Annotated in this window: 103 protein-coding genes and 1 riboswitch (1 of these 104 cut by a window edge); of the genes, 46 read left to right on the forward strand and 57 right to left on the reverse strand. The window is 70.7% G+C overall.

The genetic code is table 11. The annotated features are described in order from the left end of the window. Positions 1-157: 157 nt before the first annotated feature. The gene (locus tag LQ938_RS13695; RefSeq protein WP_223723075.1) at positions 158-643 is read right to left on the reverse strand and encodes an NUDIX domain-containing protein; all 486 of its coding nucleotides are present in this window, start codon (positions 641-643) and stop codon (positions 158-160) included. Positions 644-645: 2 nt separating this feature from the next. Beyond that, complete coding sequence (locus LQ938_RS13700) at positions 646-1656, reverse strand: aldo/keto reductase family protein (RefSeq protein WP_223723076.1); 1011 nt, start codon at positions 1654-1656, stop codon at positions 646-648. A gap of 290 nt (positions 1657-1946) precedes the next feature. On the opposite strand from LQ938_RS13700, the gene LQ938_RS13705 reads away from it, so the two are divergent. Then, positions 1947-3362: an HNH endonuclease signature motif containing protein gene (locus LQ938_RS13705; protein WP_223723077.1), complete on the forward strand. Its 1416-nt coding sequence runs from the start codon at positions 1947-1949 to the stop codon at positions 3360-3362. 9 nt (positions 3363-3371) lie between these two features. Here LQ938_RS13705 and LQ938_RS13710 read toward each other — a convergent pair whose 3' ends face one another. The 6 genes from LQ938_RS13710 to rlmN all read right to left on the reverse strand — a co-directional run bounded on the left by LQ938_RS13710 (position 3372) and on the right by rlmN (position 10345). Next, positions 3372-3998, reverse strand: coding sequence for a response regulator (locus LQ938_RS13710; protein WP_223723078.1), 627 nt, complete (start codon positions 3996-3998; stop codon positions 3372-3374). Then, complete coding sequence (locus tag LQ938_RS13715) at positions 3995-5179, reverse strand: sensor histidine kinase (RefSeq protein ID WP_223723079.1); 1185 nt, start codon at positions 5177-5179, stop codon at positions 3995-3997. The genes LQ938_RS13710 and LQ938_RS13715 overlap by 4 nt, the downstream gene beginning before the upstream one ends. After that, entirely contained in the window at positions 5180-6037 is an 858-nt protein-coding gene (locus tag LQ938_RS13720) for an ABC transporter permease (RefSeq protein WP_223723080.1), read from the reverse strand. Continuing rightward, the gene (locus LQ938_RS13725; protein WP_223723081.1) at positions 6034-6966 is read right to left on the reverse strand and encodes an ABC transporter ATP-binding protein; all 933 of its coding nucleotides are present in this window, start codon (positions 6964-6966) and stop codon (positions 6034-6036) included. The genes LQ938_RS13720 and LQ938_RS13725 overlap by 4 nt, the downstream gene beginning before the upstream one ends. A gap of 124 nt (positions 6967-7090) precedes the next feature. Beyond that, positions 7091-9058 carry an ABC1 kinase family protein gene (locus LQ938_RS13730; protein ID WP_223723082.1) on the reverse strand — a complete coding sequence of 656 codons (1968 nt, stop codon included), beginning with the start codon at positions 9056-9058 and terminating at the stop codon, positions 7091-7093. A 30-nt stretch (positions 9059-9088) separates the two neighbouring features. Next, on the reverse strand, positions 9089-10345 hold the full coding sequence (rlmN, locus tag LQ938_RS13735; RefSeq protein ID WP_223723083.1) for a 23S rRNA (adenine(2503)-C(2))-methyltransferase RlmN: 1257 nt from the start codon (positions 10343-10345) through the stop codon (positions 9089-9091). A gap of 83 nt (positions 10346-10428) precedes the next feature. Here rlmN and LQ938_RS13740 point away from each other — a divergent pair, with 83 nt between their 5' ends. The 4 genes from LQ938_RS13740 (at position 10429) to LQ938_RS13755 (ending at position 15873) form a co-directional block, all read left to right on the forward strand. Further along, positions 10429-11364, forward strand: a complete 936-nt coding sequence (locus tag LQ938_RS13740; protein ID WP_223723084.1) for a PRD domain-containing protein — start codon at positions 10429-10431, stop codon at positions 11362-11364. A 184-nt stretch (positions 11365-11548) separates the two neighbouring features. After that, entirely contained in the window at positions 11549-13405 is a 1857-nt protein-coding gene (locus LQ938_RS13745) for a beta-glucoside-specific PTS transporter subunit IIABC (protein WP_223723085.1), read from the forward strand. 90 nt (positions 13406-13495) lie between these two features. Next, a complete protein-coding gene (locus tag LQ938_RS13750; protein WP_223723086.1) occupies positions 13496-14911 on the forward strand; it encodes a glycoside hydrolase family 1 protein in 1416 nt (471 codons plus the stop codon). A gap of 125 nt (positions 14912-15036) precedes the next feature. After that, the gene (locus tag LQ938_RS13755) at positions 15037-15873 is read left to right on the forward strand and encodes an HAD family hydrolase (RefSeq protein ID WP_223723087.1); all 837 of its coding nucleotides are present in this window, start codon (positions 15037-15039) and stop codon (positions 15871-15873) included. Between the two features lie 984 nt (positions 15874-16857). On the opposite strand, the gene LQ938_RS13760 is transcribed toward LQ938_RS13755, so the two are convergent. From LQ938_RS13760 to LQ938_RS13790, 7 genes are all read right to left on the reverse strand, one after another. Next, a complete protein-coding gene (locus LQ938_RS13760; RefSeq protein ID WP_223723088.1) occupies positions 16858-18369 on the reverse strand; it encodes a DUF4407 domain-containing protein in 1512 nt (503 codons plus the stop codon). A gap of 87 nt (positions 18370-18456) precedes the next feature. Then, entirely contained in the window at positions 18457-19296 is an 840-nt protein-coding gene (locus LQ938_RS13765) for an SDR family oxidoreductase (RefSeq protein WP_223723089.1), read from the reverse strand. Then, positions 19293-20078, reverse strand: coding sequence for an enoyl-CoA hydratase/isomerase family protein (locus tag LQ938_RS13770; protein WP_223723090.1), 786 nt, complete (start codon positions 20076-20078; stop codon positions 19293-19295). Before LQ938_RS13770 ends, LQ938_RS13765 begins: the two co-directional genes overlap by 4 nt. Continuing rightward, positions 20075-20839: an SDR family NAD(P)-dependent oxidoreductase gene (locus LQ938_RS13775; RefSeq protein WP_223723091.1), complete on the reverse strand. Its 765-nt coding sequence runs from the start codon at positions 20837-20839 to the stop codon at positions 20075-20077. The genes LQ938_RS13770 and LQ938_RS13775 overlap by 4 nt, the downstream gene beginning before the upstream one ends. Before the next feature lie 123 nt (positions 20840-20962). Beyond that, positions 20963-21748, reverse strand: coding sequence for an energy-coupling factor transporter transmembrane component T family protein (locus LQ938_RS13780; protein WP_223723092.1), 786 nt, complete (start codon positions 21746-21748; stop codon positions 20963-20965). Beyond that, positions 21745-23208 carry an ABC transporter ATP-binding protein gene (locus tag LQ938_RS13785; protein ID WP_223723093.1) on the reverse strand — a complete coding sequence of 488 codons (1464 nt, stop codon included), beginning with the start codon at positions 23206-23208 and terminating at the stop codon, positions 21745-21747. Before LQ938_RS13785 ends, LQ938_RS13780 begins: the two co-directional genes overlap by 4 nt. After that, the gene (locus tag LQ938_RS13790; protein ID WP_223723094.1) at positions 23205-23834 is read right to left on the reverse strand and encodes an ECF transporter S component; all 630 of its coding nucleotides are present in this window, start codon (positions 23832-23834) and stop codon (positions 23205-23207) included. The genes LQ938_RS13785 and LQ938_RS13790 overlap by 4 nt, the downstream gene beginning before the upstream one ends. Further along, a riboswitch (TPP riboswitch) is annotated at positions 23828-23938 on the reverse strand. Its footprint overlaps the gene before it by 7 nt. Before the next feature lie 36 nt (positions 23939-23974). Between LQ938_RS13790 and LQ938_RS13795 the strand changes: the two genes are divergently transcribed. Continuing rightward, positions 23975-25489, forward strand: a complete 1515-nt coding sequence (locus LQ938_RS13795; protein ID WP_223723095.1) for a D-alanyl-D-alanine carboxypeptidase family protein — start codon at positions 23975-23977, stop codon at positions 25487-25489. A 301-nt stretch (positions 25490-25790) separates the two neighbouring features. Here the strand turns inward: LQ938_RS13795 and LQ938_RS13800 are convergent, their stop codons facing one another. The 6 genes from LQ938_RS13800 to LQ938_RS13825 all read right to left on the reverse strand — a co-directional run bounded on the left by LQ938_RS13800 (position 25791) and on the right by LQ938_RS13825 (position 31780). Continuing rightward, positions 25791-26168, reverse strand: coding sequence for a PPOX class F420-dependent oxidoreductase (locus LQ938_RS13800; RefSeq protein ID WP_223723096.1), 378 nt, complete (start codon positions 26166-26168; stop codon positions 25791-25793). Between the two features lie 43 nt (positions 26169-26211). Further along, a complete protein-coding gene (locus tag LQ938_RS13805; protein WP_223723097.1) occupies positions 26212-27798 on the reverse strand; it encodes an SLC13 family permease in 1587 nt (528 codons plus the stop codon). Positions 27799-27962: 164 nt separating this feature from the next. Next, on the reverse strand, positions 27963-28898 hold the full coding sequence (locus tag LQ938_RS13810) for a J domain-containing protein (RefSeq protein ID WP_223723098.1): 936 nt from the start codon (positions 28896-28898) through the stop codon (positions 27963-27965). Between the two features lie 459 nt (positions 28899-29357). Further along, complete coding sequence (locus tag LQ938_RS13815; protein ID WP_223723099.1) at positions 29358-29882, reverse strand: hypothetical protein; 525 nt, start codon at positions 29880-29882, stop codon at positions 29358-29360. Beyond that, positions 29879-30709 (reverse strand): LssY C-terminal domain-containing protein, encoded by an 831-nt coding sequence (locus LQ938_RS13820; RefSeq protein ID WP_223723100.1) that lies wholly within the window; start codon positions 30707-30709, stop codon positions 29879-29881. The genes LQ938_RS13815 and LQ938_RS13820 overlap by 4 nt, the downstream gene beginning before the upstream one ends. Before the next feature lie 3 nt (positions 30710-30712). Further along, positions 30713-31780 carry an enoyl-CoA hydratase/isomerase family protein gene (locus LQ938_RS13825; protein WP_223723101.1) on the reverse strand — a complete coding sequence of 356 codons (1068 nt, stop codon included), beginning with the start codon at positions 31778-31780 and terminating at the stop codon, positions 30713-30715. 108 nt (positions 31781-31888) lie between these two features. On the opposite strand from LQ938_RS13825, the gene LQ938_RS13830 reads away from it, so the two are divergent. Together LQ938_RS13830 and LQ938_RS13835 are read left to right on the forward strand one after the other, a co-directional pair. Next, complete coding sequence (locus tag LQ938_RS13830; protein ID WP_223723102.1) at positions 31889-33064, forward strand: ATP-binding cassette domain-containing protein; 1176 nt, start codon at positions 31889-31891, stop codon at positions 33062-33064. Beyond that, positions 33061-33882 carry an ABC transporter permease subunit gene (locus tag LQ938_RS13835; RefSeq protein ID WP_223723103.1) on the forward strand — a complete coding sequence of 274 codons (822 nt, stop codon included), beginning with the start codon at positions 33061-33063 and terminating at the stop codon, positions 33880-33882. Before LQ938_RS13830 ends, LQ938_RS13835 begins: the two co-directional genes overlap by 4 nt. 122 nt (positions 33883-34004) lie before the next feature. On the opposite strand, the gene LQ938_RS13840 is transcribed toward LQ938_RS13835, so the two are convergent. Then, positions 34005-34394 carry a hypothetical protein gene (locus tag LQ938_RS13840; RefSeq protein WP_223723104.1) on the reverse strand — a complete coding sequence of 130 codons (390 nt, stop codon included), beginning with the start codon at positions 34392-34394 and terminating at the stop codon, positions 34005-34007. A 125-nt stretch (positions 34395-34519) separates the two neighbouring features. On the opposite strand from LQ938_RS13840, the gene cofG reads away from it, so the two are divergent. The 13 genes from cofG to LQ938_RS13905 all read left to right on the forward strand — a co-directional run bounded on the left by cofG (position 34520) and on the right by LQ938_RS13905 (position 46504). Further along, entirely contained in the window at positions 34520-36973 is a 2454-nt protein-coding gene (cofG, locus tag LQ938_RS13845) for a 7,8-didemethyl-8-hydroxy-5-deazariboflavin synthase CofG (protein ID WP_223723105.1), read from the forward strand. Next, positions 36970-38493, forward strand: a complete 1524-nt coding sequence (locus tag LQ938_RS13850; protein WP_223723106.1) for a flavin-containing monooxygenase — start codon at positions 36970-36972, stop codon at positions 38491-38493. Before cofG ends, LQ938_RS13850 begins: the two co-directional genes overlap by 4 nt. Beyond that, positions 38490-39503 (forward strand): glucose-6-phosphate dehydrogenase (coenzyme-F420), encoded by a 1014-nt coding sequence (gene fgd / locus LQ938_RS13855; RefSeq protein WP_223723107.1) that lies wholly within the window; start codon positions 38490-38492, stop codon positions 39501-39503. Before LQ938_RS13850 ends, fgd begins: the two co-directional genes overlap by 4 nt. A 166-nt stretch (positions 39504-39669) precedes the next feature. Continuing rightward, a complete protein-coding gene (cofC, locus tag LQ938_RS13860; RefSeq protein ID WP_223723108.1) occupies positions 39670-40317 on the forward strand; it encodes a 2-phospho-L-lactate guanylyltransferase in 648 nt (215 codons plus the stop codon). Between the two features lie 172 nt (positions 40318-40489). Next, positions 40490-40903 (forward strand): YbaB/EbfC family nucleoid-associated protein, encoded by a 414-nt coding sequence (locus LQ938_RS13865; protein ID WP_223723109.1) that lies wholly within the window; start codon positions 40490-40492, stop codon positions 40901-40903. After that, positions 40900-41223, forward strand: coding sequence for a hypothetical protein (locus tag LQ938_RS13870; RefSeq protein ID WP_223723110.1), 324 nt, complete (start codon positions 40900-40902; stop codon positions 41221-41223). Before LQ938_RS13865 ends, LQ938_RS13870 begins: the two co-directional genes overlap by 4 nt. Beyond that, positions 41220-42494: a hypothetical protein gene (locus tag LQ938_RS13875; RefSeq protein ID WP_223723111.1), complete on the forward strand. Its 1275-nt coding sequence runs from the start codon at positions 41220-41222 to the stop codon at positions 42492-42494. Before LQ938_RS13870 ends, LQ938_RS13875 begins: the two co-directional genes overlap by 4 nt. Then, the gene (locus tag LQ938_RS13880) at positions 42491-43495 is read left to right on the forward strand and encodes an SseB family protein (RefSeq protein ID WP_223723112.1); all 1005 of its coding nucleotides are present in this window, start codon (positions 42491-42493) and stop codon (positions 43493-43495) included. Before LQ938_RS13875 ends, LQ938_RS13880 begins: the two co-directional genes overlap by 4 nt. A gap of 17 nt (positions 43496-43512) precedes the next feature. Then, entirely contained in the window at positions 43513-44367 is an 855-nt protein-coding gene (locus LQ938_RS13885) for a hypothetical protein (protein ID WP_231341337.1), read from the forward strand. Positions 44368-44638: 271 nt separating this feature from the next. Beyond that, entirely contained in the window at positions 44639-44917 is a 279-nt protein-coding gene (locus LQ938_RS13890) for a hypothetical protein (protein WP_223723114.1), read from the forward strand. Between the two features lie 23 nt (positions 44918-44940). Continuing rightward, entirely contained in the window at positions 44941-45267 is a 327-nt protein-coding gene (locus tag LQ938_RS13895; protein WP_223723115.1) for a hypothetical protein, read from the forward strand. Between the two features lie 394 nt (positions 45268-45661). Continuing rightward, positions 45662-45976 (forward strand): hypothetical protein, encoded by a 315-nt coding sequence (locus LQ938_RS13900; protein ID WP_223723116.1) that lies wholly within the window; start codon positions 45662-45664, stop codon positions 45974-45976. 21 nt (positions 45977-45997) lie between these two features. Further along, on the forward strand, positions 45998-46504 hold the full coding sequence (locus LQ938_RS13905; RefSeq protein ID WP_223723117.1) for a hypothetical protein: 507 nt from the start codon (positions 45998-46000) through the stop codon (positions 46502-46504). Between the two features lie 30 nt (positions 46505-46534). Here the strand turns inward: LQ938_RS13905 and LQ938_RS13910 are convergent, their stop codons facing one another. The 14 genes from LQ938_RS13910 to hemE form a co-directional block, all read right to left on the reverse strand. Then, positions 46535-47503, reverse strand: coding sequence for an NAD-dependent epimerase/dehydratase family protein (locus LQ938_RS13910; RefSeq protein ID WP_223723118.1), 969 nt, complete (start codon positions 47501-47503; stop codon positions 46535-46537). Continuing rightward, the gene (locus LQ938_RS13915) at positions 47500-50166 is read right to left on the reverse strand and encodes an alpha/beta fold hydrolase (RefSeq protein WP_223723313.1); all 2667 of its coding nucleotides are present in this window, start codon (positions 50164-50166) and stop codon (positions 47500-47502) included. The genes LQ938_RS13910 and LQ938_RS13915 overlap by 4 nt, the downstream gene beginning before the upstream one ends. After that, entirely contained in the window at positions 50160-51182 is a 1023-nt protein-coding gene (locus LQ938_RS13920) for a 3-oxoacyl-ACP synthase III (protein ID WP_223723119.1), read from the reverse strand. The genes LQ938_RS13915 and LQ938_RS13920 overlap by 7 nt, the downstream gene beginning before the upstream one ends. A 151-nt stretch (positions 51183-51333) precedes the next feature. Continuing rightward, complete coding sequence (cofD, locus tag LQ938_RS13925; RefSeq protein ID WP_223723120.1) at positions 51334-52302, reverse strand: 2-phospho-L-lactate transferase; 969 nt, start codon at positions 52300-52302, stop codon at positions 51334-51336. A 174-nt stretch (positions 52303-52476) separates the two neighbouring features. Next, positions 52477-53799, reverse strand: a complete 1323-nt coding sequence (gene hemL / locus LQ938_RS13930; protein WP_223723121.1) for a glutamate-1-semialdehyde 2,1-aminomutase — start codon at positions 53797-53799, stop codon at positions 52477-52479. 237 nt (positions 53800-54036) lie between these two features. Then, positions 54037-55020: a porphobilinogen synthase gene (gene hemB, locus LQ938_RS13935; RefSeq protein ID WP_223723122.1), complete on the reverse strand. Its 984-nt coding sequence runs from the start codon at positions 55018-55020 to the stop codon at positions 54037-54039. Continuing rightward, positions 55017-55835, reverse strand: a complete 819-nt coding sequence (locus tag LQ938_RS13940) for a uroporphyrinogen-III synthase (RefSeq protein WP_223723123.1) — start codon at positions 55833-55835, stop codon at positions 55017-55019. The genes hemB and LQ938_RS13940 overlap by 4 nt, the downstream gene beginning before the upstream one ends. Next, on the reverse strand, positions 55832-56815 hold the full coding sequence (gene hemC, locus LQ938_RS13945; protein ID WP_223723124.1) for a hydroxymethylbilane synthase: 984 nt from the start codon (positions 56813-56815) through the stop codon (positions 55832-55834). The genes LQ938_RS13940 and hemC overlap by 4 nt, the downstream gene beginning before the upstream one ends. Beyond that, positions 56812-57489, reverse strand: a complete 678-nt coding sequence (gene hemQ / locus LQ938_RS13950) for a hydrogen peroxide-dependent heme synthase (RefSeq protein ID WP_223723125.1) — start codon at positions 57487-57489, stop codon at positions 56812-56814. Before hemQ ends, hemC begins: the two co-directional genes overlap by 4 nt. 72 nt (positions 57490-57561) lie before the next feature. Beyond that, on the reverse strand, positions 57562-57834 hold the full coding sequence (locus LQ938_RS13955) for a hypothetical protein (protein ID WP_223723126.1): 273 nt from the start codon (positions 57832-57834) through the stop codon (positions 57562-57564). Next, positions 57831-58232, reverse strand: coding sequence for a phage holin family protein (locus tag LQ938_RS13960; RefSeq protein WP_223723127.1), 402 nt, complete (start codon positions 58230-58232; stop codon positions 57831-57833). Before LQ938_RS13960 ends, LQ938_RS13955 begins: the two co-directional genes overlap by 4 nt. 1 nt (position 58233) lies before the next feature. Then, a complete protein-coding gene (locus LQ938_RS13965; RefSeq protein WP_223723128.1) occupies positions 58234-58665 on the reverse strand; it encodes a hypothetical protein in 432 nt (143 codons plus the stop codon). A gap of 100 nt (positions 58666-58765) precedes the next feature. Then, a complete protein-coding gene (hemG, locus tag LQ938_RS13970) occupies positions 58766-60223 on the reverse strand; it encodes a protoporphyrinogen oxidase (RefSeq protein ID WP_223723129.1) in 1458 nt (485 codons plus the stop codon). Beyond that, on the reverse strand, positions 60220-61296 hold the full coding sequence (hemE, locus tag LQ938_RS13975) for a uroporphyrinogen decarboxylase (protein WP_223723314.1): 1077 nt from the start codon (positions 61294-61296) through the stop codon (positions 60220-60222). The genes hemG and hemE overlap by 4 nt, the downstream gene beginning before the upstream one ends. 95 nt (positions 61297-61391) lie before the next feature. On the opposite strand from hemE, the gene LQ938_RS13980 reads away from it, so the two are divergent. The 5 genes from LQ938_RS13980 to LQ938_RS14000 all read left to right on the forward strand — a co-directional run bounded on the left by LQ938_RS13980 (position 61392) and on the right by LQ938_RS14000 (position 66670). After that, positions 61392-62714 carry a glutamyl-tRNA reductase gene (locus tag LQ938_RS13980; RefSeq protein WP_223723130.1) on the forward strand — a complete coding sequence of 441 codons (1323 nt, stop codon included), beginning with the start codon at positions 61392-61394 and terminating at the stop codon, positions 62712-62714. Positions 62715-62765: 51 nt separating this feature from the next. Next, a complete protein-coding gene (locus LQ938_RS13985) occupies positions 62766-63341 on the forward strand; it encodes an HhH-GPD-type base excision DNA repair protein (protein WP_223723131.1) in 576 nt (191 codons plus the stop codon). Positions 63342-63490: 149 nt separating this feature from the next. Next, positions 63491-64054 carry a hypothetical protein gene (locus LQ938_RS13990; protein WP_223723132.1) on the forward strand — a complete coding sequence of 188 codons (564 nt, stop codon included), beginning with the start codon at positions 63491-63493 and terminating at the stop codon, positions 64052-64054. Between the two features lie 97 nt (positions 64055-64151). Next, positions 64152-65537 (forward strand): glycine--tRNA ligase, encoded by a 1386-nt coding sequence (locus tag LQ938_RS13995; RefSeq protein WP_223723315.1) that lies wholly within the window; start codon positions 64152-64154, stop codon positions 65535-65537. Positions 65538-65653: 116 nt separating this feature from the next. Then, a complete protein-coding gene (locus tag LQ938_RS14000) occupies positions 65654-66670 on the forward strand; it encodes an FHA domain-containing protein (protein ID WP_223723133.1) in 1017 nt (338 codons plus the stop codon). A 27-nt stretch (positions 66671-66697) separates the two neighbouring features. Here LQ938_RS14000 and LQ938_RS14005 read toward each other — a convergent pair whose 3' ends face one another. Genes LQ938_RS14005 through eccD form a run of 3 tightly spaced genes read right to left on the reverse strand, consistent with a single transcriptional unit; the run spans position 66698 to position 70678 of the window. Then, positions 66698-68014, reverse strand: coding sequence for a S8 family serine peptidase (locus tag LQ938_RS14005; RefSeq protein ID WP_223723134.1), 1317 nt, complete (start codon positions 68012-68014; stop codon positions 66698-66700). Further along, entirely contained in the window at positions 68011-69345 is a 1335-nt protein-coding gene (eccB, locus tag LQ938_RS14010; protein WP_223723135.1) for a type VII secretion protein EccB, read from the reverse strand. The genes LQ938_RS14005 and eccB overlap by 4 nt, the downstream gene beginning before the upstream one ends. A gap of 4 nt (positions 69346-69349) precedes the next feature. Beyond that, positions 69350-70678, reverse strand: coding sequence for a type VII secretion integral membrane protein EccD (gene eccD, locus LQ938_RS14015; RefSeq protein WP_223723136.1), 1329 nt, complete (start codon positions 70676-70678; stop codon positions 69350-69352). A gap of 287 nt (positions 70679-70965) precedes the next feature. Between eccD and LQ938_RS14020 the strand changes: the two genes are divergently transcribed. The 12 genes from LQ938_RS14020 to LQ938_RS14075 all read left to right on the forward strand — a co-directional run bounded on the left by LQ938_RS14020 (position 70966) and on the right by LQ938_RS14075 (position 84196). Further along, positions 70966-71286, forward strand: a complete 321-nt coding sequence (locus LQ938_RS14020) for a WXG100 family type VII secretion target (RefSeq protein WP_223723137.1) — start codon at positions 70966-70968, stop codon at positions 71284-71286. 36 nt (positions 71287-71322) lie between these two features. Continuing rightward, positions 71323-71613, forward strand: coding sequence for a WXG100 family type VII secretion target (locus tag LQ938_RS14025; RefSeq protein WP_223723138.1), 291 nt, complete (start codon positions 71323-71325; stop codon positions 71611-71613). A 114-nt stretch (positions 71614-71727) separates the two neighbouring features. Continuing rightward, positions 71728-72114, forward strand: a complete 387-nt coding sequence (locus tag LQ938_RS14030) for a hypothetical protein (RefSeq protein ID WP_223723139.1) — start codon at positions 71728-71730, stop codon at positions 72112-72114. Between the two features lie 62 nt (positions 72115-72176). Further along, complete coding sequence (locus LQ938_RS14035; protein WP_223723316.1) at positions 72177-73397, forward strand: S8 family peptidase; 1221 nt, start codon at positions 72177-72179, stop codon at positions 73395-73397. After that, positions 73397-74716, forward strand: coding sequence for a hypothetical protein (locus LQ938_RS14040; RefSeq protein ID WP_223723140.1), 1320 nt, complete (start codon positions 73397-73399; stop codon positions 74714-74716). The genes LQ938_RS14035 and LQ938_RS14040 overlap by 1 nt, the downstream gene beginning before the upstream one ends. 40 nt (positions 74717-74756) lie before the next feature. Continuing rightward, entirely contained in the window at positions 74757-75074 is a 318-nt protein-coding gene (locus LQ938_RS14045; RefSeq protein ID WP_223723141.1) for a WXG100 family type VII secretion target, read from the forward strand. A gap of 2 nt (positions 75075-75076) precedes the next feature. Then, positions 75077-75367, forward strand: a complete 291-nt coding sequence (locus LQ938_RS14050) for a WXG100 family type VII secretion target (protein ID WP_231341339.1) — start codon at positions 75077-75079, stop codon at positions 75365-75367. Between the two features lie 269 nt (positions 75368-75636). Further along, positions 75637-77013, forward strand: coding sequence for a hypothetical protein (locus LQ938_RS14055; RefSeq protein ID WP_223723143.1), 1377 nt, complete (start codon positions 75637-75639; stop codon positions 77011-77013). Beyond that, the gene (locus tag LQ938_RS14060) at positions 77010-78077 is read left to right on the forward strand and encodes an RDD family protein (protein ID WP_223723144.1); all 1068 of its coding nucleotides are present in this window, start codon (positions 77010-77012) and stop codon (positions 78075-78077) included. Before LQ938_RS14055 ends, LQ938_RS14060 begins: the two co-directional genes overlap by 4 nt. After that, on the forward strand, positions 78074-82045 hold the full coding sequence (eccCa, locus tag LQ938_RS14065; protein ID WP_223723145.1) for a type VII secretion protein EccCa: 3972 nt from the start codon (positions 78074-78076) through the stop codon (positions 82043-82045). The genes LQ938_RS14060 and eccCa overlap by 4 nt, the downstream gene beginning before the upstream one ends. 325 nt (positions 82046-82370) lie before the next feature. Continuing rightward, positions 82371-83369 (forward strand): ATP-binding cassette domain-containing protein, encoded by a 999-nt coding sequence (locus tag LQ938_RS14070; protein WP_223723146.1) that lies wholly within the window; start codon positions 82371-82373, stop codon positions 83367-83369. Next, positions 83366-84196, forward strand: coding sequence for an ABC transporter permease (locus LQ938_RS14075; protein ID WP_223723147.1), 831 nt, complete (start codon positions 83366-83368; stop codon positions 84194-84196). Before LQ938_RS14070 ends, LQ938_RS14075 begins: the two co-directional genes overlap by 4 nt. Positions 84197-84244: 48 nt before the next feature. Here LQ938_RS14075 and LQ938_RS14080 read toward each other — a convergent pair whose 3' ends face one another. Beyond that, entirely contained in the window at positions 84245-87118 is a 2874-nt protein-coding gene (locus LQ938_RS14080) for an ATP-binding protein (RefSeq protein ID WP_223723148.1), read from the reverse strand. 214 nt (positions 87119-87332) lie between these two features. After that, a complete protein-coding gene (locus LQ938_RS14085; RefSeq protein ID WP_223723149.1) occupies positions 87333-88112 on the reverse strand; it encodes an alpha/beta fold hydrolase in 780 nt (259 codons plus the stop codon). Positions 88113-88162: 50 nt separating this feature from the next. Between LQ938_RS14085 and LQ938_RS14090 the strand changes: the two genes are divergently transcribed. The 3 genes from LQ938_RS14090 (at position 88163) to LQ938_RS14100 (ending at position 92569) form a co-directional block, all read left to right on the forward strand. After that, positions 88163-89467 carry a peptide synthetase gene (locus tag LQ938_RS14090; RefSeq protein ID WP_223723150.1) on the forward strand — a complete coding sequence of 435 codons (1305 nt, stop codon included), beginning with the start codon at positions 88163-88165 and terminating at the stop codon, positions 89465-89467. Between the two features lie 46 nt (positions 89468-89513). Beyond that, positions 89514-90917 carry an MFS transporter gene (locus LQ938_RS14095; RefSeq protein ID WP_223723317.1) on the forward strand — a complete coding sequence of 468 codons (1404 nt, stop codon included), beginning with the start codon at positions 89514-89516 and terminating at the stop codon, positions 90915-90917. 158 nt (positions 90918-91075) lie between these two features. Further along, entirely contained in the window at positions 91076-92569 is a 1494-nt protein-coding gene (locus tag LQ938_RS14100) for a peptide MFS transporter (protein WP_223723151.1), read from the forward strand. Positions 92570-92689: 120 nt separating this feature from the next. Here the strand turns inward: LQ938_RS14100 and LQ938_RS14105 are convergent, their stop codons facing one another. From LQ938_RS14105 to LQ938_RS14115, 3 genes are all read right to left on the reverse strand, one after another. Then, positions 92690-93697: a sugar phosphate isomerase/epimerase family protein gene (locus LQ938_RS14105; RefSeq protein WP_223723152.1), complete on the reverse strand. Its 1008-nt coding sequence runs from the start codon at positions 93695-93697 to the stop codon at positions 92690-92692. Positions 93698-93717: 20 nt separating this feature from the next. Then, entirely contained in the window at positions 93718-94893 is a 1176-nt protein-coding gene (locus tag LQ938_RS14110; protein WP_223723318.1) for a Gfo/Idh/MocA family protein, read from the reverse strand. Between the two features lie 84 nt (positions 94894-94977). Next, the gene (locus LQ938_RS14115) at positions 94978-96027 is read right to left on the reverse strand and encodes a substrate-binding domain-containing protein (protein ID WP_223723153.1); all 1050 of its coding nucleotides are present in this window, start codon (positions 96025-96027) and stop codon (positions 94978-94980) included. Positions 96028-96338: 311 nt separating this feature from the next. On the opposite strand from LQ938_RS14115, the gene LQ938_RS14120 reads away from it, so the two are divergent. The 3 genes from LQ938_RS14120 (at position 96339) to LQ938_RS14130 (ending at position 100185) form a co-directional block, all read left to right on the forward strand. Then, complete coding sequence (locus LQ938_RS14120) at positions 96339-97814, forward strand: sugar ABC transporter ATP-binding protein (RefSeq protein WP_223723154.1); 1476 nt, start codon at positions 96339-96341, stop codon at positions 97812-97814. Next, positions 97811-98863: an ABC transporter permease gene (locus tag LQ938_RS14125; RefSeq protein ID WP_223723155.1), complete on the forward strand. Its 1053-nt coding sequence runs from the start codon at positions 97811-97813 to the stop codon at positions 98861-98863. The genes LQ938_RS14120 and LQ938_RS14125 overlap by 4 nt, the downstream gene beginning before the upstream one ends. Positions 98864-99003: 140 nt before the next feature. Continuing rightward, positions 99004-100185, forward strand: a complete 1182-nt coding sequence (locus LQ938_RS14130) for an ROK family transcriptional regulator (RefSeq protein WP_223723156.1) — start codon at positions 99004-99006, stop codon at positions 100183-100185. Positions 100186-100301: 116 nt separating this feature from the next. Here the strand turns inward: LQ938_RS14130 and LQ938_RS14135 are convergent, their stop codons facing one another. From LQ938_RS14135 to LQ938_RS14150, 4 genes are all read right to left on the reverse strand, one after another. After that, a complete protein-coding gene (locus LQ938_RS14135; RefSeq protein ID WP_223723157.1) occupies positions 100302-101309 on the reverse strand; it encodes an amidohydrolase family protein in 1008 nt (335 codons plus the stop codon). Next, positions 101306-102439: an FAD-dependent monooxygenase gene (locus tag LQ938_RS14140; protein WP_223723158.1), complete on the reverse strand. Its 1134-nt coding sequence runs from the start codon at positions 102437-102439 to the stop codon at positions 101306-101308. Before LQ938_RS14140 ends, LQ938_RS14135 begins: the two co-directional genes overlap by 4 nt. 79 nt (positions 102440-102518) lie before the next feature. Continuing rightward, entirely contained in the window at positions 102519-103481 is a 963-nt protein-coding gene (locus tag LQ938_RS14145; RefSeq protein WP_223723159.1) for a fumarylacetoacetate hydrolase family protein, read from the reverse strand. A 64-nt stretch (positions 103482-103545) separates the two neighbouring features. Beyond that, the gene (locus LQ938_RS14150) at positions 103546-104562 is read right to left on the reverse strand and encodes a VOC family protein (RefSeq protein WP_223723160.1); all 1017 of its coding nucleotides are present in this window, start codon (positions 104560-104562) and stop codon (positions 103546-103548) included. Between the two features lie 147 nt (positions 104563-104709). Between LQ938_RS14150 and LQ938_RS14155 the strand changes: the two genes are divergently transcribed. Beyond that, positions 104710-105648, forward strand: a complete 939-nt coding sequence (locus LQ938_RS14155; RefSeq protein WP_223723161.1) for a LysR family transcriptional regulator — start codon at positions 104710-104712, stop codon at positions 105646-105648. 140 nt (positions 105649-105788) lie between these two features. Here LQ938_RS14155 and LQ938_RS14160 read toward each other — a convergent pair whose 3' ends face one another. Both LQ938_RS14160 and LQ938_RS14165 read right to left on the reverse strand, forming a co-directional pair. Further along, positions 105789-107021, reverse strand: a complete 1233-nt coding sequence (locus LQ938_RS14160) for an MFS transporter (RefSeq protein WP_223723162.1) — start codon at positions 107019-107021, stop codon at positions 105789-105791. 253 nt (positions 107022-107274) lie between these two features. After that, positions 107275-108336 carry a hypothetical protein gene (locus tag LQ938_RS14165; protein ID WP_223723163.1) on the reverse strand — a complete coding sequence of 354 codons (1062 nt, stop codon included), beginning with the start codon at positions 108334-108336 and terminating at the stop codon, positions 107275-107277. 64 nt (positions 108337-108400) lie between these two features. Between LQ938_RS14165 and LQ938_RS14170 the strand changes: the two genes are divergently transcribed. Continuing rightward, positions 108401-108976: a TetR/AcrR family transcriptional regulator gene (locus LQ938_RS14170; protein WP_223723164.1), complete on the forward strand. Its 576-nt coding sequence runs from the start codon at positions 108401-108403 to the stop codon at positions 108974-108976. Between the two features lie 12 nt (positions 108977-108988). Here the strand turns inward: LQ938_RS14170 and LQ938_RS14175 are convergent, their stop codons facing one another. From LQ938_RS14175 to LQ938_RS14205, 7 genes are all read right to left on the reverse strand, one after another. Beyond that, positions 108989-109777, reverse strand: coding sequence for an IclR family transcriptional regulator domain-containing protein (locus LQ938_RS14175; protein WP_223723165.1), 789 nt, complete (start codon positions 109775-109777; stop codon positions 108989-108991). Between the two features lie 116 nt (positions 109778-109893). Further along, a complete protein-coding gene (locus LQ938_RS14180; RefSeq protein ID WP_223723166.1) occupies positions 109894-111063 on the reverse strand; it encodes a thiolase family protein in 1170 nt (389 codons plus the stop codon). After that, entirely contained in the window at positions 111060-111740 is a 681-nt protein-coding gene (locus tag LQ938_RS14185) for a 3-oxoacid CoA-transferase subunit B (RefSeq protein ID WP_223723167.1), read from the reverse strand. The genes LQ938_RS14180 and LQ938_RS14185 overlap by 4 nt, the downstream gene beginning before the upstream one ends. Continuing rightward, on the reverse strand, positions 111737-112534 hold the full coding sequence (locus LQ938_RS14190) for a 3-oxoacid CoA-transferase subunit A (protein ID WP_223723168.1): 798 nt from the start codon (positions 112532-112534) through the stop codon (positions 111737-111739). Before LQ938_RS14190 ends, LQ938_RS14185 begins: the two co-directional genes overlap by 4 nt. 619 nt (positions 112535-113153) lie before the next feature. After that, entirely contained in the window at positions 113154-113546 is a 393-nt protein-coding gene (gene pcaC, locus LQ938_RS14195) for a 4-carboxymuconolactone decarboxylase (RefSeq protein WP_223723169.1), read from the reverse strand. Then, a complete protein-coding gene (locus LQ938_RS14200; RefSeq protein ID WP_223723170.1) occupies positions 113543-114334 on the reverse strand; it encodes an alpha/beta fold hydrolase in 792 nt (263 codons plus the stop codon). The genes pcaC and LQ938_RS14200 overlap by 4 nt, the downstream gene beginning before the upstream one ends. Further along, positions 114331-115343: the 3' portion of a lyase family protein gene (locus LQ938_RS14205; RefSeq protein ID WP_223723171.1), read on the reverse strand. The gene runs 577 nt beyond the window's last position; only the last 1013 of its 1590 coding nucleotides appear in the window; the start codon falls outside the window, past its right edge; it ends in the stop codon at positions 114331-114333. The genes LQ938_RS14200 and LQ938_RS14205 overlap by 4 nt, the downstream gene beginning before the upstream one ends.

Consider the following 115343-nt stretch of genomic DNA (forward strand, 5'->3'; position numbering starts at 1 on the left):
GCGGGCCACTCTCCTGCTCACTCGGCCCGTCGCGCGCCAGTTTCCTGCTCACGCGCCTCAGATCTGAAGCGCGGGAGCAGAAAAGTAGCGCGCCGGGCGGGGTGATGGCGGACGCGGGCGGCGAGAGGGGAGACGGCGGACGCGCGAGGCTGGCGAGCTACCCCTCGGGCCCGGCGGCGCGCGCGGCCTCCAGCGCGTCGATCGCGGGGCGTTGCCCTTTCACGAGCAGCTCACGCGCGCGGGCGGGAGTGACCCATGCGACACGGTCCACCTCGGGGAAGGATGCGGTACGCTCCGACCGCGGCGGCCACCCCATCTCGAACTCACCGAAACTCAGCACGGTGAGATCGAGATCGCCGCCCTGGGCGACGAAGACCGTCACGCGCTTGCCGGAGGCGTACGCGAACGTGCCGAGCTCGACGAAGGCCGACGGGCCGGCGGGGGCGGTGACGCCGAGCTCCTCTCGGAACTCGCGCGCCGCCGCATCCGCCGCCGACTCTTCCGCCGGGTCGAACTCCCCCTTGGGGATCGACCAGGCGCCCTCGTTCTTGCGCGCCCAGAACGGGCCGCCCATGTGCGCGATCAGCACCTCGAGCGCCCGCTGCCCCCGGTAGAGCAAGAGCCCCGCGCTGCGGATGGTCATCGTCAGTCGGTCGGACGGCCCTTCGGCGACACGGTCTTCGCCGGATCGGTCTCGGCAACGCCCGAGAGGGCATCGTCGATGGCCGTCATCACGTCGGCGTCGAGCACGACGCCGGACGCCTTGACCGTGTCGTCGAGCTGCTCGGGACGCGAAGCTCCCACGAGAGCGGCCGAGACGTTCGGGTTCTGCAGCACCCACGCGATTGCGAGCTGCGGCATCGTCAGCCCTGCCTGCTCAGCGACCGGCTTCAGCCGCTGCACGGCCTCGAGCACCTCGTCGCGGAGGAAGTTCTTGATGAAGTTCGCTCCGCTCTTGTCATCGGTCGCCCGCGATCCGGCGGGCACGGCCTGACCCGGAAGGTACTTTCCGCTCAGCACGCCCTGCGCCATCGGCGACCAGACGATCTGCGAGATGCCGAGCTCTTCCGAGGTCGGCACGACCTTCTCCTCGATGACCCGCCACAGCGCCGAGTACTGCGGCTGGTTCGAGATGAGCTGGAACCCGAGTTCCTTCGACAGCGCGTGACCGGCGCGAAGCTGCTCGGCGTTCCATTCGGACACACCGATGTACAGCACCTTGCCCTGGCGGACGAGGTCGGCGAAAGCCTGCATCGTCTCTTCGAGGGGAGTTTCGTAGTCGTACCGGTGCGCCTGGTACAGGTCGACGTAGTCGACGCCGAGCCGGCGGAGTGAGCCGTTGATGCTGTCGAGAATGTGCTTGCGGCTGAGTCCCTGGTCGTTGGGACCCGCGGGGCCGGTCGGCCAGTAGACCTTCGTGAAGATCTCGAGCGACTCGCGACGCTGCCCCTTCAGCGCCTCGCCGAGCACCTCTTCGGCGGCGGTGTTCGCGTAGGCGTCGGCCGTGTCGAAGCTCGTGATGCCGAGGTCGAGTGCGCGGTGCACCGTGGCGACCGCGGCCTCGTTCTCGACCTGCGAGGCGTGCGTGATCCAGTTGCCGTAGGTGATCTCCGAGACCTTGAAACCACTGTTGCCGAGATAGCGATAATTGACCATTCCTCCACGCTAACGGCGGCTCCGGATGCGGGGGCCGCGCTTGACTTCTCCGTGACGCGGGCGGGCGATTTGGGGGCGGCGCGCAGTCCTGTGGACTCTCCGGCCGTATCCGCGAGACTGCATCTGGGCGCCGAGAGTGCGGGGTAACCCCACTGTCTCGGCGCGAAGTTGCAGTCTCGCGGGGCTCGACGCCGGCGTCCCGAGGCGCATCAAAAGCGAGCCACGTTTGACCGCCTAACCTGGGAATCGGGTACCGGGGTGATGTCGGAGGTCGGTGCGAGACTCAAGACATGAACGGGACGATCCGCATCATCCGCGACCTCGAGTCGCGGCTGGGTGCGGTCGCGTCCGAGGTCTTCGCCGAGGGCGCGCTGCGCTCCGCCACGGACGACGACGTCCTCGCGGTGATGGATGCGGCGGCGGCAGTCATCCGTCGAGCCGAAGCACTCGTCACCGAGGCTGCAGGAGAAGTGCAGGCACGCTCCGCCTCGAGCGCACGAGCGGAGCGCATGACGACGCGATACGGATGCCGGCACACCCGTGAGCTGATCCAGCGCGTGACGCGCACATCGGGCCGCACCTCCGGCGACTACGCGCGCGCCGGTGCCGCTACCGCGACCCGGAGGGCACTGACCGGCGACACTCTGCCCGCTCCGTACCCCGCTCTGCGCGCCGCAGTCGCCGCCGGAGCCATCGGCGTCGACGCCGTGACGGCGGTTTCCGCGACCCTCGATGCTGCGGATATCTCCGCGGAGCAGCGCGCCGCGGCCGAGACGGAGCTCGCCGCGAGTGCCCGAGGTGAAGGGGCCGACGAAAACGGGCTGCCGACGGCAGACGATCTGCGGCTGCAGGCCCAGGTGTGGGCGATGTACCTCGACCCCGACGGCGCCGAACCCCGCGCGGATGCGGCCGAGCGTCACCGCGGGCTGGTCCTCGGTGCCTGTCGCGACGGCCGCGTGCCGATCCGCGGCGAACTGCTCCCTGAAGTCGCTGCCCCGCTCACGCGCCTCGACCACGCGATCAACAACCCGCGCGCCCGCGTCACTTTCCGAGACAACACCGAGCTCGAATCCGAGCCCGAATCCGAAGAAGACGCACCTGTCGATTCCCGGACCCGTCCGCAGAAGCTCCACGATGCGTTCGCGACCGCGCTCAACGTCGCCGCCCGGTCGAGCGAGGTCCCCACCATCGGGGGTGCAGCCCCCACACTGCTCGTGTCGGTCCGGCACGAAGACCTCGCTTCCGGACACGGCGTCGCGCACCTCGACGGCATCGACGAGCCGGTCCCGCTGTCCGTCGCACGCCGCATCGCGTGTTCGGGCAGCGTGCAGCACGTCGTCTTCGATCGGGCCGGTCGCATCGCGCGCATCGAGATCCCGGATCGCGTCTTCGACCATCATCAGCGACGCGCGATCACCCTGCGCGACGGCGGCTGCATCATTCCGGGTTGCGATGTGCCGGCCGCGTGGTGCGAGATCCATCACGTGCACGAGGCGGCGACGGGCGGACCCACGAGCACCGACAACGGCGTCCTGCTTTGCTGGCATCACCACCGCACCCTCGACAGCGGGGGCTGGTCGGTCAGAATGCGTCGCGGCGTCCCCGAGGTGCGCGGCCCCGGATGGTGGGATCCCGGCGGCACCTGGCGGCGAGTGGCGAAGTCCCCGACCCGCACCCTCGACCGCTACATCGCTGCGCGAACGTGACGGGCCCCGTCAGATCAGCCCGAGCTCCATGGCACGGGTGACGGCGCGGGTGCGGTCCCGCACCTCGAGCTTCGTGAACGCGTGCATCAGGTGCGTCTTCACCGTCGCCTCGCCCAGGTAGAGGCGCTCACCGATGGCCCGGTTGCTGTGCCCGGCGGCGACCAGACGCAGCACCTCCACTTCGCGCGGCGACAGCACCGGGGCGTCGGGCTCCTTCGGGCGCCCCGCCTGCCGCACCAGCACCCGGCTCACGCTCGGCGCGAGCGCCACCTCACCCTGCGCGACGGCGCGGATGCCGGCCAGCAGCTCCGCCTCGGGCGATGCCTTCAGCAGGTAGCCACGAGCCCCCGCCCCGATCGCCCGCAAGATCGCGTCATCCGTCTCGTAGGTCGTCAGCACGAGCACCCGCGCATCCGGATCCGCGGCGACGATCTGCTCGGTCGCCTCATCGCCGTCCATTCCCGGCATCCGCAGGTCCATCAGAACGAGATCGGGAGCGACGGATGCGGCGAGCGCCACCGCCTCCGCGCCAGTCGCTGCCGTGCCGACCACCTCCATGTCGGGCGCCGCGGCCACCAGGGCGACGAGCCCCGCCCGCACGATCGGGTGATCGTCAGCGATGAGAACTCGGATCATGCGTCCACCTCCCGGGGCACCCGCGCACGCAGCTCGACCGCCCCGTCCGTCCCGTCGAGATCGAGCGTGCCACCGACCAGCCGCAGGCGCGCACGCAGACCCGCCAGCCCGAAGCCGGTGGCGTCCGCATCCGGATCGAACCCGCGCCCGTCGTTGCGCACGCGCAACTCCGCGCCGGTGTCGTCGCCCGTCAGCAGAACCGTGACCCGGCGAGCACCGGCGTGTTTGCGGATGTTGCCGAACCCCTCTTGCGCGCAGCGCAGCAGCGCCGCCTCCGCTTCGCGAGACAGCGGTGCGTTCAGGCGCACGTCGACGTCGACGTGAACGCCCGCCTCCCGGCGAAAACGCGCCGCCAGCGTTTCGAGCGCCGCGCCGATGCCGCCGCCCGCCGCGAGCTCGACGGGGGCGTTACCGGCGACCAGCAGGCGCGTCTCGCCGAGTCCGTCGCGCACCGACTCCTCCACGAGATCGAGCGTCTCATCGGCGTCGGCGCCCGCCGCGAGCTCGCGCCGCGCGCGCTGCACGAGCAGCACGGCCGCCGTCAGGCTCTGCGCGAGCGTGTCGTGCAACTCGCGGGAGAGGCGTGCCCGCTCGGACGTGACACCCGCGTCGCGATGCAGCGCCGCCAGTTCGTCCTGCGCGGCCGTCAACTCCGCGAGCAGCCGCTCGCGCTCCCGCCCGTATGCGTAGACGCTCAGCACCCAGAGTCCCATGATGATGCTGACCGCGAACGAGATCACCTCGGTGAGGAGCGCGGTGACGAACCATCCGCGTTCATCGCCGGTGCTGACCGCGAACCCCGCGAACACCGCCGCGGCGAGCGCGAACGACGCCGGGATCGCGAGGCGCGGGGAGGGAAGCAGCCCCCACAAGAGCGGAAACGCCCAGAACTGGAGCACGGCGCTGCTCGGCACGACCGCGGTCATCACGCCCACCATCACGATGGTCACCGCGGCGGCGACGAACGCCCCGGAAGACCGGGGCATCACCCGGCGCACGAAGAGAACGAACACCGCGCCGTAGATCAACGACACGGCAACGGTGAGCCCGATGCTGCGCCAGTCGGGCTCACCCGCCGACGCGTTCAGCGCCGCGATCAGGCAGAACGCCAGCACGGCCGCGAGCGAGACCCCCCAGACCCTCCCGCTCGCGGCCGCCGCGTCGGCCCTCGCATCCGTCATTCAGCCATCCTTGCGGATCCAGCGGAACGTCACACGGGCGAGGACGAGTCCCGCCACCAGCCAGATGCCGGTGACGAGGACGATCAGTCCGTGCTCCCACGTGCCGCTCGGCGTCATCGACGCGAACGACTCCGGAAGGAACACCGACTGCATCCCCTGCGCCAGCCAGCGCAGCGGGAAGATGCTCGCGACGCCCTGCAGCCAGGCCGGCAGCGTCGAGAACTGGATGTAGACGCCGGAGATGAACTGCAGCACCAGCACGATCGGGATGACGACGGCCGACGCGCTGCGCCCCGACCTCGGCAGCGAGCTGAGCCCGATGCCGAGGATGGCGCAGGTGGTGACGCCGAGGAGGAACACCCACCCGAACGTGACCCACTTCATCGGATCGGTGGGCAGGGCGACGCCGAAGGCGAGCGCCGCGACCGCGATCAGCAACGCCGACTGCAGGAGCCCGGTGACGAGCACCATCCCGAGCTTGCCGATGAAGTACGCCACCGGCCCGAGCGGCGTGCCGCCCAGACGCTTCAGGGTGCCGTCGCTGCGTTCGGTCGCGATGTCGAGCGCCATGTTCTGCGTGCCCGAAAGCAGCAGTCCCGCCGCGACCATCCCGGGCAGATAGAACGCCGCCGCACTGATCTCGTCGCCCGGTGCACCGAAGGTCTGGGCACTGAACGCGACCGAGAAGATCAGCAGCATCACGAGCGGAAAGAGAAATGTGAAGAAGACCGAGTCGCCCTGCCGGAAGTAGCCGCGCACCTCGTAGCCGATGCGCCAGAAGCCGAGACGGAGCGTGTGGCCGATCCCCGACGATCGGCGCGGCGCCGACACCGGGACGGCGGATGCGGGGGCGGTCATGCGGACACTCCTCGGTCGGATGCAGCGCCGGACGCTCCTCGATCGGATGCGACGCCGGATGCGGGCACCGCCGCGCCCGTTTTCTCCTCGGTCGCGAGGAAGCTCAGGTACACGTCTTCGAGGCTCGGCCGGACGACCTCGAGATCGTCGGGTTCCGCATCCCCCGCGGCCACGAGACGAGACACGAACTCGCCGGGCCGCTCGGTGCGCTGTTCTCGGACGACGCCGTCCTCTCGCCACCGCACGATCGGGATGCGGGCATCCGCACCGCCGATCTGATCGATGGGCCCGATCGCCACGAGGGCGCCCCCCACGACGATGGCGGCCCGACTCGACAGCGCGGACGCCTCTTCGAGGTAGTGGGTCGTCAGGATGATCGTCGTCCCCTCGGCCTGCAGCACGCGGATCAGGTCCCAGAACTGGTGCCGGGCCTCCGGGTCGAATCCGGTCGTCGGCTCGTCGAGGAACAGCAGATCGGGGTTGCCGATGATCCCGAGCGCGACGTCGACGCGGCGCCGCTGGCCACCCGAGAGGGTACGCACGCGCGCGTTCGCCTTCGCCGTGAGCCCGACCGCGGCAATGGTCTCGTCGACGTCGCGTGGCCGGGGGTAGAACCGCGCGAAGTGCACGAGCATCTCGCGGACGGTCGCGACCGGCGCCTCCCCCGTGTTCTGCAGCACGATCCCGAGCCGTGCCTTCCAGTCGAGGTCGCCGTGGTGCGGGTCCGTCCCCAGAACCTCCACCACGCCGCTCGTCCGTTCCCGGTACCCCTCCAGGATTTCGATCGTCGTGCTCTTCCCCGCCCCGTTCGGGCCGAGGAGGGCGAACGTCTCGCCGCGCGCGATCTCGAAACTCACGCCACCGAGGGCCTGGAACCCTCCGTGGTACGTCTTGCGCAGGTCCTCGACCCGCACGACCGTTTCCGTCATGCCCCGAGCATCCCGCGCTCACGGCGCCCGACGCGACCGTCATCCGGTTGCCCCGGCATCCCCCATCCGGTGGACCCGTGAAACCGCCGAGCCTCAGCGGGTCTCGGCTCAGCGGCCGACCGACTCAGCGACCGGATCGTCGCCGGGCGTATGCGGCGCGCAGGCTCCGCAGCAGAAGCAGAAGCCCGACGAGACCGACGACCGCGCCGAGGAACGGGAAGAGCGGCAGGTCCGGGGTGAGTTCGGGACCGGTGACCGTGACCCCCATGATGACCGCGACGACGATGAGCGCGATGCCGACGAGTGTCGTCGTCAGCCGGCCCATGAGCTCTTCGATCCATCCGCGACCCTCACTGCCCTCCCACGTCTTCATGCGGATCGAGAACGTGCCGTCCTCCAGTTGGTTCGCGAGCGTCTCGAGCCGCCGCGGCACCTGACGGAGCTGCTCGCTCACGAGAGCGGCCTCGGTCTGCAGGGTCAGCGCGAGCGAACGCGGTGAGACCACTTCGCGAGCGATCCGCGGAGCGATCTCGAGCGCCCGTCCGACCATGTCGTAGCTCGGCACGATGCGCCGGAGCGACCCCTCCAGCGACGCGAGCGTTCGGAAGACGAGCAGCAGCGACGGGGCGAGGGCCAGCCGGTGCCGGCGCAGCACGTCGACGAGCGCGCGGAACACGTTCTGATCCATCGGCGAATTGTGGAGTCTCGTCAGGATGACCCCCACGTCGTGCTGCAGCGCCCCCTGGTCGAGAACGCCCGTGTCGGGCGGCGTCACGACCAGCAGCAACGCATCCGTTGCCGCGACGTCATCCTCGTTCGCCATCGCGGTGAGCAGCGGAAGCAGCAGCCGCCGCATGCTCTTTTCGAGCACCCCCACCGACCCGAAGTCGATCAGCGTGAGCGAACCGTCGTCGGCGAGGAGCACGTTGCCCGGATGCAGATCCGCGTGGAAGACGCCGCGCACGGCGATCTGGTCGAAGACCGAGTCGAGCAGGCGATCGGCGATCGCTCGGGCGTCATCCGGATCCATCGCGGTCGGATCGATGTGGCTGAGCGCCGTGCCGGACGCGCGTTCCTGCACGAGCATCTGGGCCGTCGTGTACGCCGCGAACACCTGCGGCACGCGCACGCTCTCGCGGGTCGAGCGCGACACCGCGCCGCGGAGCATCTCGGTGTTCCCGGCCTCGACGCGGTAGTCGAGCTCCTCGCGCAGCGACCGGCCGAACTCCGCCGCGAGGGCGACGACGCCGTAATCGCGCCCCCAGTCGGTGCGGCGCTCGACATCGGCGGCCAACCGCTCGACGATATCGAGATCGGTCGCGACCTGCGCACGAGCGGTCGGCCGCTGGATCTTGATGACGACCTCCTCGCCGCTGCGCAGCGTCGCGGCGTGCACCTGCGCAACGGATGCGGCCGCCATCGGAACCTCGTCGACCGACGCGAAGACCTCGTCGAGCGGGCGGCGCAGTTGCGCTTCGATCGCCCCGCGCGCCTCCGACCAGGGAATCGGCGTGGTCTCCATCTGCAGCGTCGCGAGCGCCGTGATGAGGTACGGCGGCAGCACGTCGTCTCGGGTGGAGAGCACCTGCCCGATCTTGATGAAGGTCACCCCGGCCTCGTTCATCGCCGCGACGAGCGACGCCGCGAGGTCGTCGCCCGCGCCGGTGCGGTGGTGCCGGTACACGCCGAGGCCGTGGCGCGACGCGATCATCAAAATCTGCGCGTAGCGACGCGCGCGATCCCGGCGGCGGAACAGCTCCCGCACCGTCGTCACGGGGTTCCGGCCGGGCTTGGTCGGCCAGAGGAACTCGAACGCGACGATCGCGATCACCACGACGGCGAACAACCACCCGAACACGAGCAGGAGGAACAGGACCGCCACCCCGTCATCGACGACGACCCGGTCTCCGACCACGACATCGGCCCGCTCGAGCGCCCAGACGCACAGCGGGGTCCCCGCCAGGAACACGACGATTCCGGTGATCAGCGGACGCACGCGTCCGACCCGGTCATCCAGCAGCCGGCGAGCGACCCAGGTCGCGATCCCCGCGAACGCGATCGTCACGATCGCGTAGACGATGAGCGTCAGCATCCGTTCCCCCTCGGCGGCGTGCGCAGCGCGTCAGCTGTGCTGGTCGGCTCCTACGGGAGTGTCGGCGGCGACCGCTTCGTCTTCGGCGGTGGCGACGAGCTGCCCGCAGGCACCGTCGATCTCCTTACCGCGAGTATCGCGCAGTGTCGTCGGAATTCCGGCGTCGTTGAGACGGCGAACGAATTCGTTCTGCACGGAGACATCGGATGCGGTCCAGATCGACCCGGGAGTCGGGTTCAGCGGGATGGGGTTCACGTGCACCCACCCGCGACCGCGCTGGTTGAGCTTCTCGGCGAGCAGGTCGGCCCGCCAGCCGTGGTCGTTCATGTCCTTGATGAGGGCGTACTCGATCGACACCCGACGGCCGGTCTTGTCGAAGTAGTTGCGCGCAGCATCCAGCGCCTCGTCGACCTTCCAGCGCGAGTTGACCGGGATCAGCTCGTCGCGGAGGTGATCGTCGGGGGCGTGCAACGAGAGGGCGAACGTCACCGGGATGTCTTCGTCGGCGAGCTTGCGGATCGCCGGCACGAGACCCACCGTCGACACCGTGATGCCGCGGGCGCTCATGCCCAGTCCGTGGTCCTTGTCGACCATGACCCGCACCGCCTGCATGACGCGGGCGTAGTTCGCGAGCGGCTCACCCATGCCCATGAAGACGATGTTCGAGACACGGTCGAGCGAGTGGTCATCCTTCTTCTTGCCGCCGAGGCCCCCGTCGGCGATAAGCCGGTTGGCGCGCACGATCTGCTCGATGATCTCCGCCGCCGACATATTGCGCGTGAGCCCCGCCTGGCCGGTGGCGCAGAACGGGCAGTTCATTCCGCATCCGGCCTGCGACGACACGCAGAGCGTGATGCGGCCCGGGTAGCGCATCAGCACCGACTCGACGAGGGCGCCGTCGTGCAGCTTCCAGAGGAACTTGATCGTGTCGCCGCGATCGGTCTCAAGCCGCCGCACCTCGGTGAGCAGCGGCGGCAGCATGCCGGCGACGAGTTCGGTGCGAACGGATGCCGGCAGGTCGGTCATCTGGTCGGGGTCCGACGTGTAGTGCGTGAAATAGTGCTTCTCGAGCTGCTTCGCACGGAAGCCGGGAAGCCCGAGTTCTGTCACCTTCGCAACGCGTTCCTCGGCCGTGAGATCGGCCAGGTGCACGGGCGGTTTGCCGCGCTTCGGGCTCGCGAACTGCAGCAGCGGGCGTCCGGTGTCGTCCTTCTTCTGCGACCAGCCCTCGGTCGCCGGGCGCACCTGGCGGGGTTTCGTGGTGCGCACGGGAGTGAGATCGGTCATCCTCCCAGGGTAGACGAGGGTTCTGGGTGTATGCCCGGGCGAACCGCACTTCGGTACCGCGCACCGCCCGTAGGATGCAAGCCATGGTGACCAGCAGCTCCGGGTCGCACCCCGACGGCGTCGTCGCCCACAAGGTGCTGAACAACAACGTCGTCATCTCGGTCGACGCCGAAGGCCGGGAGCGGGTGCTCATGGGCCGAGGAATCGGCTTCCAGCGCAAACCCGACGACGTGATCGACCCCGCGAAGGTCGAGAAGACGTTCGTGCTGCAGTCCGGCCCCGACGGCGAGCGCGAGCGCAAGATGCTCGCGGAGGTTCCCTACGCGGTCGTCGAGGCCGTCTCCCGCGCCAGCGATGAGGCCGAACGGATGCTGCAGCGCAGCCTCGGGCGGCGCCTCACGATCGCGGCGATCGACCATATCCAGTTCGTGCTCGAGCGCCTCGACAAAGGCATCCGGATCCCCGCGACGCACATGCCCGAGCTCCGGGTGCTGCATCCGCAGGAGTTCGCGGCGGCCGAGCGGATGGCGGCCTCGATCAGCGCGGCGCTCGGTCGCGAGCTGCCGGCGGAGGAGGCGGTGTTCCTCACGATGCACCTGCTGAACGCCACCCGTGACGAACCCAACGGCACGGCCGCCCTGCTGTTCCGCCGCGTGCAGCACGTCGCGACCACGGTCGAGACGGGCCTCGGCGTCGCCCTCGACACGAGCAGTCCCGACTACGCCCGGTTCGTGCTGCACGTGCAGTTCCTGTTGCAGCGGCTCGTCTCGAAGTCGATGCTGCGGGGCAGCGACACGTCGTTTTTCGAGTTCGCCAAGCACAGTTATCCGCGCTCGTACGAGATCGCGGAGCACGTGAAGGACTACGTGCGCGAGGCCACCGGATCCGAGCTCACCGACGAAGAGCTGCTGTACGTGATCGTGCACGTCGAGCGGCTCGCCAGCCAGGTCGCCGCCCCGCCCGCCGCCCCGCCCGCCGAAAATTCTTCTGGCGAAGGCGGAGACGAAGTGGTAGCTTGAGCGTCGCAGGACGGTAACGCCCTGCGACGCGACGGATTGTTACTGCGCACGCAGGCAAAACCTGAACTCACATCACCGAAACGGTGGTGAACGAGTTCAGGTTTTTTTGTTGCCCGGAAGCAGTCCGGCCCGCGTCTTCCTCACCCGAGAGCCGCAGTGGAGCGGCAGAAAGCGAGAGTCCGCGATGGACTACTCCCAGACCGCGGCCGGCGTCCTCAAGGGCGTCGGAGGCGAAGAGAACGTGAGTTCGCTCGTGCATTGCGCAACCCGACTGCGCTTCGTCCTGAAGGACGAAAGCAAAGCGGATGCCGCAGCCCTCAAGGCCACGCCCGGCGTGATCACGACCGCACAGGCCGGCGGCCAGTACCAGGTCGTCATCGGCAACGACGTGCCCGAGGTCTACGCCGCGATCGGCAAGATCTCGAAGTTCGGTGGTTCGTCCGCCGAGGCCGCTCCCGCCGAAGCCGGACCCAAGGGCAACCTGTTCAACCGCTTCATCGCGATGATCTCGGCGATCTTTACCCCGCTCCTGTGGGCGCTCGCCGGCACCGGCCTGCTCAAGGCGTTCCTCGCCGCGGCCGTCACCTTCGGGTGGATAGACACCGCCACGTCGACGTACGCGGTACTGAACGCCCTGTCCGACGCGTTCATCAACTTCCTGCCGCTCGCGCTGGCGTTCACCGCCGCGCGGTACTTCAAGGCATCCGAATACACGTCGTTCGCGATCGCCGCAGCGCTCCTGTATCCGACGCTCACCCCGCTCGTCGGCGCTCCCGACCTGACGTTCTTCGGCATCCCGTTCACGATGGTGACCTACGTCTCCAGCGTCATCCCGATCATCATCATCGTGTGGCTGCAGAGCCACGCGGAGAAGTTCCTCTACGCGAAGCTGCCCGGCGCCATCCGCCGCTTCGTCACCCCGATGATCGTCGTGCTGATCGGTGTTCCGCTGGTCTTCGTCGTCATCGGACCGATCTCCGCCATCCTCAGCGGCTGGATCGGCGAGGGCATCGGCTGGGTCTTCGCGACCGTGCCGTGGCTCGGTGGCGCGATCATGGGTGGCCTGTGGCAGGTCTTCGTCATCTTCGGTCTGCACTGGGGCCTCGTCCCGCTCTTCACGCTCGAGTACCAGACCACCGGTCAGATCCTGCTCGTCGCCCCCATCTTCGCCGCCGTCCTCGCGCAGGCCGCCGCCGTCGCCGGTGTCTGGGTGCGCACGCGGAACAAGAACCTCAAGTCCCTCGCCGCCCCCGCGACGCTCTCCGGCTTCCTCGCCGGCATCACGGAGCCCGCGATCTACGGCATCAACCTGCCCCTCAAGCGCCCCTTCGCCTTCGGCATCGTCGGCGGTGTGATCGGTGGCGCGATCATCACGATGGGTGGCGTCTTCGCGACCGCGTTCGTGGTGCCGTCCACCCTCGCCCTCCCGGCCCTGTTCGGAAACGGCAACATGATCGCACTCGTGATCGGCTTGGCCGCCGCGATCGTCATCCCGTTCCTGCTCACCGTGATCGTCGGATTCAAGGACCCGGAGGAGAACGCGACGCAGGCCGCCGAGAGCACCAACGTCGACGTGCTCAGCCCCCTCGACGGCACGGCCGTGCCGCTCTCGGAGGTGCCGGATGCGGCATTCGCCGACGGCAGCCTCGGTCAGGGTGTCGCCATCCGTCCCCGTTCGGGTGCCCTGTACGCGCCGTTCGACGCGACCGTCGTGGCCGCCTTCCCGACCGGTCACGCGATCGGCCTGCGCACGGCAGACGGCGCCGAGGTGCTGATCCATGTCGGCATCGACACGGTCAAGCTCGCCGGCCAGCACTTCGACCTGAAGGTGACCTCCGGCCAGGAGGTCACGGCAGGCGCGCTGCTGCTCGAGTTCGACGTCGACGCCATCACGGCCGCCGGCTACGACCTGATCACTCCCGTGATCGTCACGAACTCCGACCTGTACCCCACCATCGGTACGGCCGCCTCGGGGCCGATCGCCCACGGTGAGCTGCTGTTCTCGGCCATCGCCGTCGAGCAGGTCGTCGCCGCCAAGTGACACCGGGGTGGGGGCGCGGACTCCGCTCCCCCACCCTTCCCCCGCTTCTCCCCGAAGCGCCTGTATCCCACGAAGAGACAGAGAAGAGCAATGAGCACCACACCTTTCCCCGACGGATTCCTCTGGGGCGGCGCGACCGCCGCGAACCAGATCGAGGGCGGCTACGACCAGGGCGGCAAGGGTCTGTCGATCCAGGACGTCATGCCCAAGGGCATCATGGCGCCGCCCGTCGAGGCCCCCACGCCCGACAACCTGAAGCTCGAGGCGATCGACTTCTACCACCGCTACGCGGAAGACATCGCTCTGTTCGCGAAGATGGGGTTCGGTGTCTACCGCCTCTCGATCGCGTGGAGCCGCATCTTCCCGAACGGTGACGACGCCGAGCCCAACGAAGAGGGCCTCGCCTTCTACGACCGCGTCTTCGACGAGCTCGAGAAGCACGGCATCGAGCCGCTCGTCACGATCTCGCACTACGAGACCCCGCTGAACCTCGCCCGGAAGTACGACGGCTGGGTCAGCCGCGACCTCATCGGGTTCTACGAGCGCTACGTCCGCGTGCTGTTCACCCGCTACGGCGCACGCGTGAAGTACTGGTTGACCTTCAACGAGATCAACTCCGTCCTGCACGCGCCCTTCATGAGCGGTGGAATCCAGACGCCGAAGGAAGAGCTGTCCACGAAGGACCTCTACCAGGCGATCCACCACGAGCTCGTCGCGAGCGCGTCGGCGACCAAGATCGCCCGCGAGCTCGCCCCGAACGCGCAGATCGGCTGCATGATCCTCGCGATGCCGACCTACCCGTTCACGCCCGACCCGCAGGACGTGCTCAAGTCGCTGCACACGGATCACTCGAACCTCATGTTCGGTGACATCCACGTGCGCGGCGAGTACCCCGGCTACGCACTGCGGATCCTGCGCGAGCAGGGCGTCGAGCTCGACATCACCGACGAAGACCGCGAGACCCTCAAGAACACGGTCGACTTCGTGTCGTTCAGCTACTACTCGAGCGTCGCCGAATCGGCCGACCCCGAGGTCATCCGCGAGGGCAAGGGCAACCTGTTCGGCGGCGTGGAGAACCCGAAGCTCCCCGTCAGCCAGTGGGGTTGGGCCATCGACCCGGTGGGTCTGCGCGTCGTGCTGAACCAGTTCTGGGACCGCTGGCAGAAGCCGCTGTTCATCGTCGAGAACGGGCTCGGCGCGCGCGACGAGCTCGTCGAGATCGACGGCCGCAAGACCGTCATCGACGACTACCGCATCGCCTACCTGAACGACCACCTCGTGCAGGTCGGCGAGGCCCTCGAAGACGGCGTCGACCTGCTCGGGTACACCACCTGGGGCTGCATCGACATCGTCAGCGCCAGCACCGCGCAGCTGAGCAAGCGATACGGCTTCATCTACGTCGATCGCAACGACGACGGCAGCGGCACCCTCGAGCGCTACCCGAAGAAGTCGTTCGACTGGTACTCAGAGGTCATCGCCACGAACGGCGCCAGCCTCAGCCGCTGACCTGCACAACGGATGCGGTCCGCCCGACGATTGGCGGACCGCATCCGTTTTCCCGTGTCCGCCTCCGGTCTTTCCCTGGGGCCCGGTTCGCCCGCGCCGCGCTCGACGACGCAGAATGGATCATCGTGACCACTCCCCGCATCGCCTTCCTCGACGTCGACGGCACGATCCTCGACCACGGGCGCACCATCGCCCCCTCCACCATCGACGCGATCCGCGCCGCCCGCGCCGGCGGCGTGCCCGTGTACCTCAGCACCGGCCGCTCGGCGGGCGACATCCACCCCGACGTGCAGGCCATCGGCTTCGACGGCGCCATCACGAACGGTGGCGCCTACGCCGCCGTCGGTAGCGAGGTGCTCGTCGCCGACCCCATGCCCGAGGACGCCGTCGCGCGCCTCGAGGCGTTCTTCGCCGACGCGGGCATCCACTATTTCCTGCAGACCGACGAAGCGGTCTACGCCTCCGTCGAGGTGCAGGCCGTCGTCGCCCAGATGCTGAACCGCTGGCTGTCGGCCCACGAGGGCGCCGAGCCGCAGAGCGCGCCGCAGGGCCGGCCGCGATTCCGCGACCTCGACACGATCGACCGGTCGCGGGTCGCGAAAGCCGTCTTCGTGAGCGAGACGGCCGACGCCGTCGAACGCGCCCGCGTCGAACTCGGCGACACGTTCCACGTGGTCTCCGGCAGCATGCCCCTGCCGGGAGGCAGCAACGGCGAGATCGGCATGCGCGGCGTGACCAAAGGCTCCGCGATCCAGACGGTGCTCGACCACCTCGGCATCGACGCCGCCGATGCGATCGGCATCGGCGACAGCTGGAACGACGTCGAGATGTTCGAGGTCTGCGGAGTCGGCATCGCCATGGGCAACGCCAGCGACGAACTCAAGGCGCTGGCCGACGAAGTCACCACCAGCGTGCTCGACGACGGCGTGGCCAACGCCTTCCGCCGCCACGGCCTGATCTGACCCGGCGGCGGGCGGCTAACTCCTCCAGAACACGGGTTCCGGCGGGCGCCCGGCACATCCCGCACGTTGTTGGAGGAGTTGGCCCGAACGCGGGGCCGCAACCCTTGCCGCACCACCCCGGCGTAATCGCGCGGCGCCGCTTCCCCGCGTCGTGCCCGGGGCCGGACGTCGAGGTCGCGCCCGAGGCCGGCGTCGAGGTCGCCTCGCGCCGCCGCGCGTCGACGATGCACGCGCTGATGCGCGGCGACGGCCTCGCGCTAACTCCTCCAAAACGGGTGCCAGGTCCGCAGCCAGGCCGCCCAGCGCCGACTCTGGAGGAGTTAGCTCGCACGCGGGGCCGGAACCCGCGCCGCACCACCCCGGCGTAATCGCGCGGCGCCACTCCTCCGGGTCGCGAGCTGAGCCGGCGTCGAGGTCGGCAGCCACGCCCTAACTCCTCCAAAACGGGTGCCAGGCCCGCAGCCAGGCCGCCCAGCGCCGACTCTGGAGGAGTTAGCTCGCCGCGAGGCCGGAACCCGCGCCGCACCACCCCGGCGTAATCGCGCGGCGCCACTCCTCCGGGTCGCGAGCTGAGCCGGCGTCGAGGTCGGCAGCCACGCCCTAACTCCTCCAAAACGGGTGCCAGGTCCGCAGCCAGGCCGCCCAGCGCCGATTCTGGAGGAGTTAGCTCGCACGTCGAGGCCGGAACCCGCACCGCACCACCCCGGCGTAATCGCGCGGCGCCGCTTGTCCGGGTCGCGAGCGGAGCCGCGGGCGCCAACCTCGCCGCTAACTCCTCCAAAACGGCGACCCGGCCTGCAGCCCGGCCGCCCAGCGCCGACTCTGGAGGAGTTGGCCCGCACCGGTGCCGGCGCCGGCACCGTGCCGGAGTCCTGCGCGGCGCACCGCCGGGGCCGGCCGGGCGACCTGCCAGCGGCCCCCACCCGCCCCCGCCCGAGCCGTGCGCCTCGACGCCGGTGCTCCGGCGCACGTGGGCGCTCCGGACTAGACCTTGGTGACGATCGCGGCGCGCTCGCGCCAGGTGCGGGCGGTCACCCGGTCGAGGGCCACCTGGCGGCGCAGGGCGTCCGCCTTCTCGTAGAGCGACGGATCGCCGAAGCTCGTCAGCACCTTCACCAGCACCGGCAGAAGCTCGATCATGAAGAAGAGCGCCGCGATGAGCCAGTGCGCCCAGGCGAGCACGGGTTCCCGCTGCGACAGGCGCTCGAGCGCGGTGATCTGACTGAGGATGCCCTGCGCTCCGGCGTTCGTATCGGCGACGGCCGCCGCGCGCTCGTTGTAGGCGGCCAAGGCGGCGTCGTATTGCGCGCGTGCTGCCGGTAGCTCGTCTTCGGCCTGCTGGGTGTTCTGCGCGGCCGAGTTGGCTGCGGCGTCCGTGCCGGCCGCGTTCGCCGCGGTGAGGGCGGCGGTCGCCTGCTGCAGCTGAGCCGCGAGATCGTCGTACGAGGTCTGCGCCTGCGCGAGCTGCGCCTGCGCGGCATCCGAGCTCGCGCCCGACCCCTGCACGCCCGTGCACCCGGGAACCGTGCCCGCTCCTTCACCGGTGAGCTCGCACTGGTAGAGCGCGCGCGCCTGGTCGATCACCGTCTGCCGCTCGGCGAGTTGCGCCGTGAGCTGGTCGACCGTCTGCTGCGCGGCGACCGACTCGGCGGATGTACTGGAGGTACCCGCCACGATGCCGGTGGCCGCCTGGTTCTCGAGCGCACTCACGCGTGCACTCGCCGCGTCCAGCGCCTGCTTCTCCGGGCCGCTCGTGACCGCGTCCTGATCCGACAGCGCCTGCGAGACGTTCGTCGAGGTGACCTCCCGCGCGATGTCGTTCTGGAAGATCTGCAGCACGAGCGGTTCCGCCACGACGATCCCGATCAGTGCGGCCATGATGACGCGCGGGAACGCCAGCCCGATGAGCCGCCAGACGTTTCGGGTGGAGCGCATCGTCGAGGTCAGGAAACGGTCGAGGTTGAAGATGATGAGGGCCCACACGATCGCGAGCACCACCGCGATCCACGGCGAGATCCGCACCCCGCTGACGAGGGCGAACAGCATCGACAGGGCCGACACGAGAGCCGTTCCCGCCAGCACGAAGAACATCTGCACGAAGCGGGGGGTCTCGGTCGGCACGTCATCGAGCACGTCGTTCTCCGCGCCGCCGAGCACCGCGAGCCGTCGACTCCAGGGCAGCCTGCGGCGGGACCGGGGCGAGCGGGGCCCTCGGGAGCGCGGCGGTCGCTCCGCCGGAGTCGCGTCGTTCGCGGGCGGATCCGTCACGGCGTTCGCGGGGGTCTCCGGCTCGGCCGCCGTGTCCGTCACCGCTGTGTCCCCCACCGCCGGGGCAGCCTCCGGCTCGGGGCCTGCGTCCGCCGCGGCAGCGTCGTCGACCGCGGGCGCGTCGCCTCGGACGTCCGACAGGTACAGCGGGTCGCCCTCCGCCTGGGCGGGAACGGTGAATCGACCGTCGGAGCCGAACTCACCGGGACGATGTGCGGAAAATGACATCCGCTCAGGGTAGGAGTCGCAACTTGTGTAAGAGATGGATGCGGAGCGCTCCGCATCCATCTCCTATGTCACTCGAGCATCTCCGCGTCAGTCGAGGAAGATGTCGGGGAACAGCTCGGCATCGGGCGTGCCGGGCACCGCGGCGTAGCGCGAGAAGTCGGTCACGCCGGACTCGGTGAGCACGTCCTCGACCACGAGCGTCTGCCCGGTGCGCTCCGCCGCGGGCCGGCGCAGCACCTCGTAGGCCGCGTCGGCGTAGATCTCCGGCGTGCGGCTTGCGCGCATCATCCGTTCGCCGCCGAGCGAGAACTGCACAGCGGCGGTCGCGATCGTCGTGCGCGGCCAGAGGGTGTTCGCGGCGATGCCGTCGCTTGCGAATTCGGCCGCGATCCCGAGGGTCGCCATCGTCATCCCGTACTTCGCGAGCGTGTACCCGGTATGCGCGCCTAGCCACTTCGGCGACAGGTTCAGCGGCGGCGAGAGCGAGAGGATGTGCGGATTCTCGGCGTCCTTCAGCATCGGCACAGCAGCCCGCGAGAGCAGGAACGTGCCGCGCACGTTGACGTCCTGCATGAGGTCGTACTTCTTGGCCGAGAGGTCGAGCGAGCCGGAGAGGTCGATGACGGAGGCGTTGTTGATCACGATGTCGATCCCCCCGAACTCCCCCTGCGCCTTCATGACGGCGTCCGTGATGTCGTCGTCGTTGCGCACGTCGCCGACGAGCGGCAGCGCGCGTCCGCCCGCCTCGACGATCGCCGCGGCCGCCGTGTGCACGGTTCCTTCGAGCTTCGGATGCGGAGTGTCGGTCTTCGCGAGCAGCACGATGTTCGCGCCGTGACGGGCGGCGCGCAGCGCGATCGCGAGGCCGATGCCGCGGCTTCCGCCCGACATGAGGATGGTCTTGCCGGCGAGAGTGCTCTCGGTCATGAGGTTCCTTTCGAGCGGGACGAGCGTCCGGATGCGGCGGCGAACGCGGCGACGCGCGCGTGCGCGTCGGGGGTGTCGAACGCGGCGCCGATCGTCTGCGCCTCGTCGTCGAGGTTCTCTGCGAACGCCCGGTGCGCGCCGGTGCGGACGAGGCGCTTGGCCTGCCCGAACGCCCCGGTCGCGTTGTCGAGCCAGAAGCGGGCGATCTCGTCGGCTCGCGCGCCCGGGTCCGTCGCAATCTCCGCGATGAGTCCCCAGTCGAGCGCCTCGGCGGAGGACAGCGTGCGGTCTTGCAGCAGGAGCTGCAGCGCGCGGCGCTGACCGATCGCGGCCGGCAGCAGGGTCGACACCCCGAGGTCGGGGGTGAGTCCGATGTTCGCGTAACGGCTGACGAACTTGGCACCCTCGGCCGCCACGATGTAGTCGGCGGTGAGCATGAGCCCCAGCCCGCCGCCGGCGACGGCGCCCTGGACCGCGGCGACCACGGGCGTGTCGGATTCGACGAAGGCCCGGATGCCGGCGTGGATGACGTGCGCCGCATCCGTCACCGCGGAACCATCCGCCCCCGAGGTGGCCATCATCATCACGTCGCCGCCCGCGCAGAACGCGGGCCCGACGGCGTCGATGACGATCGCCCCGACGGCGGGATCCGACGTCACCTGGCGCGCGACGTCGCGCCAGCGCTCACCCATCGCGAAGTCCATGGCGTTCAGCCGGTCGGGACGATTGAAGGTGACACGGGCGAGGCCCGCCTCGACGTGGAGGAGGATCGAGTCGCTCACCGCGGCGCCATCCGGATCGCGCCGTCGAGTCTGATCGTCTCGCCGTTCAGGTAGCCGTTGCGGACGATCTCGAGCACGAGCGAAGCGTATTCGTCGGGCCGCCCGAGTCGCGCCGGGTACGGGACCTGCTCACCGAGCGAGTCCTGCGCGGCCTGCGGCAGGCCCTTCAGCATCGGGGTCTCCATGATCCCGGGCGCGATCGTGACGACCCGGATGCCGTACCGCGCGAGTTCGCGCGCGATCGGCAGCGTCATCGCGTGCACGCCGCCCTTTGATGCGGAGTAGGCGGGTTGCCCGATCTGCCCGTCGAAGGCGGCGACGGACGCCGTGTTGACGATCACTCCCCGGTCGCCGCTGACGCCGTCGGGAGCGGATGCGGCCATCGCGGCGGCCGCCTGCCCGATCACGTTGTAGGTGCCGACGAGGTTGATGCGCACGAGCCTCTCGAAGTCCGCGAGGGGCGTCGTCCGCCCCTCGCGGTCCAGCACTTTCGCGGGAGGGGCGATGCCGGCGCAGTTCACGACCACGCGAAGCGGGCCGGCCCGGGTCGCCGCGGCAACCGCGGCCGCGACCTGGTCGGGGTCGGTGACGTCGGCGGGCGCGAACGTGCCGCCGAGTTCGGCCGCGCGCTCGATGCCCGCGGACGAGGGCAGGTCGACGATCGTGACCGCTGCGCCCGCGGCCGACAGCCGTTGCGCGGTGGCGAATCCGAGGCCGCTGGCCCCGCCCGTGACGAGGGCGGATGCGCCCGAGAGGTCCATGCGTTCTCCTTCGAAGGACGGAAATCCAGTGCCAGCCTACGCGCGACTCGGTGCCACCGTCACCCCGCGTCCGCGCGGTCGCCGCCCGGCCCGCCACCGCCCGCATCCGGTCTTGGAGCAGGCTCAGAGCGCGAAGACGAAGGTCCAACTGCCGGCGAGAACGGCGCCGGCGACGGATGCGGCGGCCACCGCGACGGCGAGCACCGCGAGCACCGCGTCGCGCCAGCCGAGCCGCGACGGCCGCGCCCAGGTGCGCACGCCGTCGGCGCCGAAACCCCGCGCCTCCATGGCGGTGGCGAGCTTCGTGCCCCGCCGGATCGACAGCACGAACAGCGCGAACGCCTGGCCGAAGAACCTCCGGATGCGGTGCTCGTCCGCCACCCCGCGTGCTCGTCGCGCCATGGCGAGTTCGCGCCAGTCCGTGACGAGCAGTCCGACGAGCCGCAGCCCGGCGAGCGCTCCCAGCACGAAGCGTGCGGGCAGGCGCAGCAGCTGCGCGAGGCCGTCGGCGAGGTCGGTCGGGTCGGTCGTCGCGAACAGCACGACGCTCGGGATGGCGATCGCGAGCACGCGCAGCACGATCGCCGCCGCGAGGTCGATCGAGCCGTCCGTGATGCGGATGAGACCCCACTCGGCGTGGACCTGCCCCGACGGCCGCCCGTACAGCACGGTCGCCGCGCCGCCGATCAGCGCAGCGATGAGGATCGGCCACGTCCGGAGCCAGAGCGCCCGCACCGGAAGCCGTGAGAACGGCAGCAGCACGAGGGATGCGGCCAGCGTGATGCCGGCGGAGACCGGGTCGATCGAGAGCAGCAGGGTGAGGGTGACGACGAGCGTCGCGCCGAGCTTCGTGACGGGGTTGACGCGGCCGAGGGGGCTTCGCCGCACGTCGAGTGCGAACAGGCTCATCGCGCCGCCGTCACGACGAGTCGCTCGTCGGCGAGCGCCGCGACGAGGCCCGGATCGTGCGAGACCATGCAGACCGCCGTTCCCGCGGCACGCACCTCGTCGATCAGTTCGGCGAGTTCCCGCCAGGTGCGCGCATCCTGCCCGTACGTGGGCTCGTCGAGCACCACGACCTGCGGTCGCGTCGCCAGCACGGTCGCGACCGTCAGCCGGCGCTTCTCGCCCCCCGAGAGGGTGAACGGATTCACGTCGGCCAGGCGGGCGAGTCCCAGCCGCTCCAGGAGCGGGTCGATCCGGGCGGCCACCGCATCCGGCGCCATCCCGAGCGCTCGCGGACCGACCGCGAGTTCGTCGCGCACCCGGGTGGTGAGCAGCTGATGCTCGGGGTCCTGGAAGACAGTGCCGATGCGGGTCAACAGCTCCCGGGACCGCCAGCGGATGGGGTCGGCCGCGGCGCCCGCGCGCAGCCCGTCGGCGGCGATGACCCGCCCCGAAACGGGCGGGAGCAGACCCGCGAGGGTCATCGCGAGCGTCGACTTGCCGGCCCCGTTCTCGCCCGTGACGGCGAGGGTCCGCCCGGCGCGCAGCGCGGCGCGGATCCCGGATGCGGCGACCACCGGCATCCGCTCCCCGAACGCACGGCGCCCGACGGCGAGGTCCTCGGCCGCGAGCAGCACGTCGGCCGCGCCGCTCCGGGGGGCGACGCGGGCCGTCACCGGAACGCCCGGCACCCACACGCCCGCGTCGCTCAACGTCTGCGCGTGGGCGCCGAAGACGGCGGACGGCGCCCCGTCGGCCAGTACCCCGCCCTCGGCCGACAGCACGACGACCCGGTCGACGTGCTGCGCCCACAGATCGACGCGATGCTCGACGACGACGAGCGTCGTGCCCGCCTGCGCCGCCCCGGCGACGACGGCGTCCCGCACCTCCACCGCACCGGCGGGATCGAGATTCGCCGTCGGTTCGTCGAGCAGCAGCAGCCCCGGTCGCATCGCGAGCGCCCCGGCCAGGGCCAGCCGTTGCTTCTGACCACCCGACAGCGCCGCGGTCGGGTGGTCGAGGGCGACGCCGAGGCCCACCGCATCCGCCGCATCCCGAACCCGCGCGTGGATCTCGTGCGCGGGCACGCCCAGGTTCTCGCACCCGAACGCGATGTCGTCGCCGACGCGGGCGAGCACGACCTGCGCGTCGGGGTCCTGCAGGACGAGCCCCGCCCGTCCCCGCGCACGGAGGGGCGGCACGCCGTCGAGCAGCAGCTCCCCGGCACCGTCGCCGTCCTCGGCATCACCGAGGACCCCGGCCATGGCTTGGAGCAGCGTGGACTTACCCGCGCCGCTCGCGCCGAGCAGCAGCACGCGCTCGCCCGCCTCGATCGTCAGGTCGAGGCTCGAAACCGCCCACCGGCGCCTGCCGGCGTGCCGCCACCCCCACCCGCGCGCGACGACGCGCGCCCCGCCGCTCACGCGGCGTCGGCGGATTCCCGGGTCAGCGCCTGCCGGCCCGAGGCGAATCGGTCGAGGGCGCCGGTCGCGGCGAGCGCGCGGGCGACCAGCCACGAGCCGAGGCCCGCGATCAGGATTCCGGAGACGATGGCTGCCCCGAAGTAGATCGCACGCGGGCCGAAATCGTAGGCCGCGATCGACGAGAAGTTGGTGTCGAGCAGCGCGACGGCGAGGCCGGCGATCGCTCCCGAGGTGAGCGCGACGATCAGCCGGTAGTTCGCGTACGCGAACAGCGCGAAGCCGAGTTCGGCGCCGAGACCCTGCACCACGCCCCACACGAACGTGAGAAATCCCCACTGCGTGCCGACCGCCATCGACACGACGGCCGCGACGATCTCGGTGTACAGCGCAGCGCCGGGCTTGCGGATCACGAGCCCGCCGAGCACACCCGCGAACAACCAGCCGCCCGAGAGCAGGCCCTCCAGGCCCGGCAAGAACGCGAGCCCCGTGCTGAGCGGAGTCCAGGCCTGGCCCCAGACCCAGAAGATCACTCCGCTCGCGACGCCGATGACGCTGGCGACGACGATGTCGACGACCCGCCAGCGAGAACGACCCGAACGGACGGATGCGGACGTAGACGTGTGCATTGAATGCTCCTTCCTGCGCTGGCATGACCCAGATCAGGTTCGACGGTCGAAGCGTGGATTCGCTTCCTCTCAGCCCGGCACACCGGACTCCCGTGGTTGACGTGCCGAGTATAGCCCCGGGGTCGCGCTACCGTAGGCGAGTGACCGTCGAGCGCCCGATCCCGCAGACGCGGCGCGCATTGCGCGAGGGCGCGGCCAGCGAATCCGACCGTCTCGACACGGCGCCCGACCCGCTCGACGCCGATCCGGCCGCCGTGCCCGCGATGGTCGCATCCGCCGCTCTCCCCGCCGAGTCGGTGACGGTCGTCATCCCGCCCGAGTCGCCCGCCCTCGGCTGGGTCGACGAGACGCTGGTCGTGGCCCGGGCCGCGCAGACGCCGCAGCTCGACACGGGCACTCCGGCCTACGTGCCCGTCACCGCCGACCTCCTCGCCCGCGCACCGCGCCGCTCGCCGCTCCGGCCGGGCGTGCTCGTGCCGTTCGGCGTGTTCGTTCTCGTCATCGCGATGTACTGCGCCACGACGCTCTTCTGGCCGCTGTACGCCGTCGCCCCGGCGGTCGCCGACATCTACGTCGAACCCGTTCCCGCGGCCGCCGCCGCCGAACCGTGGCCGGCGACCGGCAGCGCGGCCGTCGCCGTCGAGGGAGTCGCCGCGCCCGCCGCATCCTCCGGCGATGTCGTGCCGATCGCGAGCATCACGAAGCTCGTCACGGCCCTGCTGGTGCTCGACCAGATGCCGCTCGCCCCCGGCGAGCAGGGCCGCGACTACCAGTTCACGTCCGCCGACCGCACTGACTTCCGCAACTACCGCGCTCGCGGCGAGTCGTCGCTCGACGTCCCCGTCGGCGGTTCGCTGACCGAATACCAGATGCTGCAGGGCATGCTGATCGGCTCGGCGAACAACTACGCGAAACGCCTGGCGACGACGATCTGGCCGACGGATGCGGTCTTCGCCCAGGCCGCCAACGACTGGCTCGCGCAGCACGGTCTTTCCGGCATCACGATCGCCGATCCCACCGGCATCAACGCGGGCAACACCGCATCCGCGGAAGCGCTCATCGCCCTCGCCGACCGCGCCCTCGAGAACCCCGTGATCGCGGAGATCGTGCGCACCCCGTCGGTCGAACTCCCCGGCGCCGGTGTCGTCACCAACTCGAACCCGCTCCTCGCCGACCCCGGCGTGATCGGCCTGAAAACCGGAACGCTCGACGAGTACAACCTCCTCGCCGCCAAAGAGGTCGCGATCGGCGACACCACCGTGCGCATGTACGCCGCGGCCCTCGGCCAGCCCGACCGCGACACCCGCAACGCCGCCACCCGCGCCCTCTTCGCGCAACTCGAACAGGAACTCCAGCTCCGCCCCTCGGTCGCCGCAGGCACGGTCGTCGGACAGGTGCAGACCAAGTGGGGCGACGCCGTGCCGATCATCACCGCGGGCGACGCCGATGTCGTGCTGTGGAACGGTGCCACCGCAACCGTGTCGTCCACCTTCGACCTCGGTGACCACCGCGACGACGGCGACGTCGTCGGCACCCTCGACGCGGTCGGCCCGCTCGACAGCACCGCCGTCGACCTCGTGCTCGACGGCGAGATCGACGAGCCCAGCCCGTGGTGGCGCCTCACGAACCCCCTGCAACTCTTCGGCCTCGTCTGACGCCGCGCCGCGCTGCGCCCCCTCCGGCTCACGTGCGGCCCGTCTCGCCCCTCCGGCTCACGTGACGCAATCCGCCGCCGCGCGGCGCCAATTCAGCCACCTGAGCGCACCCGACCTCCGGCTCACGTGACGCAATCCGCCGCCGCGCGGCGCCGATTCGGTCACGTGAGCTCACCCGACCTCCGGCTCACGTGACGCAATCGGCCGCGCCGGCGGGCCGATTGCGACATGTGAACGAGTAGACCTCTGCGCCACGGCGGGGCGGGGCGGGGCGGGCGCGGGGGGCGAGACGGGGCGGGGATCAGGCGCGGAACTGGGCCGATCCGAGTACGCGCTCGACCTGGATCTCGAGCACGACACGGGCGGGGTTGGGGCTCGGCTGGCGGTAGCGGGCAGCGTAGAGCTCGACCGCGTGGGCGACCGCATCCGCATCCTCGACGATGCGCGCCGGACCCTCGAAGCTGATCCACCGGCCGCCGTCGACCGTGTTGACGGACGCCCGGCCGGTGCGTTCCACGTTGCGGAACTTCTGCGTGCCCCGGCTGCCGATGATGCGGACGACACCGTCGAGGTACGTGATGCCGACCGGCACCGAATGGATGCGACCATCGCGGCCGAGCGTGGAGAGGGTGGCGAGGTGGTACTCGGACAGGAACTCGCGGGCGGCGTCGGTGATCACCCGACCAGCCTGCCACCTCCCGCTGTGCGATCGAGCAACCCGATCAGAACGGCCAGACCAGCGGCACGTAGAGAACGGCGACCGCGAGGAAGACCAGCGCGAGCGGCAACCCGAGACGCCAGTAATCACCGAATCGGTAGCCCCCTGGCTGCATGACCATGAGGTTCACCGGCGTCGCGATCGGCGTGAGGAAGGCCGCCGCACCGGCAACGGTGAGCGCCATCATGAACGGCTGCACGCTCACACCGAGCGAGGCCGAGATCGACACCGCGATAGGGGCGACCACCAGCACCGTGGCCACGTTCGAGATGAACTGTCCCAGCACGAGCGTCACCAGGCAGACCACCAGCAGCGCGACGTACGGCGAGCCCGTGCCCCCGATGCGGAGCACCGCATCCGCCACGACATCGGCCGCGCCGGTCGAAACGAACGCCTGCGAAAGCGGGATCATCCCCGCGATCAGTATGACGGTGGTCCAGCTGATGGCCCGATACGCCTGCGCCACGGGAAGCGCCCGTGTCACCACCAACGCCGCGGCCGCCAGAAGACCGACCACGGCGGGCGGCACGACCCCACTGGCGAGCAGCGCGACCGTCAGCGCGAGGATGACGAGGGCTCGCTTCGCACCCCGACCCAGCGGAACCGCGCGCCGAAGCAGATGGGGCGAGGTCACCGCGATCACATCCGGCGAGCGCACGTAGCGGTCGAGCGACGCCCACGGGCCCTGCACGAGAACGGCGTCACCGGCACGCAGCCTCGTCATCTCGCCGGGGCGGGCCGCATCCGTCTCCGCATCCGCGCCGCGGCGCACCCCCAGGATGACCAGGCTCCCCGCCCGGGTCGTCATGCCCGCGCAGACGTCGCGCCCGATCAGGCTCGAGTGCGGCGCGACGAGCACCTCGACGACGCCCTGCTCGGCCGACAGCAGCGCGCTCGTCGTTGCGGAGATGTCGTAATCCCGGCGGAATGCGCGCGCGGCGTCGCGGATGTCGGGCGCCGCATCGCCGAGCTGCACCGGGATGCGCTCCGGCAGCAGCCGCGGACCCAGCACCGTCACCAGCAGCACGGTGAGCACGACCAGCGGCGCGCCCACGAGCGCGAACTCGAAGAACCCGAAGGCGGTGCCACCGGCGCTGACCGCCAACTCGGACACCACGGGATTGACCGGCGTGCCCGCGAGAGTGAGAAGCGACCCGGCGCTCGCCGCGAACGCGAACGGGATGAGGAGCTTCGAAGGCACGAGGTTCGCCCGCACCGCCACCACGACGACCACCGGAAGGAGGGCCGCGACCGCGCCGTTGATGCTGATGAACGCCGCCAGCACCGCCGCACACGCCGACACGATCGCGATCAGGCGGGCGGGCCGGGTGCCGGCGAGGGGCACGATCCGTTGCGCGAGCCAAGCGGTGACGCCCGTGGCATCGAGCGACTCGGACACAACGAACAGCGTCGCGATGAACAGCACCGTCGGATCACTGAACCCCGCCAACGCCTCCGGGAGCGTCAGCACGCCGGTCACCCAGAGCGACAGCAGCACCCCGAGGGACACGACCTCCAGCGGCACCTTGCCCGACACGAACGCGACGACCGCGACGCCCAAGACGACGAAGGTCACGATGATCGGGTCCACCCCGCCACGTTAGCCCGGCGCCCGGGCGGGCGTGGGGCTGGGGGCGGGAAAGGGCGGCGGGTCGCACGGTCAGGGCTCCGGAGGGCGGGCGGGCGGGTCAAGGCGCGGGAGGGGGGCTCGGGGCGGGCCGCCCGGTCAGGGCGCGGGAGGGCGGGCAGGCCGGGTCAAACGAAGCGGACGGTCTGATCCAGCCGCGTACGGATGTCGAACACCTCGTTGCCGCCGATGTCGCGCGCACCCGGCACACCGCGGCGAAGCACGGTCGACAGGGCGGACCGCCCGGCGACCACGACCGGAACCCCGCGCATCGAACCGAGTTCGGTGATCTGCTGCACGACGTCCGCATCCGGCAACACGACGATGGCGCCGCTGAACCGCACGCCGGCCGCGCGGGCGACCGTACGCATCCGTCCGAGCAGGTCGCTCACGGGAGAACCCGGAACCGCCGGCCCCACGATCTCGCCGCGGCGGAACCCGATCGGGCCGCCGAAGTCTTCTGACAGCACCCCGTACAAGCCACTGGGCCCGAGCACGATGTGATCGAGCTTGTCATCGGGGCTGCCGCCCCGGCGAGCCGCCGCGACGTCGTGCCACACGCTGAAACCCATGCCGAGGTCGGCGACGGTACGGGCCGTCGCCTCCTCCGCGAGCGCGTCGGCGAGCAGGCGCCGGATCTCGCGGGGCGCCGAACGCACGAGCTGGGCGTCGTACGGGTCCTCGATCGGGGTACCCCGACCGACCCACTCGCGGATCAGATCGAGGTAGCGTTCGCGGCGCCATCCGCCGGGCTGACCCGCCGAACGCGCACGCGGGCGGGTGTCAGCGCGCGCCCGCGGCGCACTCCACCCGGCCGAGATGTCGCCGTCCTCGGGGTCGGGCGCCGCCGATCCGCGCCCGCGGTCGTACGCGGCGCGGGCCGTCGCCGTGCCGACGAGCTCCCAGGCGTGCTGCACGCGAACGAACAGGGCGGCATCGCCGCCGGTGTCGGGATGGGTCTCACGCAGACGGGTGCGGAACGCCTTCCGCAGCTCGTCGTCGGATGCATCCGCCGCGACTCCGAGCACTTCGTACGCCGACGCGGACAACGGACTGTCGAACACGCCGCCTCCTTCACGCGCCCCCACGGCGCCCTTCAGGCTAACGCGCCCGCGCTGTGCAGGGACCGTGGGCCGCCAAGCGGGGCGCGGGGGCTGGTTCGAGGGATGCGGCACGTGAGTCGTCGGACCGGTGGGGCTGAAGTGAACACATGAGACGGATGAGGCACCCCACCCGCATCCCATCCGACGACTGCGGCGGCATCCACGCGGAACCCACCCCAGCCACGGCTCGGCCAGCCCCGAACCACGCGGCTCGGCTCTACCCGGCCGTCGACCGCCGCCGCGCCCCCGCCGCAGGCGCCTCGGCACGTGAGTCGTCGGACCGGTGGGGCTGAAGTGAACACATGAGACGGATGAGGCACCCCACCCGCATACCATCCGACGACTGCGGCGGCATCCACGCGAACGCGCCCCTCACCCCGCCCGCGGCGGATCCGCGCCGCACCCGCCACCCGCCGCGGGTCAGCGCCGTTCGAACCGACGCGCGTAGGCGGCCGCGGAGCGGCTCGACAGCGCCAGCAGCACCAGGATGTCGAGCGAGAGCGTCACCAGGGTCGTGTGGATGCGGATCTCCTGCCCCTGCGCCCACCACGTCACGAACGCGGAACCGATCGAGATCGTCGAGAAGGTCATCACGATCACGCGGGGGATGTTGTGTCCGCGCAGGATCAGCACCGCGAAGGCTCCGTCCGCGAGGAGGACGAGCCCCATGACGACGGCGACCGCGATGAACCCGGTGCCGATCTGGTCGGGCGTGAGCGAGATGCCGTCGATGTCCGCGTCGGCCTCGCGTACGAGGGCGGGCCATTGCACGCCGAGCGAGAGCAGCCACAGCACTCCCGTGGCGACGCGGAGCAGCACGAGCGCGGCCCCCGCGACCGTCGACATGGGGCGCTTCATCCCCGGGTCGAACGGCAGCGGGCGCGCCAGCCGCGCGGGCGACTCGAAGGCGGCGCGTTTGCGCGGGGCGCCGGCGGTATCCGTCATGCGGTCACCTCCCGCACGTCGATGATCGGCAGGTCGCCATCGGTGCGGATGCTGTCGCCTCCGCCGTTTCGGGCGTGATACCCGGTGGCGAAGTCGGCGATGACGTCGACGCGCACGCCGATGTCGGCGTCCCGGAGGGTGGCGACGATGTGGTCGCGCTCGATGTCGGTGTCGGCGTCGATGCGGTGGGTGACCTGGAGCGTGAACAGCGACAGGCCGACCGCCGTGTCGAACGTTCCGGCGGCGAGCCAGTCGACGCGTCGCCCGCCGGGGAGCAGCCACCCCTCAGGGCACCGCCAGAACCGCACGTGATGGCGCTGCGCGGGGTTGCCGGCGACCTCCTGCTGGTAGGCGAAGTCCTGCATCCGCCCGAAGAGGAGCAGTGGGCTCACGGGCGCTTCGTCGTAGCTCCGGCGCGCCAGGGTCGAGGTCACGATGCGCCACGACGTCGCGAAGGTCACCGGGTCGGCTTTGCGCCACCCGGCCGCGCGCATGGCCGATTCGATCTGCTCCGGCGACCCCATGAGCGCCAGATTCACGGGGTCGCCGAGCAGCCCGTCGCTCGTGCGCGTGCGTCCGATGAAGTAGTCCGGTACGTACACGGTGGTCAGGATGCGGTGCAGTCGCGGCAGCACCAGGTAGGCCAGCAGCACCCAGAACGCGATCGCGGCCGGCAGCCCCCACCATCCGACGCGGAAGGTCTCGGTGAAGCTCAGGTAGGCCAGCCAGCCGGCCGCCACGCCGGCGAAGACGAAGAAGAACCAGTCGATCGCGACGCCGACCGAATACGCGCGGTGATGCCGCGGTGTCGTCTCGGTCGCGGTCACGAGTCAGCTCCAGAGCGGGACGGCGGGTTCGTACGCGAGGGCTTCGGCCGCGATCCCCGGCGGCAACGCGTCGAGGGTCGGCGGATTCCAGTGCGGTGTGCGGTCCTTGTCGATGACCTGTGCGCGGATCCCCTCGAGCAGGTCGTGTTGCGTGAGGGCGAACCAGGTGACCAGCGCGTATTCCTGCGCCAGCGCGGCACGCAGGTTCGGCAGTTCGCGAGCGCTCCGTACCGCCGCGAGGGTCACGGTCAGCGCGACCGGCGAGAGGGTGCGCAGGAGATCGGCGGTGGCGGCCGCATCCGGTTCGGGGCGCGCGTCGAGGCGCGTGATGATCTCGGCCACCGTGTCGGCGCTGAACGCGGCGTCGATCCACGGGCGGGCCGTTTCGAGACCGGATGTCTCGGGGGTCTCATCGAACAGCAGCACCAGTTCGGCGGGCCCGGTCGGGTCGGCGCGCGTCTCGAGCGCGTCGCGGAACCCGTCCAGCCGTTCGACGGGCACGAGGTGGTCGGCGAAACCCGCGTAGATCGCGTCGGCGTCGGCCATGGTCGAGCCCGTGAGCGCGAGGTACTCGCCGACGCGACCCGGCGCACGTGCGAGCAGCCACGTGCCGCCGACGTCCGGGGTGAACCCGATGCGCGTCTCCGGCATGGCGAGCGCGGACCGCTCCGTGACGACGCGGAAGGCCGCGTGCCCGGCGAGGCCGATGCCGCCGCCCATGGTGATTCCGTCGGCGAGCACGACGAACGGTTTCGGGTACTCCGCGATCCGCGCGTTCAGTGCGTACTCCGCGCGGAAGAACTCGGCGGCACCGAAGGCGCCGGCCGTCATGATCTGCTCGCGCAGCACGCGGATGTCTCCGCCCGCGCAGAGGCCGCGCTCCCCTGCTCCCTCGAGCAGGACCATCTCGATGTCGGCGTCGTGCTCCCACGCGTCGAGCGCGTCGGACAGGATGCGGACCATCTCGATGTCGAGCGCGTTGATGGCGCGCGGGCGGTTCAGGATGAGGCTTCCGACGCCGCGATCGGCGTGCACGAGCACGGGGGTGGCGGGGGCTTCCAGGTCGGTCACGCTCGACACGTTACCCCCACCCCGCTCGCCGACTCGGCGTCGCGGATGTCGCTCGATCGTGAGGATTCGGCGGCTTTCCGGCAGGATGGAAGAAAGGGAGGTACTCGCATGCCAGATGGCCAGGTGCTGGAGTTCTCCGAGGTCACGAAACGATTCCGCGGCGTCGACGCTGTCGCCGGACTCACGGCGCGCATCGAACCGGGCGTCGTCACCGGGTTCCTCGGCCCGAATGGCGCGGGCAAGACGACGTCGCTGCGGATCTTGCTCGGTCTCGTCGCCCCGACGTCCGGTCGCGCCCGCATCGGCGGTTCGGCCTACGGCGAGCTGCGGCATCCGCTGCAGACCGTCGGCGCCGCGCTCGAGGCGTCGAGCTTCCACCCCGGACGCTCGGCCGCGAACCACCTCACCGTCTACGCGCAGGCGGCGGGACTTCCGCGGCGCCGCGTCGACGACGTCCTCGGCCTCGTCGGCCTGGCCGATGTCGCGGGTCGGAAGGTCGGCGGGTTCTCGCTCGGGATGCGTCAGCGCCTCGGTCTCGCGACCGCGCTGCTCGGCGACCCGGGCGTGCTGGTGCTCGACGAACCGTCCAACGGCCTCGACCCCGAGGGCATCAAGTGGATGCGGACCCTGCTGCAGGCCTTCGCCAACGAGGGTCGCACCGTGCTCGTCTCGTCCCATCTGCTCGGCGAGATCCAGCAGACGACCGACCGACTGCTGATCATCGCGCGCGGGCGGCTCGTGTTCGAGGGCAACATCGAAGACCTGGCCGAGGCATCCGAGTATGCGACGACCGTCGACGCCCCCGACCGTGACGCCCTCGTTTCCGCGGTGACCGCCGCGGGCTACACGTTTGATGTGCTGCGCACGGGCCTCACCGTGCACGGCGCAGAGACGGTCGACATCGGCGCCGTCGCCGCGGCATCGGGCATCACGCTGTCGACGCTGCAGCGTCGCGGCCCGTCGCTCGAGGAGGTCTTCCTCCAACTGGTGGACGGCACCCGCGTACACGCCGGGGTCGCGGCGGCGGGCGACGCCTCAGCGGACGCGGATGCGGACGCGGACGCGGATGCGGACGCGGACGCGGATGCCGATGCCGATGCCGATGCGCCGCTCGTGGATGCGCCGCTCGCGGATGCGTCGCTCGGCGACGCCGCACAGCCGCTCGCGAACGCGACGGCGGATCCGGAGGAGGCGACCACAGTGGGAGCCGAGGTCTCGAACGAATCGGATCCCGACGAACCGCGCACCGAACGCACCGACGCCGGCGAGGGGGGTGCCCGATGAGTCTCGCCCACGCGACCCGGTCCGAACTGACCAAGCAGTTCAGCACCTCCATCTGGTGGATCCTCGCGCTCGTTCTCGCCGCCTACCTCGGCGTGACCGCGGCCGGACTCGCGTTCGCGATCGCCGCATCCGACACCGGCATGCTCGGCAGAGCGACGCAGGGACTCCCGACCGGCGCCGACGCGGCGTCCATGCTCTACAGCCTGGCGTCGGCCGTCGGCTACGTCTTCCCCCTCCTGATCGGCACGCTGCTCGTGACCGGCGAGTTCCGTCACAAGACCCTCACGCCGACGTTCCTTGCGACGCCGCGCCGCGGCCGGGTCATCTGGGCGAAGCTCATCGCCGGGGCGATCTTCGGACTTCTGTACGCGGTCCTCGCGCTCGTCGTGACGGTCGGGCCGGCCGCCGGCATCTTGGTCGGATTTGGTCTGGACACCGGTCTCGACAGCACCGATACCTGGGCGATGCTCGCCCGCATTCTGCTCGCCTTCGTACTCTGGGCGATCATCGGGATCGGCGTCGGCCTCGCCGTGCGCAACCAGGTCGCCGCCGTGGTCATCGTGCTCGCGTTCACCCAGTTCATCGAGCCGCTGCTGCGATTCGCGGGCGCGTTCGTCGAGGCCCTCACCGACGTGGCGCGCTATCTGCCCGGCGCGGCGAGCGACACCCTCGTCGGATCGAGCATCTTCACCGCGGCGATGTCCGGCACGGCCGGCGGCGGCCTGGAGTGGTGGGGCGGCGCGCTCGTACTGCTCGGTTACGGGGTCGCGCTGACCCTGATCGGCTACATCGCGGGCTGGCGACGCGACGTCACCTGAGCCGCATCGCGGTGCCCGGGTGAGCCGACCGCCGCGCGATGCAGTCAGCAGCTCAACCGCGGCGAGCCCTGCCGCCCGGTGCAGGTCGGCACAACCGCGGCGAGCGCCGCCGCGCAGCGCGTTCAGCCCGCGAGGTCGGCGACGTCGGCCGGTTCGGTTCCGCCGTCGACCCGGAGCGCCTGCGCGAGCTCGACACCGTAGCGCGTCGTCAGGATGATGCGCTGGAACTCGTCGTGACCGTCCAGGTCGATGACGACCCCCGGGCGGCGACGACGGATGAGGGCGAAATCACGGCCACCGGCGTAACGCCAGGTACCGGAAGCAAGCGTGGCGGGGATGTGGGTGCCGGGAGCGCGAACGCCGCGGAGCCAGGTCCAGGCATCATCCGTGAGCTGCACCCGGGTGATCGATGACCGCGCGACGACCACATTCCGTTTGCGGAATGCGAGCGCTCGCTCGGCGACCGACATCACGATCTCCAGCTGAGCCGAGTCGAGCATGAGGGTCACCATGCCTACGATTCTGCCAGCGGGAGCGCCCGGGCGAGACGCCTTTTGCTTACGGACAGGCAACGATCGTGTTGCGCCGATCCGGTTCACGTGACCCCGCCGACACATCTCGGTGGAACACTGGTCAGGTGTCTTCTCGTCCCTCCGGAGCTGTCGCCGCGCCCGTCCCGGACGCGGACGCGGATGCGGTCCCCCTCGCCGACGCCCTGACGCGCGCCCGGAGCGGCGTGCCTCTGCCGGTCGCGGACGTGCTCGCCCTGCTGCACGCGCACGGGCCCGAACGAGACGCCGTGTTCGCCGCCGCCGGCGCGCTCCGCGACGAAGGGCTCGCCCGGGCCGGACGGCCGGGTGTCATCACGTACTCCCGCAAGGTGTTCGTCCCGCTGACGACACTCTGCCGCGACCGCTGCCATTACTGCATCTTCGTCGACACCCCCGGGCAGCTGCTCAAGAAGCGCAAACCCGCGTACATGTCTCCCGAGCAGGTGCTCGCCGTCGTCCGCCAGGGCGCCGCGCTCGGGTGCAAAGAGGCGCTGCTGACCCTGGGCGACCGCCCGGAGGACCGGTGGCCCGAGGCCCGCGCGTGGCTCGACGAGCACGGCTTCGCCTCGACCCTCGACTACGTCGCGCACATCGCCCGCCTCATCACCGCCGAGACCGGGATGCTCGTGCACGCGAACCCGGGCGTCATGCACGACGACGAGCTGCGGATGATGCGGCCCCTCGCGCCGTCGATGGGCATGATGCTCGAGACCACCTCGCGCGACCTGTTCGAGACACCCGGACAGCCGCACTTCGGGTCGCCCGACAAGGACCCCGCGCTGCGTCTGCAGGTGATCGAGGATGCGGGGGCCGCCCGCATCCCGTTCACGACAGGAATCCTCGTCGGCATCGGCGAGACGGTCCGCGACCGGGCCGAGTCCCTGATCGCGCTGCGCGACAGCCACGCCCGGCACGGGCATCTGCAGGAGATCATCGTGCAGAACTTCCGCGCCAAACCCCGCACCGCGATGCAGGACGTACCGGATGCCGACCTGCTGGAGTACGCGCTGACCGTCGCCGTCGCGCGGCTCGTCATGGGGCCCGATATGCGGGTGCAGGTGCCGCCGAACCTGTCGGACACGACGGAGTTCGACCTGCTCGTCCGGGCCGGAATCGACGACTGGGGCGGCGTCTCGCCGCTGACGGCCGACCATGTGAACCCCGAGCGGCCGTGGCCGCACGTCGACGACCTCGCCGCACGGACCGCCGACCTCGGTTTCACCCTGCGCGAGCGTCTCACCGCGCACCCGGAGTACGTGCGCGACGCCGCGACGTGGATCGACGCGTCGCTGCACGCGCCGGTCGCCGCGCTCGCGGGCCCGTCGGGTCTCGCCGCCGTGGCGGGTGTGGCGGGTGCTGCGGATGAGGGCGGTGCCGCCGTTGTCGAAGCGGGTGCTGCCGGTGGGGTCGGTGCTGCCGGTGGGGCGGTTCCCGCGAGCAGCCGCACTCGCATCACCGCGACGGCCCTGGCGGAGCGAGCCGCCGCCGACCCGCTGAGCCTCGACGACGCCGAGTGGGTCGCGCTCCTCGAATCGCGCGGCGCCGACCTCGACGCCCTTACCGCGACCGCCGACGACGTGCGCCGCTACACGGTCGGCGAAGCGATCAGCATCGTCGTGAACCGCAACCTGACCTCGACCGGGTTCCGGCGCACGGGCGCCACCTCGGCGGCCGAATTCGACCTCGCGGATGCGGCCGCGATCGCCCGCGACGCCGCAGACCTCGGCGCGACCGAGCTGTGCGTGCAGGGTCTGCTGCCCGCGGGGGAGGATCCGTCGTCCTACCTCGACCTCATCCGCACGATCCGCGCCGCAACTCCCGGAATCCACCTCCACGCCTACCGCCCCCAGGACGTGCGCGACCTCGCCGACCGCGGCGGCCTCGGCCTCGACGGCGCTCTGGCCGCGCTCCGCGACGCGGGTGTCGACACGATGCCGGGCACCGGTGTGAAGGTGTTGTCCGAGCGGGTGCGAGCGCGAGTGGCGCCGGGTGATCTCGAGATCGACCGCTGGGTCGAGGGAATCATTGCCGCCCACCGCGCCGGCTTCCGTTCCACGAGCGTCCTCTTCTACGGGCACGTCGAGACCGCCGCCGAGCGGGTCGCGCACCTGCGGCAACTGCGCCGCATCCAGGACGACACCCGCGGATTCGCCGAGTTCGTGCCGATCCCCCTGCCCGGACCCGACGGCGGCGTTCCGCTCGTCGCCGGACGCGCACCGCTCGACGAACGCCGCGCGATGGTCGCGGTCTCGCGCCTGATGCTCTCGGGCAGCATCCCGCACGTGCAGATCCCCTGGACGCGCCACGACCGAGCGGTCACCGTCGAACTTCTCCGCGCCGGCGGCGACGACCTCGGCGGAACCCTGCTCGACGGTCGCGTGCGCCCCGAAGCCGGTATCGAGCACGGCAACACGCTGCCGCTCGCGGATGCCGCGCGCCTCGCCCGCACGCTGTTCCGCCCGTTCCGCCAGCGCACCACCGACTACCGCGAGCCGGCTTCCACCGCCGCCCACCCCCCGACCGCGGCGGAGCACGGGTGACCGTCGACGTCGCGATCGTCGGGGCGGGCTTCGCCGGGCTCGCGATGGCCGGCGCGCTTCGACGGGCAGGCCGCGAGTCGTTCGTGGTCCTCGAACGCGGAAGCTCCGTCGGCGGCACCTGGCGCGACAACACCTACCCCGGCGTCGCGTGCGATGTGCCCTCGCACCTGTACGGGCTGGCGCAGCATCCGTGGCCGGACTGGTCGGGCACCTTCGCGCGCGGCGACGAGATCCACCGCTATCTGCGCCACGTCGCGGATGCGGAGGGGCTCCGCGAACGGCTGCTGCTCGATACCCCGCTGCTCGCCGCCCGCTGGACCGGATCCGCCTGGGAACTCACGACCGGTGGGCCCCGCCGGTCGACCGTCCGCGCGCGACGCCTCGTGCTGGCCTGCGGGCGTCTCACGGAACCTCGCATCCCCGAGATCCCGAATCTCGACGCCTTCACCGGCCCGATCTTCCACTCCGCGCGCTGGGATCACACCGTGCCCCTCGCGGGGCGCCGGATCGCCGTGGTCGGCACGGGCGCATCCGCCGTGCAACTCGTTCCCGAACTCGTACGCCGCGGCGCCGAGGTCGTGCTCTTCCAGCGCACACCGGCCTGGATCGTGCCCCGCGGCGCCGTTGACTACTCCGCAGAAGAACGCCGCCGGCTGGCCGCGCATCCCGATGAGCTCGCCGCGCTCCGCGCGCAGCTCTACCTCGAGGGCGAGCAGAGATTCGCGTCCCGGTCGGGGGATGCGGATGCGGCCGCCGCTGCCGAACACGACGCCCGTGCGCACCTGGCCGCCCAGGTCGACGACGTCGCGCTGCGGGCCGCACTCACCCCGGACTACGCATTCGGATGCAAGCGCGTGCTGCTCTCGGACGACTTCTACCCGGCCGTGGCGTCGGACGCCGTGACGTTCGAGGCATCCGCGCTCGACCGCGTCGAGGGCGGCGCGCTCGTGGCCGCATCCGGGGAGCGGCATCACGCCGACGCACTCGTTCTCGCGACGGGTTTCGCCGCGTCGGAGCAGCCATACGCCCACCTGGTGATGGGCGAGGACGGCGTGACGCTCGCCGAGCACTGGGCGGGCGGCATGACGTCGTTCGCCTCGACCGTCGTGTCGGGATTCCCGAACCTGTTCGTGCTGAACGGCCCGAACGCGTCACTCGGCCACAACTCGTCGGTGCTGATGGCCGAGGCGCAGGCCGGGTACGTCGTCGGCGTACTGGCGCGGGCCGACGCGGCGCCGAGCGGGAGCAGGTCCACCCAGGCTCCCGAGGCCCCGGCGCTGCGCGTCGACCCCGACGCCGAACGGCGCTACACGCAGCGCATCGATGCGGCCGCCGCATCCACCCCCTGGATCCGCGGCGGATGCGCCAACTGGTACGTCGACGAGCGATCGGGGCGGTTGACCCTGCTCTGGCCGGGCACGGTCGACGCGTTCCGGGCCATGCTGGACGAAAGCGACGGGTCGGAATTCCTGCCCGCCGGAACACCCCGCGACCCCTCGCGGGCGAGAGGAGAATCATGACGGTTCCGTTGCTTTTCGGGTACAAGGCCTCGGCCGAGCAGTTCGCGCCCGACCAGCTCGCCGACTTCGCGGTGCTCGCCGAGGAGGTGGGCTTCGACTCGGTGTTCATCTCCGACCACTTCCAGCCGTGGATGCACGAGGGCGGACACGCTCCCGCCGCTCTCCCCTGGCTCGGCGCCGTCGGCGCGCGCACCTCGCGCGTCATCCTCGGCACGTCGGTGCTGACCCCGACCTTCCGCTACCACCCGGCCGTCGTCGCGCAGGCCTTCGCCACGCTCGGCGTCATGTTCCCGGGGCGCATCATCCTCGGCGTCGGCACGGGCGAGGCGCTCAACGAAGTGACTCTCGGGCTCGACTGGCCCGATCCGCCGGAGCGCTTCCAGCGTCTGAAGGAGTCGATCGCGCTGATCGAGAAACTCTGGGCCGACGAGCGCGTCACCTACGAGGGCAACTTCTGGCACGTGACGGATGCCACGGTGTACGACCGTCCGACCACCCCCGTCCCGATCTACATCGGCGCCGCCGGACCGGCCGCAACCAAGCTCGCCGGCCGCGTCGCCGACGGCTTCATCACGACCAGCGGCAAGGACCCGAAGCTCTACACCGACACACTGCTGCCCGCCCTCGCCGAGGGCCTGGCGAAGGCCGGGCGCCCGGATGACGCCATCGACACCCTGATGGAGGTCAAGGTCTCGTACCACCCCGACCACGCCACGGCGCTCGAGAAGACGCGGTTCTGGGCACCGCTGGCGCTCACCGCCGACGAGAAGATGGGGATTCACGACCCGATCGAGATGCAGCGGCGTGCCGCCGAACTGCCGATCGAGCGGGCCGCGTCGCGGTTCATCGTCTCGACCGATCCCGACGAGCACGTCGAGAAGATCGCTAAGTACGTCGACCTCGGGTTCCGCCACCTCGTGTTCCACGACCCGGGTGAGAACCAGGAGGAGTTCCTGCGCACCTACGGTTCGGAGATTCTGCCGCGCCTGCGCGCCCGGTTCGGCGTGTGACGGCGCCTTCTCCCGTCGTTCACGCTCGTTCGGGCTCGACAACTCCTCCAAAAGCGCCGCCTCCGCGCGCGCAGAGGCGAATCGACACCGATCTGGAGGAGTTAGCCGGCGTCACGGCCCGAGCCTCGGCGCTATCTCGCGCACAACACCGGAAGAGCGGCCCCGAATGAGCGCCGAACGCCCGTCGGACGGCGGGTCTCCCGAGGTGCGCTCACCCGGCTGGGTCGTCGTCGTGCCGCTCAAGCCGGCCGCGATCGGCAAGTCGCGCCTGCGCGACGTCGACGAACAGTTGGTGCGCGCGATCGGACTCGACACGGTCGCGGCGGCGAGCGCGGCCGCGACCGTTGCCCGGGTGATCGTCGTGACCGCGGATGCCGCCACCGCGGCCGCCGCGGCGAGCATGCCCAGCGTCGAGGTGGTGGCCGAACCCGATCCGTCCGGGCTGAACGCGGCGATCGCGGCCGGCGCGGCGACTGCCGCGAGGGCTCCCCGGGCCGCCCTGCTGGGCGATCTCCCGGCGCTCCGCCCCGGCGACCTCGACGCCGCGCTGGCGGCGGCCGCATCCGTCGATCACGGCGTGGTGCCGGATGCGGAGGGCACCGGCTCCACCCTCGTCACCGCGGGCGCGGGCATCGCGTGGCAGTCCGCGTTCGGCGCCGATTCGCTCGCCCGCCATACCGCACTCGGCTTCACCCTGCTGCCGGTGCCGGCATCTTCGACCCTGCGTCGCGACGTCGACACGGCCGAGCAGCTGGCGGATGCCGCCGCCCTCGGCCTCGGCCCCCGCTCGGCCGCCCTCCTCGACCCGCACTGATCCCGCGGCCACCCCGCGCTGATCCCGCGGCATCCCATCCGCGAGACAGCACCTGCGCAACGAGACGTCGGTCGAGAGCCAACGTCTCGCCGCGAAACTGCTGTCTCGCGGGTTTTCCACAGGCGGAGGGGCGCGGCGCGTGAGGGGCGAAAGGGCGATCTAGGCTGTGCGGGTGAGTGACTTCTTCGCGGCGGGAGCGGATGCGGATGCCGCCATCGCCCGCATCGAACAGCAGATCGCGGATGCCCAGCGGCATGCCGAACGGGCGCGGGAGTTCCAGTCAGAGATCGAGAACGTGCGGGGCGTCGCGCGGTCGCCGCGGCGTGAGCTGCAGGTCACGGTCGACGCGTCGGGCCGCCTCGCAGCCATCGATCTCTCCGACGCCGCCATGGAGCTGGCTCCGCGCGCGCTCGCGAAGCTGATCGTCGACACGGCCAACGCCGCCCAGCGCGATGCGGGCGGGAAGGCCGTCGACATCGCCGCGGAGGCCTTCGGCCGCGACTCGGGTGTGGTCGCCCAACTCCAGGCCGAAGTCGACAAAGCCCCGCCATCCGCGGATTCCTCGACCTCGACGATTCGGGAGTGAGCATGGCCGGTCACATCGCGGTCGATCAAGACCTCATCACCTCGCACGCGGCGCGCGTCGAGGTCGTCGCCTCCGACATCGCGGTCGCGCGTGATGCGGCCGGTTCGACGAACATGGGCGGCGGAGCGTTCGGCGTGCTGTGTTCATTCTTGGTCGGTCCCGCGTCGCTCGCGGCCTCGATGGCGCAGCAGACGGTCCAGGCCGCCGAGGGGATGGTGCGCCGGAGCGCGACCGAGCTCCGCGGGGTCGCCACCGACATGGCCGCGTTCGAAGACGACGTCGTGCAGGGCGTCGCCGCTCTCGAGTCGAGCCTCGGGTGAGCACGGCGAATCCGCTCGTCGCCGCGCCTGTCGACACGGCGACGCCGTTCAGCGGGGCGGGAGTGCTCGACTCCGGCAGTCAGCTCGTGACGGCGATCGAGTCGGGCGACTGGGCGCAGGGCGCGATGGCCGGTGTGGGCGTAGCCCTCGACACCGCGGCCACCGTCATCGATCCGCTCGGCTCGCTGATCGCCGCGGGCCTCGGCTGGCTCATCGATCACCTCGAGCCGCTCAAGGGTTGGTTCAACGACTTCACCGGGGATGCGGGCGAGGTCGCGGCCTTCGGGCAGACGTGGGCCAATATCCAGTCCCAGCTGCAGACCTCCGGCGACGAACTCGCGCGCATCGTCGGCGACGTCGACGAACTCGCCGGTGAGGCGATGGATGCGTACCGTCGCTTCCAGTCCGAATCCGCGCAGCACATCAGCGCCGCCGCATCCTGGGCCGGCGCGATGTCGACCGGCCTGCAGATCGCGTCGACCATCGTGCAGATCGTGCACGACCTCGTGCGCGACGTGCTCTCGCAGCTCGTCGGATCGATCATCTCCTGGGCGGCGGAGGCGGTCTTCACCCTGGGACTTGCGACCCCGGTGATCGTCGGGCAGGTCACCACGCGGGTCGCCTCGCTGAGCGCGAAGGTCGGCAAGTACGTCACCGACGCGATCTCGTCCTGCAAGTCCCTCTCGAAGCTGCTCGACGAGCTGACCGCCCTCCTCCGTCAGGCCGGCACGCTGTTCGACGGTGTGCTGAAGGGTGGTGGGCCGTCGGGCCGCGGTCCGCACGGACCTCTTCGATCAGAATCGCCACCGACACCCGCGCGGTCGCCGGATGGGCCCCCGACGTTTCGGACGGCCATTGATGACAATGTCGTAGACGTACCGCGCCAGGATTTACCGCCTGGGCTCGCATCAACATTCACCGACGGCCAGTATCGAACTGTGGAAACTATTGAACCTGTTGAGTTGTACCGCGTGTACGGCGGCGACGCCAGCCAAACGGGCGGGTTTGCGACCACCGAGTACGCCACAGACCGCCTAACGGCGATGGACAGGTCGGCGTTGAACCCAGAGTGGAACAACACCAGGGAATGGCAGGCCGTAATCGACGTACCCGCGGGACAAACTCTGCAGATTGGTCAGGTCGCGCCTCAGGTCCTGGACGACGGTCGAATACTCCCGGGAGGCGCAGACCAGATTCTCCTCCCCCAAAACTGGGATCCATCCTGGATTAGGAATGTCGAGCCCGTACCGCCTATCGGGGATACCCGTTGAGCGCGCGCGACCGGTACATCGAGGCGCTGATCACGGCAGATGAGATCGTGCGCGAGATGCCGGAACGTGCGCCGGACGATCCTACGGGTGTGGAATCAGAGACCAAGGCGGCGCTGCGCGTCGCACTGGCAGACGCCGTTCGGCGAGCACGTGATGGCGACGTAACGCCCGGTAGCGCAACTGCAGCGTCCCTCAGCCGCCGGCTGGTTGACGGCAATGGGACCCGTGACCCGTCCGCCACCATCTACTCCGCGTTGGAAGCGATTGACGCTGCGCGCGAAGAAGCCGTCAGCGGCGCTCTGCAGCTGCTGCCACCCGCAACACTCCAGTCACTGGCCGAGTCCGGGCCGACCGTTCCTCCGTCGTATCTCCCGCTCATCGTGCGCTTCGCCCTTCTCGTGCCGACAACGACCGACGCAGACAGAAACACGCGTCTCGTCTCTCTCCAGTCGACCGGCGGACTCCGAATGATTCCTGCATTCGCGTCCCGCGGGCAGTTGGACCGTTGGTCCGCGCAAGCCCGGGCGGACTCCACGTCGGTGTCGCTCACCCAGATCGAGACGCTTCTCCAACTGGCTCAGCGTGCTCAGGTCGACGGAATCGTCATCGACCCGGGTGGCCGGAATGTTGTCATCCCGATCGACAAGTCACCACTGCTGGAAACCCATGATGCTCGCCTACCGGCGCGTGTGCCTCTTTCCTTCGGCGGAGCCGCGAACGTGAGCCCCGAACTTGTGGCGGCCGCACGGCGCGCGGCACAGAATACGCCAGGCGTGTCTGCCGTTTACGCTGTGTCCGTGGTGGAGGGCACCGCGACCCCGCGACTCGTGTGGGTGGTGAAGAACGATGCGGCTGACCAGACGGCCCTGCGGGCATTCGCGAACCACTTCGTCGCATCCGTCCCGTCGGGCTCGCCAATTGACATCCTGGATGCGGACACTCCACTGGGGCAGGCCGTCCAAGAATCCGTCAGCCCCGTGTACCGCGATGAACAGGGCTGACCTCAAGGAGCGATTCAGTGACACCTACACCTCGCGCGGCGACCGCGGGAATTCCTGAACCGCCCGACTTAGCGAGAGAGAACGGTTCGCGACAGCGATCGATAGAGACACAGCCCGACGAGAATTCGGCGAGGAGAGCCTCGACCTTGCCTGAAGCGGAGGAGAGCGACACGGACAGCACGACTGTCGCCACAGACCTCGCGCGGCTCCTGCGCCGGCACTGGGGTGCGCGAGCCAACTCCAACGAGTTCATCCGGAGCAAGGGAATCGCCTCGGTCGTTATCTACGACGCGTGCAAGGTCACTCTCGCGGGCGACCCGGACGGAGTACGCGTCTGGACGCAGCCGGCTCCGCCTGCCACCACGCCCCGCGTGGATGTGATCGTGCCGCGTGAGGACGTCGACGGTGTACTCAAGGACATCGACGCCGCATGCCGTCTGGCCCTCCCGCCGGCATTCATCCACCGCTTCGACGAGTGGGCGAACTCGGGCGGAGAACTCAGGTCAGGGGGTTCCGACGCTTCGCCACGCGTGCCCGGACCCACTCTGACCGACGCCGATCTGGACGCGGAGATTCATGACTTCTGGAGGGATTCTGCGGTCGTCGTGCCGGGCGACGATTCACTGTCCGGCGACCTCCGACGCACCATCCGCCTGTACGACATGATTAACGTCGTCGTCGTCCGAAACGAGCCGCATAAGCAGCTGACGGGAGGCATCGTCGTCGGCGACGGCGTCGAGAGTTCCGATTTTGGGACGTGGTTCATGGCCGACCACCCGGACGCGGAAGGACTGCGAGAACTCATGCAGAGGCTCGATGACTGGGTCCGGTTGAGACTGGGGCGACCGGCGTCGACCCGGGCACCGAGATGAACGGGTAGCGAAACCCGCTGACCTGGGCAGTAATCCTGAAATGAGCCTCTCGTGACGTCGATACCACCTGGATGGAACAGCCAGGGCTGCGAGGTGTGCAAAGCCCAATGGATGACCGGACAGCAACCGCAGCGGATAGCTGTCAACGCAACCCTGCACAAGGCGCTTTACCGGTGCCGGGTGTGCGGGACACTCTGGGTCGAGACCGAGCGATTCGCTGCGGCGATCGACAACGCGACCGCCCGACGGGACTTCGGAGAGGGGAGCCTCGATGCCATCTGATGACGGAACGTTCGACGACACGTACTTCTCCCGCCAGGATCGGTTCTCCGTGGGGACCGAGCGGCCCTCTGGACGGTTCTACCTCTCGATCCCGGTGAGCAACGGAGTCGTCGACTACGAGGAGTACTACGAGCTCACCGAGGCGCAGTACGAGGTGTTCGTCACGGACCGCGCCTCCGCCGCGACCTTCGCCGAAGAGTGCCGGAAGCACGAGCACGACGCGCTCCTGCTGCGCAAGCCCGGCGCGAACCGCGGCACTCCCGTCTGAGGAATGACGATGGCCGCATCCTCATGACATTCACTCAGCTCAAGAGACGACTCCTGGCGTTGCCGGGAGCGACCGCCGCGTGGCTCGCGCCTACCGTGGCCTTCCCCCAGGACGGGCGCCCGATTCCCGTCGGCTACTGCCTCATCCGCGACCGCGGCGGGCTGTTCACCGTCTACAAGGGTGACGGGCGAGGCGGCGTCTCGCCGGCCACGATGGACGACGGCGCGACGCCCCTCACCTTCGCGACCGAGGACGATGCGTGCACCTGGATCTGGGCGGAAATGATGTGGTGGCGAGACTTCGAGGCACGCCGCGCAACGGGCGCGTCCGAGAAGACGGAGGCCACATGAACTACGCCGAGCTCAGGGCACGCATCGCATCGTTGCCCGACGTCGCACCCTCCTTCGTGCCGTGCGTGATCGAGTGGGCGGCTGATGGGCGTCCGAATCCCACGCTCTTGTCGTTGGTTCCGCACCCGGATGGCACCGTCACGGCGACGCGAGGCGACCTTCGAGAAAAGACGGAGCCGGTTCGGGATGCCCACGGCGACGTCATCGTGTTCACCGACGAGTCGGCGGCATGCGAGTGGGCCTGGACCGACGTTCACGAGTCGTGGGGTTCGAGACCGCAGTATTCCGAGGAGCAACAACGCGCCGCAGCGGCGAGCGGCGACGCGCAGCGACGTCGACGAGCAACCCGCCTGCGAGAGTGGGAAGATCCGCATCCGCGTGACGGGATCCATCCGTGAGCGCTCCTGAGCCGAGTTCCTCGGATGTGGATGCGGCACTCATCGCCTATGTGGGCCGGGGCCGCACCGGGGTGCCCACGGCGGCGCCCGATGCCGTGCGCACACTCGGCGCCCGGAACCCGGACGCCCTCCGCGCCGAGGTCGAGGCGACGCTGCGCATCGCCGACAGCATCCCCTTCGACGATGTCGCCCCGTTCGACGACGGACTCCGCGGACGCCTGTACCAGAGGCTCCGCGACCTCTTCCCCGAGCGTGGAGACGACGCGATCGAGGCCCTCGGAGGGCGGTGGGCCTACCTCACCCTGAGATGACGCCCGACGTAGGATCTCCCCGTGGACGAGCGAACGACGGGCGACGGGAGTACCCCTTCGGAGCTGGGCTGCGACGTCTGCCGAACCGGTGTCTACTCCGGCGGTCAGCCGCGATTCGTCGTCGCAACCTCCGGCGTCGATCTGCTCTATCGCTGCGACGCGTGCGGCACGTGGTGGATCGGCAACGAGAGGGCAACGTGGCCGGCCACGTGGGCCGAAGCCCGCACCCTCTCCCCCGACCACGTGGCAGCAGCAACGTCGGCGCTGAGCCACGGGGTCCGCGCTTATGTGTGGGGTGCCGGCGGGTCCATCCCCGGGCGGCATCCAGAACTCGTCGACGATGCGGCCGTGCGGGAGAGGGTCGAGGACGTCATCGCCGAGGCCGACAACATCCGACCGGATGCCGGTGCCACCGACCTGAATTCCTGGGCCGCGCGCGAAGTCGCGGCGATCTCCACGCGCCATCCCGAACTCGACGAAGCCGCCGTGCGCGCACTCCGGGACCTCCTCACGTGGACGTGGCGCTGAGCGCCCGCCGGCGAACGGAAACCGCGCGACTCAGCGCGCGGAGGACGCGGCGAGGCGCCTGAGCCCCTCGTCGATCGACACCGCAGGCTCCCATTCCAACGCGGAACGGATCTCCCGCTGGTCGAACCAGTGCGCCGTCGACAGCTGCTCCGCGAGGAACCGGGTCATCGGCGGTTCGTCGGCTCCGGGCCGCACGGCCCAGACGCGCTCCACAACCGAGCCGGCCGCACGGGCCACCCCGGCCGACACGCTCCACCGGGGCGGAGGCACGCCCGCGGCGCGGCAGATGCCGGCCATCAGCTCGCCGACCGGGCGCGGCTCGCCGTTCGTCAGCACGAACGCACGCCCATGCACACGATCGACGTGCGCGAGGGCGGCGGTGATCCCGGATGCGGCGTTGTCGACGTAGGTCGAATCGACGAGGGCGGTGCCGCCGTTCAGGAGCGGGAGGCGTCCGCGCCGTGCGCGATCGACGATGCGTGCCACGAGCTGCGGGTCCCCCGGCCCCCACACGAGATGCGGGCGGATGGCGACGACATGCAGGTCATCACCATCTCGCCCGAGCGCCAGCAGCTCGGCCTCCGCCTTCGTGCGGGCGTACTCGCCACGCGCGTGCGCCGGGTCGGCAGGCTCGGCGCCGACACCCGCGAGGGCCGCGCCCGCGTGCGCGACCGACGGCGACGACACCTGCACGAACCGGGCCACCCCGGCGCGCGCGGCCGCGTCGAGCACGATGCGCGTGCCGTCGACGTTGATCCGCCGGAAGTCCGCAGGGTCGCCCGCGAGTGAGACCTTCGCCGCGAGGTGCACGACCCCCTCGGCGCCGTCCATGCCGCGCGCGACGAGCGCCGCATCCGTCACCGAACCGAGCAGATCGGTCACGCCGGGTACGCCGGAGGGACGGCGCTGCAGCGTCCGCACCTCGTGGCCCGCGTCGACGAGCGCCGACGCGACGGCCTGACCGAGGAATCCGGATGCCCCGGTGACGAGCACGATCACGGCGCCGTGGGCCGTTCGCCGGCGAGGATGCGATCAGCCCACGCCGATAGGCGCGCCCGGTCGATCTTCGAGTTGTGCCGGATGTCGGTGGGCAGGCTCGGAACGACCAGCACCGCCACGATCGGCAGCTCGGAACTCGCGCGCACCGCGGCGGCGAGGCGGTCGTCGGCGATGGCCGGGCGCCGAGCGGCGGGGAGCGTCTCGACGACCGCCACCGCCTTCCGGAGCCCCTGGGGCCCGACGCCCACGACCGCCGCACGGCGCACCGAAGGCAGGCGCTCCACGTCCTGCTCGGCGCCGACCGGCGCGACGGGACCGTCCGCGGTCACGATGACGTGCGGCAGCCGCCCCTCGACCCAGAGCCGGCCGTCCGCGTCGAGGTGCCCGACGTCGCCGGTGCGGTGCCAGCGGCGGCCGTCCGCATCCGGAACATCGCGGATCGCCGCGCGATCGGTCAGCCAGAGCCGGTCATAACCGGTCTTCAGGTGCGGGGCCGAGATCACGATCTCGCCCAGCACTCCCGGGGTGTCAGCGGGAGCGCGGGTCGCGGCACCGGTCGCGTCCAATGCGCTGATCAGCACCCGGTTCTCGCCGATCACCGAGCCGACGCACACACCGCGATCGGGCGCGGCCTCGGCCGCCCGGATCCCGTCGAGCGTGATGTCGGTGACGAGCAGGCACTCGGTCATGCCGTACGGCGTGTGCGGCACGGCGTTCGGCATCAGTTCACGGGTCGACGCGAGCAGTCCCGCCCCGATCGGAGCGCCGGTCGAAAGGAACGTCTGCACCTCCGCGAGCGCCGCGCGGTCGTCCGCGGTCAGCGCATCGGCGGTCGCGACGACGTTGAGGATGGCGGCCGGCGAGAGGAAGACGATCTTGCCGCGCGATTCCCGGACCGCGGCGGCGACGGCGGATGCGGTCAGCGTACGCGGCGCGGACACGTCCATGTCGGGCGTCACCGAGCGCGTTCCGAGCGCCGGGCCGAGCAGCGCGAACGGCGCGAAGCCCGTGACGAGCCCGGTGTCGGGCGTGACCTCGAAGTGCCGGCCGAGGGTGTCTCGCAGCGCGGAGAGCTGCCGGTGCGTGTAGACGACGCCCTTCGCCGGACCGGTCGATCCGGAGGTGAAGAGGATCGCCGCGAGGTCCTCGGGGCCGGGCGCCTCGGGTAGGTCGCCACCGCGGGCGACGAGGTCGGCCAGCGAGGCGGTCACCCCGAGCGCGCGTCGAACGGGCGCGGGAAGGCGGGTCGCCGAGATGCGGATGCCGGGCCAGCCCAGCGCGCGCGCGGCGGCGAGGCCGGTGCGCTCACCGATGACGAACGCCGGCCGCGCGCCGCGCACCGCACGGGAGAGGCCCTTCACGCCGAGTCCCGCATCCGCCACCACGACCACGGCCCCGATGCGCAGGCACGCGTAGATGACAGCGGTCAGCGTCGCCCCGGGCGGCACGAGCAGCGACACCCGATCGCCGCGGCGCACGCCGAGGTCATGGAGCCCCGCCGCGATGCGGCGGACCCGATCGTCGAGCACGCGCCAGCTGACCCGCATCGGCACCGCGGGGCTCATGTCGATCACGGCCGGACCGTCGTCGTCGCGGCGCGCGTCGAGCGCTGCCCAGAGCGGCGTGAACTCGGTCTCGGCAGCGGTACGGACGGCACCGCGCTCGCGCGCCTCGCGGCGAGTAGCCGGCGCATCCGACTCCCCCACGATGCGCGCACGGTTGTCGTCGAGCCAGCCGAGCACGGCGTCGTCGTACGCGCGGTCCTCCGCGAGCAGGTGTCCCGCACCCTCGAATCGGTGCACATCGGCGTGCGGCAGGCGGGTGATCAGGTCGTCGAGATACCGCTCGACGAAGACGGGGTCGCGCGGCCCCCAGAGCAGCAGCGCGGGAACCTCGAGCCCCGCGACGCCCGCGGCGATCCGCTCGAGTTCGGCGTGACTCGCGTGCCGGCGATCGACCGGGATGTCGTCGACGAATCCGCCGACACCGCCGCGGCGGGATGCCCCGCGATACGGCGAGCGGAACGCCGCCTTCACGTCGGCAGCGAGCGCGGGCGAGGCGAGCGCGAGGGTCGTGTCGAGGAACGCGGTGGTTCGCACGGTGGAGGCGGCGAGCATCACGCGCGCCCGCGCGAGGCGCAGCGGCGCCGGGATCGGCACGCCCTCCGGATGGTGCACGGCGGTGTTGAGCAGCATCACGCCCGCGAGCTGGCCGGGGCGATCGACCGCCCAGCCGAGCGAGACGACACCGCCCCAGTCGTGCCCGAGCGTCACGACCGGACCCTCGATCCCGAGGGCATCGGTGAGAGCCCCGAGGTCGCGCACGCGCGTCGCGAGACGCCGGGTCGTGCCCGTGCGCTCGGAGAACCCCATGTCGAGCTGGTCGACCGCGATCACGCGCCACGCGGTCCGGCCAGCCTCCGCCGCGGCCACCGACGCCGACACGAGCGCCCGCCACAGGTACGACCACGTCGGATTGCCGTGCACGGCGATGATCGTGCCGGCGACGGGCGCACCGAGGCGCGCGAGCTCGTCACCCGTGTCGAGCAGATGCCAGCGCCGGATGCGGCCGCCATCCGCCGCGTGCTCCGCCACCTCGACGGTGCGCGAGAAACGCGGATCGACACCCGGGAGGTCGGACGGCAGCACCGGGGAGGTCACCAGGCGATCTCCATCATGGCGGTGTTGAGGCCCGATCCGACGCCCATTAGCAGCACCCGATCGCCCTTGTTCAGCGTCGACTGCTCCTCGGCCAGAGTGATCGGAATCGAGGCGGGACCGACGTTCCCGAGCCGCGGGAAGGTCGTCGGCACCTTGTCTTTCGAGAGTTTGACGGCCTTCACGATCGCATTGGTGTGCACCGACGAGACCTGGTGGGTGATGTACCGGTCGACCGTCGACCAGTTCCACTCGGTGGAGGCCTCTTTCCAGGCCGAGACGACCAGGTCGAGCCCGCCCTTCAGCAGGGCCTTCGCATCCGTGAACATGCCGTCGACACTGCCGACGCAGAGCTCGTGGAACTGCGTAGCCGCGCGCGTCACACCGCCGAGGATGCGGTGGCCCTCCGGGTGCTCATCGGCACGGCCGAGCACGGCCGCGGCGGCGCCCGAACCGAGCGTGAGCGACGCGAACTCGCTCATGAACTGGTCGCGGTCGACGTCTTCGCGCTGCAGCCGCTCGATCGTGTTGATCTGGATCTCGTCGGCATCCTCGCCGTTGACGATCAACGCGTAGCGGATCTGCCCCGACTCGATCATGCTCGCCGCCACGCTCATGCCGTTGACGAAGCCGAGGCAGGCGTTGGCGATGTCGAAGTTGATCGCCGAACTCGGCATCCCAAGGCCGTGGTGCAGTCGCACGGCGACCGACGGCTCGAGGTGCTTGCGGCTCACGGAGGTGTTGATGACGAGGCCGATCTCGGACGCATCCACCCCGCTCTCGGCGAGCGCCTGGCGCCCGGCCGCGACGGCCGCGTCATCCGAGGATTCACCCTCCGCCCAGTTCCGGCGCTCATTGACGCCGGCGACGCGTCGCAGCAGTCCACTGCGCAGCCGCAGCCGCGAGAGCGCGGACGAGAGGCGGTCCTCGATATCGTCCGAGGTCGTCACCCGCCCGGGAAGAGCGCTCGCCACGGAAAGCAGCGAAACGTTTGCGAAGCGGGCAGTCGAATTTCCAGCCACGGAACCTCCGTCGGAACGAGGCGTTGGCGCGATCGTTCAAAGCATCAAGTTTACGCGGCGCACATACGCCGGAGTGCATGATGCGCCCGGCAGCGATATGAGGTAGCTGTGACTGCGCGGCGTCCGCCCGCGCCGCGGCGACGGCGGTGCGTCAGGCCCGGAGCGCGGCGTCCGCGATCGCGGCAGAAGCGTCGACGTCGGTCATCCACAATGGAGCGACGAGCGGGCGGATGCCGACGGCGTCGACGGATGCGGCCGCATCCGCGTCCTCTTCCGCGAGCAGCCACGCGTCGAGGATCCCGTCCTCCGCGCGCGCTCCGTAGTGCGCCGCGACGGCGGCGGCGCTCGTCTCCACGCCGATCGCGGTGAGGCAGACGTCGGCCATGCCCCGCACGACCCGGCCGCCGATGATCGGGGAGACTCCCACCACGCGTGCGCGCGTCGTCCGGAGTGCGTCGCGGATGCCGGGGACCGCGAGGATCGGACCGATCGACACGACGGGATTCGAGGGGGCGACCAGCACGATGTCGGCCCCGGCGATCGCCTCGACGATGCCGGGGGCGGGCACGGCGTTCTCGATGCCCGGGTTCTCGAACGCCGCGGGGGCCAGGGTGGCACGATGGCGCGTCCACCACTCCTGGAAGTGCAGGCGGCCGCCGTCTTCGAGCAGGACGTGCGTGTCGACCTCGGTGTCGGTCATCGGCAGCATCCGGACCCCGAGCGGCCACCGTCGCGCAAGGCGTTCGACGACCTCGGTCACGGTCGCGCCGTCTCGCAGCCAGCCCGTGCGGGCGAGGTGCGTGCCGAGATCCAGGTCACCCAGCGTGAACCACGGCCACCCCGCGCCCCACGCCTGCAGCTCCTCGTTGACGCGTTCGGTGTCGCCGGCGCGTCCCCACCCGCGCACGGTGTCGTTCTGCCCGCCGAGGGCGTAGAGCACCGAGTCGATGTCGGGCTGCAGCCGCACACCGCTCAACCAGAGATCGTCGCCGGTGTTCACGATCACGGTCGCGTCGGGTGCGCCCGTGCGCCGGAGCGCTTCGCGCACCCCCAACGTGAACTTCGACCCGCCGACCCCGCCTGCGAGCACAACGACATGGGGAACAGAGAACGCAGTCACGGGTCCCAGTGTGTCAGCCCCCGCACGCCACCTCGCCCCGCGTGGCACCATCTTCGGGTGTATCCCGTCCGGGGGCACCGCCGCCCCCGGTTCGGGGCACGATCCTGCGGTTGGGGCACGAAGATGGCGCCCCGACCGCACGAATGTGCCCCAAACCCCCGAGGGGGAGAGAGGTCAGCGGCCAGCGGATGCAGCGGCGCGCGCGGCCGCGGGCAGCGCGGCCAGCACCGCGGCGAGGGCATCGTCGTCGTGTGCGGCAGTGAGGAACCAAGCCTCGTAGACGCTCGGCGGCAGCGAGACACCCGCATCCAGCATCGCGTGGAAGAACGCCGGATACCGCCAGGTCTCCTGCGTCTGCGCGGCCGCGTACGAACGCGGAGCCTCGGGCAGGAAGGCCACACCGAAAAGCGAGCCCGCGCGCGGGACGGCGTGCGTGACCCCGGCGATCTCGAGCGACCCCGACAGTGCCGTCGCGATGGCGGATGCGGCGGCATCGACCTTCGCGTACACCTCCGGTGTCGCGAGTCGGAGCGTCGCGAGCCCCGCGGCGACCGAGAGCGGGTTCCCCGACAGGGTGCCCGCCTGGTAGACCGGGCCGACCGGCGCGAGGGCGTCCATCACATCGGCGCGACCGCCGAGGGCAGCGAGCGGCATACCGCCGCCCACGACCTTGCCGAACGTGAAGATGTCGGGCGCGTAGTGCTCGCCGGCCTCCTGCTGCAGACCCCAGAACCCGGCCGGGTGCACGCGGAAACCGGTGAGCACCTCGTCGATGATGAGGAGCGCTCCGTGCTGGTGGGCGATGTCGGCGAGGGCCGCGTTGAAGCCGGGCTCGGGCGGAACGACGCCCATGTTCGCGGCGGCCGCCTCGACGATGACCGCGGCGATCCGATCGCCGTGCGCCGCGAACACCTCGCGCACCTGGTCGAGGTCGTTGTAGTCGATGACGAGCGTCTGCGCGGCGATCGCGGCGGGAACACCGGCGGAACCGGGCAGCGCGAGCGTCGCGACGCCCGAGCCGGCGGCCGCGAGCAGCCCGTCCGAGTGTCCGTGGTAGTGCCCCGCGAACTTCACCAGCAGGTCACGACCGGTGTAGCCGCGGGCGAGTCGGATCGCCGTCATGGTCGCCTCGGTGCCGGTGGAGACGAGGCGCACGCGATCGATCGGGGCGGCGTCGCCGACGCGCACGCGCTCCGCGATCAGGGCCGCGAGCTCGACCTCCCCCTCGGTCGGCGCGCCGAACGAGAGTCCGCGGGATGCGGCCTCCTGCACGGCGGCGACGACCTCCGAATGCGCGTGCCCGAGCAACGCAGGACCCCACGACGCGACCAGGTCGACGTAGCGGGTGCCGGCCGCATCCGTCACGTAGGGTCCCTGCGCGGACGCGAGGAAGCGCGGTGCCCCGCCGACCGACCCGTAGGCGCGGACGGGCGAGTTCACGCCGCCGGGGATGACCCGCTGGGCCCGGTCGAACAGCTCGTCGTTACGGTCGCTCATGGTTCTCCTCATCACGCGTGTCGATCATTGTTCGCCCGACGCGGTTCACGGCCCCAGCGGAGCGCGATGTTCTCTGCGCGAGGCTGGCATCGGGTCTGGCGGGAGCCGCCCGAAGGGCGGCGGGGGCATGGCTCGCGCAGAGAACGTCGCGCGCAACGTGCGGTGCACGAAACCGAATCCTCCGCTGATCTCGGTCGGACCGCACCCGGCGCGCGGGACGGGCCGGCCGAGAGCACGTCACCGCGTCTCGCGCAGCCAACCGGCGGCCTCGACGGCCCAGTAGGTCAAGATCGCGTCGGCGCCGGCACGACGAATGCCGAGCAGCGATTCACTGATCGCTCCGCGGCGATCGATCCACCCGTGGGCCGCGGCGGCCTCGATCATCGCGTACTCGCCCGACACCTGGTACGCCCAGACCGGCACACCGACGGCGGCGCGCACGTCGGCGAGAACGTCGAGGTAGGGCATGGCGGGCTTCACCATGACGATGTCGGCACCCTCCTCGACATCCGTCACGGCCTCTCGCACGCCCTCGCGGGCATTCGCGGGGTCGAGCTGGTACGCCCGGCGATCGCCCTTCAGCTGCGAATCAACCGCCTCGCGGAACGGACCGTAGAAGGCACCGGCGTACTTGGCGGCGTACGCGAGCAGGATCGTGTCAGCGTGGCCGGCGTCGTCGAGCGCCGCGCGCACGTGGGCGACTTGGCCGTCCATCATGCCCGACAGCCCCAGCAGCGGCGAGCCGGCGTCGGCCTGGGCGATCGCCATCGCCGCGTAGCGCAGCAGGGTTTCGTCGTTGTCTACCGCGCCGTCTGCGCGCAGCACGCCGCAGTGACCGTGGTCGGTGAATTCGTCCAGGCACAGGTCGGTCTGCACGACGAGCGCATCGCCGACCTCCTCGACGACCGCGCGGGTGGCCACGTTTAGGATGCCGTCGGGGTCATCGGCCTGCGATCCGATCGCATCGCGCACCTCTGGAACGCCGAACAGCATGATGCCGCCGATTCCGGATGCGGCCGCATCCGCCGCCGCCCGGCGCAGCGAGTCGAGGGAGTGCTGCACGATGCCCGGCATCGAGCCGATCGGCACGGGCTCGGTCAGCCCCTCGCGCACGAAGGCCGGGAGCACGAGCTGGGAGGGCACGAGGTGCGTCTCGCGCACGAGTCGGCGGACCGCCGGCGACTGCCGGAGACGCCGGGGGCGGTGGGTCGGAAAGGTCACGGCGGGAATTCGTCGGCGGCGTGCGGCAGGGCGAACTGCGACACGGCTTCGATCAGGGCCTCGACGGTCTGACGATCGGCGATGACGTCGACGCCGAGTCCGGTCTGGCGCGCGTCCTTCGCGGTGCGCGGACCGATCGCGGCGATGACCGTTTCGGACGGAATCTGCGGGAACTGCAGGTAGACCTGCTCGGCGACCGAACCACTCGTGACGAGGATGACGTTGATGCGACCGGAGGCGACGTCTTCGGCGATGCGGTCGGTGACCGGAACACCGACGGTGCGGTACGCGACGACGCTCCGCACCCGGTGTCCGGCGTCGATGAGGCTGCGGGTCAGCACGGGCTTCGCGATCTCGCTGCGAAGCGTGAGGATGTCGCGGGCCTCGGGTTCGAGGGCGATCATCTGCTCGGCCATGCCCGCAGCGGAGTTGTCGCGGTCGGGCACGAGGTCGACCCGATAGCCGGCTGCCTGGAGAGCGGCGGCGGTGGTTTCACCGACCGCTGCGACCTTCGTGGTGGCCGGAATCACCGCGCGGTACGCGAACAGCACGTCGACGGTGGTCGCGCTGGTCATCGTCACCCAGTCGAACTTGCCCGCCGCGAGGTCGGCGAGTGCCGCCTCGAGGGATGCCTCATCGTTCGTCGGCGCGAAATTGATCAGGGGCGCGACGACCGGAACCGCGCCTTTGGCGCGAAGGGCGGCCGCAACGCCGTCCCCCCAGGGTCCGCCGCGGGGCACGAGGACGCGCCAGCCCGCGAGGGGCTTGTCGGCGTCGTGCCGTTTCACTGTGTCGTGCATGGCTGTGGCTTTCATGGTGCAACCTCGGCTGCCCCCCGGGCGAGCAGCTCACGAGCGATGTCGTCTCCGGTGCGCCAGGCACGCGTGACGGGATCCGCGTCGTCGGCAGTGTGTGCCCCATTGCCACTGCCCGATTCCCCAGCATACCGGTCCGCCATGATCACGGTTCGGTCCAGGCCCACCCTGGCGCTTCCGTCAGGGGCGTAGACGAGGGCGCGCACCCGCAATCCGTCGCCGTGCCACTGCGCGTGCACGCCGACCGGGGCGGAGCATCCTGCGTCGAGTCCGGCGAGCACCGCGCGCTCCGTCGTGATGGCGACACGGGTCCGCAGATCATCGAGTCGGGCGATCGCCTCCCGGAGTTCGTCCGGGGCGTCGTCGCGCGTTTCGACGGCGAGTGCGCCCTGACCGGGAGCGGTCGGCCACTCGGCCAGCCCGAGCGGTTCGCCGACCAGTCCCTCCGCGACATGACCGAGACGGGCGAGGCCCGCGGCCGCGAGGATGACCGCATCCAGTTCACCGGTGCGCACCCGCGCCATCCGGGAATCGATGTTGCCGCGGATGTCCTGCGTCCTGATCCGCGGGTTGCGCATTGCGATCTGCGCCATGCGCCGGGGGGATCCGGTGCCGACGACGGCGCCGGTAGCGAGCGCGTCGAGCGCCGTGCCATCCCGAGTGAGAACGACATCGCGCGCATCTTCGCGCACGGGCGTCGCCGCGATCACCAGGCCGGGCGCCGCGGCGGTGGGCAGGTCCTTCAGCGAGTGCACGAGCAGATCGCACTCGCCCGCGAGCAGAGCCTCGCGCAGACGGGTCGCGAACACCCCGCGGCCGCCGAGCACCGACAGTGAGGCGCGGGAGACATCCCCCTCGGACGTGATCGGCACGAGCTCGACCGGCCGGCCGGCGGATGCGGCGAGCGCATCCGCGATCTGCTGCGACTGCGCGGTCGCGAGGGCGCTGCGTCTCGTGCCGAGCCGGATGGCTCCGCTCACGCGAGCACCTCGGGGATGGCGGACGTCGGGATCCGTCGTCCGGTGAAGAAGGGCACCTCCTCGCGGACGTGACGGCGGGCTTCGGTGTACCGGAGCTCCCGCATCATGTCGACGAGGTCGGTGAGTTCGTCTGCCTCCATCGGCAGCATCCACTCGTAGTCTCCGAGCGCGAAGGAGGCGACCGTGTTGGCGACCACGCCCGTGAACGCGGCGCCCTTGCGGCCGTGGTCGGCCAGCATCCGGCGGCGTTCCTCTTCGGGAAGCAGGTACCACTCGTAGCTGCGCACGAACGGGTAGACGCAGAGCCATTCCTTCGCGTCGACGCCGCGGAGAAAGCCGGGCACGTGCGAGCGGTTGAACTCCGCGTCGCGGTGCACGCCCATCGCGTTCCACACGGGTAGCAGCGGCCGCAGCAGCTCGGTGCGGCGCAGGCGCCGCAGGTCGCGCTGCAATGCCTCGGCCTCGGGGCCGTGCAACCAGATCATCAGGTCGGCGTCGGCGCGCAGACCGCTCACGTCGTAGAAGCCGCGCACCGTCACACCGCCGGCTTCGATGTGGTCGACGATCGCCGCGAGTTCGGCGTCATCCGCCTCCACCACGGGGCTCGAGGGGTCACGGCGCAGCACCGCCCACAGGGTGTACTGCGCGGATGCGGTCTCAGCGGGCGAACTCATGGCTCCAGTCTCTCCCCGGCGTCGGCGCACGGCAAACGCACCCGTCCGTACGAAGGCGTGCCGCGGGGTGGGTCAGCGGATGTATAGGCGGATCGCGCCCCAGACCGCAACCCCGAGGGCGACGGCGGTGCCGACGACGGCGGTCGTGGCGATCGCGGGGTCACGGCGAGCGAACGCGCGGAACTCGGAGATGCGCTTCTCGGCCTGCCGGGTGGCGCGACGCGGCAGGTTGCCCTTCTCCTCGATGGCGGCGAGCGCGGCCTTCAATTCGGCGCGGGCCTTCTCGACGGGATCGGTGATTCCGAGGGGAACGGCGGTGCGGGGAACGGGGATGGGGGAACTCACTGGCCTGCCTCCTTCACCGCGCGCACGTCTTGGGCGATCGATTCTGCGGGGTTGCCCTTGCCGATGCGCTTGAACCGGAAGAACCCGAGCAGTGCCAGCACGATGGCGATGAGCAGCATGGCGCCGAACACGACCAGAGCCGACAGCCAGACGGGCCACCACGACGACAGCCCGGCGATCACGAAGGCGCCGAGCGCCGGGATCGACCAGAACAGCACGAACAGCGCACCGACGACCCAGCCGGCGCCGATGCCGGCGTTCTTGGCCGCCTTCGACAGCCAGGTCTTCGCGGAGGTGATCTCGGCGACGACGAGGTTGCGGACGAGCTCAGGGATCTCGCCGACGAGAGTCAGCAGGCTCTCGTCGGACTTGTCGCGGAAGCCTCGGGGCGTCGTCATGTCACTTCCCGCTGGCGGAGCCGGTGGCGGGCTTCGACGCAGAACTCGCGCTCCGCGACGCCGCGCTGCGTGCGCCGGCCGTCAGGTCTTTGACCGCCTTCTCCGCCGCTTCCGCGGACGCGTCGGCGGCGTCTTCGATGTCGTCCTTCGCCTGATCGCCCGCGTGGATGGCGGCGTCCAGACGCTGACCCGGTGTGCCCTTGGTCGTCGCGGCCTTCGACACCTTGACGGCGCCCGACCAGAGTGCGCTCGGCACGGCGAGCAGCGCGGACTTTCCGAAGTCCTGCACCTTCGCGACCTGCTTCTGCACCGGATCGAGGTTCCAGACCTTCTCGGCCTGCTCCTTGATCTGTTCGTAGCGCTGACGCCCGGCACGGGTTCCGAGCACGTAGCCCGCGGCCAGTCCGAGGACGAGTCCTGCCTTGCCCCTCATGGGGTCTCCTCACAGTCGGGGTGGATGGAGCTGAATCTGCCTCACACAGTAGCCGCCGTATTCCTCGAACGGCATCCGCTTGACAACGTCCGCATCCGGATCAGTCCGCGCGGGGTGCGGAACCCATCGATCCGAACAGCGCCGCGCGGCGCACGCGGTCGGCCTCGCCGATCGCGTCGGGCACGACCTGGGCGAGACCTGTGCCACTGAGCCACGCGCCCACCGCGCCCAGCCCGGGCACGGCGCGGATCGCTCCGCGGGCGGCGGCCATCGCCGCGGCCCGCCCGATCACGGAACCGGGCTGCGACTGCACGTACCGCTCACGGTGGGCACCGCGCAGCTGCGTCGCGTCGAGCGGAACACCCAGCAGCACGGATGCCTCGCGGAGCGCGAGTGCGGCCGCATCCGCGTCATCGAGCGTCTCGGTGGCGGGCGCCTCGCCCTGCGCGCCGAACGACACCCGCACGACGTGCACGCCCTGCCCCGCGGCGCGAGCGACCCAGTCCCACTTCGCGGTGGCGTGGGTCAGCGCCTTGGCCTGCGAGGAGTGCGGCACGGTGAGCACTCCGTTGCCGCGGGGGTGCGCATCGAGAACGGATGCGGCGAGCACGAGCGTCACGATCTCGACCACGGGCGCCTCGGCGGTCCGGGCGTCGAGCGCGGGCACGAGAGGCGTCAGCATCCGCCGCGCCTCCGCCTCGGGGACGGCCACGATCACGACATCGGCGGGGACGTCGTCTCCCGCGCGGACGACCCACGCGTCGTCGACGCGATCGATTCCGGCGACCGGCGTCTCCGTGCGGATGTCGACGCCGAGAAGCGTGAGCTGGTCGATGAGAGCGTCGACCAGCCGCGTCATCCCTCCGTCGAGACCGGCGACCGCACCGCCCGGCACCACCCGTCGGCCGCCGCGCAGCTGCGCCACGGCGCCCGTCAGGGAACCCGCCCGGGTGAGCGCGGCATTCAGCCCGGGAGCGGCGATGTCGACGTCGATGTCATCGGGGCGCGCCGAGTAGACGCCGCTCGTCACGGGCGCGACGAGCCGGTCGAGCACCTTCGCGCCGAGCCGCGAGCGCACGAGAGTGCCGAGGCTGCGGTCGTGCCCGATCGTGAGGGGCGGGCGAAGGCGGTCTAGGTAGGCGCGCCACACGCCGCCCCAGCCGATCACGCGCCGGACGGCCGGATCCCACGGGTTGTCGGGGATGCCGAGCACGCCCCCGGCCGGCATCGGCGCGGCGCCCCCGCCCGGAAGCCCGGTCACCCACGCCCCGTGCGCCGACGGTGACACGACGGCGTTCGCGAGCCCGAGCTCGTCGATCAGGGCGCGCACGTGGCCGCCGCGGGTCGCGTAGCTCTCCGCTCCGACATCGAGGCGCAGCCCGGCGACCTCGGCAGAACGGAGCACCCCGCCCACCCGATCCGAACCCTCCAGCACCGTGACCGGCATGCCGACCTTCGCGAGTTCGAGTGCGGCGACGAGGCCGCCCACTCCCCCGCCCACGACGACGACCCGGGTGTCTCGCGCGTGGGCGATCAACTCGGGAAGCGGCTCGGTCACGCCGAGACCTCGTGCGCGAGCGCGACGATGCGGGTCAGGACGTCGGGATCCGTGTCGGGGGGTACGCCGTGACCCAGGTTCAGGATGTGCGCGCGGGCCGATGCGCCGCGCGCGATCACGTCGCGGACGTGCGCTTCGACGACGTGCCACGGCGCATGCAGCAGCGCCGGGTCGATGTTGCCCTGCACGGTGATGTCGGGGCCGAGCACCGCGGCAGCCTCATCGAGCGGAGTGCGCCAGTCGACGCCGACCGCATCCGCCGTACCGTCGAGGCGCATGTCGCGCAGCAGGTGCGCCGTGCCGACGCCGAAGTGGATGCGCGGGGTGTCGATGCCGGCGAGCGCCGCGCGCGAGTGCGGGGCGACGAACGCGCGGTAGTCCGCCACCGACAGCGATCCCGCCCACGAGTCGAACAGCTGCACGGCCGAGGCGCCCGCATCCGTCTGCGCGCGAAGAAAGGCGTGCGACACCCGGGCGAGCCAGCCCGCGAGCGCGTGCCACGACTCCGGGTCGGCGTGCATCATGGCGCGGGCGCGCAGGTGCTCCTTCGAGGGCCCGCCCTCGACGAGGTAGGCCGCGAGCGTGAAGGGGGCTCCCGCGAAGCCGATGAGCGGTAGGTCGCCGAGCTCTCCGACGACGATGCGCACAGCGTCGCGGATGGGCTGTGCCGCCGCCGCCACCTGCTCGGGATCGACGGCGACGATCTTCGCGACATCGGATGCGGTGCGCACCGGGTCGGTGAACACCGGGCCCCGGCCGGGCTCGATCTCGACGGCGATCCCCGCGAGGCGGAGCGGTACGACGATGTCGCTGAAGAAGATGCCCGCATCGACGCCGTGGCGGCGCACCGGCTGCAGCGTGATCTCGGCGGCGAGTTCGGGCGTGAGGCACGCGTCGAGCATGTGCGTTCCCACCCGCAGCTCGCGATACTCCGGCAGCGAGCGACCCGCTTGGCGCATGAACCAGACCGGGAGCCGGTCGGTGCGCTCGCCGCGGATGGCGCGCACGAGGGCGGAGGCGGACGGCCCGGCGGGGGCGGGCGCGGAGTCGACGACGGACGAGGACGGAGGCAGGGAGCTCACGCCGACATCCTCGCACTGGTCCCTGACCGGGCGCCCGGATGCGGGGGCCTCCGCCGCCGCCGCGGAGCCGGGCGTAGAATGTGGGGGTGCTGCTGTGTGTGAGCGCGAGTCACAAGACCGCGTCCTTCGACCTCCTCGAGAGGCTCAGCATCCACACCACCCCGATCGCCCCGCTGATCGCCTCGCACGACGAGTGCGTGCAGGGTGCCGTGGTCATCGCGACCTGCAACCGGTTCGAGGCCTACGTCGACATGGACGAGCCCGTCACCGCGGCCGGTGCAGTGGCCCTCGAAGCCGCCATGACCGCAATCGAGAACGCGACCGGAGTCGCGGCCGATGAGCTCACGTCGTCGTCGCGGGTGATCTCCGGCGACGCGGTCGCCGAGCACCTGTTCGCCGTCGCCGCGGGTCTCGAGTCCGTCGTGGTCGGCGAGGGCGAGATCGCCGGGCAGGTGCGACGCGCGCTCACCGAGGCGCGTTCGGACGGCACGACCTCTCCGGAGCTCGAGCGTCTCTTCCAGCGGGCGTCCGAGGCGCAGCGCGACGTGAAGAACGCGACGGCGCTCGGACGCGCGGGCCGCTCGCTCGTACGCCTCGCTCTCGATCTCGCGACGAGCCGCATCACCGACTGGAGCCGTCAGCGGGTGCTGCTCGTGGGCACCGGCTCGTACGCGGCCGCGACCCTCGCCGCCCTCCGCGACCGCGGCGTCACCGACGTCACGGTGCATTCGCCCTCGGGCCGCGGCGAGAAGTTCGCCCACAAGCACGCCATCGCCTGGGCCGACCGTGACGCCTACCCGTCGGCGGCGCGAATGTCGGACCTCATCATCACGTGCACGACAGCCGAACACCATGTGCTCGACGCCGCGATCCTCGGGGGCGGCGCCACGGGCGCCGCCGGCTGCCCGGTCGGGCGCGAGGGCGGACGCCGTCTCGTCATCGACCTCGGCCTCCCCCGCAATGTCGACCCCGATGTCGCCGGCGTCCCGCACACCGATCTACTGGACCTCGAGACGATCCGCCTGCACGCCCCGCTCGAGGAACTGCAGGCGACGGATGCGGCGCGCGCCCTCGTGCAGGACGCGGCCCGGCGATTCGCGGTCGTCGGCGAGCGCCGCACGCTCGCGCCGGCGGTCGTCGCGCTGCGCTCGCACGCGACGGCATTGCTCGAGTCGGAGATCGAGCGCGCTCGCGCGAAGGGCGACGACGGCCGCACCGAACAGGCCCTCCGGCACCTCATGGGCCGCCTGCTGCACACCCCGACGATGCGCGCGCACGAGCTCGCCGAGCAGGGCCGGGCCGACGCCTACCTCGACGCACTCGACGCCCTTTTCGGCCTGCAGGTCGATGCCGCATCCCTCTCGATGGACAGCCCCGCGCAGGACGACCGCACCGATCTCGCCGGCTGAGAGCTGCGGGCATAGCACTCCGACGGGCGCGCCCGGTGGGACGATAGGGCGATGACGCTGCACATCACCGACGACGCCGCTGCCGACGACCTGCTCACCAGGAACCCCCTGGCGCTTTTGATCGGGATGCTGCTCGACCAGCAGGTCGCCATGGAGACCGCGTTCGCGGGACCGCTGAAGATCCAGGAGCGCATCGGCGCGGTGGATGCGGGAACGCTCGCGGAGTACGACCCGGAGAAGTTCGTGGCGGCGTTCGCCGAGACCCCGGCAGTGCACCGATACCCGGGCTCGATGGCGGGGCGCGTGCAGCAGCTCTGCGCCGACCTCGTGCAGAACTGGCACGGCGATGCGGCCGCCCTGTGGACGGAGGGGCACCCGACCGGACCCGAAGTCCTGAAGCGCCTGAAGGCCCTGCCCGGATTCGGCGAGCAGAAGGCGAAGATCTTCCTGGCGCTCCTCGGTAAGCAGTGCGGCTTCGCGGGCGAAGGGTGGCGGAAGGCCGCCGGCCCTTACGGCGAAGAGGGCTCGTTCCGCAGCGTCGCCGACATCACGAGCCCCGAATCCCTCGCCGAGGTGCGCGAGAACAAGCGTGCCGCGAAGGCTGCGGCGAAGGCGGCGAAGGGCTGATCGCCGGGACGCTCAGCGGACTCAAAGCGTGCCTCCGGTTACCCTGAACGCATGCCGCTTCCGGGGGAGGCGCCGTCACCGGCGCGCGAAAGAACCCACTCACACCACCCCGCTGCGCGCACCCTCCGAGCACGCCCGCGGGTGACCAGATGACGCGGCGGCACGCCGCATCCGGGGCGATCGCCCTGCTCGCCGTGGCGCTCGTGCTCACCGCGTGCAACGCGCAGCCCCGCCCGGCACCGAGTGCGACGGCGCTTCCGAGCGGTGTCACCGCGACCCTTCTGCCCGCGACTCCCGCGCAGACGGCGGACGAGGCCCGCGTCTGGATCGTGAATTCGACCGCGGCCGACCTCGCTCTCACCCGCCTGCGCATCGACGCCCCGGTCTTCGAGGGCATCGGCCGCAAGGCCGACGGCGGGGCGATCGAGGTCGCCGCCGGCAAGAGCGCCGAGATCGTGATCACCCTGCCCGCGATCAACTGCAACGCTGACCGGCCCGCATCCGCGGTCCCCACGACCGACGCGACGCCCGAACCCACCGGCACCCCGGATGCGGCGGCCACTCCCGCGGCGACCCCGGCACCGACCGCAGCGCCCGACCAGACCACCGCAACGATCGGGTTCGCCCTCGGCGCGGCGATCGGTGTCGCTGTCGAAGAGCTCGACGACCCCGAGGGCGTCATCGCCGCCCGTACCGCCGCCGCCTGCGACTGACCCGCCGATCCGGCCGAACCCGGCCGACTAGAATCGAAGCATGCGACGCCATCGGCGTCCGCCTCCCCGCGCCTTTCTTCCGACCATTGGAGCCACCGTGGCCGAGCAGTCCCGTCTCGACAAAGTCATCGCCCTGGCCCGCCACCGCGGGTTCGTCTTCCAGGCGGGCGAGATCTACGGCGGCTCCCGCTCCGCCTGGGACTACGGCCCCCTCGGCACCGAGCTGAAAGAGAACATCCGTCGGCAGTGGTGGCAGACGTTCGTGCGCGGCCGCGGCGACATGGTCGGCCTCGACTCGTCGGTCATTCTGCCCAAGCGGGTGTGGGAAGCATCCGGGCACATCGCGACCTTCACCGACCCGCTCGTGGAGTGCCTGCACTGCCACAAGCGGTTCCGCGCCGACACGCTGATCGAGGACTTCGAGGCCCGCAAGGGTCGCGCGGCCGAGAACGGCCTGCTCGACATCCCGTGCCCCAACTGCGGCACCAAGGGTCAGTACACCGAGCCGAAGGCGTTCTCCGGCCTCGTGAAGACCTACCTCGGGGTCGTCGACGACGAGTCCGGCCTGTACTTCCTGCGCCCCGAGACCGCCCAGGGCATCTTCGTGAACTTCTCGAACGTGCTCACCGCGAGCCGCAAGAAGCCGCCATTCGGCGTCGGCCAGGTGGGCAAGGCGTTCCGCAACGAGATCACCCCCGGTAACTTCATCTTCCGCACCCGCGAGTTCGAGCAGATGGAGATCGAATTCTTCACCCCGCCGGCCGAGGCCGACGAGTGGTTCCGCCACTGGGTCGAGGCGTGCTGGAACTGGTTCCTCGATCTCGGCATCGACCCCGAGAACATGCGCCAGTACGACGTCCCCGAAGACGACCGGGCGCACTACTCGGCGGGCACGATCGACGTGGAGTACCGCTTCGGCTTCCCGGGCAAGGAGTGGGGCGAGCTCATGGGCGTCGCCAACCGCACCGACTTCGACCTCACGAACCACTCCGAGGCATCCGGTCAGAGCCTGTCGTACTTCGACCAGGCCAGCGGCGAGAAGTACGTGCCGTTCGTGATCGAGCCGTCGTTCGGTCTCACCCGTTCGATGATGGCGTTCCTCGTCGACGCGTACCGCGAAGAAGAGGTGCCGAACGCGAAGGGCGGGGTCGACACCCGCACGGTGCTGAAGCTCGACCCGCGCCTGGCTCCCGTCAAGGTCGCGGTGCTGCCCCTCAGCCGCAACGAGCGACTGTCGCCCATGGCGCGCGACGTCGCCGCCGACCTCCGCACCGACTGGAACGTCGACTTCGACGACGCCGGCGCGATCGGTCGCCGCTACCGCCGACAGGACGAGATCGGCACACCGTTCTGCGTGACGGTCGACTTCGACTCGCTCGACGACCGGGCCGTCACCGTACGCGACCGCGACACGATGTCGCAGGAGCGTGTGCCGCTCGACGACCTGCACACCTACCTCGCGGAGCGTCTGCGCGGCGCCTGACCTCATCCGAAGTGGGCTCCCTGCGAGAAGGCAAGGGGCTCCGTCCCTCGGATGAGGCCCGGTAGCGTGAGCGGTGGGGCCTCGGGCGGCGCGGCCCATCGGGAAGCGGAGAAGCAGTGGACGACAGTACGGTCGCTCTGACCATCGTGATCGTGGTGGCCGTGTTCGGCGTCATCGTCGCCGCCGGCTGGCACATCTGGTACGCGCTGGGCCTCGCACGCGTCTTCGCCCAGCACGAGACGGATACCTGGCGTGCGTGGGTGCCGTTCATGAACGATGCCGAGGTGCTCCGCCTCGGTCGCGTCGATCCCGTGAAGGTCGCCCTCTTCCTCGTGCCGATCGTCAACGTGTACGCGCTCGTCCTGAAGGGGATCGCCGCGCGGCGCCTGGATGCGGAAGCCGGCCGCGGCGTCGGTTCCACGGTCCTCGCGGTCATCCTGCCTCCGGTGTGGGCGATGCTCGCCGCGCAGACCCGCACGCCGGCGCCCGTCGCCGCTCCGGTGGAAGCAGCCCCCGCGCCGGGAGTCGCCTTCCCCACCCCGGCCGCGGCGATCGCCTCCGTCGCGCCGCCGCGCCCCGCCGGCGCCATCATCGATGCTCCGCCAGCCCCCGCACAACTCGCACCGGCGGCTTCCACCCCGCTGGCCCCGACGGCCAGCCCTCTTCCGCCCGCTCCCCCGGCGCCGGTCGTCCCGGCGGCCGCAACACCCCCGGCCCGCCCCGTCGAGATGCTCGAGGAGCCCGCTCCGCTCACGCGCCGCGCGCGCCGTGGCGGCGAGGATGCGACAGCCGTCGTCCGCGCACCCGCCGCCTGGGAACTGCTGCTGCCGACGGGCGAGACCGCGCCCGTCACCGCACGGGTGATCGTTCTCGGTCGGAACCCCTCGGCGACGGAGCCCGGAGCGCAGTACGTCGCCGTCTCGGATGAGGCCCGCACGGTGTCGAAGAACCACGCCCGCGTGGAGTGGAACGGCGAAAGCTGGTCGATCACCGACCTCGGGTCGACAAACGGTGTCGCGGTCGTCGACGCGGCCGGCGCGGAGCAAGTCCTGCCCGCCGAGGGCACCGCATCCGTCACCGAGCGGTTCGTGCTCGGTGACGCCGTGGTCGTGCTGCGCCAGACCACGGTCTGATCAACCGACCGACCGACCCGGCCGCAGTCAGCCCGCTCGGGTCTCTTCGTCGCGGTAGAGACCGCGCCCCACGGGGGCGCTCGAGGCCGTCCGTTCTCCGCGCCGGCGAGCGATGAAGACACCGATCGCGCCGGCCGCAGCGAGCAGGATGAGCGCACCGAGGCCGATGGAGAAGCCCATGATCGTGGCTTCCGCGTCGAGTGCGGGCTCGTTCGTGACGCGTACCGGCGCCGCCGCGACCGGCGTCGCCTCGTCGGACGGAGCGTCGACGAACGGGCTGGCGGGGCCGCGGATGCCCGAACCCGGGATCAGCGCGATCGCCTCGTAGGGCTGGACGATGCCCCATCCGGACGTGTCGTCGCGCGCGTCGGGATCGGCACGGACCGCCGTCGCCTCGAGCCGGTACGCCCACTGGGCCGGGGTCTCGTTCGGGTGCGCCGACGCGACGAGGGCGGCCGCAGCCGAGACGTACGCCGCCGCGAAGCTGGTCGCCGGGGTGTCGCCCGCGTAGGCGCAGTCGCCGCCGACGAACGAGGTCGTCATGATGTTCTGTCCGAGCGCGCTCACGGCGACGTGCGGACCGTGGATGCTGGCATCCGTCACGACGCCGCCCAGATCCGCCGCGGCCACCCCGAGAACACCGGGGATCCCGGCAGGATACCGCTCGCCGTCGGTGTCGTTCTCTTCGACCGCGAGCGTGGAGTCCCGGTTGCCGGAGCTGCCGATGATCAGGCTTCCGCGTTCGGTCGCGTAGGCCACCGCGTCGCGGAGAACCGCCGCATCCTGCGTCGTGCTCATCGAGACGTTGATGATCTGAGCACCCTGATCCGCTGCCCACCGGATGCCGTCCGCCAGGCGGGGCGTCGACGGTCCGAGACCGGCCTCGACCTGCTGCTGCTCGACTCCCGCGAACACCCGCACCGAGAGGATGCGGGCCGCCGGGGCAAGTCCCTCCACGGACGATCCGTCGATGAGGCGAGCGGCGATCTGGCCGGCGATCGCGGTCCCGTGCCCGTAGGTGTCGGTGAGCCCGGACGGGTCGGTTCCGTCGCCCACGAGATTGATTCCACCGGAGACGGCATCCCGCAGGTGCGGGTTGGCGGCGTTCACGCCCGAGTCGACGACGGCGACCGTGACTCCCTCGCCGCGCGTCTCATCCCACGCGAGCGTGCTCTGCATCAGATCGAGCGCGGGGATGGGGTCGGTGATCCGCGTCGATGCCGTGCACTGCTCCTGAGCCGCCGTGCGTACCGGCGGAGCGGCCTGCGCGGGGGAAGCGACGAACACTCCGGTCGCGACACCCGCCGCGACGATCAGCGCGAGGGCGCGCGGGACGCGACTCATCCGGCCGGCGTCGCCATCGACGGCGACGTCCCCGCGGCGTCTTCCGACAGCGCCGGGCCGGTCTTCAGCAGATCGATCCAGACATCGCCGACGGGCCCGATGTCGGCGACCTGGTAGCCCAGACGGGCGACCGTCTCCTCGGTCGCCCCGGGCAGCGGGTACGCCGTGCCGGTTGCGTCGACGAGGGTGACGATGCCGGTGCTCTGCTCACCGCGACCACCCGCGCGCAGAAGCGCACCCGTGCCGGGTTCGACGTGCACACCGGCGGAGGCCTCGGTGTCGGCCGATTGCACCGCCAGCACGGAGTGCGCCTCGGTGCCGTCGTCGACGAGCAGCGCACACGCGCGTTCGTCACCGTCGATCGACTGGAATCCGGAGGCGGGCCAGTCCTCGCCGCCCGCCGGTCGCGCGCTCGTGCCGAGACCCGAGATGTCCGCGCCGGAGACGTCGATCGGTGTCGCCGATGCTCCCGCACCCAGCTGGTACAACTGCCACGCGAGCGGGCTGAGTTCGGCGAGTTCGCCGTTGCTCTGCACGAGGAGACGTTCGGTCTCGGCCGTGCCCGTCAGGTGCACGACGTCGCCGACCGCGAGATCCGCGCCCGGGACGACGTTGCCCTTGCCCGCAACCACGAGCGGCTCGAGCGGGGTTCCCGGAGTGAACAGATTGAGCCAGTCGGATGACACGTCGACCGGGTTGAGCGCCGTGATGCCCGCGGCGCGCAGAATCGCGTCACTCTCGCCGGCACCGACCGCGTAGCTGCGCTCGCCATCGATGACGTACCGCTCGCCATCCGATTCCACCACGACCGCTCGTCCCGCGGCCGCCTCGGCGGACGCGGCACCGATCTGCACGTCCACGCCGGCATCGTCGGTGACGCACGCGCTCCACCCGGCGTTCTGCAGTCGGTCGGGGGCGGGTAGCTCGTCGGGCGCACCGACGATACCCAGCGTCGACCCGAGAGCGACGCCCTGCAGGTTCGACTGGTCGGTCGAGATCACCGCGAAGTCCTCGGAGGGGAGCAGGAGACGTGCGCTCGCCGTGTTGATGACCGGATGCAGCGCTCCTTCGACCGTGACGAACCGCGCTCCGGTGTCGGAGACGAGGATCAGCTTCCCGTTCTCCCACCCGTTGGGCAGACCGGGGCGAATGAGGCCCCAGAAAACGCCCACGAGGATCACGGCGACGGTGAGCGCGATGGCCGCGATGACGGCACGCAGCGGAGCCGTGGGCTCCAGCTCCTTCCCGCCGGGGGCACCGCTGATGAAAGCGGTGAGGAGGCGTCGGCGCGAGAAGGTCTGCGCCTCGATCAGGTCGTTCTTGGTCGCCATCGGGTCAGGCCAGTCCGGCGGCGAGCACGCCGAGCGGAAGAAGCACCGCAAGGACCAACAGCTCGGCGGTGTCTGCCAGACGGGTCAAGCGGGTCCGCGCACGCGGGGACAGGATGGTGATCGTCACAACCGCGACCGTCGCGACTGCGATGACGATCATCAGCACCGTCCGCAGCCCCGGTTGTGCGAGCGAAACGGTGAGCCCCGACACGGCGAGACCGATCGCGCCCACGGCCATGACCGCCAGCACGCTGCTTCGCGCGTAGGCCTGACGAGAGGGGAACATCATCGCGAGGAACGCCAGAGTGGTGAGCGCCGCCCCGAGCGCGTTGTGGGCTGCCACCAGAGGAGTGGCCGCGAGCACCGCGACGCCGAGCGCGATCCGGAGTGCGACGAGCGTGCGCTGCCCGCGCGCCGCGCGCTGCGCCACATCCTTGGCGTTGATCGGCACCGGGTCGTCGAAGATCTCGGCGTCGCTCTGGGGGGAGATGACCCGGATGCGGGTCGAGCTCAGCACGAGCCACGGCAGCGCGCCACCGAGGGTCGCGACGATGCCGATCATCAGGGCGTACGCGCCGGCATCCACTCCGGGGAGGAGTGCCGATGCGGCGGCGGTGAGGGCGATGATCCCGCCGGCAACCAGCGGAACGAGCTGCACCTCGGCTCGGTCGGGCATGAGCGCGAGGGCCGTGCCACCCGCGACCAGCGCCGCGAGCCCTGCAGCAGCGAGCGGCCAGCCCCAGAGAGAGAGGTCGGCTGGAACGGCGAGGTATCCGGCCAGACCGGCGAAGACGGCCGCAGCGACGCCGAGGCCGTGCCCGGCCTCGCGTTGGCCGAGGCGCCCGACGACCGCGGCGACGGTGAGCAGCACCACGGCGCCACCCCCGGCGATCAGTGCGCCGACGCCGAGTCCGCGACCGGCGGAGAGCAGAAGGATGGCACATAGCCCCAGAAGGGTGAGGCTCACCGCGAGCGCGGTGCGCGCGTTGTCCTGCGCGCTCCACGGCTTGTTCTGGCGCCCGGTGGCGTCGATGACGGCTTCGACGATGTCGTCGTAGACACGGGGTGCCGCGAGGAGTCCGCCACGCGCGAGCGTCAGCACCTCGCCGTCCTCGACGCCCTGGGCGGCTGCGCCCTGGGCGACGTCGAGAACCGAGCCGTCCGCCTTCTGCAGGGCGTAGCCGGCATAGGTCATCGTGGGGTCGAGGACTCCGAGACTCCGCGCGAAGCCCGGGAGGAACTCGATCAGCGGCACCTGGGCGGGCACGCCGATGTCGAGGCGACGGCCTTCGCTCTGCACCGAAATACGCAGCAGCGCTCGTGGCGCGCTCATGGTCTGGGCCACAGTGCAGTTCCCCCTCGACGTGATCCCTGATGCCATCCGGTCGGCGCAGGCAGACGGATCGCGCGGTCAGTCTACTGTTCGACCCGAATATCGATCTGCCCCTTGCGCTCAGTTCGTAAACCAGGGTCAATGTGAGAGAAATCTCATCGGATCGTGCTGTGCACAACTGGCAGAACGCCCGGTGGTTGCTTAGCGTTTCCTTGGTTGGTTTGCTGCTTCCGGTTCGTGGGGGCGTGGCCGGCTCCAGGTAACGACCATCGAACAGGAAGAGGGGGATGAACGTGGCAGATCAGATTTCCGCTGAAGAGGGCGCGCTCAAGCGCGGCGCTCAGGCAGTGAACACGGCGAAGGCCGGTGTCGACCAGCAGGTCAAGAAGGTCCGTGGCGAGATCGAGCAGGTCGCCGGATTCTGGACCGGCGCGGCCGCCGGTGCCTACACGCAGCTCATGCAGCGGTGGAACCAGGAGACCACGAAGCTCAACGAGGTTCTCGTCACGCTCGAAGAAGCCCTGTCGGGCACCGAGCGCGACCAGGCCGCGTCCGAAGAGTCGCACCAGCAGACCATTTCCGGTCTGTCGTCGATGATGGGTTCCTGACGCCTCGCGGCTCAGGTAACAGGAAAGGTTTCGAACATGCAGTCGATGTCAGTTCGTCCGGAGCAGGTCATCGCCCTCGCTCAGCAGATCCGCAGTGGTGCCAACGGCATCAAGTCGCAGCTCGAGCAGCTCGAGTCCGAGGTCGGCAAGCTCCGCTCCTCGTGGAACGGTGAAGCACAGACCGCGTATGACGACGCTCAGCGCAAGTGGAACCAGTCGCTCGTCGCGCTGAACACGCTTCTCGAGCAGATCTCCTCGAAGACCGAAGAGATCTCGCAGGGCTACGTCTCGACCGACAAGTCCGCCGCAGGGCGCTTCGCGCTCTAAGCACCGCAGGACCTGTGGGCCGGGGCCGCTTCGAGCGACCTCGGCCCACACCCGCAACTCACTACGTCACAGCCGCGCGTCTTCGCAGGACCGCGCGCACCGGGGGAAACACAGATGAGCTTCATCGGCATCAACTTCGACCAACTCACGCAGAACATCACCAAGCTGCTCGAGCAGGCCGCGACCATCCCCGACCGGGCCGCGGTTCGACAGGTCGAGGGCGCTGGGGAGGAGCCCGCACAGGCCAACTATCGCAAGCAGCTGACGAGTACGGTGGCCAGCCAGCTCGCGAACGAGATTGACAGCGTGCGTAAGTTCGTCGAGGCAAACGCGGCTGCGTTCCAGAAGGCCGCCGCGTCGATGCAAGAAACGGAGGGTGCAGACTCGCTGGCCGCCCGTCAGGCGGACGCCCTCGTCCAGGATGTCGTCGCCGCACCGTCCGCATCCCCGGCGCCGGGCACGCCGCCCGCACCGGGTAACACCGGTCCCAAGAAGTGGTGAACTCGTCGCGGACGCCGCGTCACATCGCGTTCGGAGCTACTCTCGCCGTCATCACGGTGAGCATGTTCGCAGGAGCTCCGGCCCTGGCTGCCTCGCCCGCCGACGCGAACTGGTGGTACGACGCTTATGGCGTAGACCAGGTGCACGCGGAAGGCATTACTGGCAAGGGCGTGAAGATCGCCGTCATCGACGCTCAGATCAACCCCGACGTTCCCGACCTGCAAGGCACAGACCTCACCGTCTCGCCAGAATCGGCGTGTGCAACCGCGTCTCCGACGGACAGCAGCCCCACCGGCGACTCGATCCACGGCACGACCATCACCGCGATGCTCATCGGCAATGGGTCCGGTGCCTCCGGCATCCGCGGCATCGTTCCCGACGCGTCCGTGACGTTCTACGCGAGCGGACCGACCGAGTCGGACTGCGCGCCCCGCCCCGAAGCTGAAGCAGCTGATCTCTCCGGGAACGCCTGGCTCATGCAGAAGGCCCTGGATGATGGCGCGGACATCATCACCACCTCCATCGGAGGCGGCAAGGTCGGCAACGCAGACGACCTCGTGGTCGCTCAAGCAATCGCCCGGCAGGTGCCCGTCATCGCTGCAGTTCCCAACGATGCCAACGAAGGAGGCACGACGCCGTGGTCGTTCCGCGGCGTCGTGGCGGCCAATGCCGTCGATGCGAACCAGCAGCTGCTCTTGAACAGCCTTCAGGTCCCGAACGTGTCGTTGGACGTGACGCTGGCGGCACCGGGCGGGGGCCTGGCAACGCTCGGCACCGCCGACGGATGGGACTCGACGCGGACAACCAGCGGGGCATCGTTCGCTGCCCCGCTGATCGCGGGAATCTTCGCCGCCGCGAAGCAGAAGTATCCGGACGCGACGAACAATCAGCTCATGCAGTCCTTGGCGCACACCACGGGCGGCGAAGCCCACCCGCTCGAATACAGTGCTGACAGCGGGTACGGGTATGGCATCGCGTCTCTCGCCGGTGCGCTCAGCCAAGATCCGCGACAGTACGACGACGAGAACATCGCGCTCGGCAAGGGCTCGGAATATCCGACGGACGAATCGATCGCCGCCGCTTCGGCGACGCCGGGGACGCCTTCGTCCGCTCCCGAGTCGACATCGCTACCCGCCGCAGACCCTCAAGAGAACGCCGATGCGGCACTCGGCGGCGCATTCGTCATAGGCGGAGTCGTCGTCGCCGTTGTGATCATCTTCGCTATCGTCCTGACGATCGTGCTCGTCAGAAGAAGTCACCGCGTCAACCGAAGGGGGCAGTAATGAGCAATTGGGAACAGGCGCTGCGCAATATCGCGGAGGGTGCGCGGTGGGAGCTGCCCGCACTCGGACAAGTCAAAATGTCGCTCGAGCAACTGAGCACGCTGATGACGAGGGTTGCGAGCGACACGGGTTTCACAGGCGATACCGATACGGCCGCGATCAGCGGTTTGGACGAGGCCCGCGGATCTGTGCAGGACATGATCGCCTACCTCGATAACCTGCCTGAGGTCGTCGAAGTTGCCAACCGCCGCCGAGACGAAGCGCAGCAGATGCTGTCACAACTCGACTCCGGCGGGCTCTCGCCCGAGCAGACGACGGCGATTCGAGCCGCTGCGGCCGGGTCGACCGTTGTGTTCGGCGGTTTTTCCGTTATCGCGGGCGAAGGGGCCATTGCCGCGGCGAACTGGTTCATGGGCGATCAGCGCGAGAAGCAGGCGCAGAAGGCCGTTGAGGAGATGAGCAACCGCCTCGACCAGGACGGGCAGACTCTTTCACCCCCGCCCAAGTTCCGGTCGTTTGAAGACGGCGACGGCGGAAACGGCGGGGAGGGCGGCGGCACGCCGCCCTCCGTCACCGGGCCTGGAACGGGCGGAGGCCCGAGCTACGAGCAGTACCCGGACTACAACATGCCCGGCGGGAGCGGCAGCGACTTCTCCGGCATCGGTAACGACACGGGCGGCGTGATCAGCGACCCCGGCATCAACGACCAGCCGACGTTGCACACGCTGCCGCAGCCCGTGTGGATCACTCCGAACGACCCCGTATACGTCACTCCGACGCCCGATGGCCCGATCATCGGAACGGTACCGCCCGGAGGCTCCGGCGGTGGCGGTGGAGGCGGTCTCGGCGGGGGACTCGGCGGCGGGCTCGGCGGCGGAGGCGGGCTCACGTCCGGCTTGATCGCCGGAGGTGGCGGCGCCGCAGCGCTCGGTGGCCTCGGTCGCGCGGCCGCGGGCGGCCTCGGGCGCCTCGGTGGCGGGCTCGGTGGAGCCGGCGGAGCGGGCGGTCTGGGCGGTGCGGGCGGCCTGGGCCGCGGCGGGCTCGCGGGTGGCCTGACGGCGAACGCGGGCGGCGCATCGGGCTCGGGCGGGATGCTCGGCCGAGGCGGCGCCGGTGCGGGGGCGGCCGGCGCGGCAGCGGAGTCGGGCGCCGGCACGCGCGGCGGCACCGGAATGATGGGCGGCGGCGGTGCGCCCGGCGGCGGCGGTCGCTCCGAGCAAAAGGGGCGGGGCCTGGGCGGTCCGATCGCGCCGAAGCTCGAGGACGATGAAGAGTTCGGTCCGCGTTCGGAGAACGCGGGCTCGGGGGGAAGGGACTGACCATGTTCGAACGTGCGAAGCAGGAATGTGAGGAGGGGTCATGAGCAACCAGATTTCCGCAACCGAGGGCGCGTTGCTGCGAGGTGCGGAGGCCGTTTCCGGCACACACCTCGACATCACCGACGCCACTCGGCGCGTGCAGGCGGAGCTCGAGCAGATCCAGTCGATCTGGCAGGGGGATGCGTCGAGGTCGTACACCGAGATGATGAACTCGTGGACGGCGGGTGCGCACCGCATCAACCAGACACTGATTCACCTCGAAGAGGCACTGCGCAGCACGCACCGCGATCAGACCGCGCTCGAGGAGCAGCACCAGTCCACGATCAGTGGTCTCGGTTCGATGATGGGAGGGCAGTAATCATGGCAGATATGAGTGTCTCTCCCGCGGCGCTTTCCGCGTCCGCTGCACAGCTGCGCAGCGAGAGCCAGCGCATCGAGTCCGCTCTCCGCAGCCTCGAGCAGGAGGCCAACCGCCTGCGCGGAAACTGGGATGGCGCCGCACGCGTGGCCTACGACAACGCGCAGCGGTCGTGGTCGGTCACGTTCGAGCAGATGAAGTCGGTGCTGGCGAGCATCGCTTCGGCCACGGAGCAGATCTCGGACGGCTACGTCGAAACCGACAAGCGGTCCGCGAAGCTCTTCAACCGCTGACACGCGGCGCAACACCACCGTGCGGCTGGCGTCGGTTCCGTCCGACACCAGCCGCACTCCCTGTTTCCGCGTGTGTACGGGCGGCGACCACGGACAGACGCGGCATCTGTCAATGGCCGCGGGAGTTCGTGCCGCGAACGATACGCTGATGGCACTGTTGTGACTGCTCGGGGGAACGATTTCGCATGACACGCGCTGACGCTGACGCCGCTGGTCGCGCCTCCACCGACGGGGTCGACCGCGCCCTGGTCGACGGGGGACGCTGACCGGTGCCGACAGAGCTCACCGAGCGACGTCGCGTCGCCATCGTCGACGGCGCGCAGCGACACGATCTCCTCATCCCTCTCGATGCCACGCTGAACGACGCCCTCCGCATCCTCGGCATCCGACCCGAAGTGGGCCGCGACGTGCTGATGGAACGCGACGGCCGCGAGGTCAGCCCGCTCCTGCGCGTCGAAGACCTCGCCGACGGCGCCGTGCTCGCCGTCATCGACCTCTCGCAGCGCATCACCGCCCCACGCGGACGCCGCGGCCGGCGACCCTCGCGTGCCCGCGGCGACGTACCGGGCGCCTGGTGGGCGATCGCCGGAATCGCCCTCGTCCTCGCCGTGGTCACGCTCGTCGCACCCGACGCGGTGCCGTCGGGGCTGCGCGCGCCCGTCGCCAGCGTCGCGGCGCTCGCGGCCGTCGTCTCCGGGCTCATGTTCAGCATCCGCGCACGGTCCGACCGCCCCGGCGGACACCCGGCCATCATCGCGATCCTGCTTCTCGCCTTCGCCGCGGGCACGACGATCGTGCCGCTGCTCCCCGCGGCGACCACGACGCTCTCCGTCTTCGTCGGCCTCCTCTTCGCCGCCGTGCTCGCCGGAGTGCTGCGCCTGGTCGGGCGCCCCGCGGCGCTTAGCGCGGAGTTCGGCGCGAGCACGACGATCCTGCTCACCATGGCCGCCATCTGGGGATTGGCGCTCCTGATGCACGTCGACGCCCTCGGCGCGACGGCCGTGACGCTCGGGATGGTGCCCGTCGCGCTGCGGATTCTGCTGTCGAGCCTCGTCGACGTGCCGCCCGGCATGTTCGTCGACTACGAGCGCTTCCAATCCACGCGGTGGAGCGTGCGCCAGACGCTCCCCGAATCCATCACGTCGATCGGTGCCGCCGACGCCCGCGACCTCGTAGCCCGCTCCACCGGTCGCCTCATCGCGGGAACGTTCATCCTCTGCGTCGCCGCGGCCGCCGCAGCGCCCATCGCGGTCGGCTCGTTCGACTCGCCCGATGCCCTCGTGACGGCGGGGCGCATTGCGCTCGCCATCACCACGGTGCTCGCGCTCCTCCTCGGCGCGCGTCGTTCGTCGGTGCCCTTCCTGCGCTGGATGCCGCGGGCCGCCGCCGCCGCCATCATCGTCGTCGCGGTGCTCGCCGCGACCCGGGACTCCGGGGCCGTATCGATGACCGTGCTGGCCGGCATCCTTCTCGCGATCGGCGCCGCCGCGGCCTTCGTCGTAATCCCGGCCGGGCGCGGCGCGCAGTCGCTCTTCTGGTCGCGGTTCGGCGACGTCTTCGAGTGGATCGCCATCGCCCTCTCGCTTCCCGCGGGGCTCCTGGCAGCCGACGCGATCACCGTTCTCCGAGGAGTGATGAACTCATGAGCCTGCCGCCACAGTTCACCGGCGAGCCCGCCAGCGTCGGCGCCCGACTCGCCGCGTTCAGCATCGACGTCGTGATCCTCGTCATCGTCGGGGTCGTCGCCTGGCTGCTCAGCGGCTCGCCCCTGTTCGGGCTCTTCCTCACCGCGGAAGCCGTGCTCGCGCTCTGGATCCTGCAGGCGCGTACCGGAGTCGGCCCGGGCAAGGCCATGCTCGGCCTCCGCGTGGCTCGTCTGGATGCCCCGTACTCGCCGGGCGCCGGGCGATCCTTCGTCCGCGGGTCGCTCGTCGCGCTCGGTGGCCTCGTCTTCGCCGCGGGCGCCTGGGTCGTCGAAGGAACGGCTGCATCCGACCGGTCCGGACTCCGTCGCTCCTGGGCTGACAAAGCCGCGCAGACCGTCGTCGTCGCGGTGCCGCGGCGCCCCAAGGCCGAGCGCGGACGCGGACGCGGACGGAAGGGCGCCGCATCCGGCGTCTACTCCGTGCCCTCCCCGACCATCATCGCCCGCCCCTGGACCCCGGCCGCCGTGCCCGCCGACAAGTCGCGCGGTGCGACCGCTGCGGAAGCCGCGGGCCCTCCCCCCGCCGCACCCTGGGGTTCGCCGCTCACGCTCGCCCCTGCCCCCACCGCACCCGCCGACCTCGGCAACACCGACCAGCCGGTGCGCCCGACGGGTGCCGTCCCGCTCGTGGCGGCCGAGGGCGCCGATGAGGCCCTGTCGGGCGAACTGCTCCTCATCTTCGACACCGGTCAGCGAGCCCAGTTGCCCGTTCCGGTCGCCGTGAACCTCGGTCGAAACCCCGAGCAGACCGAGGCGACCGACGCTGTGCTCGTCGTGCACGACCCCGACTCGAGCGTCTCGAAGACCCATCTGCGCCTCGAACACGACCGTTCCGGCACCTGGGTGACGGATGCCGGTTCGACCAACGGCACCGAGCTGATCGACGACGATGGCGACGCCCGCACTCTTTCCCCGTACGTCCGCACCTACGTCGACGACGACACCCGCATCCGCATCGGAAACCGCGTGTTCACCGTCAGCCGCCTGATCGGAGACCTTTCGTGAGCAAGGGGCCTCGCCTGGCACCACCATCCGTGCCGAGCGGACGCATCGTCGTCCAGCCGCCGCCGGAACTCGTGCCCAACGAGGGCGGCAGCAGCATGCTCACCTCGCTCCTCCCGATGCTCGGGAGCGTCGGTGCGATCGTGATGGTGACGATCTCGAACGCCGGTCCCACCGGCTTCATCACGGGCGGCATGTTCCTGCTCTCCTCGCTCGGGTTCGTCGCCGTCAACGGCTGGCGGCAGAAGGCGCAGCGCAACGCCCAGGTACTCGGCAACCGACGCGAGTACCTCGCCTACCTCGGCGAACTCCGCGAGACCGTGCGCACCGCGGCGCGCAAGCAGCGCCGTCACGGTGGCTGGGTCACGCCGGCGCCCTCGGCACTGCCCTTCATCGCTGAGGAGCGCACCCGCGTCTGGGAGCGCCAGCCGGGCGACGAGAACTTCCTCCGCACCCGCATCGGCACGTCCGACCAGCCCCTGTGCATCACCCTCGAAGCCCCCGAGCTGCCCCCGCTCGCGCAACTCGATCCCGTCGCCGCATCCGCCGCGCACCGGTTCATGCTGACCCACGAGATGCAGCCCGCCCTTCCGCTCGGCGTGACCCTCACCGACTACGCGAAGATCGAGATCGTCGGATCGGACGAGGATGCGGTCCGAGCCCTCGCCCGCGCGATGGTCATCGGCGCCGCCACCCTGCAGGACCCCGAAGACGTCGTCGTGGCGATTCTCGCCGGCGACGCGCAGCTGCCCGCCTGGGACTGGGCGAAGTGGCTTCCGCACGCACTGTCGGGCCGTGTCACCGACAAGCTCGGACCCGCCCGCCTCATCGCCTCCACGCTCGACGACCTCGAAGACCTGCTGCCGGCGAGCCTGCGCGAGCGCCCGCGCTTCGGCCGCGGCGGCGGCGTCACCCCTCACGTCATCCTCGTCGTCGACGGCGTCCGTCTGCCGATGGGCGACCCGGTCGTCGGCGGCGACGGGATGCTGGGCGTCACCGTGATCGATCTGCCGAGCCGCTGGGCCGAGCTCGAGAACCCCGACGTACTGCGCATCGCGATGCCGGATGCGGACGCCGCCGAACGCCAGGCCGAGTTCATCGACCTGTCTCTCGGGTCGAGCCTGTTCACCCCCGACACCACGACGATCGCCGAGGCCGAAGCCACCGCTCGGCGCCTGATGCCGCTGCACACGAACCCGACGGCGCTCACCGACACGAACGCCGCCCTGCAGGGTCAGCGCGAACTCGTCGAGCTGCTCGGACTCCCCGATGTGCGCGAGGTCGACTTCGACCGCGCCTGGGCGGGGCGCCTCGAACGCGACCGGCTGCGTGTGCCGATCGGTCAGGACGTCGACGGCGTGCCCCTCGTGCTCGACCTCAAGGAGGCCGCGCAGCAGGGTATGGGCCCGCACGGCGTGATGATCGGTGCGACGGGTTCGGGTAAGTCCGAGGTGCTCCGCACCCTCGTGCTCGCGCTCGCGCTCACCCACTCCCCCGAGCAGCTCAACTTCGTACTCGTCGACTTCAAGGGTGGCGCGACGTTCGCCGGGATGGCGGGCATGCCGCACGTCTCCGCGATCATCACGAACCTGGGCAGCGAACTCGCGCTCGTCGACCGTTTCCAGGACGCCCTGCAGGGTGAGGTCGTGCGGCGCCAGGAGCTGCTGCGCGCCGCCGGCAACTTCGCGAACGTGTCGGACTACGAGAAGGCCCGGAAGGGCGGGCGCACCGACCTGGCACCGCTTCCCGCGCTGCTGATCGTCGCCGACGAGTTCTCCGAGCTCCTCGCCGCCAAGCCCGAGTTCGTCGAGAGCTTCATCAACATCGGTCGCGTCGGCCGTTCGCTGCAGGTGCACCTGCTGCTCGCCTCGCAGCGGCTCGAAGAGGGCAAGCTCCGCGGCCTCGACACCTATCTGTCGTACCGCATCGGCCTCCGCACGTTCTCCGCGGCGGAGTCGCGCACCATCATCGGCACACCCGACGCGTACACGCTCCCGCAGGAGCCGGGCGTCGGATTCCTCAAGGCCGACACCGACAACCTCGTCCAGTTCCGCGCGGCGTACGTCTCGGGCACCCCGAAGACGAAGCTCCGCGGCGGATCGACCGCATCCGCCCAGGAGACAACCGACTACACCGCGCAGATCGAGATGTTCACGGCCGCCGCGCAGCCGCTGGACCTGGTCGAGGAGACCTCCGCCCCGGTGCGCGACGCCGCCCAGCCGAAAGAGGAGCGCTCGACGTTCCAGATCGCGGTCGAGCGGATGTCTGGACGCGGCCCCGAGGCCCACCAGGTCTGGCTGCCGCCGCTCACTGATCCGTCCTCGCTCGACGAGCTCATGTCGGACCTCGTCGAAGACCCGCAGCTCGGACTCGTGTCGAAGGCATGGCGCGGAGCCGGTGCGCTCACCGTGCCGCTCGGCATCGTCGACGTGCCGCTCGAGCAGCGCCGCGAGCACCTCGTCGTCTCGCTCGGCGGGGCCGCCGGTCACGTCGCGATCGTCGGCAGCCCGCTCAGCGGAAAGTCGACGATGGCCCGCACGCTCGTCTCGGCGCTCGCGCTGACGGCCAACCCGCTCGAGCTGCAGTTCTACGTGCTCGACTTCGGCGGTGGAAGCTTCACCGGCATGCAGCAGCATCCGCACATCGCCGGCGTCGCGACGCGCACCGAAGCCGAGTCGGTGCGCCGAACGGTCGCCGAGGTCGAGTCGATCATCGACGACCGCGAGAAGTTCTTCCGCCAGAACGGCGTGGACTCGATCGACACCTACCGCCTGCGCCGCAGCCAGGGCGTGGTCGACGACGGCTACGGCGACGTGTTCCTCGTGGTCGACGGCTGGGCGACGCTCCGCTCCGAGTACGAGGCCCTCGAGACCCGGGTGCAGACGATCGCGGCGCGCGGCCTCAGCTTCGGCGTGCACCTCATCGTCACCGCGAACCGGTGGCTCGAGATCCGCGCGAGCCTGAAGGACCTCATCCAGACTCGACTCGAGCTGCGTCTGGGTGACCCGACAGACTCGGAGATCGACCGCAAGCAGGCGGCCAACGTGCCCGCCGGCCAGCCCGGCCGCGGCCTCAGCCCGAAGCGCCTGCAGATGCTGTCGGCGCTCCCCCGCATCGACGGCTCGGGCGATGCGACCGCGCTCGTCGACGGCGTGGAAGACATGATCGCGCGCGTTTCGGCGGCCTGGCACGGACCGGCCGGCCCCAAGCTGCGCCTGCTTCCCGAGAACCTTTCGCTCGACGAGCTGCGCACGCAGGCAGGTGCCGACGACCCGCGGATGCTGCTCGGCGTCGACGAGGCGCAGCTCGCCCCGTTCGGCATCGACCCGCGCAAAGAACCGCACATGTACCTCTACGGCGACTCAGGCATGGGCAAGTCCGCATTCCTGCGGAGCCTCACCCAGGAGATCATGCGCCTGTACGGCCCCAACGAGGCGAAGATCTTCGCGGTCGACTACCGCCGTTCGCTGCTCGGCGAGATCCCGTCCGAGTATCTGGGCGCCTACCTGACCTCGCACGAGCCGGCCTCGAGCGGACTCGCGGAACTCTCCGCGTTCTTCTCCGGCCGCATCCCCGGTCCCGACGTGACCCCCGAGCAGCTGCGCGACCGCAGCTGGTGGTCGGGCGCCGAGGGCTTCGTGATCGTCGACGACTACGACCTCGTCGCGACCAGCCAGGGCAACCCGCTAGCCGTGCTGCAGCCGTTGCTCGCGCAGGCCGCCGACGTGGGCCTGCACGTCATCCTCACGCGGCGCACCGGTGGCGCGAGCCGCGCGGCGTACGACCCGATCATCCAGCGCTTCACCGACCTCGGGGTGACCGGCATCCTGCTCGGCGGCAGCCCCGAGGAGGGACCGCTGATCGGCCGCGTGAAGGCCGTGCCGTCGGTACCCGGTCGTGCGCAGATCGTCAGCCGCGCGCAGGGCCTCGTGGCCGCGCAGCTCGCGTTCGCGCCGCCGCGCATGCACTGACTCCCGCCCGCTCCAATCGCGCCCCGGTGCTCCCGGGTTCGGGCCGGGGTGCTCCCGGGTTCGGGGCCGGGGTGCTCCCGGGTTTGGGGCCGGGGTGCTCCCGGGTTTGGGGCGCGATTCTGCGTTTGGGGCGCGATATTCGCGCCCCAAACGCAGGAATGTGCCCCGAACCCGAAAGGAGGGAGGACGGGGCGCGGCAGGGGGCGACGGCGCGACAGCGGGGTGACAGCGCGCGGCAGCGGGGTGACAGCGTGGGGAGCGGGGCGACAGCGGGGCGACAGCACGCGCGGAGCACAGTGGACGCAACGCCACAGAAAGGCTCCCCATGACCTCCTCCTCCACCCTCGCGGTGCACGCCGAAGGGCTCGTCAAGACGTTCGGCGCCATGCGCGCCGTGGACGGCGTCGACCTGATCGTTCCGGCCGGCACCGTGTACGGCGTCCTCGGCCCCAACGGCGCCGGCAAGACGACCACCATCAACATGCTCGCCACGCTGCTTCGCCCCGACGGCGGGTCGGCGCGGATCTTCGGGCACGACGTCGTCCGCGACGCGCAGATCGTTCGCCAGCTGATCGGCGTGACGGGCCAGTTCGCTTCCGTCGACGAGACGCTCTCGGCCACCGAGAACCTCGTGATCTTCGCGCGGCTGCTCGGCCTCAGCCGCAGCGCTGCCCGCGCGAAGAGCGACGACCTGCTCGAGCGCTTCGGCCTCTCCGAAGCGGCACGGCGTCCGCTGAAGAAGTTCTCCGGCGGGATGCGGCGGCGACTCGATCTCGCCGCATCCCTGATCGCCCAGCCGCCGTTGATCTTCCTCGACGAGCCCACCACGGGACTCGACCCGCGCACCCGCGGTCAGATGTGGGACACCATCCGCGAACTGGTCGCGAGTGGCTCCACGGTCCTCCTGACCACGCAGTACCTCGACGAGGCCGACCAGCTCGCCGACCGCATCGCGGTCATCGACCGGGGTCGTGTCGTCGCCGAGGGCACGTCCGACGAGCTGAAGGCGTCGGTGGGGACGTCCAGCCTGCACCTGCGACTCGCGGATGCCGGAGACTCGGGCCTCGCCCTCGAAGCGATCGACCGCGTCCTCGGTGTACGCGGCACCCGATCGCCGGAGGCCGCTCGCCTCTCCGCGCCGATGACCCACCCGGACCGCGTCGCCGATCTGCTGATCGCGCTGCGCGAGCAGAGCATCGACGTCGTCGAGATGAGCGTGCAGAAGCCGACGCTCGACGAGGTCTTCCTGACCATCACCGGCCATGACACGGCCGATCAGAACACGTCGGATACCTCCGACGAGAAGGAGCCGGTGACGGCATGAGCACTCTCACCATCCACCCTGCCCGCATCGTTCCGGCCGGGGAGCGGGATCTGAAGAACCGCACCAGCATCGTCCAGACCCTGCAGAACACCCTCACCATGGCGTACCGCGGGCTCGTCAAGATCCGCCGCACCCCCGAGCAGCTGGTCGACGTCACGGTGCAGCCGCTCATCTTCACGCTCATGTTCGCCTACATCTTCGGCGGGGCGATCGCGGGCGACGTACAGGACTACCTGCCCGCCCTCATTCCCGGCATCCTCGTGCAGACCGTCATCACGACATCGGTCGTCACCGGTACGCAGCTGCGCGAAGACATGGACAAGGGCGTGTTCGACCGGTTCCGATCGCTCCCCATCGCCCGCATCGCGCCGCTGTCGGGCGCTCTCCTCGCGGACACCGTGCGGTACGCGATCGCCACCACCCTCACGTTCGTGACGGGTTACATCATGGGCTACCGTCCCGCCGCCGGCCTCGGCGCGGTCATCGCATCGGCCCTGCTCGTCATCGTCTGCTCCTGGGCGATCAGCTGGATCTTCGCGTTCTTCGGCGTGATCGCCCGCACGGCATCGAGCGTGCAGGGCATCTCGATGCTCGTGCTGTTCCCGCTCACCTTCCTCTCCAACGCCTTCGTCCCGGTCGACACCCTGCCGAGCTGGCTGGCCTGGTTCGCGAACGTGAACCCGATCTCGCACCTCATCAGCGCCGTGCGCGATCTCGCCAACGGCGGCGTCATCGGCGTGGACTTCTGGATGTCGCTGGCCGGCGCCGCGGTCATCGTCCTGATCTTCGCCCCGCTGACGGTGCGCGCGTACATGCGCAAGGCCTGAGCAGCCGGATGAGGGAGGCCGCGGTGATCCGCGGTCTCCCTCATCGCGTCAGTCCGAGGCGGCTCGCGCCACGAGCCGAGTGAGATCCGGTACCGGCGCGCGAGGCGCGTCGGGGTCGCGTCCCGCCGCGATCAGATCGCTCCGCAGACGCACGACGGCCGGATCGGTGGCGTCTGCACGCCCGCGGAGCGCATCCGCGGCGGCCACCGCATCCTGTGCGTCGTCGAGGCGCCCGGCGCGAACGAACCAGCCGGCGAGGGTCACGGCGATCTCCGCCAGGATCGGGGAATCGGCCGCGCGAACCGCGATCGGCACCGCCTCGCGCAGCGGCACGATCGCGGCGGCCGTGTCACCCGCGAGGGTGAGCGCCGCGGCTCGCCGCGCGAGGCTCACCGCGATCACCTGCGGCGGGTAGCCGACCGTATCGACCTCGGCGATCCCGTCGAGGTGCCTCAGGGCTGCCGCGCCGTCGCCGACGGCGAGTTCGACGGATGCTGCCGCCAGCGCGAACTGGTGCCACGCGCGCAGGGATCCGTCCCGTTCGGCCGTCGCGCCGCTCATCGCGAGCCTCGCGCGGGCCTCATCGATCCGCCCCATCCGCGTCAGCAGGAGCACGCCCTGCGACTGCTGCTGGATGACATCTCCCACGCTCGTCAGCCCCTCGAGCTCGCTGCTGACCGCATCCGCCGCGGCGAGCGCCTCCTCGAGACGGCCCTGCAGCGTGAGCCACTCGGAACGCATCTGACTCGCCAGCGCGAGGCCCCAGACGTCGCCGACGCTTTCGAACGCGGCCAGCGCACGCTCGCTGCGCACACCGAGCTCGTCCACCAGCCCGCTGTTCTGCGCGATCGCGGCCTGGATGACGGTGACGAGAGCCCGGCTCCACGCGGGAGCGCCGACAGGGAGATCGTCGTCGCGCAGCTCGATGGCCAGAGACCAGGGTTGATCGGTCGTGCCGCGCCCCTCGCTGCGAAGCGCGGCCCGCAGCAGCGCCGCGAGCGTCGCCGCGAGATCCGACGGCGTCGCATCCGCGGCATCCAGCACCCGCCGCGGATCGAGCGCACCGATGGGCACGGAGATGACCTCCTGCTGCATCAGGCGGATGAGGATGGCGAGTCCCGCAACGATCACGGCGGGTTCGGAGTCGAGACCCTCGGCGGCCGGGAGCACGTCCGTCAGAGCGCTGCTCAGGGCGTCGAATCGTTCTCGCATGAGCCACACCCAGAACTGGGATCGCACGAGATCGAGGGAGGTGCGAGCGAGTTCCGGCCGTGACGTACTCCAGCGCAGCGCCGCCGACAGGTTCTCTTCCGCCGCGTCGAACCACGCGACGGCGGCACGCACATCGGGCGTGCGCAGCAGTCGGTCGCGCGGGAGCGCGAGGGAGGCCATGACCCGCGCCTGCCGGTCGTGCGAGGCGGCCAGTCGGCCTTCGCGCCGCAGCGCGTCGAGGCCGTACTCGCGCACGGTTTCGAGCAACCGGTAGCGGCCTCGCCGCCGGTGCACGAGCGATCGGTCGACGAGCGCGTCGACGTCCGCGGCATCCACATCGAACGCGGCCGCGACCGCGACGACGTCTTCGGCGGCCACCCCGTCCGGGAAAACCGCCACGGTCAGGAGCGCATCGCGCTCGGCCGCGGTGAGCAGCTCCCAGCTCCAGTCGATGACAGCGCGCAGCGTCTGGTGACGGGCCTCCGCGGACCGCGGCCCGCGGGCGAGCAGCGCGAATCGATCGGCGAGTCCGGCCTCGATCTCGTCGACCGTGAGAACGCGCGCTCGTGCCCCCGCCAGCTCCAGCGCGAGCGGCAACCCGTCGAGGCGACGGGCGATCCGCGCGACGGCGGCCCGCTCACCCGGGTCGAGCTCTCGGCCGCGCGCGGCACGGATGCGCGTCGTCAGCAGCAGCGCGGCGTCCGCATCCGCGAGCGGACCCAGTTCGACGAATGCCTCGACGGGCAGTCCGAGCGGTTCCCGGCTCGTGACGAGCACCCGGCACGCGGGCGCGACGCGCAGCACGTCGGCGACCACGTCCGCGGTCTCGGCGACGACGTGCTCCGCGTTGTCGAGCACGAGAAGCACGGCGCGGTCGGCGAGCGCCTGCAGCGCGCGTTCGCGCCGGGTCGCGGACGCGACCGGGGTGGTGTCGTTGACGCGGATGCTGCGCCCGAGCGCTGTGGCGACCGCATCCCAGACCTCCCCGCCCGACACGGGGGCGAGCTCGACGAGCACCGCGGGGCCACTCGCTCGCGCGGTTTCGAGCGCGAGCGTGGTCTTCCCCGCACCGCCGGGCCCGATCAGCGTCACGAGACGGTTCTCCGCGAGCTGCCCGCGAATGAGCGAGAGTTCGTCGGCGCGACCGACCAACGTCGTCACCGCGGCCGGAATCGATCCGGGTCCCGGGGCGGCGCCCGCATCCGGGGTCGCGGCGCCCGCATCCGAGGCATCGGGACGTCGTTCGGCAGCGAGCCGCTCCGCGTGTGCGCGGTCCTCCCACAGATCGCGCACCACCCAGTCGAAGCCGTCGGGGGTCCAGACCTCGCCGCGCCAGAGCGAGAGGGCGTCGCGCGCGCGGCGTACCGCGGTGTCGGGATCTGCCACCCGCGCCGCCGCAACGAGATCCGCGAACGCGGTGACGTCGACGTCGGCCCGCGGCACGTCGAGGAGGTACCCGCCCGGCGCTGCCCGCACCACTCCGGCGGGCAGCGTTCGACGCAGTCGCGACACGAGCGATTGGAGAGCGGCGCGCGGGTCTTCGGGAGCATCCGCAGGCCAGACGTCCTCGGCGAGGGCCCGGTAGCCGACCGTCGTGCCCGCATCCAGGGCGAGGCGGAAGAGCAACGCGCGCTGTCCGGCGCCGCTCACGTCGAGGCGAGCGCCGTCGTCGTCCCAGGCGCCGAACCCGCCGAAGAAGCGCAATCGCACGTCCTTACTGTAGGACCGCGGCGCCGCCGCCCCCGCCGCCCACCGCACGCGCGTCCTTCCGCATCCGGCTCCCGATTCTCGTCGGCCCGGCTCCCGTCTCCCGCATCCGGCCTGCGTCCTCCCGGTTCGGGGCGCGTTCCTGCGTTTGGGGCGCGAGATTCACGCCCCAAACGCAGGAATGCGCCCCAAGTCCACGAGGGCGCGCGGGCGCGGGTCAGCCGCGGGTGGTGACGTGCTCGGCGAAGAGGCCGGGCCACGCCATGACGCCATACGGGCTGCGAGCCACGACGAGGCGGCTGTCGGAGATCAGGTCGCAGAGGGTGCGGGCGGTCTTCAGCGGATGCGTGCGGTCGCCCGTCCAGGCGAGCACGAGCGTCGGCGCGGTGATGCGGGCGACCTTCTTGCGCGTCGGCAGGTCGGTGGCCGCGGCGCCGCGGAGCACCGTGGGCAGCAGCTCCGCCGGCACGGTCGGCCGCGTCTCGGGGGCATCGGCGAGCGCCGGCGGAACCGGCGCCGTATCGCCCAGCGCGAGGAGCGCCGAAAGACCGCCGCGCTCGACGAGCTTCGCGTTCGCCCGATAGACATCGCCCTGCGCCCGGCGGCGCTTCCACGCCGTCGGCGGGGTGACGAGGGTCAGACTCGAGAACCGGTGCCGGTCGGCGACCGCCGCGTGCAGCAGCGTTCCCGTTCCCATCGACGGCCCGACGCCGTGCACGCGTTCACCGGGGGCGACGCGGTCGAGCAGCGCAAGCAGGTCGTCCGCGAGCGAATCCCATCCGTAATCCTCCGCGCGGTCGGTGCCGGTGGAGAGGCCGTGCGCCCGGGCGTCATAGCGCAGCACCCGGTGCCCGCGCAGGGCCCGGCCGAGATCGAGCCCGAGCTGGGCGTCACGCGCGCGGCTCGAGGTGAGGCCGTGCAACTGCACCACGAGGGGTCCGTCGTCTCCCGTGATGTCGTAGTCGAGCGTGGCCCCGCGCACCGTCATCGCGGGCATCGGCCCTCCTGGAATCGTCGAGAAATCTGCGACCCCTAGACTACGACGCCATGCGCCTGACCAACGTCGCCCAGCTGTCGCTCCCTCCGGGACGACTGCACAGTTACGTCGTGCCGGTGCGGCGCACCGACCGGAGGCTGCCGGTGTCGTTCGACCAGGAGCGGCACGTGGGTCAGGGCGATCGTCCCGGCTCCTGGATGGCGATCTCGTTCCGGATGCCGCGCGCCACCCGCGACGAACTCGGCGCCGCGTGGGACGCCGTGGTGGCGCGGCACGCGACGCTGCGGACCGTGTTCGCCGACGAGGGCGGCGTGCGCCTGTACGAGGGCGAGGCGGAGGCGGGCAGCTGGCGTCCGCATCCGGTATCGGGCACCACCGCCGCCGCGGTGCGTGAGATCTTCGACGCCGAGTGCCGGCCGTATGCGCCCGGGTCGTATCGTCTCTGCGTCGTCGAGCCCGACGGCGAGGCTCCGGTCGTCGTGATCGGCGCCGACCACTCGCACGTCGACATGTGGTCGCTCGTCGTGCTCGGGCGCGACCTCGGACTGGCCGTGGAATCCGTCCGCACGGGCGCGCCGATCCCCCTCGAGCCCGTCGACGGGTTCGCCGCGCACACGGCGGCACTCGAGCGGATGCCGCCGGCCCCGGCCGAGGTCAGTGAGCGGTGGGAGCACCTGCTGGCGGCCGAGGGCGGGGCGATGCCGCGCTTCCCACTGCCGCTCGGCGACCTGTCGGTGCCGCATCCGGAGGTCGTCGAGGTGCACGACGTGCTGGATGCCGACGGGGTCGTGCGCCTCACCCGGGCGGCCGACCTGCTGCGGGTGCGCGTGACCGCGCTGGCGCTCGGCGTGCTCACCGAGGTCTCGCTGCGACTCGCGGGCACACCGCTGCGCGCGGTGTTCCCCGTGCACAGCCGGAACGATCCGCGCTGGCTGCACGCGGTGGGCTGGTTCATCACCAACGCGGTCATCGAGTGCACCGACCCCGACCCGCGGGCGTGCGCCGCCGACGTGAAACACGCCCTGCAGCTCGGTTCGTTCCCGCTCGCGCCGATCTTCGGGCCGCGCGGGGGGATGCCGGCCACTCCGGGGATGTTCGCCATCTCGTGGCTCGACACGCGGCGCCTGCCGGTGTCGGTGCCGGCGGATGCGGACGCCCACTGGGTCTCCGCCGTCATCCGTACGGACGGGGTCATGATCTGGTTCGTCGTCAACGACACCGGGCTGCACCTGCGCTGCCGCTACCCCGATACTCCCCAGGCCCGTGATTCGGTCGGGCGCTGGCTCGAGGCCGTCGAAGAGGGCGTTCGAAAGGCGGCGGACGACCCGGTCGTGTCGGCCCCGCCGTTAGCCTGAAGGGATGGCCACGCGGGATGAGAACAGACGTCGACGACTCACCCGGATGCCCTCGCAGGGCGCGATCGTCGCGGTCCTCGCCCTCGCCGGCCTCGCGTCGTCGTTCATGTTCACGCTCGTCGTGCCGATCCAGGCGAAGCTGCCGGAGCTCTTGGACGCGAGCCGGGAAGACACCGCCTGGGTGGTGACCTCGACCCTGCTGGCGTCGGCGGTGATCACCCCGATCGCGGGTCGGCTCGGCGACATGTACGGCAAGCGCCGGATCGTGCTCGTGCTCCTCGGACTGCTCGTGCTCGGTTCGGTCATCGCGGCGCTCTCGCCCGGGATCGTCGGCGTCGTGGTCGGCCGCACCCTGCAGGGCGCGGTGACCGGTGTCGTGCCGCTCGGCATCTCGATCCTCCGCGACGTTCTGCACGAGGACCGCGTGGATGGCGCGATCGCGCTGATCAGCGCGACCCTCGGCGTGGGCGGCGCGCTCGGTCTGCCCATCAGCGCCCTGGTCACCGAGAACGCGGACTGGCATGTGCTGTTCTGGGTCGCCGCGGCCCTGGGCGTCGTCGTCTTCCTGCTCGTGCTCTGGATCGTGCCGGTCAGCGTGCTGCGCACCGCCGGCCGCTTCGATTACGTCGGCGCCGTCGGGCTCGCGATCGGGCTCGTCGGCGTGCTGCTCGCCATCTCGCGCGGCAACGAGTGGGGTTGGGTGTCGCCCGCGACCCTCGCCTGCGGACTCGGCGGCATCCTGGTGCTGCTCGTCTGGGGCGCGTACGAACTCCGGATCGCCGAGCCCCTGCTCGACCTCCGGATCGCCGCGCGGCCGGCCGTGCTGCTCACGAACATCGCCTCCATCGGCATGGGCTTCGCACTGTTCGGCTCGAACGTCGTATACCCGCAGATGCTCGAGCTGCCCGTCGAGACGGGTGCCGGATTCGGGCTCTCGCTGCTCGCCGCATCCCTCGTCGTGATGCCGTCGGGTCTCGTGATGATGGTGCTCTCGCCGTTCTCGGGTCGCCTCGCGCGCACCGTCGGGCCCCAGCTGCTGCTCGTGCTCGGGGCGATCTCGCTCGTCTTGGCGTACGGCTTCACGCTGCTCTTCTCGAGTGAGGTCTGGCACATCGTCGTCGCGAACATCATCATCGGGGTGGGCATCGGGTTCGGTTACGCGGCGATGCCGATGCTGATCATGCGGTCGGTGCCGCAGTCCGAGACCGGAGCGTCGAACGGGTTGAACGCCCTGTTCCGGTCGCTCGGCACGTCGAGCGCGGCAGCCGTCATCGGCGCCGTGCTGGCGACCTACTCCCGTCCGTTCGAGGGGATGCCGACGCCGACCGCCGAGGCCTTCCACATCTCGTTCCTGCTCGGCGGCGGGGCGGCGGTCGTGGCCCTCGTGCTCGCGCTGTTCATCCCCCGCCGGCGCGACGCCCGCGAGGCCCGCCCCTCGCTGCCCGAGTAGCCCGCGCCGGTACGGGGCCGCGAGACAGCATCCACGGGTCGAGACAGCTGTCGCCGACCGACGTCTCGCCGCCCCACTGCAGTCTCGCGGCCGACGTGCTGTCTCGCGCGCCGAGCGCCGCCGCGCGAGGAGCACCGCAGCCGGGCTACGGTGAGGCCATGAACGACTCGACGGGGGCATCCTCCGCCCCGGCGGATGCACACGCCACCGGTTCAGACACCGACGCCCGGTTCTTCGGCCAGCCGTGGGCTCTCGCACACATCTTCGGCGTCGAGATGTGGGAACGCTTCAGCTTCTACGGTCTGCAGGGCATCCTGCTCATCTACCTGTACTACACGGTCGATCAGGGCGGCCTCGGCATCGACAAGGCCGTCGCGACCGGCATCGTCGGCGCCTACGGCGGAACCGTGTACCTCTCGACGATCCTGGGCGCGTGGATCGCCGACCGCATCCTCGGATCCGAGCGCGTCCTCTTCTTCAGCGCCATCGTGATCATGGCCGGGCACATCGCCCTCGCCCTGGTTCCGGGAGTCCTCGGCGTCGGGATCGGTCTCGTGCTCGTCGCGCTCGGCTCCGGCGGGTTGAAGGCCAACGCGACCTCCGTCGTCGGCACCCTCTACGCGGCCGACGACGCGCGTCGTGACGGCGGTTTCTCGCTCTTCTACCTCGGCATCAACCTCGGCGCGTTCTTCGGCCCGATCCTGACGGGACTGCTGCAGTCGACCCTCGGGTTCCACTGGGGCTTCGGGCTCGCGGCCGTCGGCATGGCGATCGGTCTGGTGCAGTACTCGTTCGGCCGGCGCAGCCTGCCCGCCGCGAGCCGCGCCATCCCGAATCCGTTGCCGAGAAATCGGTACGGGATGTGGGGCGCCATCGCTGCAGCCGGCGTGATCGTCATCGTGATCGCCGTGGTCACGGGACTCATCCGCGCCGACAACCTCGCGCTCGTCGTGATCGGGGTGACGGTCGCCGCAACGATCGCGTACTTCGCCGTCATCCTGTCGTCGAAGCGGGTGTCGTCGGACGAGCGCTCACGCGTGTTCGGCTTCATCCCGCTGTTCATCGTGAGCGTCGGCTTCTGGTCGCTCTACCAGCAGCAGTTCACGGTGCTGACGATCTACTCGGACGTGCGCCTGAACCGCGACCTGTTCGGGTGGGAGATGCCGGTGTCGTGGGTGCAGTCGATCAACCCGGTGTTCATCATCATCCTGTCCGGGGTGTTCGCCGCCCTGTGGACGAAGCTGGGCCGGCGCCAGCCGACCACCCCGGTCAAGTTCGGTCTCGCCGCGATCGTGATGGGAGCGGCGTTCCTGCTGTTCCTCATCTGGGCGGATGGCGGCCAGAACACCACCCCGATCCTCGCGATCATCGGCATCCTGTTCGTCTTCACGGTGGCCGAACTACTGCTCTCACCCATCGGCCTGTCGGTGTCGACGAAGCTCGCGCCGTCGGTCTTCCGCACCCAGATGGTGGCGCTGTTCTTCCTGTCGGTCGCCCTCGGCACGGCGATCGCCGGCCAGCTCGGCACGTTCTACGATCCGACCAACGAGGTGCCGTACTTCGCGATCCTCGGCGCGATCGCCGTCGCGATCGGCGCGGCCCTGCTGCTCTGCGCGAAGCCCGTGCTCGCGCTGATGCGCGGCGTGCGCTGACCCACCCGCGGCCCGTCCCACCTGGCCGGCCTCACCCGCGAGACGGGATCTGCGCGCCGAGACAGCGGGGTTACCCCACGGTCTCGGCGCCAAGATCCCGTCTCGCGGTAGGAGGGGGGGTTACGGCGTGGCGGAGAAGGCGGCGTCGAACGCGGCGGCGGACGGCTCGTACGACGACAGCCGGCGCACGAAACCGAGCGCCTCGGGCGCCCCGACGAGGCGATCCATGCCCGCGTCCTCCCACTCCACCGACAGCGGTCCGCGGTAGTCGATCGCGTTCAGCATCCGGAACGCGTCCTCCCACGGCACGTCGCCGTGCCCCGTCGAGATGAAGTCCCAACCGCGCCGCGGGTCGGCCCACGGCAGATGCGACGAGAGCCGGCCGTTGCGGCCGTTCCCGAGGCGCTTCTTCGTGTCCTTGCAGTGCACGTGGTAGATCCGGTCTTGGAAGTCCCAGAGGAAAGCGACCGGGTCGATGTCCTGCCACACCATGTGCGACGGGTCCCAGTTCAGTCCGAACGCCGTCCGGTGTCCGATCGCCTCGAGCGCGCGCTGCGTCGTCCAATAGTCGTACGCGATCTCCGAGGGGTGCACCTCGTGCGCGAACCGAACCCCGACCTCGTCGAACACGTCGAGGATCGGGTTCCAGCGGTCGGCGAAGTCCTGGTAACCCGCCTCGACCATGGCGTCGGATGCGGGCGGAAACATGGCGACGTACTTCCAGATCGACGAGCCGGTGAACCCCGTGACGGTCTTCACGCCGAGCTTCGCCGCGAGCCGTGCCGTGTTCTTCAGTTCTTCCGCCGCGCGCTGACGGACGCCCTCCGGGTCGCCGTCGCCCCACACCGAATCGGGCAGGATGTCGCGGTGGCGCTGGTCGATCGGGTCGTCGCAGACCGCCTGACCCTTCAGGTGGTTCGAGATCGTCCACACCTGGAGGCCGTTGCGCTCGAGAACGTCGCGCTTGCCCTGCACGTAGGCGTCGTCGTCCCAGCGGTTCGGGTCGAGGTGGTCGCCCCAGCAGGCGATCTCGAGTCCGTCGTAGCCCCACTCGCCCGCGAGCCGCGCCACCTCCTCGAACGGCAGGTCGGCCCACTGGCCGGTGAACAGGGTGACAGGTCTGGCCATGAGTTCGTCCTCTCCTCGGTTCAGGATGCCGCGAAAGCGCGGCGAGCGTCCGTCGTATCGGTGTGCGTCCATGCGCTGGCCTGTGCGGCGCTCCGCTCGACCGCGCCGAGCACGCGCTGCACGTGCAGTCCGTCGGCGAAGGACGGCGAGGGTTGCGCACCCGCGGCGATCGCTTCGACGAAGTCCTTCGCCTGGTGCGAGAACGCGTGCTCGTACCCCAGCATGTGCCCGGCCGGCCACCACGCGCCGACGTAGGGGTGGGTGGGTTCGGTCACGAGGATCGTGCGGAAGCCCTGCTCGCCAGCGGGCGCCGTCGCATCGTAGAACGCGAGCTCGTTCAGGCGCTCGAGGTCGAACACGAGAGCGCCGCGCGATCCCGAGATCTCGATGCGCAGGGCGTTCTTGCGCCCGGTGCGGAAGCGGGATGCCTCGAACGAGGCGAGCGCACCGCTCTCGAGGCGTCCGGTGAACAGTGCCACGTCGTCGACCGTGACCGCGCCGCGCCCGGCCGCGGCAGTGCCGGAGAGCCCGGATCCGGCGGCGAGCAGCGGGCGCTCGGTGACGAGGGTGTCGAGGATGCCGGACACCTCGGTGACCCGCTGCCCGGTGATGTACTCGGCGAGGTCGACGGCGTGCGCCCCGATGTCGCCCAGCGCCCCCGAGCCGGCGTGCTCTTTCTCGAGGCGCCAGGTCAGCGGCGCGTCCGCGTCGCTGAGCCAGTCCTGCAGGTACTCGGCCCGCACCTGTCGCACGTCGCCGATGCGTCCCGCCGCGACCATGTCGCGCGCGAGCGTGGTCGCGGGCACACGGCGGTAGGTGAAGCCCACCATGGCGCGGGCTCCGCGGGAGAACGCGGCGGATGCGGCATCCGCCATCCGTTCCGCCTCGCCCTCGGTGTTCGCCAGCGGCTTCTCGCACAGGACGTGCTTTCCGGCGGCGAGCGCCGCGATGGCGATCTCGGCGTGCAGGTCGCCGGGGGTGACGATGTCGATGACATCGATGTCGTCGCGCTCGATCGCGGCCCTCCAGTCGGTGCCGGACTCGGCCCAGCCCCAGCTGTCGGCGGCCGCGCGGGTGCGATCGGCGTCGCGCGCGACCAGCAGGGTCATCTGGGGGTCGAGCGGAAGGTCGAAGAAGCGCGGGGCGACGCGCCATCCCTGCGAGTGCGCTGCACCCATGAAACCGGCGCCGATCATGGCGACGCGGAGCGGTCGAGTCAACGCGCTCTCCTTACTGTGTGGGGGTGAGGGCGCCCGAGACGAGCTCGGACGCCCCCGGGGTCAGGACGCGAACGCCAGGTCGATGAACTCGGCCACGTTGTCCTTCGTCACGACGGGCGCGTCCAGCACGATGCGGTTGGGCACGCTCGGGGTGATCAGATCGCTCTGCGTCTTGCTCTGCGCGATCAGACGGGCGAGGGCGATTCCGTCGGCGGCCTGCGTCGACGGGTAGATGACCGTCGCCTTCAGCACGCTGTCATCGGCCTCGATCGCCTCCATGGCGTTGCGGCTGCCGGCGCCGCCGACCATGAAGAACTCGTCGCGACCGGCCGCGTTGATGGCCGCGAGCACGCCGATGCCCTGGTCGTCGTCGTGGTTCCAGATCGCGTCGATCTTCGGGTTCGCCGACAGCAGCTGCGACGTGACGGCTTCACCGCCCTGCACCGTGAAGTCCGCGGCCACGCGCGGCCCGACCTCCAGGCCGCAGTCCTCGAGCGCGTCCGAGAAACCCTGCGAGCGATCCTGCGTGAGCGGCAGCGCGTCGATTCCAGCGATCTCGGCGACGATGGCATCCGGGGTGTCGCCGAGCTGAGCGCAGATGTAGGTGCCCGCGCTGACACCCATCCCGTAGTTGTCGCCGAGCACGGTCGTGCGGGCGGCGAACGGGCTGGAGAACTCGCGGTCCACGTTGATGACGGGGATGCCGGCTTCCATCGCCTGGATGGCGACCTCGGTGAGGGCCGCGCCGTCGCTCGGCAGCAGCACGATCGCATCGACGCCGTCGTTGATGAAGGTCTCGACGGCGGCGATCTGCGCGTTCACATCGTTCGTTCCCTCCGCGACCTTCAGGTCGACGTCGGGGTAGCTCTCGGCAGCGGCGAGCGCGCCCGAGTTGATGGCGCCGAGCCATCCGTGGTCGGCGGCCGGTCCGGAGAACCCGATCGTGACGGTTTCGCCGGTTTCGGCATTCTCCTCGGTGGTGGTGCCCTGGTTCACGACGTCGTCGCCGTCATCGGATGAACCGGTGCACCCGGCGAGAAGTCCGATACCGGTCAGAAGCGCGACGCCGGTCAGTGCCAGGCGGGTACGCGGCTTCAGGTATGAGCGCATGTCAATTTCTCCCTTGAATGTGATGCAGCTGAGGCCATCGCCGACCTCGAGTCATCCACGCTGAAGAGAGGTCCACGCTGACGAACCTCACCGTAGCAGAAGCGTTGTGCATTCAGGCAACTTTTGTTTGTTTCTCAATATAAGTAGGTGGTGATCATTTTGCCCGCAATTCCGGTCAGATCTCTGTGTGCCGCGCCTGCCCGCATCCGAAACGCGTGGCGCAGAGGGGTCGCGCCACCCTCGCTCGACGTGTTACGTTTCGCCGCGTGATCAAAGTTGACCATCAAACGTCATTACTCCGCGTGCGAGGGGTGACGAAGTCCTTCGCCGGTGTGCGCGCCCTTCGGGGAGTCGACCTCGACGTCGCCCCGGGCGAGGTGCACTGCGTGCTCGGCCAGAACGGCGCCGGAAAATCGACGCTCATCAAAACCCTTGCGGGCGTCCATCGCCCGGACGACGGCGAGATCCTCTGGCGCGGCGAGCCCGCCGAGATCACGACGCCGGAAACGGCGATCGACCTCGGAATCGCCACCATGTATCAGGAGCTGGACGTGGTCGACGGGCTCACGATCGCCGAGAACATCTTCCTCGGGCACGAGCTGGCGCGCGGAGGATTCACCCGGCGGTCCGAGGCCGCCGCGCAGACGCGGGCGCTGCTGAAGCGGCTCGGTCACGGCGGGCTCTCCCCGCACACCGAGGTCGGCCGGCTGAGCGCCGCGAACAAGCAGATCGTCAGCATGGCGCGGGCGCTCTCGCACGACGTGAAGCTCATCATCATGGACGAACCGTCGGCCGTCCTCGACACCGAAGAGGTGAAGAACCTCTTCCACGTCGTCCGCGAGCTGACCGCCGAGGGCATCGCCGTCGTCTACATCACGCACCGCTTGGAAGAGATCCGGCAGATCGGCGACCGCATCACCGTCCTGAAGGACGGCCGCACGACCGCGGTCGGTCTGTCGGCGGCGGAGACCCCCACCCCCGAGCTCATCCGACTGATGACCGGGCGGGAGGTCGCCAACGTCTTTCCCACCCGCGTTCCGGTCGCCGACGATGCCCCGGTGGTCCTCGCTGTCGAGAATCTCACGTTCGATGGGGCGTTCACCGACGTCTCGTTCACCGTGCGGGCGGGCGAGGTCGTCGGACTCGCGGGGCTCGTCGGGTCCGGCCGCTCCGAGATCCTCGAGACCATCTACGGCGCCCGGAAGGCGACATCCGGAACCGTGAGAGTGCGCGGCGCAGCGCTGCGGCGCGGATCCGTCGTCTCCGCGGTGGGTGCGGGCATCGGCCTCTCCCCCGAGGAGCGCAAGAGTCAGGGACTGGTCCTGGACGAACCGATCTTCGTGAACGTCACCCTGGCGTCCATGTCCCGATTCGCTCGGGGCGGATTTCTCCGCGACCGTGCCGCGCGGGCCGTGGCACGGGCCCAGATCGACGCGCTCGAACTGCGCCCGGCCGACCCGGACCGACCGGCCCGCACTCTCTCCGGCGGCAACCAGCAGAAGATCCTGCTCGCGCGCTGGCTCGTGCACGGCACCCGCGTTCTGCTTCTGGATGAACCCACACGCGGGGTCGACGTCGGCGCCCGCGCCGAGATCTACACCCTCATCCGCGACCTCGCCGCCGCCGGCAACGCGGTCGTCGTGGTCTCCAGCGAGATCGAAGAGGTTCTCGGCCTCGCCGACATCGTGCTCGTCATCGGCGACGGTCACGTCCTCCGCGCCCTCCCCTCCCCTGAGATCGACGAGCACGGCGTGCTCGACCTCGTCATGAAAGGAACCGCCGCGTGAGCGAGCAGCCTTCCCCCACCGGCGTCCAGACCCTCGCCCCGGATACCGCGGCGACGTCGACGGATGCGGCGACGCCCGCGTGGCGCCGCATCCTGTCGGGTTCCGTGGGTCGCAATCTCGGCCTCGTGGTCGCGCTTCTGCTGATCGTCGTCGTCGGCGCGATCGCGGGCGGCGGCGACTTCGTGAAGATCGACAACATCCTGACGATCCTCCGCCAGGCCTCGATCGTCGGCGTCATCAGCGTCGGCATGACCCTCGTGATCATCGCCGGCGGGATCGACCTGTCGATCGGTTCGGTACTCGGCCTCGCCTCGGTCGTGGCGACGCTCGCCGCCGTGCAGGACCTCGCCGACCAGATGCACTGGATCGTGATGGTCGTCATCGCCCTCGCCGTGGGCGTCGGGGCGGGACTCATCAACGGCATCGTCATCGCCTACGGCAACGTCGTCGCCTTCATGGCGACGCTCGCGATGCTGGTGGCCGCCCGCGGCCTCGCCGAGATCCTCGCCGACCGCCGCACTCTCGTCGTGGAGGATCGCGGCTTCGTCACCTTCATGAACGCCGACATCCTGGGCATCGACATCCTGATCTGGATCTTCGCGATCGTCGCCGTACTCGGATGGGTGCTGCTGAACCGCACCACGTTCGGCCGCCGCACCGTCGCGATCGGCGGCAACCGCGAAGCCGCACGCCTGGCCGGCATCAACGTGCGGCGCCACACCATGTGGCTCTACGCGCTGGCCGGACTGAGCGCGGGCATCGCCGCGGTCATGATGCTGGGTCGCACGACCGCCGGCAGCTCCACGAACGGGCTGTTCTACGAACTCGACGCCATCGCGGCGGTGGTGGTCGGCGGCACCCTCCTGCTCGGCGGGCGCGGCACCGTCACCGGCACCGTCTTCGGGGTGCTCATCTTCACGACACTCACGAACGTGTTCGTGCAGCTCAACCTGTCGTCGTCGGTGCAGCAGGTCGCGAAGGGTGTGATCATCGTCGTCGCGGTGCTGCTGCAGCAGCGTTTCACCCGATCGACCGGACGTTCCGGATGATGAGCGGGCCGCGAGAGGGCCGGCCGCACCGGCTCGTCTCGCGGTCAGGCACCCCGCAACGCGGGGCGTAATCTGGCAACCACGGGGACTCGGCGTGCACGTGCCTACCCGGGACCGATCGATCGAAGCCGGGAACAGAGATGGCCACCGACACCTCCCGCGCCCCCTCGGGCGTCACGGAACTCTTCCAGCTCCTTCGCGACGGGGCGCCTCGCACCCGCGCCGAGCTCGCCAAGTCCACCGGGCTGGCGCGTTCGACCGTCGCCATGCGCGTCGACGAGCTGATGCGCATGGGGCTGATCGCCCCCGTCGCGGATGCCGTCTCCACCGGCGGGCGTCCGCCATCCCAGTTCGCGCTCAATCCGGCGGCACGGGTCGTGCTGGCCGCCGACATCGGCGCCTCGCACGCGACCGTCGCGGTCACCGACCTCGCCGGCAGCATCCTCGCCGAGCACAGCGAACCGCTCGACGTGACGCTCGGACCGGAGGTCGTGCTCACCTGGCTGTGGGAGAGCGGGCAAGGGCTGCTCGCCGGCCTCGGGCGCGATGAGCGGAGCGTGGCCGCCGTCGGCATCGGCGTGCCCGGGCCCGTCGAGCACTCCACCGGGCGCCCGGTCAACCCGCCGATCATGCCCGGCTGGGACCGCTTCGACATCCCCGGCTGGCTGCAGGCGCACCTGCCCGTTCCGGTGCTCGTCGACAACGACGTGAACATCATGGCGCTCGGCGAACGTGCCACCGCCTGGCCGGGCGTGGATCATCTGCTGTTCGTGAAGGTGGCCACCGGAATCGGGGCCGGCATCATCTCCGGCGGCACCCTGCAGCGCGGCGCCCAGGGATCGGCCGGCGACATCGGGCACGTCCAGGTCGCGCGCGGCGCAGATGTGCCGTGCACGTGCGGTAACCGCGGATGCCTCGAAGCCCTCGCCGCGGCTCCGGCGCTCGCGCGACAGCTGCGCGCACACGGCCTCGACGCGCACTCGGGCAACGACGTGATCGAGCTCGTCAAGCGCGGCAACATCGAAGCGATCCAGGCCGTCCGCCAGGCCGGCCGCGACATCGGCGAGATGCTGACGGTCGCCGTCAGCTTGATCAATCCCTCGGTCATCGTGATCGGCGGGTCGATGGCGCGCGTCGGAGAGCACCTCATCGCCGGGGTCCGCGAGGCCGTCTACACCCGCTCGATGCCGCTCGCGACCGAGCACCTCGCGATCGTGCACTCCGCAACGGGGGCGAAGGCCGCGATCCTCGGCGCGAGCATGCTCGCCGCCGAGTATGCCCTCTCGCCCGAGGGCCTCGCCCGCGGCTTCGCCGTCGGCTGACCCGCCCGCATCCGCCGGCGGGCCCGAAACCCGCGAGACGGCAGTTCGGCGTCGAGACGTCGATCGCGAGCCAACGTCTCGTTGCGAAACTGCAGTCTCGCGGATGGTGGGGGGGGTCAGGCCAGCGCGTGGCGGAGGAGGGCGTCGGCGTTGCCGCCGAGCACTCGCGCAGACACGTCGTCGGGCAGGGCAGCGCGGCGCACCTCACCGACCGGATCCTCCGACCCCATATCGAACGGGAAGTCGCTGCCGAGCACGACCTGACTCGCGCCGACGCTCTCGATGAGGCGGCGGAGCGCGAGCGGATCGTGCACGACCGTGTCGAACCAGATCCGCTCGAGGTAGGAGGACGGCGGATGCTGGCAGCCGCGCGCATCCGGACGCACCCGCCACGCGTGATCGGAACGCCCGATCACTGTCGGCAGGTAGCCGCCGCCGTGAGCGGCGACGATGCGGAGACCCGGGTGCCGGTCGAGGACGCCGGAGAAGATCAGGTGCGACAGCGCCACAGCGTTCTCGGTCGGCTGCCCGACGGTATTCGCGAGATAGAAGCGATCGAGCCGCTCGTCGAGGCTGCAGCCGAACGGATGCAGGAACACGACGCAGCCAAGTTCCGCCGCGCGCGCCCAGAACGGCTCGAGGCGCGGGTCCGACAACTCGACGTCTTCCGCGAACGACGAGATCTCAACGCCGGCGAGCCCCCGGCCGAGCACGGCATCGTCGAGGCATTCGACGATGCGTTCCGGATGCTGCAGCGGCACGAGCCCGAGTCCCACCAGCCGCTCGGGGTCGTGCGACACGTGCGCCGCGATCAACCGGTTGGCCTCGACGGCCGCCCAGACGGCGAGCCCCTCCGGAGCCCAGGGGTAGAAGTGGTTCGGCGAGGCGCTGACCCACTGCCGGTCGACGCCCTGCGCGTCCATCGCGGCCAGTCGAACACCCACGTCGGTGAGCTTCGGGATGCGGGCGCCGACCATCGGACCGGAGACGGCCTGGCTCTCCGGTCCGTTCCGGCGAGCCTCGAGCTCGGACGCGGCGCGCACGAGATCGGGAACCCGCCGTTCGATCTCGGCGTGCAGCCCGGGCATCAGCAGGTGCGCGTGCACATCGGTGACCCGGGTCATGCGGGCTGTGCCATCAGGTGCGCGGTCGCGAAGATGAGCCCGGGGGCATCCGCATCCCGATTTCCGTCGAGCTGCCACTGCCCGAGCTGCACGGACGCCTCGACGACCGCCGACGCCCGCGGCACCCGGCGCGCGTGGAACTCGTCCCAGAGCGATTGGTCGACGGCGTCGGCGGCGAGCAGCAGTTCGCTCAGCACGACCGCGTCCTCGAGCGCCTGGGCCGCGCCCTGCGCGATCGTCGGCGGGCAGCTGTGCGCCGCGTCCCCGATGACGACGACGCGTCCGCGGTTCCAGGCGCCCTCGATCAGATGCGCGGTGAACCACGTGTAGTTGACCCGCGAACCGGCGGCGAGGTCGGCGCGCACCGAGTTCCAGGGCCCGCCGTATGCGCGCGACTCCTCGAGCATGATCTGGGCCGCATCCGCATCCGTCACCCCTTGGCGGTCCTGCGCCTTTTCGACGAGGAACGCGTACATCGTGTCGTCTCCGGTGGGCGTGTAGCCCGCGATGTAGACGGGGCCCCCGTAGTACAGCTCCGTCCGCTCGACCTCGGCCGGTCGCGAGACGAGGGTGCGCCAGATTCCCATGCCGGTGGGCTGCGGTTTCGTGTCGATTCCGATGAGGTCGCGCACCGTGGAGTTCAGCCCGTCGGCGCCGATCAGCAGGTCGTACACCCCGGCGGACTGCTCGCCGAGGAAGACCTCGACCCCGTCGTCGTTCTGGGCGAGGCCGGTCACCTTCGCACCGAAGCGGATGCTGACCCCTGCCCGCGCGGCGTGCGCGTGCAGGATGGCGGCGAGGTCGGGGCGGTACATGCCCATCCCCGCCGGGTAGTCGGGTCCGCCGGTCTGCACGTCGGGCAGCTCCGCGACGATCGGCGCATCCGGCCCGGGCGCTCGCAGGGTCAGCCCGGTGAAGGGGTACCCCTGGGCGCGGGCGTCGTCCCAGACGCCGAGCAGGTCGAGGGCGCGCAGCGAGTTGCCCTGCAGGGTGATGCCGGAACCGAGGATGCTGACCTCGGGCTTCTCCTCGAAGACATCGACGGTGACGCCCGCGCGGGCGAGCAGGATGGCGGCGGCGAGCGCGGCGGCGCCACTGCCGGCGATGGCGACCTTCTGGACTGCGGTCATGTCAGAACCTCTCTGTTCTGGAGAATGCGGGAACGGCGATCACGCGCGGAGCGGTCACGCCGGGGCGATCACGGGGTGGTCACACGGATTCGTCGGCGACGCAGCGCACCGTCTGGGTGCCGAGGCCCGCGATCGTGCCCGTCATGACGTCGCCGTCGCGGAGGAAGCGCTTCCAGTGCTGGCCGTTTCCGGCCGGGCTCCCGGTGAGCAGGATGTCGCCCGGAAGCAGCGGCATGGTCTGCGACGCGCCCGAGACGAGGGCGGCGATGTCGAACAGCAGGTCGGACGTCGACGCATCCTGCATGGTCTCGCCGTTCAGCGCGAGATGCAGGCGGGCGTCGTTCGCCTCGACGAGGTGCGCCGGCACGAGGAAGGGTCCGGTCGGCAGAAAGCCGGGCGCGTTCTTGGCGCGATACCAGTCGGTGCCGATCTCCTTCATGTCTTTCCGGAAGACGAGGTCGCGCGTGGTGACGTCGTTGACGATCGTGTACCCCGCGATGTGGGATGCCGCATCCGCCCGCGAGACGCGGAACGCCTCGCGCCCGATGACGACGGCGAGTTCGAGTTCCCAGTCGTGCACGTCGCTGTAGGCGGGCAGCACGAGCGGCACGTCGTCGCCGACGACGCACGCGGGCAGCCCGATGAAGAAGTACGGTTCGCCGTTCGCGGCGCGATCGTCCATCATCTTCGCCGCGAACTCGCGCGCTTCTTCCGGCGTGCGGTCGCTGGTGTTCGTGAGGCCGGCGGCCACCAGTTCGATCACGTGCTGCCGGTAGTTCGCACCCGTCTGCAGCACCTGCCGCGGCTCGACCGGCGCCGTGAGCACGACATCGGCGAGCGGTCGCCACGGACCGTCGGCCTGCGCGAGCGCGGCGAGGCGGTCCCAGTCCGGTGCCGCGAGGAACCCGTTCAGGTCTGCTGCGCCGAGGTCTTCGGCGTCCAGCGGACGGATGCGGTCGCCCGCGACGAGCCCGAGACGCACCGCATCCCCCTCCCGGTACCGGGCGAGCGCGAACGGTGCGTCGAGTGTTGACGTCGTCATGATTCCTCCTCGATTCGTGACGGGTGGAACCCGGGGGCGACCGCTGCCGCCCCCGGGTCGGGGATCATCCCTGGCCGTGCCGCGCGTACGGGTTCAGCAGGGCGTCCCGGATCTCGTCGGGCACGCCCTCCTCGGTCGCGGACGGACCGTCGGCGGGCGGGAACGACTCCGTCATCGACATCGGCATCGCGCCGTTGCGGTAGAAGTTGTTCGATCCCTGGGAGGGACGCCAGGTGTTGGGCTCCCAATCCGGCACGTAGTTGCGGTAGCCCCCGGTGTTGAGCTCGATCCGGAGGCTCGACGGCTCGCGGTAGTAGAGGAAGTTCTGCTCGCCGATGCCGTGGATCGACGGACCGTACTCGATCGGGATGCCGCGTTCGAGAAGCACGTCGGCGGCGATCAGGAGCTCTTCGCGGGTATCGACCCAGAACGCGTAGTGGTTGATGCGTCCGGCTCGCGAGGATCCGTCGAGAACGACCCCGAGGTCGTGCGACTTCTCGTTGGTGGTGAGCACCGAGAACACCGAGATCGGCGCGTCATCCAGCACCGTCTTGGCCATGATCCGGAAGCCGAGCACCGTGTTGTACCAGGCCGCGAACCCGTCCACATCGCTCGTCGCGATGGTGACGTGGTCGAGCTGACGCGGAGCGCCGGCGACGAGGCTCCGCTGCTCCGGGCGGTCGGGGTAGATCGAGGCCACGTGCGGTTCGGCGCGGTGGCGTTCCACATCCCAGTGCACCGTCATGCTGTGGCCCCACGGACCGATGAAGCGGTAGGCGCGGCCGATTCCGTAGCCGTCGAACCATTCGCCCTCGACACCGGCGGCCTCGACACGCTTCGCGACCTCCTCGAGCGCCTCCGGGCTCGACGTGCGCCATGCCATGGTCTCGAGCGCGGGCTCGTCGCCCGGCACGATCACGACGCTGTAGGCGTAGTAATCGCCCCAGCAGCGCAGGTACACGTTGCCGTCTTGGCGCGCGACCTCCGTCAGCCCGACGTTCTTCTTGTAGAACTCCACCGATGCCTCGACGTCGGGGGTGGTGACCGCGACGTAGGACAGGTGCGAGAGAAGTGTGATCATCTTCGATCGTTCCTTTCGAAAGGGCGACGACTCCGTGCCCAGGTCCACTATGCGAGGCGAATCGATATCAGGGAATCCACGGTTGGCTATCTCGCGCATCGACGCGGCTGATACATTGGCCGCACCCAACCGGAGGAACACACCGTCGTGTCCGAACCCGCATTGCTGTCCCGCCTCGACCTCAACCTGCTCGTGTCGCTCGACGCGCTGCTCACCGAGCGGAGCGTCACCCGCGCCGCCGAGAGCCTGCGCCTGAGCCAGCCCGCGCTGAGCGCGTCGCTCGCGCGACTGCGCGCGCACTTCAACGATCCGATCCTGGCGCGGCGCGGCAACACCTACGAGCTCACGCCGTTCGCCCTGCGGCTCACCGACCACACGACGACCGCGCTCGAAGCCGCCCGCCGGGTGTTCGAGAGCCGGGCGGCCGGGTCGTTCGCGCAGTCCACCCGCGAGTTCTCGATCTACGGCTCCGACTACGGCTTCGCCACCATCGGCCCGGTCGCCTCAAGGCTCGCGAGCGAGCGATCCCCCGGGGTCCGCTTCCGATTCATGCTGCACACGCCCGCCGTCGTCGAAGACGCGAGCAATCGACTGCGCTCGGTCGACGCGATGATCCTTCCGCACGGGTTCCTCGCCGACCTGTCGTTCACCGACCTCTGGCACGACGACTGGGTCGCTGTCGTCGCCGATGACAACCCGCACGTCGGCGACCGGCTCGAGATGGCCGACCTCGGGACGCTGCCGTTCGTGCTGACCTACGCATCGCGTAGCGCGTTCACCTCGGTGAGCCGGCAGATCCAGCAGCTCGGCATCGAACCGCGGATCGACGTCGTCGTGGAGAGCTTCCTGAGCCTGCCGCACTTCGTGCGCGGCACGGAACGCGTCGGCCTCATCCAGAGCGCGCTCGCCCCGATGGCCGGAGAGGTCAGCGGCATCCGCGTCGTCGACCTGCCGTTCGCCGCGACTCCGCTGCTGAACGCGCTGTGGTGGCATCCGGTGCACGAACGGGATCCGGAACACGCGTGGATGCGGGCGCTGTTCGCCGAGGCGGGCGCGGTCGTCGCGGCGGGCGACCACGCCGCCTGACGGGGCTGCCGGCCGCAGCTCGGCACGCGGCCCGGCCCGGAATGCGCGGCCGCGACTGGGCACGCGGCGGCCCGGCCCCGCGGCTCGACCCGGAGGAGGGGCACCGGACGACGCCCAAGCGCCCCTCCTTCGGCCGGCGTTCAGGCGGCGACGGTCTCTTCCGCCGGCGCCTCGACGACGGGCGCTCGACGCAGGGCGACGGCGACCAGCACGGCGACGACCGCTGCCGCGATGCCGACGACACCGACTGCCGTGCCGAGCGAGCCCAGCACCCCCGAGAGCACGCCCATCAGCACCGGCGTCAGGAACTGACCGAAGTAGAAGGCCGCGGTCCACCATCCGGTGACGCGACCGCGCTCGGCGAACGTCGTCGTCGCGACCACCCACTTCACGAGCGACGGCAGCAGCAGGCCCGATCCGAACGACGCGATGACCGCGCCGACGACGAGGCCCGGGAGGGCGGGCACGGCCCACACGATCAGCATCCCGATCGCCTGCAGTGCGAACCCGATCGGCAGCAGCAGCCGTTCCCCCCGCTTCGCCAGCCGGGCGAAGGTGATTCCGCCGGCCGCGGTGGCGAGCGAGGCGACCGCCGCGACGCCGCCGATCGTCGACGTCTCCGTCGCCGGGACGCCGGTACCGACCACGAGGTAGCTGACCTCGATGATCATGACGTAGAAGGCGAATCCGCCGAACACCGACACGATGAGCGGCACGGCGATGCGGCGCCACGGCACGGGCGGGCGCTGGGCGACCTCGACGGCGGCCTTGCCGGATGCGGCGCGCGGTTCCCACAGCGCGAAGATCATCGGGATGCCGATCACGAGGCTGATGGCGTACACCCAGAACGGAGTGTGCCATCCGCCGACACCGAGTGCGCCGCCGAGCACGATGAACACGGTCGCGGCGAGGGTCGTGGTGATGGTCTGCGCGGCCAGGTAGCGGTTGCGCCGCTGCTCATGGAAGTAGTCGACGATGAGCGTCGTGCAGACGGTCATGATCGCGGCCTCGCAGATGCCGACGAGCACGCGGCTGATCAGGATCTCGGGGAGCCCCTCCAGCCACGCCGGAGCCGTGCCGACGAGCGCGTAGGCGAACATCGCGATGATCAGCAGAGTCTTGCGCCCGAGACGATCGACGACCTGGCCGGCGAACGGCGCGAAGATCGCGATCATCAGCGCGGGCAGCGCGACGATCATCGGCACGAGCACTTCCGAGCCCTGCACGTCCGCGAAGTGGGCGGACAACTGCGGCAGGACAGGGGTGATCAGCACGGAGCCGAGAACGGGCATGCAGCTGCCGGCCAGCAGGAGGATGCCCTGCCAGGTACCGGCACGAGCGGTGCGGTGGGTCGTGGTGGATGCGGACGTCATCGTCTATGCTCCTCGGGATCAGGACAGCGCCCGCGTTCCCCACGCGAACACCGCGCCCCGCGACAGTGCGGTGGCGCGTCCATTCGACTGCGACGGCCGCATCCGCGGAAGACGTGATCACTGATCCGCACCATCAGCGGAGCCGATGCGCGCGCACGGTCCGCATCCGCGAGACGGGTTCTTCGCGCCGAAACAGCGGGGTAAGCCCCCGGTCTCGGCGCGAAGATCCCGTCTCACGGTTCTCGGGCGGCGGTCACGCGGGAGCGGGAGCGGGAGCGGGAGCCTCAGCCTCGAGCGTCGATGCGGGAACCCGGATGGCGGCGCGGCTGCGGAAGTGGCCCGCGAGCGCGAGCAGGATGCCGCCCGCCGCCCAGGCCGCGAGCGTCAGCCACTGCGCAGAGGTGTCGGCCGCCGGGAAGTACGCGACCGACCGCAACAGCGTGCTCGAGGCGCCCGGCACGAAGTACTGGCCGATCGCACCCCACGGCTGCGCGAGGAACTGCCACGGAAGGGCCGCGCCCGAGATCGGATTGCCGACGAGCATCGTGAGGATGGCGCCGGCCGCGACGCCCGGCGTGCCGATGAGCGCGGTGAAGCCGACGATCAGCGCCGACGTCCCCAGCACCGAGATACCGATCACGAGCGCGATCGTCGCGTAGTCGCCCGGGACGAATCCGAACCAGGTGTGCAGCACGAGCGACAGGATGAGTCCGCTCGCCACCGCGAAGCCGCCGAGCGCGACCAGGCGGCGGATGACGCCGACCACCAGCAGTGAGATCACGATGCCGCCGATCATGCCGCCCATCGTCAGCGGGAAGGCCGCCGCCGTGAGCCCCGTGCCGTTCGGGTCGTCGGCGGAGAGCGGAACGATCGGCGTCACGGCGACCGTGACCGCATCGGCGTCTCCGCCCGCGGCGGCGACCTGCGCGCTCAGCTGAGCCTGCAGCTGCGCCGCGAGTCCGCCGAGCTGCTGCGAAACGGCGGTGCTGGCGGCGGGCGCCGTCAACACCTCGGGCGCGTTCGGCGCCTCGTTCAGCACGATCGCGCCGTAGGTGTGGCGCTCCTCGATCTGCGCGACGGCGGCATCGCGATCGGACGCCTCCGTGAGGTCGAAGACCCCGGGCGCGCTCGCGTCGAGGGCGTCCTCGAACGCGGCGACCGCATCCGCCGACCCGACGATGCCGAGCGGCACATCGTGCGCGCCCGCGGTTTTCGAGGGCCACAGGAACGCGAGCACGACGAGGGTGACGATCAGGGCGCCGATCACGCCGATGCCGACGGACAGGGACCACTTGGTGTGCGGGCGCACGGACATGACGACTCCAAAGAGAATGACTGATCTTTTTGAAGAATGCTAGCAGAACGATTATTCTGTGAACATGCCCCGGCTCACCGACCCCGTCCGCCAACAGCGCATGACCCGGATCGCGGATGCGGCGCAGCGCTGCTTCGCCCGCGAGGGCTTCGCCGGAACATCCATGGCCGACATCATCGCCGAGTCGGGAATGTCAGCCGGCTCGATCTACTCGCACTTCACCGGGAAGACCGACCTCGCCCGCTTCACCGCCACCGCGATGCTCGAGAAGCGTCGCACCTCGCTCGCCGAGCTGACCGCGAGCGGGGGCACGCCCACCCCGCTGCAGGTGCTCACCCGCCTCTACGGCGACATCGCGCACCCCGGCGTCGCCCCGATCCTCGTGCAGCTCTGGGCCGAGGCCCCTCACAACCCCGACCTCGCAGAACTCGCACACCACAAGTTCACGGAGATCCGCCGTCTCCTGCAGGGAACGCTCCGGCCGTGGGCCGACACGCAGGGCCCGGATGCGGAACGCCTCGCCTCGGACGCCGCCGACACGATCATGCTCCTGTTTCAGGGCATCGTGATCCGGGGCAGCATCGATCCTGATGCCGACAGCGACGCCCTGCTCCGCGCCGTGTCGAGACTTCTGCGCTGACGGGACAGGCGCTCAGACGAGGCGCGAGTCGGCTTCGATCCGCGCCGTCGCCGCGCGCAGCAACGGCAGGTACGTGCCCGTCAGGGTCTCGATCGGGGCCCGAGTGCTGCTCGTGGAGACATTGACGGCCGCCGACACCGCACCGTCCTTGTCGTGCACGGGCACCGCGATCGACCGCAGCCCGGCTTCCAGCTCGCCATCGACGACGGCGAAACCCTGCGTCCGCACGCGCGCGAGTTCATCGCGCAGACCGTCGAGGTCGGTGAGGGTGCGCGGCGCACGGGCCTGGAGGTCGGATGCGGCGAGCACCGCATCCGCCTCCGCCGGGTCGAGCCCCGCGAGCAGGACGCGCCCCATACTCGTCGCGTACGCGGGAAACCGGGTGCCGATCGTGATGCGGACGCTCATGATGCGACGCGTCGGCACGCGCGCGATGTAGACGATGTCGGTCCCGTCGCGCACCGCCGCCGACACGCTCTCCTCGACCTCACGCGACAGGATCTCGAGGTGCGGCTGCACGATCTCCGGCAACGACAGCGCCGACAGATAGCTGAACCCGAGCTCGAGCACGCGGGGCGTGAGCGCGAACTGCCGGGCATCGCTTCGCACGTAGCCGAGGGTCTCCAGGGTGTGCAGGAACCGCCGCGCCGCCGCGCGCGGCAGACCGGTGCGCCGCGCGACATCGCTCAGCGACAGGGCAGGATGCTCCGCATCGAACGCGCGGATGACGGCGAGACCGCGCGCGAGCGACTGCACGAACTCGCCAGTCGCGCCCGCATCCGCGGATCCTGAGTCACTCACCGGTCCATCCTCCCCCGTCGGCGCGATCCGCGACGACCCGATGCGGTGCGGTGCCGGGCCGCGTGCTGCGGCTCCGCGACCCAGCGGCACGTGGCACGCGGCGCGCGGGTCGGGGCTCAGCGTTCGAGAACGACGGCGAGACCCTGCCCGACGCCGATGCAGATCGCGGCGACCGCGACGCCGCCGCCACGGCGGACGAGTTCGTGCGCCGCGTGTCCGATGATGCGGCCGCCCGAGGCCCCCAGGGGGTGCCCGATGGCGAGAGCGCCGCCGTGGATGTTGAGGTTCGTCGGATCCAGGTCGGGCCAGAGCTTCGCGCACGCCAGTGACTGCGCGGCGAAGGCCTCGTTCAGTTCGACGAAGTCCACATCCGCCCAGGTACGACCGGCCCGCGCGAGCGCACGGTTCGCTGCTTCCACGGGGGCGACCCCGAACACATCGGGATCGTTGCCGAACACACCGCGCCCCGTGATTCGGGCCAGCGGCTCGACGTCGAGCGCACCCTCCGCGCCCAGCAGTACGGCCGACGCACCGTCGTTGATCGGCGAGGAGTTGCCGGCCGTCACCGAGCCGTCCTTCGCGAACAGCGGCTTCAGACCGGCCATCTTCTCCGGCGTCGTGTCGGGGCGGATGCTCTCGTCGCGCGCGAGCTCATACCCGTCGACCTGCACGATCTCGCCGTCGTAGATTCCGGCCGCCCACGCATCGGCGGCCCGGCGGTGGCTGAGTAGGGCGAACGCGTCCTGCTCCTCTCGGGAGATCCCGTAGATCTGCGCGAGCTTCTCTGCGGACTCCCCGTTCGAGATCGTCCAGTCCGACCGGAGGGCGGGGTTCACCATCCGCCATCCGATCGCCGTGTTCCACATCGTGGGGTTGCCGGCCGCCGGCCACGGCTTCGGCGACTTCTCCACGACGAAGGGCGCGCGGCTCATCGACTCGACGCCGCCCGCCAGCACGATAGCGGCGTCACCGGTCTCGATCGCCCGCGACCCCTGGATCACGGACTCGACCGACGACCCGCAGAGCCGGTTCACCGTCACGCCGGGAACGCTCGAGGGAAAGCCCGCCAGAAGCGCGCCGAAGCGTGCGACGTTGCGGTTGTCTTCGCCGGCCTGGTTGGCATCGCCGAAGATCACCTCGTCGATCCGGGCCGGGTCGAGTCCGGCGCGCTCGGCGGTCGTGCGCATGACGAGCGCCGCGAGGTCGTCGGGGCGGACGCCCGACAGTGCCCCACCGGCGCGCCCGAACGGCGTGCGGACGGCGTCGTAGATGTAGGTACCGGTCATCGGTTCATCCCTTCGGAAGCGGCGGGCCGCGGGGACGCGGCGTCGATCAGGTCGAGCCCGGTTAGAGCCCGCAAGTCGTCGATCGTGTTCTCACCGAACAGCTCGCGAACGGCGAACCCCTCGGCCGTCACATCGAACACGGCGTGATCGGTGTAGACCCGCGAGACGCAGCCGACACCGGTGAGCGGATAGGTGCACTCGGCGACCAGCTTGGAGCCGCCCGTCTTGGTGAGCAGGTCGGTCATGACGTAGACGTCCTTCGCGCCGATCGCGAGATCCATCGCACCGCCCACCGCGGGAATCGCGCCGGGCTCACCCGTCGACCAGTTCGCCAGGTCGCCGTTCTGCGCGACCTGGAACGCGCCGAGCACGCACACGTCGAGATGACCGCCGCGCATCATCGCGAACGAGTCGGCGTGATGGAAGTACGCCGCCCCGGCCAGCGCCGTGACCGGCTGCTTGCCCGCGTTGATCAGGTCGGGATCGATCCGTCCGGCCTCCGGCGCGGGCCCCATCCCGAGCAGTCCGTTCTCGGTGTGCAGGATGATCTCGTCGCCCGCGGGAAGGAAGTTCGCGACGAGGGTCGGCGCCCCGATGCCGAGGTTGACGTAGGCGCCCTCCGGGATGTCGGCGGCGATCCGCCGGGCCAGATCGTCGCGCGAGATGCGGGTGGTCATCGTGCATCCTCCTTCGAGGCGGGGGCGGGCGCGGGGTCTGTCGTGGCGGCGGAGGCGGGCGCGGGCGCGGCGTTCGGGCGGCCCTCGATGTCGACGCCGCCGACGAAGGCACCATCCTCCAGCCAGCGGCGGGATCCGACCGCAACCAGGCGGTCGACGAAGATTCCCGGGGTCACGACGGTCTCGGGGTCGAGTTCACCGAGCGGCACGACCTCGTCTACCTGCACGATCGTGGTCGTCGCGGCCGTCGCCATCACGGGCCCGAAGTTCCGCGCCGTCTCGCGGAACACCAGGTTGCCCCAGCGGTCTCCGCGGAGGGCGCTGATCAGGGCGAAGTCCGCGCGGATCGGATACTCCAGCACGTACTCGCGCCCCTCGATCACCCGGGCTTCCTTCCCTTCGGCCAGCACGGTTCCCACCCCCGTGGGCGAGAAGAATGCTCCGATGCCCGCCCCGGCGGCACGGATGCGCTCGGCGAGGTTGCCCTGCGGCACGATCTCGAGCTCGATCTCACCGGCGCGGTACAGGCCGTCGAAGACCCAGGAATCGCTCTGACGCGGGAACGAGCAGATGATCTTGCGCACGCGCCGCTTCGCGAGCAGCGCCGCGAGTCCGGTATCGCCGTTGCCCGCGTTGTTGTTGACGATGGTCAGGTCGCTCGCCCCCTGGGCGATGAGCGCGTCGATGAGTTCGACGGGCTGCCCGGCGCGGCCGAATCCGCCGATCATCACGGTCGCGCCATCCGGAATTCCGGCGACGGCGGCGTCGACGTCGGTCACGGTCTTGTCGATCACGGTGCTCCCTCGCTCGTGCGTCGTGACGCCGGCGGGGCCGGCGACCTTGCACCTGGTGTTCGCTGTGCGAACGTGCGTGCGTATGATGAACACTTTACCCGCAGAGTGGGTCATGCACCAGCCCCTCGTGCGCGCTCCGGCACGCAGCGACGCCCCGCGAGACCGCTACACGGGTCGCACGAGGCCACTCCACGGGTCGTCGCGGGGCGCTCGAGGCGCCGATAGGTCGTGAGTCGTCGGACCGGTGGGGCAGAAGTGAACCAACGGGACGCATGCGACGCCCCAGCACCGCCGAATCCGACGACTGCGGACCCAACCGGGCCGGCCTCACCGAAATCCGACGGGCGAAGACCCGTCCCGCACCCGCGAGCCCACTGCGACCGGCGGCGAGCTACGACCGGCGAAGACAGGCGGCCGGACGGACCGACGGGTCATGAGTCGTCGGACCGGTGGGGCAGAAGTAGACCAGTGGGACACCTGTGCCGCTTCCCCGTCACCGAATCCGACGACTGCGGACCCACCCGGGCTCGACGCCGCCGAATCCGACGACTGCGGGCACGCCCGGGCCCGCGTTACCGAAATCCGACGACGGCGAACCCACACGGGCCCGCGCCGCGGATCACTCGGCCGCGAAGACGTCCGTCGCGATGCGGAAGGCGGTGTTGGCCGCCGGCACGCCGCAATAGATCGCCGACTGCAGGATGACCTCGACGATCTCGTCCTGCGTCAGACCATTGCGGATCGCTGCGCGCAGATGCATCGCGAGCTCTTCGTGATGCCCGAGCGCGATGAGGGCGGTGAGCACCGCAACCGACCGCTCGCGGCGGGCGAGTCCCGGCCGCGACCAAATATCGCCCCACGCGTAGCGGGTGATGAGGTCCTGGAAGTCCGCGGTCAGCGGCACGGTTCCAGCAACCGCGCGGTCGACGTGCGCGTCGCCGAGCACGTCGCGGCGCACCGCCATGCCCTGCGCGTGGCGTTCCGCATCGGTGAGTCCGTCGGGTCGGGTCATGCGCGGTGTCCTTCCGGGAGGCTGCCGAAGAAGTCGAGCAGCGCGGATGCGGTGGCCTCCGGCTGCTCGGCCGGCGGGAGGTGTGCGGCGCCCTCGATGACGTCGGCGCTGCCGCCGGGCACGCCGGCCGCGATCTCGACCGCCTTCGCTTCGGGGGCGACCTGGTCGAAGCGCCCCCAGAGCGCCCGGATCGGCACCCGGATCTCGGACAACCGCGAGCGCACGTCGTACGCGGCGAGCGCCTCGCAGCAGAGGGCGTATCCCTCGTCGTCGGCGTTCTGCAGGGCGTGCAGCAGCCGCCCGCTCAGGTCGGGTTCGCGCTCGATCGACCCGGGCGCGAACCAGCGCTGGGCAGAACTCACGATGAGCGACGACGTGGACTGCGCGCGCACCTGCGCCGCGCGGGCGTGCCAGGAGTCCGGGTCACCGAGCACCGCGCCGGAGGCGACGATCGCCGCGCCCGCCACGAGGCCCGGATGCCGCAGCGCGAGCGCGAGTCCGGTCGCGCCGCCGAGCGACACTCCGGCGTACAGGATGCGGTCCGCGCCCTGGGCCCGTGCCGCCTCCGCGACGGCGTCCGCGAGCTCGCCGACGGTGAAGGGCGACGTCGGATGCGGCGACTCCCCGTGCCCCGGCAGATCCCAGGCGGTGACGCGGTAGCGCGCGCGGAGGGCGGGCGCAGCCGCCTCCCACAGGATCGTGGACGTGCCGAGCGACGGCCCGAGAACGAGCAGCGGCGCGGCCGACGGCCCCTCGGGGTCGGTCAGGGTGATGGTGGGCACAGTCATTGCGCGCTCTCCGCCTCAGCCGCGGAGCCGGGCGACACGTCGGTCGAAGGCGCCGGCGCGCCAGAAACCGGCAAACCACGACCCGGCAAACCACGCGTCGGCGCGTCAGAACCCGGAGCCCCCGCCGGCTCGCCGGGGTGGGTGGCCGCCGGCTCGTCTGCGTAACTCCTCCACAACACGCCCGAATCGTCCACTGGGGCCGCATGCGCAGGATCTGGAGGAGTTGTCGCCGCCGCACGCACCGCACCGTCGACGAGCTCCCCGGCCAGCCCGGTGTAGTGCGCCGGATCGAGCAGGTCGTCGACGCCATCCGCCGGATGCGTCGCGCCCGGCGCGCGATCGACCGCCGCCTCGAGCGCCACCGCGACGAGCGCCCGCAGGTCGCTGCCGCGGCCGGCGTCGCGGACAATGCGCGCGACCTCGTCGGAGCCGAGGAGCGGGGTCAGGGCGAGCGAAAGGCGTTCGGCGACGACGAGGCCGCCGGTCGCGGCCAGGTTCCGGGCAGTCGCCGCGGCGTCGACGCGGAGGCCCGCCACGAGCGACACCCCGGTCGCCGTGGCGCCGAGCGCGAGGCGCAGCAGCTCCCGCAGCGTCGGCCACTCCGCGTGCCAGGCTCCGTCCGGACGCTCGTCCGCCGCCAGCGCCGCGGCCAGGTGCAGGGTCGCGGCGAGCTGCGGGGCCCGTAGTGCCGCGGAGCGGATCAGCACGGATGCCGCGGGATTCTGCTTCTGCGGCATCGCGCTCGAGCCGCCCCCCGCCCCCTCGGCCAGCTCACCGATCTCGGTGCGGCTGAGGGTGGCGACGTCGGTCGCGAGTTTGCCGAGGGCGTCGATCGCCTGCACCAGCGCATCGCCGAGCTCGGTGACCGGCCAGCGCTGCACGTGCCACGGGGCGTCCGGGACGGCGAGCCCGAGCTCACCGGCGAACGCGGCGGGGAGGGCGGCGGCCGCATCCGCTCCGCCGATCTCGACGAACGCGGCGAGGGTGCCGCCGGCTCCGCCGAGCTGCG

Source organism: Microbacterium sp. cx-55 (assembly GCF_021117345.1).
Classification (GTDB): domain Bacteria; phylum Actinomycetota; class Actinomycetes; order Actinomycetales; family Microbacteriaceae; genus Microbacterium.

Excerpts from the sequence above, each read along its gene's own strand:
- LQ938_RS13695 (WP_223723075.1), bottom strand. The coding sequence starts at position 643 with ATGACCATCCGCAGCGCGGGGCTCTTGCTCTACCGGGGGCAGCGGGCG.
- LQ938_RS13700 (WP_223723076.1), bottom strand. The coding sequence starts at position 1,656 with ATGGTCAATTATCGCTATCTCGGCAACAGTGGTTTCAAGGTCTCGGAG.
- LQ938_RS13705 (WP_223723077.1), top strand. The coding sequence starts at position 1,947 with ATGAACGGGACGATCCGCATCATCCGCGACCTCGAGTCGCGGCTGGGT.
- LQ938_RS13710 (WP_223723078.1), bottom strand. The coding sequence starts at position 3,998 with ATGATCCGAGTTCTCATCGCTGACGATCACCCGATCGTGCGGGCGGGG.
- LQ938_RS13715 (WP_223723079.1), bottom strand. The coding sequence starts at position 5,179 with ATGACGGATGCGAGGGCCGACGCGGCGGCCGCGAGCGGGAGGGTCTGG.
- LQ938_RS13720 (WP_223723080.1), bottom strand. The coding sequence starts at position 6,037 with ATGACCGCCCCCGCATCCGCCGTCCCGGTGTCGGCGCCGCGCCGATCG.
- LQ938_RS13725 (WP_223723081.1), bottom strand. The coding sequence starts at position 6,966 with ATGACGGAAACGGTCGTGCGGGTCGAGGACCTGCGCAAGACGTACCAC.
- LQ938_RS13730 (WP_223723082.1), bottom strand. The coding sequence starts at position 9,058 with ATGCTGACGCTCATCGTCTACGCGATCGTGACGATCGCGTTCGCGGGG.
- rlmN (WP_223723083.1), bottom strand. The coding sequence starts at position 10,345 with ATGACCGATCTCACTCCCGTGCGCACCACGAAACCCCGCCAGGTGCGC.
- LQ938_RS13740 (WP_223723084.1), top strand. The coding sequence starts at position 10,429 with ATGGTGACCAGCAGCTCCGGGTCGCACCCCGACGGCGTCGTCGCCCAC.
- LQ938_RS13745 (WP_223723085.1), top strand. The coding sequence starts at position 11,549 with ATGGACTACTCCCAGACCGCGGCCGGCGTCCTCAAGGGCGTCGGAGGC.
- LQ938_RS13750 (WP_223723086.1), top strand. The coding sequence starts at position 13,496 with ATGAGCACCACACCTTTCCCCGACGGATTCCTCTGGGGCGGCGCGACC.
- LQ938_RS13760 (WP_223723088.1), bottom strand. The coding sequence starts at position 18,369 with ATGTCATTTTCCGCACATCGTCCCGGTGAGTTCGGCTCCGACGGTCGA.
- LQ938_RS13765 (WP_223723089.1), bottom strand. The coding sequence starts at position 19,296 with ATGACCGAGAGCACTCTCGCCGGCAAGACCATCCTCATGTCGGGCGGA.
- LQ938_RS13775 (WP_223723091.1), bottom strand. The coding sequence starts at position 20,839 with ATGGACCTCTCGGGCGCATCCGCCCTCGTCACGGGCGGGGCCAGCGGC.
- LQ938_RS13780 (WP_223723092.1), bottom strand. The coding sequence starts at position 21,748 with ATGAGCCTGTTCGCACTCGACGTGCGGCGAAGCCCCCTCGGCCGCGTC.
- LQ938_RS13790 (WP_223723094.1), bottom strand. The coding sequence starts at position 23,834 with ATGCACACGTCTACGTCCGCATCCGTCCGTTCGGGTCGTTCTCGCTGG.
- LQ938_RS13815 (WP_223723099.1), bottom strand. The coding sequence starts at position 29,882 with ATGACGGATACCGCCGGCGCCCCGCGCAAACGCGCCGCCTTCGAGTCG.
- LQ938_RS13830 (WP_223723102.1), top strand. The coding sequence starts at position 31,889 with ATGCCAGATGGCCAGGTGCTGGAGTTCTCCGAGGTCACGAAACGATTC.
- LQ938_RS13835 (WP_223723103.1), top strand. The coding sequence starts at position 33,061 with ATGAGTCTCGCCCACGCGACCCGGTCCGAACTGACCAAGCAGTTCAGC.
- LQ938_RS13840 (WP_223723104.1), bottom strand. The coding sequence starts at position 34,394 with ATGGTGACCCTCATGCTCGACTCGGCTCAGCTGGAGATCGTGATGTCG.
- fgd (WP_223723107.1), top strand. The coding sequence starts at position 38,490 with ATGACGGTTCCGTTGCTTTTCGGGTACAAGGCCTCGGCCGAGCAGTTC.
- cofC (WP_223723108.1), top strand. The coding sequence starts at position 39,670 with ATGAGCGCCGAACGCCCGTCGGACGGCGGGTCTCCCGAGGTGCGCTCA.
- LQ938_RS13890 (WP_223723114.1), top strand. The coding sequence starts at position 44,639 with ATGCCATCTGATGACGGAACGTTCGACGACACGTACTTCTCCCGCCAG.
- LQ938_RS13895 (WP_223723115.1), top strand. The coding sequence starts at position 44,941 with ATGACATTCACTCAGCTCAAGAGACGACTCCTGGCGTTGCCGGGAGCG.
- hemL (WP_223723121.1), bottom strand. The coding sequence starts at position 53,799 with ATGAGCGACCGTAACGACGAGCTGTTCGACCGGGCCCAGCGGGTCATC.
- LQ938_RS13940 (WP_223723123.1), bottom strand. The coding sequence starts at position 55,835 with ATGAAAGCCACAGCCATGCACGACACAGTGAAACGGCACGACGCCGAC.
- hemQ (WP_223723125.1), bottom strand. The coding sequence starts at position 57,489 with ATGAGTTCGCCCGCTGAGACCGCATCCGCGCAGTACACCCTGTGGGCG.
- LQ938_RS13960 (WP_223723127.1), bottom strand. The coding sequence starts at position 58,232 with ATGACGACGCCCCGAGGCTTCCGCGACAAGTCCGACGAGAGCCTGCTG.
- LQ938_RS13965 (WP_223723128.1), bottom strand. The coding sequence starts at position 58,665 with ATGAGGGGCAAGGCAGGACTCGTCCTCGGACTGGCCGCGGGCTACGTG.
- LQ938_RS13985 (WP_223723131.1), top strand. The coding sequence starts at position 62,766 with ATGACGCTGCACATCACCGACGACGCCGCTGCCGACGACCTGCTCACC.
- LQ938_RS13990 (WP_223723132.1), top strand. The coding sequence starts at position 63,491 with ATGACGCGGCGGCACGCCGCATCCGGGGCGATCGCCCTGCTCGCCGTG.
- LQ938_RS14005 (WP_223723134.1), bottom strand. The coding sequence starts at position 68,014 with ATGAGTCGCGTCCCGCGCGCCCTCGCGCTGATCGTCGCGGCGGGTGTC.
- eccB (WP_223723135.1), bottom strand. The coding sequence starts at position 69,345 with ATGGCGACCAAGAACGACCTGATCGAGGCGCAGACCTTCTCGCGCCGA.
- eccD (WP_223723136.1), bottom strand. The coding sequence starts at position 70,678 with ATGAGCGCGCCACGAGCGCTGCTGCGTATTTCGGTGCAGAGCGAAGGC.
- LQ938_RS14020 (WP_223723137.1), top strand. The coding sequence starts at position 70,966 with ATGAACGTGGCAGATCAGATTTCCGCTGAAGAGGGCGCGCTCAAGCGC.
- LQ938_RS14025 (WP_223723138.1), top strand. The coding sequence starts at position 71,323 with ATGCAGTCGATGTCAGTTCGTCCGGAGCAGGTCATCGCCCTCGCTCAG.
- LQ938_RS14030 (WP_223723139.1), top strand. The coding sequence starts at position 71,728 with ATGAGCTTCATCGGCATCAACTTCGACCAACTCACGCAGAACATCACC.
- LQ938_RS14035 (WP_223723316.1), top strand. The coding sequence starts at position 72,177 with ATGTTCGCAGGAGCTCCGGCCCTGGCTGCCTCGCCCGCCGACGCGAAC.
- LQ938_RS14040 (WP_223723140.1), top strand. The coding sequence starts at position 73,397 with ATGAGCAATTGGGAACAGGCGCTGCGCAATATCGCGGAGGGTGCGCGG.
- LQ938_RS14045 (WP_223723141.1), top strand. The coding sequence starts at position 74,757 with ATGAGCAACCAGATTTCCGCAACCGAGGGCGCGTTGCTGCGAGGTGCG.
- LQ938_RS14050 (WP_231341339.1), top strand. The coding sequence starts at position 75,077 with ATGGCAGATATGAGTGTCTCTCCCGCGGCGCTTTCCGCGTCCGCTGCA.
- LQ938_RS14060 (WP_223723144.1), top strand. The coding sequence starts at position 77,010 with ATGAGCCTGCCGCCACAGTTCACCGGCGAGCCCGCCAGCGTCGGCGCC.
- LQ938_RS14070 (WP_223723146.1), top strand. The coding sequence starts at position 82,371 with ATGACCTCCTCCTCCACCCTCGCGGTGCACGCCGAAGGGCTCGTCAAG.
- LQ938_RS14075 (WP_223723147.1), top strand. The coding sequence starts at position 83,366 with ATGAGCACTCTCACCATCCACCCTGCCCGCATCGTTCCGGCCGGGGAG.
- LQ938_RS14085 (WP_223723149.1), bottom strand. The coding sequence starts at position 88,112 with ATGCCCGCGATGACGGTGCGCGGGGCCACGCTCGACTACGACATCACG.
- LQ938_RS14090 (WP_223723150.1), top strand. The coding sequence starts at position 88,163 with ATGCGCCTGACCAACGTCGCCCAGCTGTCGCTCCCTCCGGGACGACTG.
- LQ938_RS14095 (WP_223723317.1), top strand. The coding sequence starts at position 89,514 with ATGCCCTCGCAGGGCGCGATCGTCGCGGTCCTCGCCCTCGCCGGCCTC.
- LQ938_RS14100 (WP_223723151.1), top strand. The coding sequence starts at position 91,076 with ATGAACGACTCGACGGGGGCATCCTCCGCCCCGGCGGATGCACACGCC.
- LQ938_RS14105 (WP_223723152.1), bottom strand. The coding sequence starts at position 93,697 with ATGGCCAGACCTGTCACCCTGTTCACCGGCCAGTGGGCCGACCTGCCG.
- LQ938_RS14110 (WP_223723318.1), bottom strand. The coding sequence starts at position 94,893 with ATGATCGGCGCCGGTTTCATGGGTGCAGCGCACTCGCAGGGATGGCGC.
- LQ938_RS14115 (WP_223723153.1), bottom strand. The coding sequence starts at position 96,027 with ATGCGCTCATACCTGAAGCCGCGTACCCGCCTGGCACTGACCGGCGTC.
- LQ938_RS14130 (WP_223723156.1), top strand. The coding sequence starts at position 99,004 with ATGGCCACCGACACCTCCCGCGCCCCCTCGGGCGTCACGGAACTCTTC.
- LQ938_RS14135 (WP_223723157.1), bottom strand. The coding sequence starts at position 101,309 with ATGACCCGGGTCACCGATGTGCACGCGCACCTGCTGATGCCCGGGCTG.
- LQ938_RS14140 (WP_223723158.1), bottom strand. The coding sequence starts at position 102,439 with ATGACCGCAGTCCAGAAGGTCGCCATCGCCGGCAGTGGCGCCGCCGCG.
- LQ938_RS14145 (WP_223723159.1), bottom strand. The coding sequence starts at position 103,481 with ATGACGACGTCAACACTCGACGCACCGTTCGCGCTCGCCCGGTACCGG.
- LQ938_RS14150 (WP_223723160.1), bottom strand. The coding sequence starts at position 104,562 with ATGATCACACTTCTCTCGCACCTGTCCTACGTCGCGGTCACCACCCCC.
- LQ938_RS14160 (WP_223723162.1), bottom strand. The coding sequence starts at position 107,021 with ATGACGTCCGCATCCACCACGACCCACCGCACCGCTCGTGCCGGTACC.
- LQ938_RS14165 (WP_223723163.1), bottom strand. The coding sequence starts at position 108,336 with ATGTCCGTGCGCCCGCACACCAAGTGGTCCCTGTCCGTCGGCATCGGC.
- LQ938_RS14170 (WP_223723164.1), top strand. The coding sequence starts at position 108,401 with ATGCCCCGGCTCACCGACCCCGTCCGCCAACAGCGCATGACCCGGATC.
- LQ938_RS14180 (WP_223723166.1), bottom strand. The coding sequence starts at position 111,063 with ATGACCGGTACCTACATCTACGACGCCGTCCGCACGCCGTTCGGGCGC.
- LQ938_RS14185 (WP_223723167.1), bottom strand. The coding sequence starts at position 111,740 with ATGACCACCCGCATCTCGCGCGACGATCTGGCCCGGCGGATCGCCGCC.
- pcaC (WP_223723169.1), bottom strand. The coding sequence starts at position 113,546 with ATGACCCGACCCGACGGACTCACCGATGCGGAACGCCACGCGCAGGGC.
- LQ938_RS14200 (WP_223723170.1), bottom strand. The coding sequence starts at position 114,334 with ATGACTGTGCCCACCATCACCCTGACCGACCCCGAGGGGCCGTCGGCC.